Source organism: Streptomyces sp. NBC_00683 (assembly GCF_036226745.1).
Classification (GTDB): Bacteria; Actinomycetota; Actinomycetes; order Streptomycetales; family Streptomycetaceae; genus Streptomyces.
Genome location: NZ_CP109013.1, coordinates 6,300,791 through 6,416,133, shown reverse-complemented (window position 1 = coordinate 6,416,133; position 115,343 = coordinate 6,300,791). Strand labels below are relative to the sequence as shown.

Genomic DNA, 115,343 nt, shown 5'->3' with positions numbered 1-115,343 from the left:
GTCCCCCTTCTGGCACCGCCCGATCCGCAGCAGCTCCTCGTCCACCTGCGCCACCATCGCGTCCGTCGAGTCCACGTGCGGCCCGAGGAACGTCTCCACGCCCCACGTGAGGTTCAGCTGGGCGCGGGTGGCCTCGTCCGGGGTGAAGGCCAGGAGCGGGATCGGGGAGCGGTAGCGGGAGAGCCGCTTGACCGTGTCGCCGCTCTGGGTGAAGGCGACCAGGAATTTGGCGCCGAGGAAGTCGCCCATCTCGGCTGCCGCGCGGGCGACCGCGCCGCCCTGGGTGCGGGGCTTGTTGCGGTCGGTGAGGGGCGGGAGGCCCTTGGCGAGGATGTCCTCCTCGGCCGCTTCGACGATGCGGGCCATCGTGCGGACGGTTTCGATCGGGTACTTGCCGACGCTGGTCTCGCCGGAGAGCATCACCGCGTCCGTGCCGTCGATGACGGCGTTGGCGACGTCGGAGGCTTCGGCGCGGGTGGGGCGTGAGTTGTCGATCATCGAGTCGAGCATCTGGGTGGCGACGATGACCGGCTTGGCGTTGCGCTTGGCGAGTTTGATGGCGCGCTTCTGGACGATCGGGACCTGTTCCAGGGGCATTTCGACGCCGAGGTCTCCGCGGGCGACCATGATGCCGTCGAAGGCGGCGACGATGTCGTCGATGTTGTCGACGGCCTGGGGCTTTTCGACCTTGGCGATGACGGGGAGGCGGCGGTCCTCCTCGTCCATGATGCGGTGGACGTCGTGGATGTCGCGTCCGCTGCGTACGAAGGAGAGGGCGATGATGTCGGCGCCGGTGCGCAGGGCCCAGCGGAGGTCGTCGATGTCCTTTTCGGAGAGTGCGGGGACGGAGACGGCGACGCCGGGGAGGTTGAGTCCTTTGTGGTCGGAGACCATGCCGCCTTCGATGACGGTGGTGTGGACGCGTGGTCCGTCGACCTGGGTGACTTCGAGGGTGACGCGGCCGTCGTCGACGAGGATGCGTTCGCCTGTGGTGACGTCGGCGGCGAGGCCGTCGTAGGTGGTTCCGCAGGTGTGGCGGTCGCCTTCTACGGTTTCGACGGTGATGGTGAAGTCGTCGCCGCGTTCAAGGAGTACGGGGCCTTCGGTGAAGCGTCCGAGGCGGATCTTCGGGCCTTGAAGGTCGGCGAGGATTCCGACGCTGCGTCCGGTCTCTTCGGATGCTTTGCGTACGTGGTGGTATCGCTGCTCGTGTTCGGCGTAGGTGCCGTGGCTGAGGTTGAGGCGGGCAATGTCCATTCCCGCTTCGACGAGTGCCTTGATCTGCTCGTATGTGTCGGTTGCGGGTCCCAGGGTACAAACGATTTTCGCTCGGCGCATGGTTCGAGCCTAGACCTTACCTACGGGTAGGTAATTGTCCCTGCGTGACTCCCCAACAACCTTTGGGTGAAAGCTTATTGACAAGTGTTGAATTGTGCAGCGGGTCGCTCTGATGAGCGTGTTCGGGTGCGGTGCCGGGGGTGCGCGCGGGTGGGTGGCCGGGTGGGTGTGCGCCGTGGTCATCAGATCGAAACCTGCGTGGGGTGTTGCGGGGCACGGTGGCTGGGCCAGAATCTACGCGCGTTGTTCAATTGAACGAGGAGTCAGGAATGCCGTTGAACCGTAGGAACTTTCTGGGCCGGTCGGCTGCCGCGGGTGCGGGTGTGGCGCTGGCGGGCGGGGCCGTTGCCGGTCCTGCCGGGGCCGCGGAGTCGAAGGGGCACGGGCACGGCCGCCCGGCCAAGCGGTACTCGTTCACCGTGATGGGGACGACGGACCTGCACGGCAACGTCTTCAACTGGGACTACTTCACGGACAAGGAGTTCGACGACAAGGCGCACAACGATGTGGGCCTGGCGAAGATCTCGACGTTGGTGGAGCAGATCCGCGAGGAGCGCGGGCGCGGGAACACGCTGCTGATCGATGCGGGTGACACGATCCAGGGCACCCAGCTGTCGTACTACTACGCGAAGATCGATCCGATCACTGCGAAGCGTGGTCCGGTGCATCCGATGGCGCAGGCGATGAACAAGATCGGGTACGACGCGGCGGCGCTCGGCAACCATGAGTTCAATTACGGCATTCCGGTGCTGCGGAAGTTCGAGGAGCAGTGTGATTTCCCGCTGCTGGGTGCGAACGCGCTGGATGCGAAGACGTTGCGGCCGGCGTTCGCCCCGTATGTGATCAAGCGTTTGCGTACGCCGCACGGGCCGGATGTGCGGGTGGCGGTGCTGGGGTTGACGAATCCTGGTATCGCGATCTGGGACAAGGCGAATGTGGGCGGGAAGATGGTGTTCCCGGGGCTTGAGGAGCAGGCGGCGAAGTGGGTGCCGAAGCTTCGTTCGATGGGTGCGGATGTGGTGATCGTTTCGGCGCATTCGGGTTCGTCGGGTACGTCGTCGTACGGGGATCAGCTGCCGTACGTGGAGAACGCGGCGGGTCTGGTGGCGGAGCAGGTTCCGGGTATTGACGCGATCCTGGTGGGTCATGCGCACTCGGAGATTCCTGAGTACTTCGTGACGAACAAGGAGACGGGTAAGCAGGTCGTTCTTTCGGAGCCGTTGAAGTGGGGGCAGCGGTTGACGTTGTTCGACTTCGACCTGGTGTGGGAGAAGGGCCGCTGGTCGGTGGAGAAGGTCGGCGCCGAGGTGCTGAACTCGAACACGGTGGCGGAGGACCCGCGGATCACGTCGTTGCTCGGGGATGAGCACACGAAGGTGGTGGCCTATGTGAATCAGGTCATCGGTTCGTCGGTGGTGGCGATGACGACGGTGGAGGCTCCGTGGAAGGACGAGCCGATCATCGATCTGATCAACCAGGTGCAGGCGGACACGGTGAAGGCGGCGTTGGCTTCGGGCGAGTATGCGGCGTTGCCGGTGCTGTCGCAGGCGTCGTGCTTCTCGCGTACGGCGGGGATCCCGGCCGGTCAGGTGACGATCAAGGATGCGGCGGGGCTGTATCCGTTCGAGAACACGCTTGAGGCGCGTTTGGTGACGGGTGCGCAGCTGAAGGATTATCTGGAGTATTCGGCGCGGTATTACGTGCAGACGGCGGCGGGTGGTCCGGTGGACACGTCGAAGCTGACGAATGCGGGCGGTACGCCGGATTACAACTATGACGCGGTGTCGGGGGTGTCGTACGACATCGACATCGCGAAGCCTGCGGGTTCGCGGATTGTGGGGCTGTCGTTCGAGGGGCAGGCGGTTGATCCGGCTGCGCAGTTCGTGCTGGCGGTGAACAACTACCGGGCGAGCGGTGGGGGCAATTTCCCGCATGTGCCGGGTGCGAAGCAGCTGTGGGCGAATTCGGACGAGATCCGGAACACGATCATCGGGTGGGTGCAGGCGAAGGGTTCGGTGGATCCGGCGGAGTTCGCGTCGGTGGGCTGGCGTCTGACGCGGGACGGTGTGCCGGTGTTCTGACCGGGTTGTTCTGACCCGCTTGCTGTGGGGCGGCCGTTCTCCTTCGGGAGGGCGGCCGCCTTCGTGTGTCCGGGGGCGGCCGGGTTCGGGCGGTTGCGGGGGTCAGTGGCCCTGTACGAGGGGGGTGAGTGCGGGGCCCTGTTGGGGGATTTTCGGTGCGGGGTGGGGGGTGAGGCCGAAGGTGGTGAAGGCGGTGCGGTGCGGGAGGGGGTAGGGGGTGGTGCCTGTGAGGTCGTTGAGGATCGTGGCGCTGCGCCAGGCGGCGAGTCCGAGGTCGGGGGCGCCGACTCCGTGGGTGTGGCGTTCGGCGTTCTGTACGTAGATGTGGCCGGTGATGGCGGGGTCGAGGCCGAGGCGGTAGGTGTCGTCGATGTGGGGGCGTCGGGAGGCGTCGCGGTGGATGTGGGGGGTGAGGCCGGTGAGGAGGGTGTCGAGGGGGCGTTCGCGGTAGCCGGTGGCGAGGACGACGGCGTCGGTGGTGAGCCTGGTGCGGGTGTGTTGCTGGGTGTGTTCGAGGTGGAGTTCGATGCGGGTGCCGGAGAGTCGGCCGGCGGTGCGTACGTGGACGCCGGGGGTGAGGGTGGCGTCGGGCCAGCCGCCGTGGAGGGTGCGTCGGTAGAGCTCGTCGTGGATGGCGGTGATGGTGTCGGTGTCGATGCCTTTGTGGAGTTGCCATTGGCTGGGGACGAGTGTGTCGCGTACGGCTTCGGGGAGTGCGTGGAAGTAGCGGGTGTAGTCGGGGGTGAAGTGTTCGAGGCCGAGTTTTGAGTACTCCATGGGGGCGAAGGCCTGGGTGCGGGCGAGCCAGTGGAGCTTTTCGGCTCCTCGGGGGCGGGCGCGGAGGAGGTCGAGGAAGATTTCGGCGCCTGACTGGCCGGATCCGATGACGGTGACGTGGTCGGCGTCGAGGAGTTTCTGTCGGTGGTGGAGGTAGTCGGCGGAGTGGATGACGGGGATGTTGGGGGCTTCGGCGAGGGGGCGCAGGGGTTCGGGGATGAAGGGTTCGGTGCCGACGCCGAGGGCGATGTGGCGGGTGTGGGCGCGGCCGAGTGCTTCTGCTTCGCCGTCGTTGTCGAGTTGGGTGTAGTCGACTTCGAAGTGGGCTTGGTCGGGGTTCCAGCGGATGGCGTCGACCTGGTGGCTGAAGTGGAGTGCGGGGAGTTGTTCGCTGACCCATCGGCAGTAGGCGTCGTATTCGGTGCGTTGGATGTGGAAGCGCTCGGCGAAGTAGAAGGGGTAGAGGCGGTTCTGGGTGCGGAGGTAGTTGAGGAAGGTCCAGGGGTTGGTGGGGTCGGCGAGGGTGACGAGGTCGGCGAGGAAGGGGACTTGGAGGGTGGCGCCGTCGATGAGGAGGCCGGGGTGCCAGTGGAAGGCGGGGCGTTGTTCGTAGAAGGCGGTGGTGGGGCGGGGGTGGTCGGGGGTGGTGGGGATGGTGTGGGCGAGGGCGGCGAGGGAGAGGTTGAAGGGGCCGATGCCGATGCCGATGAGGTCGTGCGGCTGGTCGGGGGTGGGCCGGTCTGTCATCGGGGGGTGCTGCCTTCCGTGAGGCCGGTGACGGCGTGGGTGACGAGGTCGGTGAGTCGGTGGAGGTCGTCGGGGGTGGTGTGGGGGTTGAGGAGGGTGGCTTTGAGCCAGAGGCGGTTGTCGGCGTGGGCGCGGCCGAGTACGGCGTGGCCTTGGGTGAGGAGGGTGCGGCGGATGGTGGCGACGGTGGTGTCGTCGGCGTCGGTGGGGCGGAAGAGGACGGTGCTGATGGTGGGGCGGGCGTAGAGGTCGAGGTGGGGGGTTGCGGTGATGATGTCGGCGAGGTGGTGGGCGGCGGCGAGGGTGCGGTCGATGAGGTCGGCGAGTCCGTCGCGGCCGAGTGCCTGGAGGGTGACGGCGATCTTGAGGGCGTCGGGGCGTCGGGTGGTGCGCAGGGAGCGGCCGAGGAGGTCGGGGAGGCCTGCGTCGGTGTCGTCGTCGGCGTTGAGGTAGGGGGCTTGGTGGTGGAGGGCGTCGAGGTCGTGGTGGTGGGGGACGGCGAGGATGCCGGCGGAGGCGGGTTGCCAGCCGAGTTTGTGCAGGTCGAGGGTGACGCTGTGGGCGCGGTGGAGGCTTTGGACGAGGTGGCGGTGGGTGGGGCTGAGGAGGAGTGGGCCGCCGTAGGCGGCGTCGATGTGGAGTTCGGCGCCGTGGGTTGTCGTGAGGTCGGCGATGGCGTCGAGGGGGTCGATCTGGCCGGTGTCGGTGGTGCCGGCGGTGGCGGTGACGAGGAGGGGGCCTTGGTGTCGGGTGAGGGCGTCGTGGAGGGCTGGGAGGTCCATGACGCCGGTGGGGGCGGGGATGACGACGGGGGCGGGGAGGCCTAGGAGCCAGGCGGCGCGGGTGATGCTGTGGTGGGCGTTGGCGGCGCAGATGGTCTGTACGGGGCCGTGGCGTTCGCGGGCGAGGAGGAGTGCGAGTTGGTTGGCTTCGGTGCCGCCGGTGGTGATGAGGGCGTCGGGGTGGGGGGTGTGGGGGTAGATCTCGGCGGCGAGTGTGCTGGTGAGGGTGGTTTCGAGGGCTGAGGCGGCGGGGGCCTGGTCCCAGGAGTCCATGGAGGGGTTGAGTGCTGATGCGGCGAGGTCGGCTGCTGCTGCGACGGCGAGGGGCGGGGTGTGCAGGTGGGCGGCGCAGTGGGGGTGTGCGGGGTCTGCGGCGCCTTCGGTGAGTGCGGTGACGAGGGTGCGCAGGGCGTGGTGGGGGCCGGTGCCGTGGTCGGGGATGAGTGGGCCGGTGGTGTGGTGGGTGTGGGGGGTGACGGTGTCGGGGCCGCCGGCGGGGAGGGGGCCGTTGCGGTGGGCCGCGCCGTCGTGGAGTGCGGTGAGCACGGTGTCGAGGAGGGGGCGCAGGTGGGTGGGGCCTGCGGTGCCTCCGGCGAGGGGCGGGATGGGCATGGTCGGTGTGGTCCTTCGGGTGCGCGGGGGCGGACGTACCAGCTTGTCCGGGTTTCTGGAACCCCGGCCGAGGAGACCGACGATCTGACCCCGAAAGGGGTATTGCTCCGTGGTGTGGGTGGGGTGTGCGGGGTGGGGCTGCTATAGGAGTGCGTTGTTCGCATGGCTGTGCCCGGCCCCTGTTGGTTCGGGGGCCGGGCACGGGTGGTGGTGGGTCAGTGGGCGTTGCGTACGGCGAGGGCGCGGCGCAGGTCGTCGAGCTGGTCGGTGAGTTTGCGGCGGAGGGCGGGGATGAGGGCCTTGTCGTCGAGGGCGTCGGTGCCGAGGCGGAGGCTGTCGGCGTCGACGTGGTGGGCGGGGAAGGCGTGGCGGCCTGCTGCTTCGGCGATGGCGGGGCCGCGGCGTAGGGCGAGTGCGGTGGCGTCGGGGTAGTAGCGGGCGACGTAGTCCTGGAGGAGTTCGCCCTGTTCGGGTTGCCAGAAGCCTTGGGCGGTGGCGGTGAAGAGGTAGTTGGACAGGGTGTCGTCGGTGAACATGGCGTGCCAGGCGGCGGCTTTTGCCTCGGGGGTGGGGAGGGCGGCGCGGCAGCGGGCGGCGCCTTCCTGGCCGGTGGCGCTGGGGTCCTGGGCGAGTTCGGCGTCGATGGCGTTTTCGTCGGTGGCGCCGAGGACGGCGAGGCGGGTGAGGATGCGCCAGCGCAGTTCGGGGTCGAGTTCGGGTCCGCCGGGGACGGTGCCGTCGGCCAGCCAGTCCTGGATGGTGTCGGGCTGGGTGGCGGCGTCGATGAAGTGGCGTACGGCGGTGAGGCGGAGGCCGGGGTCGGCGCCGGCGGGCGGGTTGTTGTCGGGGTGGTGTTCCCAGTCCTTGGCGGTGAGGCCTTCGGTGCGGCGGAGCAGGTCGCGGCAGAGGGAGGTGAGGGTGGCGAGTGCGGCGGGGCGGTCGTGGGGGGTGAGGTAGCGGTCGGCGATCTGGGTGGCGGCGAAGCCGAGGACGCCGTTGACGAGGGCGAGGTCGGTTTCGTGGGGGAGGTGGGTGCGGGCGGTGGTGAGGTAGGTGGTGGGGTGGAGTTCGCCGTCGCGGACCATGTCGCGTGCGGTGTTCCAGATGAGGGCGCGGGTGAGGGCGTCGGGGATGCCGGAGAGGCTGCTGAGGGCGGTGTCCCAGGAGGCGGGGTCGAGGCGGATCTTGGCGTAGGTGAGGTCGTTGTCGTTGAGGACGACGAGGGCGGGGCGTCGGCCGGGCAGGGTGGTGGGTTCGCCGGTGTGCGGGATGTCGAGGTCGAAGCGGTCGCGCAGGACGAGTTCGGCGGCGCCGGACCGGGTGTCGAGGGTGTGGTCGTAGGTGCCGACGGCGATGCGGTGGGGGCGGTTGCCGTGGTGGTCGACGGTGAGGGTCCAGGCGCGGTCGGTGTCTTCGGCGTGGGCGGTGAGGGTGTCGATGCCGGTGGTGCGGAGCCAGGTGTCGGCCCAGGCGTGGACGTCGCGGTCGGTGGCGGATGCGAGGTTGTCGATGAAGTCGGCGAGGGTGGCGTTGGCGAATTTGTGCCGGGCGAAGTGGGTGTTGATTCCGGCGAGGAAGTCTTTTTCGCCGAGCCAGGTGACGAGTTGGCGCAGGGCGGATGCGCCCTTGGCGTAGGAGATGCCGTCGAAGTTGAGCAGGGCGGATGCGGTGTCGGGGACGGCGTCGGGGTCGGGTGCGACGGGGTGGGTGGAGGGGCGTTGGTCCGCGTCGTAGCCCCAGCCCTTGCGGGCGACGCCGAAGTCGACCCAGGTGTCGGTGAAGCGGGTGGCTTCGGTGAGGGTCTGGTAGCCCATGTATTCGGCGAAGGACTCGTTGAGCCAGATGTCGTCCCACCAGGTGAGGGTGACGAGGTCGCCGAACCACATGTGGGCCATTTCGTGGGCGATGACCATGGCGCGGGTCTGGCGTTCGGCGTCGGTGACCGCGGAGCGGTAGATGAATTCGTCGCGGAAGGTGACGAGTCCGGGGTTCTCCATGGCGCCGGCGTTGAATTCGGGGACGAAGGCCTGGTCGTAGGAGTCGAAGGGGTAGGGCTCGTCGAACTTCTCGTGGTAGCGGTCGTAGCAGTCGCGGGTGATGGAGAGGATCTCGTCGGCGTCTGCGTCGAGGTGGGGTGCGAGGGAGCGGCGGCAGTGGATGCCGAAGGGCAGGCCGGCGTGTTCGGTGGTCACGGTGTGCCAGGGGCCTGCGGCGACGGCGACGAGGTAGGTGGAGATCGGTGGGGTGGCGGCGATGCTCCAGCGGCCTCGGGTGGTCTGGTGGGCGGTGCCGTTTCCGAGGACGGTCCAGTTCTCGGGTGCGGTGACGGTGATGTCGAAGACGGATTTGAGGTCGGGTTGGTCGAAGGCGGCGAAGACGCGTTGGACGTCTTCCATGAAGAGCTGGGTGTAGACGTAGGTTTCGCCGTCGGCGGGGTCGGTGAAGCGGTGCATGCCTTCGCCGGTGCGGGAGTAGCGCATGGTGGCGTCGATGCGCAGTTCGTGGGTTCCCGCGGTGAGCCGGTCGAGGGGGTAGCGGTTCTCGGTGAGGCGTGCGGGGTCCAGGGGCTGTCCGTCGAGGCTGAGCGAGCGCAGGTTCTGGGGCTTGACCTCGACGAAGGTGTCTCCGGCCGCGTGGGCGGTGAACTGGATGACGGTACGGGAGTCGAAGGTGTCCTCGCCTGTGGTGAGGTCGAGGTCGACCGTGTACCGGTGTACGTCGAGGAGCTGGGCTCGGGTCTGCGCTTCGTTGCGCGTCAGTACGGACATGCCGCCCATGCTGCCGTACGGCCGGTGGGGCGTGCAGTGGGGTTCTCGCAGGGCTGACGGCGGGGTGTCAGAGGCCGGTGGCGGGGGTGTCCCCGGCTGATTCCTCCGCGATGCGTTCGTGGTGCCGGATGACTTCGGCCACGATGAAGTTCAGGAGTTTCTCGGCGAACGCGGGGTCGAGTTTGGCGCTCTCGGCGAGTTGCCGCAGCCGGGCGATCTGGCGGGCTTCGCGGGCGGGGTCGGCGGGCGGCAGGTGGTGTTCGGCCTTGAGGTGGCCGACCTGCTGGGTGGCTTTGAACCGTTCGGCGAGCATGTGGACGACTGCGGCGTCGATGTTGTCGATGCTTTCGCGCAGCCGGTTCAGTTCGGCGCGTACGGACTCGTCGATGTCGCTCGTGGTCATGGGCAACGAGCTTAGACGCACCTACTGGGCGGTGATCGTGGGTGGGTGGTCCGGGTCGGGGATCCGGTCGCTCCAGCCGCCGGGGACGCTGCGGCCCTGTTGTTCGCGGAAGCGGACGGGGGCTGTGCCGACGCGGCGGGCGAAGAGGCGGGAGAAGTAGGCGGGGTCGTCGTATCCGACGCGGCGGGCGACTGCGGCGACGGGGAGGTCGGTGGCGGCGAGGAGTTCCTTGGCGCGGCCGAGCCGGATGGTCAGCAGGTAGTCCTTGGGGCTGCATCCTGCTCCGCGTCGTACCGCGGTGCGCAGTTCGGCGGGTGTCATGCCGTGCCGGGCGGCGTGTTCGGCGACGGAGAGCGGCTGGAAGGCGTCGCGTGCCAGGGCCTGGAGTACCGGGGAGCCGTCGGGGCCTATGTCTGCGCGGGCTCGGCGCAGGGCTACGAGGAGTTCGTGGACGGCGGCGCCCGTCTCGACTTCGAGCAGGGGGTTGCCGCGGCGTGCGGCGCGGACGATGCGGCCGATGGCGGCGCGTGGTCCTGCGGTGTCGGAGAGCGGGACGAGGGGGCGGTCCGCTTCGATGTAGCCGAGTTCGGTGTAGGTGGTGGTGGCGGGACCGGTGAAGTCGACGAAGCTTTCGTCCCAGCCGGTGGGGTCGGCGCCGTAGTGGTGCGGGGTGCCGGGGGTGAGCCAGATGAGGCTGGGTGCTTTGACGGTCTGGCGTCGGCCGTCCGTTCCGCTGTACCAGCCGCTGCCCGAGGTGATGACGACGGCGACGTGGTGGTCGAGGGTGCGGGGGCCGACGGTGGGCAGGGCGCCGTGCTGCAGGCCGACGCCGAGGCAGGCCAGTCCCAGGCGGTGGTGCAGTGCGCTGGGTGTGAAGAAGCGCATCCAGGTGTGGTACATCGGCTCTCCACCTCCCTGTCGGGTGTTGTGTCCAAACAGCAGTGATCTTTCTCCATGGACCGGCCGGGCGCCAGAGGCCGAAGCTGGTGGCCGGCGAGGATCCGTATACAGGAGCGTACGAGCACCATGATTGATTTCACCGTGGGGGACGACCATTTCCGGCTGGACGGGGAGCCGGTGCGGCTGTTGTCGGGGGCGTTGCACTATTTCCGGGTGCATGAGGCGCAGTGGGATCACCGGCTGTCGATGCTGCGGGCGATGGGCCTCAACTGTGTCGAGACGTATGTGCCGTGGAATCTCCATGAGCCGCGTCCCGGCGAGTTCCGTGATGTGGGGGCGCTGGGCCGGTTCCTGGACGCGGTGGACCGGGCGGGGCTGATGGCGATCGTGCGTCCGGGGCCGTACATCTGTGCCGAGTGGGAGAACGGTGGGCTGCCGGTCTGGGTGACGGGGCGGTTCGGCCGGCGGGTGCGGACCCGGGATGCGCAGTACACGGCGGTGGTGGAGCGCTGGTTCGGGGAGCTGCTTCCACAGGTGGTGCGGCGCCAGGTCAACCGCGGCGGTCCGGTGATCATGGTGCAGGCGGAGAACGAGTACGGGAGTTACGGTTCGGACCGGGTGCATCTGGAGGAGCTGGCGGGGTTGCTGCGCCGGTGCGGGGTGACGGTGCCGCTGTTCACTTCCGACGGGCCCGAGGACCACATGCTGACGGGTGGTTCGGTGCCGGGTCTGCTGGCTACGGGGAATTTCGGTTCGGGGGCGCGTGGGGCGTTCGAGGTGATGCGCCGGCACCGGCGGCGGGGGCCGCTGATGTGCATGGAGTTCTGGTGCGGCTGGTTCGATCACTGGGGTGCCGGGCCTGTCGTGCGGGATCCGGCGGAGACCGCGGATGCGTTGCGCGAGATCCTTCAGTGCGGTGCTTCGGTCAATATCTACATGGCGCACGGCGGTACGAATTTCGCGGGCTGGGCGGGTGCCAATCGTGGTGGTCCGTTGCAGGACCAGGAGTTCTTGCCGACGGTGACGTCGTACGACTACGACGCTCCGGTCGATGAGTACGGGCGGCCCACGGAGAAGTTCCGGCTGTTGCGGGAGGTGCTGGCCGAGTATGCGGTCGGTCCTCTTGCGGAGTTGCCGCCGGAGCCGGTGGGGCTTTCCCCGGTGCGGGTCGAGCTGACGCAGGGGGTTGCGCTGGCCGGGGTGCTGGAGGGGCTGGGCGATCCGGAGACGGCCGAGTCGGGTGTTCCGCCGACGTTCGAGGATCTCGGTGTGGACCGGGGCCTGGTGCGTTACCGGGTCGGCGTGCCGGGGCCGCGGCAGCCGTATCCGCTGGGTGCGGTGGGTCTGCGGGACCGGGCGGTGGTGTACGTGGACGGGGTGCGGGCGGGTGTGCTCACCGAGGAGCACCCTGTCCTGGTCGAGCCGGTCGCGGGGCCCGCGGAGGTCGAGCTGTGGGTGGAGTCGTTGGGCCGGGTGAACTACGGTCCGCGGCTGGGTGAGCAGAAGGGCATCACGGTCGGGGTGGTCCACGAGCGGCAGTATCTGCACGGGGTGCGGGCCCGGGCGCTGCGGCTGGACGCGTTCGACGATGCGGGTGCGGTGGCCGGGCTGCGGTTCGGGAGTGTCGGGGAGGCCGGGCGGACGGGTCTGTTCCGGGGGTTCTTCGAGGTGACGGGCGCTGCGGAGACCGGTCATGCGGGGCTCGAACTGCCGGGCTGGACACGGGGGTTCGTGTGGGTGAACGGCTTCTGCCTGGGGCGCTACTGGTCGGCGGGGCCGCAGCGGACGCTGTACGTTCCGGGGCCGGTGCTCCGCGAGGGCGCCAACGAGGTGTGGGTGCTGGAGCTGGAGGACGCCGGGGAGCCGTTCGTGGAGCTGGGCCCGGGGGCACCCGTCAGGACGGGCACCCCCGGGGACGGTCAGCGGTGACTGCGGGTCAGAGGCCTGCCGCCGCGGACGCGATGGCGGTGGCGAAGGTCGAGACCTGGGTGTAGACACCGGGGTAGCCGGCGCGTGCGCAGCCTTCGCCCCAGCTGACGATGCCTATCTGGATCCAGGCTCCGGCGTTGTCCTTGCGGAACATGGGGCCGCCGGAGTCGCCCTGGCAGGTGTCGACACCGCCGGTGTCGACGAGTCCGGCGCAGATCTCCTCGCTGGGGACGAGGTCGCTGCCGTAGGCCTGCTGGCAGACGGAGTCGGAGACGTACGGCACGGTTGCCTTGAGCAGGTAGCGCTGCTGGCCGCCGCCTTCGGTGGCGGCTCCCCAGCCGGCGATGGTGAAGTTGCCCGTGTTGTACGCGGTGGTGGTGGCGATCTTCAGGGTGGGCAGGTTGATCGGCTTGGCGAGCTTGATGAGTGCCCAGTCCTTGCCCACGCCGTTGTAGCCGGGTGCCTGGAGGACCTTGGTGGACTTGACCTTGACGGCGCTCGAGGACTGGAGGTCGACGACGCCGGCGGTGGCGGTGATCGAGGTGTTGTTGCCGGAGCCGCTCACACAGTGGGCGGCGGTGAGCACGATGGTCTGGGTGTAGAGCGCGCCGCCACAGCCCATGGAGAGCCGGACCATGAAGGGGAACTCACCCTGTGCGGCGCGGGTTCCGCCGACGACGGGGTTGGGGGCCGCGGTGGCGCCGGAGGGCTGGAGGCTGATGGCGGCGAGGACCACCGCGGCGATGACGGAGCATCTTTTCAGGGTGCGCAGAAGCTGCTTCAACGGAGTGCCTGCTTTCGGTGGGGGGTTCGGTGGGGGTGTGCTGTGCAGGCGTGCGGGTGTGCAGGTCCAGGTCAGGGGCACAGCCGACACAGCTATCGGCATGCTCCCGACAAGAACGCTCCGATTATCGGGAAGCGATCACCGCTCCCACAAGGCGGACTTTCCAGCCAAGATCATCAGGCTGCCCGCGGGTCCCTCCCCCGCGGCTCGGCCTACAGTGAAGGTCCGTTGAGCGTCATTGATGGGGGTTCGGACGTGAGAGACGGCAGTAACGGCAGCAGTGGCAGTCCGGTCGTCCACGGGTTTCCGCATCTGGACACCGTCCGGTCCGCGATCACCGCGCTCTACCGGCGGATCTCCTACGACGGCGTACACAGCTACGCCACGAGCCTCGTCCCCGCCGACGCCGCGTTCGCCGACGCGGACGATCTGCACCTCGGCTCCCAGCGCGTGGCGCACGCCCTCGTGGAGCACCTGCATCTGCCCCAGGCACGGATGATCGTCGGCTTCCGGGAGATGGAGCATGCCGCGAGCGTCGAACTCGCCGCGGGCCCGGAGTACTTCATCGAGCTCAACGACCGGTTCAGGACGCACCGCAGGGACATCGGGGCAGCGCTCGCACACGAGATCACGCATGTCCTGCTGCACCGCCTGGGCCTCGAGTTCCCCGGCACCCGCGACAACGAGATCCTCACCGACACGGTGACGGCCTACCTCGGCGCGGGCTGGCTCCTGCTGGACGCCTTCCGGGAGGACGCCACATCGAGCCAGAAGCTCGGCTACCTCACACCGGAGGAGTTCGGGTACGTGCTCGCCAAGCGTGCGCTCGTCTTCGGCGAGGACCCCTCCGTGTGGTTCACCAGCCCGCAGGCGTACGCGGCTTACACCAAGGGCAGGGCCCAGGCCCTGCGGGACCTCGACCGGCCACCGCTGACGGCCGCGGGATGGGCGGGCCGCCGCCGCTACGCCAAGGACCGCCGTGGCGCCCGGGACAACCCCGGCACCGGGCCCGGCCCGGACGTTCCCTACACCTTCGAGCACGGTGACGCGGGCTTGCGGGTCGCCTTCGCCTGCCCGACCTGCAACCAGCGCATCCGGGTCCCGGTCCGCGGCCGGGTACGGGCCAGGTGCGGGCTGTGCCGCACGGTCCTGGAGTGCGACACCTGAGGTTCGTCCCGGATGCGCCGTAGGGTCGAAGTATGACGAAAGATCCGGCCGGGGACGCGGGCAACCTCTTCGAGGCGTTGTACGACGGTGAGAACGCCGTCGTACGAGCGCTCCGGGCAGGTGCGTCCGCCGAGTCGAGCGACACGGACGGGACCACGGCGCTGTACCTGGCGTCGGTGGAGGACCTGCCGGGCGCGGTGCGGCTGCTGCTCGCCGCAGGGGCGGATCCCAACCGGGCGAGCGGCCCGGAAGCGGGCGACCTGCCGCTGTGCGGCGCGGCGTGCGGCGGCCACGGAGAGGTCGTCGAGGCGCTCCTCGCGGCCGGCGCGGAACCGGATCTGCGCGAGGAGTTCGGCTTCACCGCACTGCGGTGGGCGGTCGGCCTGGGACACGCACGGATCGCGGAGACCCTGCTCTCCCACGGTGCGGATCCCGGCCTGCCCGGCCCGGAGGGTGAGTCCCCGCTGGTACTCGCGGCCCGGCGGGGATCGGTGCACACGGTCCGCACCCTGCTCCGGCACGGGGCTGCCGACCTGGCCCGGGCGCTGGAGGAGGCCAGGCGCTGCCTGCGGCTGGACATCGAGCGGGAACTGCGCGACGCCCTGTCCGCGCTGTACGGCGACGGCGCCGGCAGCGGCGGCATCGACGGCGGCTTCACGACGGTGGTGCGCCGCACCCCGGTGGACGGCGGAGTGACGGTCACGGTCGAACTCCGGCGGGACGGCGAGCCCTTCGCGTCCCAGGACCGGCAGACGGGACACGGCGCGATCGCGACGCTCCTGGAGAACGAGCTGGGTCTGCGGGCTCCGTTCGAGGAGCTGGCGGCCCGTGCGCTGCGGGGTGCGGACCCGGAGCTGGACGACTGGCACGAGTCGGTCGAAGCGCTGTGGCTGCGCGGCGACGAGGAGACGTTCCAGGCGGCGGCCGCGTGGACGGCGAGCGGAGATCCGCTGCGCCAGGCCTTCGGCGCGGATGTGCTGGCGCAGCTCGGATTCCGTACCGGGGCCAAGCCGTTCGCCGCACGGTCGGTGCCACTGCTGCGGGAACTGGCGCGGGAGGCCGTGGACGCGGAGCTGATCCAGTCCGCGGTGCTGGGCCTCGGCCACCATGAGGATCCGGCCGCCCTGCCGGAGATCCTGCGCCACGCGGAGCATCCGGACCGGTCGGTGCGGCGCGCGGTGACGCTGGCGCTGTTCGGCCCGGCGGCGACGGACCGGCCGGAAGCCGTCGCGGCACTGATCACCCTGAGCGGGGACACCGACGAGGGGGTCCGCGACTGGGCGACGACGGCGCTGGCCGCAGCGGACGACGACACTGCGGAGATCCGGGAAGCCCTGGCAGTGCGCCTGGACGACGCGGATCCCGACACGGTGGCGGAGGCGGCGCGAGGCCTGGCACGACGCGGTGACCCACGCGCGGCCGAGGCCCTGGCACGCCTCCTGGCCGAAGAACCGGCGGACAGCTATGCGGGCACGACGGCCGCGGCCGCCATGGAGGACGTCCCAGGCACGTAGCGCCTGTCGTTCGGATCATGCCGGGCGGCACACGTCGAGGCCGCCCTGAGAATGACGACAGGCCGTCGCGGTGACCAGGAACCCTGGTCACCGCGACGGCCTGCTAGGACTGCTAAGCGGCCCGACGTCCCCGCGAAGGCGCACCGCTGCGCCCGCCGGCGCTCCCGGTCCGCCCGGCCCCGGCACCACGGCCCGAGCCACCCGAACCCGCACCGCGGGCCGAGCCGCCCGAACCCGCACCGCGGGCCGAGCCGCCCGAACCGGCACCGCGCGCCGAGCCACCCGCGGCCGAGCCGGCACCCGCACCGGCGCCGGCACCCGCGCCCGCACCGCCGCGACGGCCCCGGCCCCGGCTGCCCGAGCGGAAGGACCCGCCGGCAGCCGCACCCGAACCCGTGCCGCGCGTACGCGGCTTGGGCGGCGTCGGCTCCGGCACGGCGATGACGATCGCGATGCCGGACGGCTCACGCGCACCGGTGATCCGGCTGAGCTCCTCGTCGCTGGACTTGATCCGGGTGGTACGCGGTGCGATACCCGCGTCCGCCATCAGCCGGGTCATGTCCCGCTTCTCCTCGGGCAGCACCAGCGTGACGACGCTGCCGGACTCCCCGGCGCGCGCCGTGCGCCCGCCGCGGTGGAGGTAGTCCTTGTGGTCGGTCGGCGGGTCCACGTTGACGACCAGGTCCAGGTCGTCGACGTGGATGCCGCGGGCGGCGACGTTCGTCGCGACGAGCGCGGTGACCTCGCCGGTCTTGAACTGGTCCAGCGTCCGGTTGCGCTGCGGCTGGGACCGGCCGCCGTGCAGTGCGGCAGCCCGTACGCCACTGGCGAGCAGCCGCTTGGCGAAGCGGTCCGCGGCGCGCTTGGTGTCCACGAACATGATCACCCGGCCCTCGCGGGCGGCGATCTTCGTGGCGACGGCCTTCTTGTCGGTCTCGTCCGCCACGTGCAGCACGTGGTGCTCCATGGTGGTGACGGCGCCCGCGGACGGGTCGACCGAGTGCACGACGGGGTCGGTGAGGAACATCTTGACCAGCCGGTCGATGTTCTTGTCCAGGGTCGCGGAGAACAGCATGCGCTGCCCGTCCGGCTCGACCTGCTTGAGCAGGGCGACGACCTGCGGCATGAAGCCCATGTCGGCCATCTGGTCGGCCTCGTCGAGGACGGTGATGGCGACCTGGTCGAGCCGGCAGTCGCCGCGTTCGATGAGGTCCTTGAGCCGTCCCGGCGTGGCGACGAGCACCTCGGCGCCACGGCGCAGCGTGCCGGACTGCTTGCTGATCGACATGCCGCCGACCACGGTCGCCATCCGCAGGTTCACGGACGTCGCGTACGGCGTGAGGGCGTCGGTCACCTGCTGCGCGAGTTCACGGGTGGGTACGAGGACGAGCGCCAGCGGGGCGTGCGGCTCGGAGCGGCGTCCGGCGGTGCGCGCGAGCATGGCCAGGCCGAAGGCCAGGGTCTTGCCGGAGCCGGTGCGGCCACGGCCGAGGATGTCCCGGCCGGCCAGCGAGTTCGGCAGGGTGGCGCCCTGGATGGGGAAGGGTTCGGTCACACCCTGCGCGGTGAGGGTCTTCTGCAGCGCGGCGGGCATGTCGAGCTCTGCGAACGCCTCGACGGCGGGCAGCGCGGGGGTCAGGGTTTCCGGCAGGGCGAATTCGCCACCCTGCGACGGCGCGGGACGGCGGCGGGCCGGCGCCTTGGCGGAGCCTCTGGCGTTCACCTGTGCCCGGTCCGTGCCGCGCCCCCTTATCGGGCGGCTGCGGGTCGGTCGGTCCTGGCGTTCGGAGCGGGTCATACGGAATTGCCCTCCTGGGGGATTCCTGGGGTTACTGCCGACTGCTGTGGACTGCTTGATGTGCGCCCCAGGATGCAAGCACAGAGCAGGTGTCCCCGGAGACAGAGCAAACCGGAAACAGCACAAACCGGGGCCCGCACCTTCACGGTGCGGGCCCCGGCTGCGAGGTACGCGTCCGGCAATTAGGCCGGGACGATGTTCTCCGCCTGCGGGCCCTTCTGGCCCTGCGTGACGTCGAAGGAGACCTTCTGGCCCTCCTGGAGCTCACGGAAGCCCTGGGTGGCGATGTTCGAGTAGTGGGCGAAGACGTCGGCGCCGCCGCCGTCCTGCTCGATGAAGCCGAAGCCCTTTTCCGAGTTGAACCACTTCACGGTTCCAGTAGCCATGTCATTCTCCTAAAAGAGGTGCAGTGCCGGAAATCCGCACTTTACGAATTCCAAGTCGCCGCATTGAGCCCCATCCGGAGAAAGCCGGAAAACAATAAAGCGCCTGAGGAGGGTTCCCGTCAGGCGCACATAAAGTTCATGGGTACCAAAACTGCAACTGGGCAACCGTAGCACGTTCTGTCGTCCTGCGGCAGCTCCCGCCACGCCGCCGGATGGAGAGGTTGGCTGACCAGGGGGGTCGCGGCAGCCGTTCGGCCCGGGTTCCGGAATCGTTCCCGGATGCTTCCCGAGCCGTTCTCCCAAGGGTTGCGGGCCCTTGGGCGGCGGCGAGCGGAACCCCGTGGTCCGCCGGAGCCGCCCGACGGGAGTCATTCACCCGAATGTCACAGGACTCGCGTCCGGCCCCGTGTCGGCCCGTGCGGGAATGCCGTCAGGAACCCGGTGCGGGTTGCGCCGAGCGGGTGACGCCACGGGACCGTGCGGCCGCCCGGCAGGGACTTCACATCTCGCGGGGCGGACTGTCGTCGTTCCCCCGGCGGATCGTGCGCAGCGCGTGGCCCGGACGCCAGACCTGTACGACCAGGTCGTCGCCGTCGAGCCCGGTGCGGACCACTTCCGCCGGCTCGGCGCGGAAGAGGAGGAACGGCTCCGGCGGGGTCACCGCCTCGGCGAAGCGCGCCAGGACGGCGGGGTCGGTCACCTCCACGGCCCGGCCGGAGATCCGGACGTCGCCGTCGGCCATCTCGGCGTCGGGTCCCGGGTTGGCCTGGATGGCGAAGCGCGGGTCGCGCCGCAGGTCGAGCGCCTTGCGGGAGCCCGGCATCATGCCGAGCCACAGCTCGTCCAGCCGGAACTCCGCCTCCAGGCCGGTGACGCGGGGGGAGCCGTCCTTGCGGAGGGTCGCAAGGACATGGTGCTTGTACTGCTGGAACCGCTTCTGCACGGTGTCGGCGAAGGCCGGCTCCGCGGCCCGGAAGTCTTGCCACGAACTCGATGTCATGGGGCCATCGAACCCTTCAATCCCGACACCTTCTGTCGGGATTCGCCGGACGTCACCGGATCGGATGCCGCCTTGTTGCAATCGTGGTGTGCTGGAAGGGGTGGAGCCGTCGCCCGGACGGCGGGGAGGACCCCGCCCGAGGTGATTTCAGATGGCAGTCTTCATGAAGGCCGTCCTGCCCGGCACCACGGTCGAGCAGTACGACGCCCTCAACGCCGAGCTGCAGGCACTTCCCGGTGACACCTTCGCGGGGTGCCTGTCGCATGTGTGCGTGCCGACCGATGCGGGCCTGGAGATCTATGACCTCTGGGAGTCCCAGGAGGCCATGGACACGTTCGGCGCGCTGATCATGCCCATCGCGGAGAAGCACGGCATGCCTTCCGCTTCCGGGCCTCCTGCGGTCTCCCCGGTGCACCGCTACTGGGTGCCCGGCGCGTAACCGTTCACCGCCCGCTGTCACCCGTGCCGGGCGGCGCGTGCTCCTTCACCGGCCCGGCAGGGTGACCACCACCGCGTAACCCCGGGTGCGCAGGACGCCCGGTGAGTCCCCGGTGGCCAGTACCGCGTCGTAGCAGGCGAGTTCGACGTCCTCGGTGGGTCCCTCGGCCACCGCACCGTCCTCGAGCGCGACAGCGACGACCGCACCGCCGTCCGGCGGGGTCAGCCGAACGGTGCCGCGTACGACGGCGGTCGATGCCGCCTCACGGCCGCGGCGGTACATCACGTTGAGGTTGACGACCGGTCCCCCGAGGAGGCGGCCGTCGGTCTCCAGGTCTCCGGGGAAGTCGTGGGGCCACAACGGTTCGTCGACGATGTGGTGTTCGCCGCCGACCATCAGGTCCATCCCCTCGCCCTCGACGACGGTCAGGGTGCGGTCGATGCCGGGGAAGAAGGAGAACGGGCCGTCCGCCGACACCTCGGCGAGGCTGATCCGCCAGTCGAAGGTGTCCGTCGTCGCGCCCTCGGGAGCCGCGGCGATCTCCCGGGTGACTCCCCCGCCGTTGTGCCAGGGCGTAGCCGCACGGCCTGCCGCCCTCAGTACGCGCAAGGCCATGTCGCTCTCCGATCGGGGTTCCGGCTGCGGGACTTCCGAGACTACGGGCTGTCCCGTACCCGGATGTGCCCGTCTCCCCCGGCGTTCGCTATCTTGAGCGCCGCCGCCCCGGCGGCCCTCCTCCCCGCCCACGAATCTCCGCCCATGAATCTCCGCCCATGAATCTCCGCCACGAATGAAGGAGCCGGCCATGGAGGCCGCCGCCACCTCGTGTTACCGCCACCCGTCGTACGAGACGTATGTGCGGTGCACGCGCTGCGACCGGTACATCTGCCCCGACTGCATGCGCGAGGCGTCGGTGGGCCATCACTGCGTGGAGTGCGTGAAGGAGGGGCAGCGCTCGGTCCGTCAGGCGCGCTCGCTCTTCGGCGGTGCGGTTTCGGCGACCGCGGCACCCGTGGTGACGTATGTGCTGATGGCGCTGAACATCGTGGCGTACGTCGTCGAGGTGGCGCGTTCCGAGACGGTGGACCGGTTCGGGATGCTCGGTGCGGTTCTCGTCGATCCGGCGGGCGGGCAGTACTACTACCGGGGTGAGCAGGTCCCGGGGTTCGATCTGGTCGGGGTGGTCGACGGTGAGTGGTACCGGTTGCTGACCGGTGCCTTCCTGCATCTGCCGCCCGACACGTCGTTCGGTGTGATGCACCTCGTCTTCAACATGTTCGCGCTCTGGAATCTGGGCCGGGTCGTCGAGGGGCACCTCGGCCGGGCCCGGTATCTGGCGCTGTACCTGCTGTCCGCGGTGGGCGGTTCGGTGCTGGTGTACCTGGTCTCGCCGGAGGACATGGTGGTCGGTGCCTCGGGGGCGGTCTTCGGTCTGGCGGCGTCGTTCTACGTCATCAACCGGCGTCTGCGCAGCGACATGCACGCGGTCAATCGCTTCATGGCCGGTTTTCTGCTGTGGATGGTCATCTCGGCCGCGTTCACGTCGTGGGAGGGGCACCTCGGCGGACTGCTGACCGGTGGCCTGGTGACGTACGGGCTCGCGTACGCCCCGGCGAAGTTGCGGACCTCGGCGATGCAGCTGGCCGGCGGTGTGGTGCTGGTCGCCCTGCTGGCCGTGGTGGTGGCCCTGAGGACGGCGTCGTTGACGGGCGTGGCCTGACGGCCCGTACGGCTGCGGCCCCGTCGACGCGCTCCGGGGAGCCCGGGACGCGCCACGGCGCCCGCCATGGTCCGGTCGGGGACGAGGCGGGCGCCGTGTTCAGTTCCGTACGCCGTTGTACGGGACGTGTGTGTGCCGTGATCAGACCATCATGGAGCGGTCCGTCGGGCGGATCGGGGCCGGCAGTGCGCTGGCCCCGGTGAGGAAGCGGTCCACGCCGCGTGCCGCGGAGCGGCCCTCGGCGATGGCCCAGACGATCAGGGACTGGCCGCGGCCCGCGTCACCGGCGACGTAGACGCCGTCGACGTTGGTGGCGTAGTCCTTGTCGCGCGCGATGTTGCCGCGCTCGTCGAGGTCGAGGCCGAACTGCTGGACGAGGCCGTTGGCCTGGTCGGTGCCGGTGAAGCCCATGGCCAGGGTGACGAGCTGGGCGGGGATGACACGCTCGGTGCCGGCCTTCTGCTCCAGCTTGCCGTCCTTGAACTCCACCTCGATGAGGTGCAGGGACTGGACGTTGCCGTCCTCGTCTCCCTCGAAGTGGGTGGTGGAGACGGAGTAGACCCGCTCACCGCCCTCCTCGTGCGCGGAGGTGACCTTGTAGAGCATCGGGAAGGTCGGCCAGGGCTGGTTGGCGTTACGGTCCTCGCCCGGCTTCGGCATGATCTCCAGCTGGGTGACGGAGGCCGCGCCCTGCCGGTGGGCGGTGCCGACGCAGTCGGCGCCGGTGTCGCCGCCGCCGATGACGACGACGTGCTTGCCCTCGGCGGTGATCGGGGTGACCGTCAGGTCGCCCTCCTGCACCTTGTTGGCGAGCGGGAGGTACTCCATCGCGAAGTGCACGCCGTTCAGCTCACGGCCCGGGACGGGCAGGTCGCGGGAGACGGTGGCACCGGCCGCGATGACGATCGAGTCGTAGCGACGGCGCAGCTTCGCGGCGTCGATGTCGCGGCCGATCTCGATCTCGGTGCGGAACTTGGTGCCTTCCGCGCGCATCTGCTCGATGCGGCGGTTGATGTGCGACTTCTCCATCTTGAACTCGGGGATGCCGTAGCGCAGCAGGCCGCCGATGCGGTCGGCGCGCTCGTACACGACGACCGTGTGGCCGGCCCGGGTGAGCTGCTGGGCGGCGGCCAGGCCGGCCGGGCCGGAGCCGATGACGGCGACGGTCTTGCCGGAGAGGCGCTCGGGCGGCTGCGGGGTGACGTCGCCGCTGTCCCAGGCCTTGTCGATGATGGAGACTTCGACGTTCTTGATGGTGACGGCCGGCTGGTTGATGCCGAGCACGCACGCCGCCTCGCAGGGTGCGGGGCACAGCCGCCCGGTGAACTCCGGGAAGTTGTTCGTGGCGTGCAGGCGCTCGGACGCGGCCGTCCAGTCCTCGCGGTAGGCGAAGTCGTTCCACTCGGGAATGAGGTTTCCGAGCGGACAGCCCTGGTGGCAGAACGGGATGCCGCAGTCCATGCAGCGGCTCGCCTGCTTGCTGATGATCGGGAGCAGCGAGCCCGGAACGTAGACCTCGTTCCAGTCCTTGACGCGCTCGCCGACGGGGCGGGTCTTGGCGACCTCGCGGCCGGTGGTCAGGAAGCCCTTGGGGTCAGCCATTGGTCGCCGCCTCCATCATCTTCTCGGTGGTCTCCTGCTCGGAGAGACCGGCGAGCTCAGCGGCGTCCTTGGCGGCGAGCACTGCCTTGTAGGTGGACGGGATGATCTTGCTGAACCGGGCCACCGCGGTGTCCCAGTCGGCAAGCAGCTTCTCGGCGACCGTGGAGCCGGTCTCCTCCTGGTGGCGGCGCACGACGTCGTGCAGCCACTGCTTGTCGGTGTCGTCGAGCGGGCCGACGGCGCCGAGGTTGCCGGTGTTGACGTTGTCGGGGTCCAGGTCGATGACGTACGCGACCCCGCCCGACATGCCTGCGGCGAAGTTGCGTCCGGTCTCGCCGAGGACGACGGCGTGGCCGCCGGTCATGTACTCGCAGCCGTGGTCGCCCACGCCTTCCGAGACGACGGTCGCACCGGAGTTGCGGACGCAGAATCGTTCGCCGGTCCGGCCGCGCAGGAACAGTTCGCCGCCAGTCGCACCGTAGGCGATGGTGTTGCCCGCGATGGTGGAGTACTCGGCGAGGTGGTCGGCGCCGCGGTCCGGGCGGACGATGACCCGGCCGCCGGAGAGGCCCTTGCCGACGTAGTCGTTGGCGTCGCCCTCCAGGCGCAGTGTCACACCGCGCGGCACGAACGCTCCGAAGGACTGGCCGGCGGAACCGGTGAAGGTCACGTCGATGGTGTCCTCGGGCAGGCCCGCGCCGCCGAACTTCTTGGTGACCTCGTGGCCGAGCATGGTGCCGACGGTCCGGTTGATGTTCCGGATCGCGATCTGGGCCCGGACGGGCTGGGCGGCCTCTGCGCTGTCGGCGCCCAGGGCGTCGGCGGCGAGCTTGATCAGCTCGTTGTCGAGTGCCTTGGCGAGTCCGTGGTCCTGCTCGTTGATGCGGTGGCGCACCGCGCCCTCGGGCAGCTCGGGCACGTAGAAGAGGGGCTCCAGGTCGAGGCCCTGCGCCTTCCAGTGCGTGATCGCACGGTCGGTGTCGAGGAGCTCGGCGTGGCCGACGGCCTCCTCGATCGTGCGGAAGCCCAGCTCGGCGAGGATCTCGCGGACCTCTTCGGCGATGAACTCGAAGAAGTTGACGATGTACTCGGCCTTGCCGGAGAAGCGGTCGCGCAGGACCGGGTTCTGGGTGGCGATGCCGACCGGGCAGGTGTCGAGGTGGCAGACGCGCATCATGACGCAGCCGGAGACGACGAGCGGCGCGGTCGCGAAACCGAACTCCTCGGCGCCGAGCAGCGCGGCGATGACGACGTCGCGGCCGGTCTTGAGCTGGCCGTCGGTCTGGACGACGATGCGGTCGCGCAGGCCGTTGAGCAGCAGGGTCTGCTGGGTCTCGGCGAGGCCGAGCTCCCAGGGGCCGCCCGCGTGCTTGAGCGAGGTGAGCGGGGAGGCGCCCGTGCCGCCGTCGTGGCCGGAGATGAGGACGACGTCCGCGTGGGCCTTGGACACACCGGCCGCGACCGTGCCGACGCCCACTTCGGAGACCAGCTTTACGTGGATGCGGGCCGCCGGGTTGGCGTTCTTGAGGTCGTGGATCAGCTGAGCCAGGTCCTCGATGGAGTAGATGTCGTGGTGCGGCGGGGGCGAGATCAGACCGACGCCCGGGGTGGAGTGCCGGGTCTTGGCGACCCACGGGTAGACCTTGTGGCCGGGCAGCTGGCCGCCCTCGCCGGGCTTGGCGCCCTGCGCCATCTTGATCTGGATGTCGTCCGCGTTGACCAGGTATTCGCTGGTCACACCGAAGCGGCCGGAGGCGACCTGCTTGATGGACGAGCGGCGCGCCGGGTCGTACAGCCGGTCCGCGTCCTCGCCGCCCTCACCGGTGTTGGACTTGCCGCCCAGCTGGTTCATGGCGATGGCGAGGGTTTCGTGCGCCTCCTGCGAGATGGAGCCGTACGACATGGCGCCGGTGGAGAAGCGCTTGACGATGTCGGAGACGGACTCGACCTCGTCGATGGAGATCGGCTCGCGGCCCGACTTGAAGCCGAAGAGGCCGCGGAGCGTCATGAGGCGCTCGGACTGCTCGTTCACCCGGCCGGTGTACTTCTTGAAGATGTCGTACCGGCGGTTGCGGGTGGCGTGCTGGAGGCGGAAGACCGTCTCCGGGTCGAACAGGTGCGGCTCGCCCTCGCGGCGCCACTGGTACTCGCCGCCGATCTCCAGGGCGCGGTGCGACGCGGAGATGCCGGAGGCGGGGTAGGCCTTGGCGTGCCGGGCGGCGACCTCCTTGGCGACGATGACGAGGCCGGCGCCGCCGATCTTGGTGGCGGTGCCGTTGAAGTACTGCTGGACGAAGGCCTCGTCCAGGCCGACCGCCTCGAAGACCTGGGCGCCGCGGTAGGAGGCGACGGTCGAGATGCCCATCTTTGACATGACCTTCAGGACGCCCTTGCCGAGGGCGTAGATCAGGTTGCGGATGGCCTGCTCGGGCTCGATGCCCTCGATGAACGTTCCGGCGCGGACGAGGTCCTCGACGGACTCCATCGCGAGGTACGGGTTGACCGCGGCGGCGCCGTAGCCGATGAGCAGCGCGACGTGGTGGACCTCGCGTACGTCACCGGCCTCGACCAGCAGGCCCACCTGGGTGCGCTGCTTGGTGCGGATGAGGTGGTGGTGGACGGCCGAGGTGAGCAGCAGCGAGGGGATCGGTGCGTGCTCGGCGTCGGAGTGCCGGTCGGACAGGACGACCAGGCGGGCGCCGTCCTCTATGGCGGCGTCGACCTCGGTGCAGATCTCCTCGATCCGGGCGGCGAGGGCGTCGCCGCCGCCGCTGACCCGGTAGAGGCCGGCGAGGGTGGCGGCCTTCATGCCCGGCATGTCGCCGTCGGCGTTGATGTGTATGAGCTTGGCCAGCTCGTCGTTGTCGATCACCGGGAAGGGCAGCGTGACGGCTCGACACGCGGCCGGGCTCGGCTCCAGGATGTTCCCCTGGGGGCCCAGCGTGGAGCGCAGCGAGGTGACGAGCTCCTCGCGGATGGCGTCCAGCGGCGGGTTGGTGACCTGGGCGAACAGCTGGGTGAAGTAGTCGAAGAGCAGCCGGGGGCGCTCGGAGAGCGCGGCGATCGGTGAGTCGGTGCCCATGGAGCCCAGCGGTTCGCCGGCGGTGCGGGCCATCGGGGCGAGGAGGATACGGAGCTCTTCCTCGGTGTAGCCGAAGGTCTGCTGGCGGCGGGTGACCGAGGCGTGGGTGTGGACGATGTGCTCGCGCTCGGGGAGGTCCTCGAGCTCGATCTCGCCGGTTTCCAGCCACTCGGCGTAGGGCTGCTCGGCGGCGAGGGACGCCTTGATCTCGTCGTCCTCGACGATGCGGTGCTCGGCGGTGTCGACGAGGAACATCTTGCCGGGCTGGAGGCGGCCCTTGCGGACGACCTTGGCGGGGTCGATATCCAGGACACCGACCTCGGAGGAGAGGACGACGAGGCCGTCGTCGGTGACCCAGTAGCGGCCGGGGCGCAGACCGTTGCGGTCGAGGACCGCGCCGACCTGGGTGCCGTCGGTGAAGGTGACGCAGGCCGGGCCGTCCCAGGGCTCCATCATCGTGGAGTGGTACTGGTAGAACGCGCGTCGGGCGGGGTCCATGGACGCGTGGTTCTCCCACGCCTCGGGGACCATCATCAGCACCGAGTGCGGCAGCGAGCGGCCGCCGAGGTGGAGGAGCTCCAGGACCTCGTCGAAGGAGGCCGAGTCGGAGGCGTCCGGGGTGCAGACGGGGAAGATCCGGTCGAGCTGCGCGGAACCGAAGAGGCTGGAGGCGAGCTGGGACTCGCGGGCCTTCATCCAGTTGCGGTTGCCCTTGACCGTGTTGATCTCGCCGTTGTGCGCGACGAAGCGGTACGGGTGGGCGAGCGGCCAGCTCGGGAAGGTGTTGGTGGAGAAGCGGGAGTGGACCAGCGCGACCGTGGTGGCGAAACGGCGGTCGGAGAGGTCCGGGAAGAACGGCTCCAGCTGGCCGGTGGTGAGCATGCCCTTGTAGACGATCGTGCGTGCGGAGAGCGAGGGGAAGTACACCCCGGCCTCACGCTCGGCGCGCTTGCGCAGGACGAAGGCCTTGCGGTCGAGGGCGATGCCGGTGCTCGTACCGTCCGCGACGACGATCTGGCGGAAGTCGGGCATCGTGGCCCGGGCACCGTTGCCCAGGAGGTCCGGGGTGACCGGTACCTCGCGCCAGCCGAGGACGTCGAGGCCCTCTTCGCCGGCGATCTTCTCGATCTGCTGGACGGACTCGGTGGAGTCGTCAGCGGACAGGAACGCGATTCCGACGGCGTAGGAACCCGCCTCGGGGAGGTCGAAGGCGACCTCTTCGCGGAGGAAGGCATCCGGTACCTGGAGCAGAATGCCGGCGCCGTCACCCGAGTCGGGCTCGGATCCGGTGGCGCCGCGGTGTTCGAGGTTGCGCAGTACCGTCAGCGCCTGCTCGACCAGCTCATGGCTGGCCACACCGGTCAGAGTGGCCACGAACCCGACGCCACAGGCGTCGTGCTCGTTACGGGGGTCGTACATCCCCTGCTGAACGGGGCGACCGTCCATGGGCGACCAGGCGTCGGAACGCATCGGCTCTCCCGTCGTCGTCGTGGCATGTGCTGTGCCGAGGGACGACGTTGGCCCTCTGCGAAATTTCGTGCAGGTTACATGATGGAACGCTTCTCAAAAAGCGAATAGTCCGTTCCAACATGCGGACACCACGGAGTCGTGGTGGAGGTGGGTCACGATCGGACGGATCCTTGTGGATCACCGTCCGGGGAGACCGCAGAGAGCAGGCGTCGTTGCCCGCGGTGTGTACGGCTCTTGCCCGGCGGTCATGGAATCGAAACCGCTGAGTAACGGCTACTTATGTGTAGCGCTGCATAGTGTCTCATTTTACGGCTCGGAGACCCCATCCGCCCAGTGACGTGCGTCAAGACGTATGTCACACCGGATCCGCGCCCTTCGGGCTTCGGCAGAGGGAGGCCGACGCAAGCGTTCACCGAAGGTCGTCGGACGGACACGGTCAGCAGCGGTCCGCAACCCGTGCGGGGGCGACCGCGCCCCTGCCGACAGGGCGCCGCAAGGAGCCGCTAATACGTTGGTGGGGGCGCCGTTAACGCTGTTAGGTTCGGGGCGTTTGTCGACGCACAAGTGGGGGGAACACATGCGCAGAACCAAGATCATCGCCATCGCTCTGATGCCCACGCTCACACTCACGCCGGTCCTTGTCGGAGCGGGCCTCACCACGGCGCTCGTGGTGGGGGCGCCGGCGGCCTCGGCGGCCGAGCGGGGGTGGGAGGCACCAGCCCCGCTCACCGCCGAGAACGGTGCCAACTCCGCCGCGGGCGTGAAGGTCACCTCGGACGGCACCGCCGTCACGGTATGGACGCGTGGCACCGGGGAAGGCCCGCAGGAGCTGTGGGGCGCGACCCGTCCTGCCGACGCCACCGCGTGGAACGCCCCGGTGCGCATAGCCGCCGACCAGAAGTACCTGTCCGACGTGTACCTGGTCACCGGCAGGGACGGTTCGGCCACGGTCTCCTGGAACCGCTTCACGACGGAGCGCTTCGACAGGCACAGCACCTCGACGCTTCTGCCCGGTGCCGAGGCGTGGACGGCTCCCCTGCCGATCACGTCCGCGCCGTTCGCGAACGACCTCGTGCTGGTGCCGGGGCCCGGCAGCGGCCTCACCGCCGTCTGGAACGGCAACCCGACGCCCGGGGAGGACGAGACGGACGTGGGGGTCTACGCCTCCGATCTGGCGGCACCGGGAGCCGCCTGGTCCGACGCGGTCCACGTCGGAGGCGGGAGCGTCTACGAGCTGGACGCGGCCGCGGCGGACGACGGCGCGGTGACCGTCGCCTGGCAGGCCGACGTCTCCGGGACGGCGGCGATCCGGGTGTCGACGCGGCCGGCGGGCTCGGCCGGCTGGAGCGCCCCCGGGACCGTCACGACCGGCGGGTCGTCGCCGATCGAACTGGACGTACAGGCGTCTGCCGACGGCGCGGCCCTGGTCAGCTGGTGGGAGGGCAACTCCACCCGCTCCCTCGTCTACCGCCCGGCCGGCAGCGCGACGTGGGGCAGGACCGAGTACCTCCCCGCCGACCCGAACAGGGGCACCACCTCACCGCCGCAGCTGGAACCCGACGGCCGGGTGACGGCGTTGTGGGCCGGGGACAGCACCCTGCTCCGGACGGCGACCCGCGCGGTGGGCGGCACCTGGTCGCAGCCCGGCACCGTGGTCGCCGGGACCCACGTGCTCAACCTCTGGGACCCGAGCGTCGGTCACGACGGCTCGCTCGCCGCCGTGTGGACGACTCTCGAGGGCGAGCTGTGGGCCGTGGTGCGCTCCGAGGGCACCTGGGGCGATCCCGTGCACGTGGGCCAGGTCGACCTCCACGCGCAGGGCTCCGTGGCCACCGGTGCGGACGGCCGTGCCGTCGCGGTGTGGAACAAGGAGCTCGGGCTGACGGACGACTACTACCGCATCGACCAGGTCTGGACGACGGCCACGGGTGCCGCGAAGCCGGGAGTCCCGGCCGCGCGCCGGGACTACGTCGGCAACGACGGTTTCCCTGACCTGTACGCGCGCCGGACCGACGGTTCGCTGCTCGTGTACCAGGGCAACTCGGCCGGGACGGTGTCGGCGACGGCCGACGGCGGGACCTGGCCCACGACGTCCACCCTGGTTCCCTTCGGGGACCTCAACGGTGACGGTGCGAACGACACCCTGGTCACCGACGGGGCGGGCAACCTGTCCCGCTACAGCCCGCAGCGGGGCACCGCCGTGACGCCCCAATCCCCCTCCGTGAAGTTCGGCGGCGGCTGGACGGCCTTCGACGGCCTGACCTACTCGGGCGACCTCACCGACGACGGCATCCCGGACCTGGTGGCCCGGCAGACCGCGACCGGTGACCTGTACCTGTTCGCCGGCACCGAGGCGGGCGGCCTGACCCGCACCGGCCGGATCGGCACCAGCTGGAAGAGCCTGACCATCGTCGGCGCGGGCGACCTCAACGGCGACAAGCACGCCGACATCGTCGCCCGCACCACCAACGGCGACCTGTACCGGTACTACGGCACCGGCAAGGGCACCATCTCCTCCGGCACGAAGATCGGCTCCGGCTGGGGCGGCATGGCCGACTTCGTCGGCATCGGCGACCTCACCGGCGACGGCAAGGACGACATCCTCGGCCGCACGACCACCGGCGACCTCTACCGCTACGCCGGCAACGGCACCGGCGGTATCGGCTCCGGCGTCAAGATCGGCACCGGCTGGAAGAGCTTCGCCGGCATCCAGTAGCGGTCCGCACGAGTACGGCGATGGCACGGCCCCAAGACGGGGCCGTGCCATCGCCGTATCCGAAGAGCCCCCGCTGGAGGGCGGCCCGTCAGCCGACGGCCACGCCGAACAGGGTGCCGAGACCGTACGTGATCGCTGCGGCGGCCCCGCCGAGCACGAGCTGGCGCAGTCCGCTGAACCACCAGGTGCGCGCCGTCACCCGGGCCACCACCGCGCCGCAGCCGAACAGGCCGATCAGGGCGAGGAGCACGGCGGGCCACAGCGCGGTGGCGCCGAGCAGGAAGGGCAGCACGGGCAGCAGGGCACCCAGCGCGAAGGCGCCGAAGGACGAGACGGCTGCGACGAGCGGCGAGGGCAGGTCGCCGGGGTCGATGCCGAGCTCCTCGCGGGCGTGGATCTCCAGCGCCTGCTCGGGGTCCCTGGACAGCTGCCGGGCGACCTCGCGGGCCAGCTCGGGCTCGACGCCCCGGGACTCGTACAGCCCGGCGAGCTCCCGCATCTCGTCCTTGGGGTGCTTACGCAGTTCCCGCCGCTCGACGTCGAGCTCCGCCTCGACGAGCTCGCGCTGCGAGGCGACGGAGGTGTACTCGCCGGCCGCCATCGAGAACGCGCCCGCGGCCAGACCGGCCAGGCCCGTGATGACGAGGGTCTGCTGGGATACCGCCCCTCCGGCGACGCCGGTCATGAGGGCGAGGTTGGAGACGAGGCCGTCCATGGCTCCGAAGACCGCGGGCCGCAGCCAGCCACCGTTCACATCGCGGTGGGTGTGGTTGTCCCGGTGCGCCTCGTGCAGTACGGCGTCGGTCTCGATGATGGACACAGCTCTCCCCTTGTCCGGGAGCGGACTCCATGCGTCCCGCCCCCCGTTTCAACAAGCTCGAAAGTACGCACGAAAAAGGGCTCCCGCCAGCAAGGAAGGCCGTACTTACCTACCTCTGGGGCCTTCTTCGCGGCGTCATCCGTGTGGCCCTTTTGTGGTCGTGATCCGCCTCGTGGGGGTCTCGGCGTGGGACAGATCGCACAGGTGGTTCGCACAGGCGGTGAACTGCCCTGTGCGAGCGAAGGGTCGACGCGATGGAGCTGATGGCAGGCAGTCCGGCGGAGCCGCCGGCGGGCAGGGGTGCCGGGGATCCCGGTTCGCCCGGCGGTACGGGTGACCGGGCCCGGGGGGCGCTGCTGGGGCTCGCGGTGGGCGACGCTCTCGGTGCCCCGGCGGAGAACATGCGGCCGTCCGAGATCCGTCGCCGGTGGGGCCGGATCGAGGGTTTCGTCAGCGACGACCCGGCGGGGACGGACGACACCGAGTACGCGATCTTCTCGGGGCTGCTGCTGGCCAGGCACGGTTCGGCGCTGACGGTTTCGCACGTCGAGCGCGCCTGGCACCACTGGATCGCCGACCTCGACGAGGGTCCGTTCCGCGGTGCGGGGTTCAGTGAGCGCGGCACGCTGGAGAACCTGCGGCGCGGACTCGCCGCCCCGATCTCCGCCCAGCACCGGCATGCGTGGAGCGACGGCCTCGCGATGCGGGCGGCGCCGTTCGGCGTGTTCGCGGCGGGCCGGCCGGCGGAGGCGGCCCGGCTGGTGGCGGTGGACGGCCGGGTCAGTCATGAGGGGGAGGGCATCTACGGCGGCCAGGCGGTCGCGGCGGGGGTGGCCGCCGCGATGGTGGGGGCCGGGCTCGCCTCGGTGATCGCGGCCGCGCTCTCGGTCGTACCGATGGACTCCTGGACCGCCCGTTCGCTGCGGCGCGCGGTCACGGCCGCGCAGCGCCCCTACCCGGACCGGCTGGCGAGGGAACGCGCGGTGCGCTCCGCGGTGGTGATCGGCGGCTACCCGTGGACGGATCTGGCACCGGAGGCGGTCGGGCTGGCCTTCGGCGCGTTCACGGCGGCGCGGGGCGACTTCCGTACGGCGGTGCTGACGGCCGTGAACATGGGCCGGGACGCCGATACGACGGCGGCGGTGGCGGGTGCGCTGGCCGGCGCCCTGCACGGGGCGTCGGCGATCCCGCAGGAGTGGGCGTCGAAGATCGGCCCGGTGCGGGGCAGCTGCCTGCCGTCGATGCGCGGGTACCACGTCCTGGACATTGCGGAGCTGCTGACGCCGGACGACGCGGAGGACGGGCCGGGTGCGCCGCCCGGGGCGGTGGGCGGCACACCGGTCCGGGACCGGCCCGCCCCCGCCTCCTCCTGGTACGAGCCGGCCGGATCGCCTCCACGGGACGGGACCGGTGCCCCGCTGACCGAACCGGCAGTCACGCCCGCCGCCCCCTCCGTCGCCACCGTTCACGGAGCCACCCGATGACCGCCGCGCACGGGGCCGCCGGGGGCTCCTCGCCCATCCCGGGGGGCGCCTCGCCCACCTCCGGGCCCACGGCCCCGGGCCACTCGGCCCCGGGCCACTCGGCCCCGCCGGACGCGGCCCCCCACCGTGTCGCCATCCACATCGCGGCCGAGCCGGCCGCCCGTCCCCCTGCCGGCAGGCAGTCGGCCAAGGGCCCACGGGCGCGCACCGCACCCGGCCGGCAGGCCCGGATCGAGGGGCTGCTGCTCGGTCTGGCGGCCGGGGACGCCGCCGGGTGGCCCGCCGCGCGGCACCGGGCGGCGCGGATGCCCGAGTGGACCCGGCGGCTCACCCGGGAGCTGGACACCTTCGCCGAGCAGAACGCGACGACGACGCTGCCCGTACCCATCGCCCTCAATCAGCCGCCCGAGCCCCTCAGGCTCGGTCCGTCCGACGATGCCGAGTGGGCGGCGTTCGCCGCCCGGACGGTGCTGGCCGCCGCGGCCGACCACGCGCCAGGCCTCTCCCCCGGCCACCGGATGCGGGACGCGATCGACCGGTCCTGGAACGCCCTGGCCGCGAAGGTCGCCGCCGCGAGTGCCCGGGCGCCGGAGGTCGAGTCCGCCGTTCTTCCGCTCCGGGCCCGGATCTCCGTACGGGCCGGCCTCGGCAACCTCGCCGCCGGACTGCGCCCGCCCGCCACCGGGCACGACAACCCGCACTACTTCGACGACGCGGCCTGCGTCAGGGCCGCCGTCCTCGCGGTCGTGCACCCGGGCGATCCCATCGCGGCGGCCGGACTCGCCGAATTCGACGCCCGGTACACGCAGGACGGCGACGGGGTGCACGGCGCCCGTGCCGTTGCCGCGGCGATCGCCGAGGCGCTCGCGGGGGCGGACGTCGACGCCGCGGTGAACGCCGCGCTCGAACAGCTGCCCGAGGGAACCGAGATCGCCCGCAACGCGGTCCACGCCGTGCGCCTGGCCCGGGAGTTCGCCGACGAGACGGCGGGTGCTTTCGCCCTGGTCCCCGTTCTGGAGCACCAGATCGTCGACCACGTCTACAGCTACGGGATCGCCGCGGCCGAGACCGTGCCCGTCGCCCTCGCCCTGGCGACCGCCGCCCGGGGCGATATCGCCCAGGCCGTGCCCGCGGCCGCCTGCCTGTCCCGGGTCGCCGACTCCGCGCCCGCCCTCGCCGGGGCGCTGACCGGGGCGCTGGGCGGGGCCGGCACGATCCCCGCGGGCTGGCGCGAGGCCTGCCGCACGCTGGCGGGGTGTGCGCTGCCCCGCCTCGCCGGCACCGATCTCATCGAACTCGCCGGGCTGCTGGCAGCCACGGAACCGGCCACCACGGGTGGACAATCCCGGCATGACACCCAAAACGCCCGCACCGTCCTCGGCAGGTACGACCACCACGACGCTCACCCTGGATGAGCGGATCACCGGCGCACTCGTCGGCGCCGCCGTCGGTGACGCACTCGGCGGCCCCGTCGAGGGCTGGACCCCGGAGCAGATCGCCGAGCGCCACGGCGGCCGGGTGAACGGCATCGTCGGCCCCTGGCACGGCGAAGCGTGGCGCACCGCGCGCCCCATCGCCCCGTACCACAAGGGCGACGGGCACGTCACCGACGACACCCTGATGACGCATGCGCTGGTGCGGGTCTACGGCACGGTACGCGATCACCTGGACGCGTACTCCGTGGCGGACCACCTCGTACCGGATCTGATGTCCCGTCCCCGCTGGATCCCGGAGCTGGAGGCGGAGGCGCTGCCGCTGCAGCGGATCTTCCTCGCGGAGAAGTGGATCGTCACGCGGCTGCACTACGGCCACGCCGACCCGCGCGAGGCGGGCTCGGGGAACATCGTGAACTGCGGGGCGGCGATGTACATGGCACCGGTCGGCCTGGTGAACGCCGCCCACCCCGAGGCCGCGTACGCGGAGGCGCTGGATGTCGCGGGGGCCCACCAGTCCTCGTACGGACGGGAGGCGGCCGGGGTCCTCGCCGCCGCGGTCGCCGCCGCCTGCGCCCCGGACGCCACGCCCTCCTCCGTCGTCGGAACCTGTCTGGCCCTGGCGAAGGACGGGACACGGGCGGCGATCGAGGCGGTGTGCGACGTGGCCGCCGGGTACAGCGACTTCGAGTCGGCGCTGGTGCCCCTGCGCGAGGCCGTGGCCCCCTTCGACACGGTGGGCCCCGACTACCGCGACCCCTCGCTCGGTGCCCGGCGGCCCTCCCGGCTGCACTCCATCGAGGAACTGCCGGTCGCGCTCGGCATGCTGCTCGTGGGCGGGGGCGACTACCGCCGCACGGTGCTCGGTTCGGTCAACTACGGCCGGGACTGCGACTCGATCGCGACGATGAGCGGCGCGATCGCGGGCGCGCTCCACGGCGAGCAGGCCATCCCCGCCGCCTGGGTGAAAACGGTCGCCGACGCCAGCCGCCTCGATCTGCACGCCCCGGCACGGGTCCTGACGGAGGTCGCCCGCGAGGTCTTCGTACGGGACACGGCGCGCCGCCGGGCCCACGAGTCGGCGTTCGCGACGCTGGCCGGCCCGCGATGACCGTACGGCTCACGTGGGTTCAGCCCGAGGACCTGGTCGGGCACGAGCTGCGGCAGGCGGCGCAGGACGGCCGGGACGCCCGGGACATCGAGGAGCGCTGGTACGGGTCCGGCGGCGCCCCCGCTCCGGAGCGCGCCGGTGCCTCGGCGCTTCCCGCGGCGCCCCGGATGCGCGCACTGGCCGCACAGCTGCTCGACGAACTCGCCCTGCTGGAGAGCCCGCTGTCCGACGTCGAGCCGACGGACCTGGCGGCGATCCGGGACGCCTGCCCCCGCTGGCCGGCCCCCCGCACCCGGCCCGTCGCTCTCGGACCCGAGCGGCTGCACGCGGCCTGGCTGGGCCGGGCCGCAGGCTGCCTGCTCGGCAAGCCCGTGGAGAAGCTGCCCCTCGCCGGTATCCGCTCCCTCGCGCAGGCCACCGGCAACTGGCCGCTCACCACCTGGTTCACGGCCCGTGGCCTGCCCGGCGAACTGACCGCCGCCTACCCCTGGAACCGCCGCTCGGCCGCCACCTCCCTCGCCGAGAACATCGACGGCATGCCGGAGGACGACGACCTCAACCACCCCCTGCTCACGGTGCTGCTGCTCCAGCGCCACGGACGCGCTTTCGGCACGACCGACCTCGCCCGGCTCTGGCTCGACGAACTCCCCGCCGGCCGGCTCTTCACCGCGGAGCGCATCGCGTACCGCAATCTCCTCGACGGCATCGAGCCGCCGGAGACCGCCCGCTACCGCAACCCCTTCCGCGAATGGATCGGCGCCCAGATCCGGGCCGATGTGCACGGCTGGACACACCCGGCCGACCCGGCCGCCGCCGCCGAGCAGGCGCACCGGGACGCGGTGCTCACCCACACGGCCAACGGGGTGTACGGGGCGATGTTCACCGCGGCCGCCCTCGCCGAGGCGGCCGGCGGCGAGACGGATGTGCACGGGTGTCTCGCGGCCGGACTGCGCGTGGTGCCGCCCCGTTCCCGGTACGCGCACGCGGTGCGCCTCGGGATCGCGAGCGCCCGTGCCGAACCGGACTTCGACACCGTCGTGGACCGGCTCCACGCCGCCTACGGGGCGACCCACCACTGGGTGCACGTCCTGCCCAACGCCGCGGTGCTCGCCGCCGCGCTCACCCACGCCGACGGCGACTTCGGCCGCTCCATCGGCTGCGCCGTGTCCGGCGGCTGGGACACCGACTCGAACGGTGCGACGGCCGGTTCGCTCGCGGGGCTTCTGGCCGGGCGGCCCACCGCGCTGCCCGACCACTGGACCGCCCCGCTGAAGAACCGGCTCGCCACATCCGTCCCCGGTTTCGACTCCATCGGCTTCGACACCCTCGCCGAACTGACCCACCAGGAGGTATGCCGCCCATGACAGCGATCGCGGTGCTCGGCAGCACCAACATGGACCTAGTCACCTACGTCGCCCGGGCGCCCGCGCTCGGGGAGACCGTCACCGGACGGGAGCTGCGGACCGTGCCCGGCGGCAAAGGGGCCAATCAGGCCGTCGCCGCTGCCCGCGCGGGCGGTGAGGTGGTGATGATCGGCGCGGTCGGGACCGACGAGTTCGGCTCACGGCTGCGGACGAATCTGGAGCACGCGGGCGTGGACACGGACCTGCTGCACACGGCCGCAGGTCCCAGCGGCACCGCCCACATCGTCGTCGACGACGAGGGCGCGAACGCGATCGTGGTGATTCCCGGTGCCAACGGCACCGTCACCACGCTCGGCCCGGGAGAGCACGCCGCCATCGCCGCCGCGGGTCTGCTGCTCCTCCAGCTGGAACTCCCGCTCTCCGCGGTGACCGAGGCCGCGCGGGCCGCGAAGGCCCGGGGTGTACGGACGGTCCTCACCCCCTCCCCCGTACAGCCGCTGCCGTCCGAACTCCTGGACGCCGTCGACCTGCTGATCCCCAATGAGCACGAGGCGGCGGCGCTCTCCGGATGCGACGAACCGCACGCGGCCGCGCAGATCCTGCTCCGGCAGGTCCCGGAGGTCGTGATCACGCTCGGCCGGAAGGGGTGCCTGTACGCGACCCGGGGAGGCGAAGCCGTCCTGTTCCCGGCGCCCGAGGTGACCGCCGTCGACACGACCGGTGCGGGTGACACGTTCGTCGGGACGCTGGCCGTGGCGCTCGGCGAGGGCCGGGCCGTCCCCGAGGCGCTGGCCTGGGCGTCCTCGGCCGCGGCGCTCTGCGTACAGAGACCCGGTGCCTCCACGTCCATGCCGTACCGCAGTGAGATCGATGCCGCATGAGTACGACGACCGCACCTCTCGCCGGCCTGCGGGTCCTGGACATCGCCACCCTGTTCGCCGGACCGCTCGCGGCCACGATGCTCGGCGACTTCGGCGCCGAGGTCATCAAGGTCGAGCATCCGCGCAAGCCCGACCCGTCGCGCGGGCACGGTCCCGCGAAGGACGGGGTGGGCCTGTGGTGGAAGCTGCTCGGCCGCAACAAGCGCACCCTGACGCTCGACCTGTCCAGCCCCGGCGGGCGGGACGTGCTCCTGCGGCTGGCGGCGGACACCGACGTGATCATCGAGAACTTCCGGCCGGGGACACTGGAGCGCTGGGGCCTGGGCTGGGAGGAACTGCGCGCCGTCAATCCGCGGCTGGTACTGGCCCGGGTCACCGGCTTCGGCCAGTTCGGCCCGTACGCGCACCGGCCGGGCTTCGGCACACTCGCGGAGGCGATGAGCGGCTTCGCCGCCGTGACCGGTGAGCCGGACGGGCCGCCGACCCTGCCGCCGTTCGGGCTCGCCGACTCGATCGCGGCACTCGCGACGGCGTACGCGGTGATGACTGCCCTGGCGGGGCGCGACCGCACCGGCGCGGGACAGGTGGTCGACATGGCGATCATCGAGCCGATCCTGACGGTCCTGGGGCCGCAGCCGCTCTGGTACGACCAGCTGGGCTACGTCCAGCCGCGTACGGGGAACCGCTCCCGCAACAACGCCCCGCGCAACACCTACCGGACCTCCGACGGCCACTGGGTCGCCGTCTCGACCTCGGCCCAGTCGGTCGCCGAGCGCGTGATGCGGCTGGTGGGCCGCCCGGACCTGATCGACGAACCGTGGTTCGCCGCCGGGACCACGCGCGCCGAGCACGCCGACGAACTCGACGAGGCCGTCGGCCACTGGATCGCCCGGCGCACCCGGGAGGAGGCTGTGTCGGCGTTCGAGAAGGCAGAGGCCGCGATCGCTCCGATCCAGGACGTACGGGACGTGATGGAGGATCCGCAGTACCGGGCGCTGGGCACGATCACCGAGGTCGACGACCCCGAGCTGGGGCCGCTACGGATGCAGAACGTGCTGTTCCGGCTCTCGGAGACGCCCGGGGAGATCCGCTGGGCCGGGCGGCCGCACGGCGCGGACACGGACGAGATCCTGGCGGGGCTCGGCCTGTCGGCCCCGAGCATCGCGGCCCTGCGGGACGAGGGGGCGCTGTGAGCACCAGGGCGGTCGCGCTGACCTGGCTGTACGTGCCCGGGGACCGCCCGGAGGTGGTCCGCAAGGCGCTCCGCTCGGGCGCGCACGTGGTGATCGTCGACCTGGAGGACGCGGTCGCGCCGGACCGCAAGGAGTACGCGCGTGCGGCGACCGCGGAACTGCTCACCGATCCCGGTACGGCCGACGCCGTACCGGTCCATGTCCGGGTCCACGGCGAGGACGACGTCAAGGCTCTCGCAGGGCTTCCCGGCCTGTCCGGGATGCGGCTTCCCAAGATCACCCATGCGGCTTCGGTGCACCACGTCGCGGCGCTGGCGCCGGGGGTCGCGCTGTATCCGCTGCTGGAGTCGGCCATGGCGATCGAGCACGCGTACTCGATCGCCAGCGCCCATCACGACGTGCGGGGTGTGGCACTGGGCGAGGCGGATCTCAGGGCCGACCTGGGGGTGCGGGACGATGCCGGGCTCGACTGGCCGCGCAGCCGTCTCGTGGTCGCGGCACGGGCGGCGGGGCTCGATCCGCCCGCCATGTCGGTGTTCACGGACGTCAAGGACCTGTCCGGGCTGCGGTCGTCCTGTGCGCACGGGCGGGACCTGGGACTGCTCGGACGTGCGGCGATCCATCCCCGGCAGCTGCCCGTCATCGAGCGGGCGTTCCGGCCGACATCGCGGGAGGTCGAGGCCGCGGAGCAGATCGTGGAGGCGTCGCGGGCACAGGCGGGGGCGATGGCGCTGCCTGACGGGAGGTTCGTCGACGCGGCGGTGGTGGCCACCGCGCAGAGGACCCTGGCGCTGGCGGGACGCGTGGCGTGAGGCCCGATCGGCCCGGGTGCCGGGCCGGGGCACGCGAAGGGGCCGCCGGACCTGTGTGGTCCGGCGGCCCCTTCGCGTGGCTCCAGGTGCGTCAGCTCTTGTCGGCCGTCTGCGGGGCGTCGTCGCCCTCGGACTCCTTCGCCTGCGCTTCGGGGGCGTCGGCGGGGTCGGACGTGTCGGCGGCCTCGGGGCTGTCGGCGCCCTCGGCGGAGTCAGCGGTCCCGCTGTCCTTGCCGCTGTCCTTGGACAGGTCCACCGCGGCCGGTTCGACGATCTCCTCGCGTCCGGGGCGCAGCTTCGCCGAGATCACGAAGTACGTCACCGCGAGGACGAAGACGATGATCGCGGTCCACACGTTGAGCCGCAGTCCCAGGACGTGGTGCGCCTCGTCGACGCGCATGTACTCGATCCAGGCACGGCCCGTGCAGTAGGCCGCCACGTACAGCGCGAACGCCCGTCCGTGTCCGAGCTTGAACCGGCGGTCCGCCCAGACGACCAGGAGCGCGACACCGATGCACCACAGCGACTCGTACAGGAAGGTCGGGTGGTAGGTGCCCGCCACCCGGTTGGGGCCTTCGCTGATCTCCACCGCCCACGGCAGGTCCGTCCGCTTGCCGTACAGCTCCTGGTTGAACCAGTTGCCCCAGCGGCCGATCGCCTGGGCGAGGGCGATACCGGGTGCGAGCGCGTCGGCCCAGGCGGGCAGCGGGATTCCGCGGCGGCGGCAGCCGATCCAGGCACCGACGGCGCCGAGCGCGATCGCGCCCCAGATACCGAGGCCGCCTTCCCAGATCTTGAAGGCGTCGACCCAGTTCTCACCGTCGCTGAAGTACAGCTGGTAGTCGGTGACGACGTGGTAGAGCCTGCCGCCGACGAGGCCGAAGGGCACGGCCCAGACGGCGATGTCGGCAACGGTGCCGGCTCGGCCGCCGCGGGCGATCCAGCGCTTGTTGCCGAACCAGACGGCGACGAAGACACCGATGATGATGCAGAACGCGTAGCCGCGGAGCGGGATCGGGCCGAGCTCGATCACGCCGGTCGACGGGCTGGGAATGAAGGCAAGGTTCATGACGGGGTCGACGCTACCTTGCCGGACGGGACGTGAGGCAAGCCGTCCGGCAACTTCTGGGTAACGGGCCGGGCCCTCAGGACGGCTCGGAGCCCGAGGGCGTCGCCCCGACCGTGCCCGGTTCCTTGCCCTTGTTGGCCTCCGCCACCCACTTCTTGAGATTCGCCACGGAGATCTGCTCGTCCCCCTTCTTCGGGAAGATCGACTCACCGTTGAGCAGCGCGGTCGGAGTCCCCTGGAACCCGCCCTCACCGAAGGCTTTGTTCGACTTCTCGACCCAGCTGTCGTGCGTGCCGTCCTCCACACAGCTGCGGAAGGCGGGCGTGTCCAGTCCGTCCACGGTGCCGGCGAGCTCGATCAGCTTGCTGTTCTCGCCGAAGGCGTCGTCGGTCTCCGGCGGCTGATTGCGGTAGAGCACGTCGTGGTACGGGGCGAATTTGCCGACGTCCTGGGCGCAGGCCGCGGCATTGGCGGCCCGCAGCGATCCGCTGCCGCCGAGGTTGCCGTCGATGATCGTGGCCAGGTGGTACTCCACCTTGATCTGGCCGCTGTCGGCGAGCTCCGCGATGGTGCCCCGGAAGGCCTCCTCGAACTGGGCGCAGACGGGGCAGCGGAAGTCCTCCCAGATCGTGAGCGTGGACGGCGCGTCATCCGCTCCGACCTGGAGGGCCAGACCGTCCTTGCCCGTCGCCCCGGACGGGGTGACCGCGGGTCCGGCCTCGCTGTCCGTGTCGTTCTTGCCCGCGTTGGCGGCGATCAGGCCGATCACGGCAGCCAGCGCCAGCACGCCCACCACGGCGGTCGCGACGATCAGCGTGCGCCTGCGGCGCTCCCGCGCCCGGTCCAGCTCACGCTGCTGTACGAGCCGGTCGCGCGCGGCTCTCTTTGGCTCATGGTTCTTGTCGCTCACACCGCGCAAACGAACCGGGGAGGCACGTGAGCGCCTCCCCGGTCCTATGTCCACCCGTACGGGTGACGATCACTACCGGCGCTTTCGAACACCTTCGGCCAGCTCGCCGGCCAATGCGCGGACGGCGGCGAGTCCGGCTGCCGCGTCGGGGGCGTCCAGCATCCTCTTGACGAAGGCCGAGCCGACGATGACGCCGTCGGCGAAGCCGGCGACCTGTTCGGCGTGCTCGCGGGTGGAGACCCCGATCCCGACGCAGACCGGCAGGTCCGTGGTGGCGCGGGTGCGGCGCACCAGCTCCTGGGCCTGCTCGCCGACCGATTCACGGGTGCCGGTGACCCCCATGAGGGAGGAGGCGTACACGAAGCCCGAGCCCGCTGCCGTGATCGTGGCGAGGCGGGCGTCCTTGCTGCTCGGCGCGACGACGAAGACGGTGGCGAGACCGTGCTTCTCGGCGTGCTCACGCCACAGTCCGGACTCCTGGACCGGCAGGTCGGGCAGGATGCACCCGGCTCCGCCGGCCGCGGCGAGTTCGGCGGTGAAGCGGTCCACGCCGTACCGGTCGATGGGGTTCCAGTACGTCATGACGAGAATCGGGACGCCGGTGGCCTCGTAGGCCTCACGGACGGTGCGCATGATGTCGGCGATCTTGACGCCGCCCTTCAGCGCGATGTCGTCGGCGGTCTGGATGACCGGCCCGTCGAGCACCGGGTCGCTGTGCGGCAGGCCCACCTCGACGATGTCCGCGCCGCCCGCGACGACGGCCTTGACCGCCTCGATGCCGCCGTCGACCGTCGGGAAGCCGCCGGGCAGGTACGCGATGAGTGCGGCCCTGTCCTCGGCTGCCGCCCTGGCCAGCGCCGAATCCAGAAGCTCCCGGTTGCCGCTCACTTCTCCCCCTCCTGGTCGTACAGGCCGAAGTACCGTGCGGCCGTGTCCATGTCCTTGTCGCCCCGGCCTGACAGGTTGATCAGGATCAGCCCGTCCTTGCCGAGCTCCTGCCCGACCTCCAGCGCACCGGCCAGCGCGTGCGCGCTCTCGATGGCCGGGATGATGCCCTCGGTGCGGGAGAGGAGGCGCAGCGCCTGCATGGCGGCGTCGTCCGTCACCGCGCGGTACTCGCCGCGGCCGACGTCCTTGAGGTAGGCGTGCTCCGGGCCGATGCCCGGGTAGTCGAGGCCCGCCGAGATCGAGTACGGCTCGGTGATCTGGCCCTCGTCGTCCTGGAGGACGTAACTGCGTGAGCCGTGCAGGATTCCGGGCTCGCCCGCGGTCAGGGTCGCCGCGTGCTCGCCGGTCTCCACGCCGTGTCCGGCGGGCTCGCAGCCGATCAGCCGGACGCTCTCGTCCGGGATGAAGGCGTGGAAGAGGCCGATGGCGTTGGAGCCGCCGCCGACGCAGGCGACGGCGGCGTCCGGCAGCCGGCCGGCCCGCTCCAGGATCTGGCGGCGGGCCTCGACGCCGATCACCCGGTGGAAGTCGCGGACCATCGCCGGGAAGGGGTGGGGGCCGGCGACGGTGCCGAAGAGGTAGTGCGTGCGGTCCACGTTGGCGACCCAGTCGCGGAACGCCTCGTTGATGGCGTCCTTGAGGGTCTTGGAGCCGGACTTCACTGCGATGACCTCGGCGCCGAGCATCCGCATGCGCGCCACGTTCAGCGCCTGCCGCTCCGTGTCGACCTCACCCATGTAGATGGTGCATTCGAGTCCGAAGAGGGCGCAGGCGGTCGCGGTGGCGACGCCGTGCTGACCGGCGCCGGTCTCGGCGATGACCCGGGTCTTGCCCATGCGCTTGGTGAGGAGCGCCTGGCCCAGCACGTTGTTGATCTTGTGCGAGCCGGTGTGGTTCAGGTCCTCGCGCTTGAGGAAGACCCGGGCGCCTCCGGCGTGCTCGGCGAAGCGCGGGACCTCGGTCAGCGCGCTGGGCCTGCCCGTGTAGTTGACCATGAGCTCGTTGAGCTCGGCGGCGAAGGCCGGGTCGGCCTTGGCCTTGTCGTACTCGACGGCCACCTCGTCCACGGCGGCGACGAGCGCCTCCGGGATGAACTTGCCACCGAATGCGCCGAAGTACCCCTCGGCACTGGGAATCAGACCCTCGGGGTCCGGAATGAAGAAGTCGGACGACATACGACGTGCTCCTCGACTTGCAACGGGTGGGTTCACCGTATGCGCCGTGGGCGGAGCACCGCGCCGGCCGGTGAGCGGTCGGTGCGGTAAGGCGTGCGGACCTCCCGGTGGGGGGAGGAGTGCGACGGCCGGGGCTCGCTACGGCGCGGACCCCGTACGCCATCGCATGCCGTTGACCTGTCCCGGTTCGTCGCCGATCACGTACCGGACGCGACGGCCGTGCACCCGCCGGGCGGGGGCGCGGCAGCCCCGCGGCCGGCAGCCGCGGGCCAGGGGCGCGTGGGGGTCCCGGGCCGTCACCCCGGCGGGGCGCAGGCCCGGCCGGATGCGGGGCGCGGGACAGTCGGACACGGTGCGGGTCAGCCCCGTCCGTGCCGGAGGGCCGGGTGGGCGCCGGCGGCGACCAGGTCGGCCACGGCGGACCGGGGGTCCCGGCCGGTGACCAGGGACTCGCCGACGAGCACCGAGTCGGCGCCCGCGTTGGCGTAGGCGATCAGGTCGTGCGGGCCGCGGACGCCGGACTCGGCGACCTTGACGATGTGGTCGGGGATCTCGGGGGCGACGCGCTCGAAGGTGGAGCGGTCGACCTTGAGGTCCTTCAGATTGCGCGCGTTGACACCGATGATCTTCGCTCCGGCGTCCACGGCACGCTCCGCCTCCTCCTCGTCGTGCGCCTCGACGAGCGGCGTCAGGCCGATCGACTCGGCACGCTCGATCAGGGAGACGAGGGCCTCCTGGTCGAGGGCGGCCACGATCAGCAGGGCGAGGTCGGCGCCGTAGGCGCGTGCCTCCCACAGCTGGTACGAGGTGACGATGAAGTCCTTGCGGAGGATCGGGATGTCCACCTTGGCGCGGACGGCCTCAAGATCGGCGAGGGAGCCGCCGAAGCGGCGCTCCTCGGTGAGGACCGAGATGACGGACGCGCCGCCCGCCTCGTAGTCGGCGGCGAGCGCGGCCGGGTCGGCGATTGCGGCAAGGGCCCCCTTGGAGGGGCTGGAACGCTTGACCTCGCAGATGACGGTCACGCCCTCGCCGCGCAGGGCGGCGACTCCGTCCTTGGCCCGAGGAGCGCGGGCTGCGCGTTCCTTGAGCTCGTCGAGGCTGACGCGCGCCTGCCGCTCTGCGAGGTCGGCGCGAACGCCATCGATGATCTCGTCGAGCACACTCACGCGAGCGGCCCCCTTCCGGAACGGTGTATGAGGGAACAGGATCAGCCATCTCGATGGTATCCGCAGGAGGGCGATGGGCTCGCATCCGGCGGCGGTACGTCCCACTACCTGGGCATTCAGGGCGCCAAGCCTGACCCGAACGGCAGATTCCGGACGACGGAGAAGATCAGCAGCACCGCGCCGACACCCCACCAGTAGGCGGGGGCGAGGGCGATCCGCAGCGGCTCGCCCCGGCTTGCGCGGACCATCCAGAGCAGCCACACCACGGCGAAGACGGCGTAGCCGACGACGGCCAGGGCGTTGGAGCCGAGGGCGGCGGCGATGTCGCCGTGGGCGACGGCGTGGGCGCTGCGCAGCCCGCCGCAGCCGGGGCAGAACACGCCGGTGAACCGGAGCATGGGGCACACCGGGTAGTGGCCGGGTTCGTTGGGATCGACCGTGGCCACGTACCCGAAGGCACCGACGACGACGGCCATCGCACCGACCGGGGTGGCGAGCCGCCTGAGCCGGCTCACCGGCGCGGCAGGGGCGGACACGGGTCCGGCCGCGGCAGGGAGGGTGTGCGGCGGTCCGGGGGTGCCGGGTACGGGGGCCGGGTCCGGGGCGGCGGGAGAAGCTGAGGCGTCCACGCGCTGATTGTCCCCGCTCGTACGGAGAGGCGCAGCCCGGTCGGGCTGCGCCTCGTGTCGTGTCTGTGGACCGGCGTGCGGTCAGGCGGTGGTCTGTGCCTCTCCGGCACGGGCCCTGGCGGCCGCCAGCTCGGCCGACTCCTTCGGCATGCCGAGGCCGGCGGCCTTCATGGCGAGACCGACGAGTCCGCCGACGGCGATGACGGCCAGTCCGGCCCAGAAGCCGAGCGGGTTCGCCGCGACCATGAAGACGCCTGCGATGCAGAAGCCGATGAAGGCGATGATGACACCGGTCCAGGCGGCCGGGGTGTGTCCGTGGCTGCTGCCCGCCATGAGTTGCTCCTCGTTGGTGTTGCGCTGAAGGTATCGCTGTACAGAAAGCTCGCTGCCATTGTCCCGTACGTGCGGGTGGACCCGAGCCGGGGGGTCATGCCTCGCGCGTCGGGTCCTCGCCGCGGTCCAGGGCCTTCCACAGGTCCTCGGGCCGGTCGGGATCCGGGGCCGCGGGAGCGGCCTTGCGGGGGCGCGGGGTGCCGCCGCGCTCGTACCGTCCCGACATGGCGGGCCACCGGCTGCCGTACCGAAGGGCGAGCAGTCCGGCGAGCAGGATCAGCAGTCCGCCGACGGCCGTGACGTACGGCCAGGCGGTGTGGCTGAGCGCGTCGATGGTGGCCGAGGTGTTGCCGGTGGTCCGGGCGGCCTTCTCGTCGAGGGCGGCGCTGTCGGAGGCACCGGCGTAGGAGCTCAGTCCGGCGCCCAGTCCGCTGAGTGCCAGCAGTCCCGCGACGATCGTCCGGCCGCCGCCCCGGACGGCGAAGACGGCTACGAGGGCGGCCAGGCCGACGACGGCCAGGGCCGCCGGTAGGCCTGTGACGTCCTGGCCGTCCGCGGTCAGGGGCAGGGTGCCGCCGCCGACGGCTGCCGTGCCCTCGGCCCATTTCTGCCCTGAGGCGAGGAGGACGACGGTGGCGCCGGCGGCCCCGAGGAGCAGGCCGGCGCCCAGGCTGCGGCGGCTTCCTGCGCTGTCGGGCGCGGAGGCGGCACGGGCACGGGGCTGGGGTACGGGGACAGCACTCACGTACCCCACTATCCCTTACCGCCTCAGTGGGACCGGAGCCGGTTCGCCGTATGCACGGCGCGGAGCACCGCGGCGGCCTTGTTGCGGCACTCGGTGTCCTCGCCGACCGGGTCGGAGTCAGCGACGACGCCCGCTCCGGCCTGGACGTACGCGGTGCCGTCCCGGAGCAGAGCGGTCCGGATGGCGATGGCGGTGTCGGAGTCGCCCGCGAAGTCGAGGTAGCCGACGCAGCCGCCGTACAGCCCCCGGCGGGTCGGTTCGAGCTCCTCGATGATCTGCATGGCGCGCGGCTTGGGTGCGCCGGAGAGGGTGCCCGCGGGGAAGCACGCGGTGAGGACGTCGAAGGCCTTGTGGCCCTCGGCGACCCGTCCGGTGACGGTGGAGACGATGTGCATCACGTGCGAGTACCGCTCGACGGACATGAAGTCGACGACCTCGACGCTGCCGGGTTCGCAGACCCGTCCCAGGTCGTTGCGGCCGAGGTCGACGAGCATCAGGTGCTCGGCGCGTTCCTTCGGGTCGGCGAGGAGCTCGTCGGCGAGCGCCTGGTCCTCCTGCGGGGTGGCGCCGCGGTGCCTGGTCCCGGCGATGGGGTGGACCATGGCCCGGCCGTCCTCGACCTTGACGAGCGCCTCCGGGCTGGAGCCGACGACGTCGAAGCCGTCGAAGCGCAGGAGGTACATGTACGGCGACGGATTGGTGGCGCGCAGGACCCGGTAGACGTCCAGGGCGCTCGCCGTGCAGGGCGTCTCGAAGCGCTGGGAGGGCACGACCTGGAAGGCCTCGCCGGCCCTGATGCGCTCCTTGATGTCGTCGACGGCGTCCTGGTAGGCGGGGCCGCCCCACAGCGCGGTGTACGGCGGGAGCTCGGAGGGCGGCAGGGCGGCGGGGGCGTTCTCCACCGGCCTGGACAGGTCCCGCTCCATGGCGTCGAGCCGGGCGACCGCGTCCGCGTACGCCTCGTCGACCCCTGTGTCCAGGTCGTTGTGGTTGATGGCGTTGGCGATCAGGAGGACCGTGCCGTCCCCGTGGTCGAGCACGGCGAGGTCCGAAGTGAGGAGCATCGTCAGCTCGGGGAGCTTCAGGTCGTCGCCGCCGTGCTCGGTGATCTTCTCCAGCCGGCGCACGATGTCGTACCCGAGATAGCCGACCATGCCACCGGTGAACGGCGGCAGGCCGTCGTCGCCGACCAGGTCGCGCGGGGTGTGCAGGGTCTCGACGGTGGCGCGCAGGGCCTGCAGCGGGTCCCCGTCGACGGGGACGCCGACGGGCGGGGTGCCGAGCCAGTGGGCCCGGCCGTCCAGGGTGGTGAGGGTGGCGGCGCTGCGCACTCCGATGAAGGAGTAGCGGGACCAGGTGCGGCCGTTCTCCGCGGATTCGAGGAGGAACGTGCCGGTGCGCTCGTCCGCGAGTTTGCGGTAGAGCCCGACCGGGGTGTCACCGTCCGCGAGGAGCCGGCGGCTGACGGGGATGACGCGCCGCTCGACGGCGAGCTTGCGGAAGGTCTCGAGATCCATGGCGGCTGACCTTACTGGGACGGGGCGAGCGGAAGGACGTCCGCGTCGAAGCAGGTGCGGTCACCGGTGTGGCAGGCGGCACCGGTCTGGTCGACCTTCACCAGGACGGTGTCGGCGTCGCAGTCCAGGGCGACGGACCGGACCTGCTGGATGTGGCCGGAGGTGTCGCCCTTGACCCAGTACTCCTGGCGGCTGCGGGACCAGTAGGTGCAGCGGCCCGTGGTGAGGGTGCGGTGCAGTGCCTCGTCGTCCATCCAGCCGAGCATGAGCACCTCGCCGGTGTCGTACTGCTGGGCGATGGCCGGGACCAGTCCGTCGGGTCCGCGCTTGAGGCGGGCCGCGATGGCCGGGTCGAGGTTGCTGGCGGGGGTGGTGCCGGGCGTGCTGGTCATGCGCCCCATTGTGCCGCGCCGGGGACGGCCGCCCGGGTGTGCGTCCACTGGGCGGACCATGGGCGCCGGTCGTACGCTGGCGGGCATGTCGACCCATGCGAAGCGTGAACGTCTTCTGCTCGCCGACCTGTTGGAAGCGGCGGGCCCCGAAGCTCTGACCCTGTGCAACGGCTGGAAGACCCGGGACCTGGCCGCCCATGTGGTGGTGCGTGAGCGCCGCGCGGACGCGGCGGGCGGGATCCTGCTGGGCGCGCTGAAGAACCGGCTGGAGCGGGTGCAGGCCGAATTCGCCGAGAAGCCGTACGAGGAACTGATCCAGCTCATCCGTACGGGTCCGCCGCGGATGTCACCCTTCGGGCTGAAGCAGCTGGACGAGGCGGCCAACACGGTCGAGTTCTACATCCACGCGGAGGACGTGCGCCGGGCCCAGCCCGACTGGTCGCAGCGGACCCTGGACCCGGTCTTCGCCGATGTGCTGTGGTCGCGCACCGAGAAGTCGGCCCGGATGCTGGGCCGCAGGGCCCCGGTGGGTCTGGTGCTGCGCCGTCCGGACGGCCAGACGGTGGTGGCCCACAAGGGCACCCCGGTGGTGACGGTCACCGGGGAGCCGGGTGAGCTGCTGCTGTTCGCCGCGGGCCGGCAGGACGCCGCGCGGGTGGAGCTGGAGGGCGACAAGGACGCGCTGGCCCGGTTGCACACGGCGGAGCTGGGGCTGTAGTCGGCGGGTCAGGCGTCACGGCCCGCCGGTACGGGGACCCAGCGGGCCCGGTGCCGGGGGCCTTCCCGCGGGGTGTCCGGCCGGGGCCTGGATCCCAGCAGGCCGAGGAGGAACCCGGCGGGGATCGTGATCAGGCCCGGTGTCTGGAGCGGGAACACGTGGAAGTCCCATTCGGGGAACAGTGCGATGGGTGTGCCCGAGAACGCGGGTGACAGGACCATCAGGCCGGCGATCAGCGGGAGTGTTCCGTACACGGTCCACCGCACCCCGCGTGCGTTGAATCCGGGGCGGAAGAGCGCGTACAGCAGGACGGGCGGCAGGATCGAGGCAGCTGCGGCGAACGAGAGGGAGAGCAGCACCTGGGGGTTGCGTTCGTGGGTGTACGCCGAGAGGAGGACGGCGAGCGCACCGATCGCGAGCACCGCCAGGCGGGCCCGGCGGATCTCCCTGCCGGACGCCTTTCCGGCGCCCTGGGCGCCCTTCGCCGCGAAATCGCGGGCGAGGGTCGAGGCGGCGGCCAGGGTGATGCCGGCCACGGCGGCCAGGGTGGTGGCGAAGGCGGCGCAGGCGACGAGGGCGAACAGCGGGCTGTCGCGCGGCCCGTTCGCGCCAGGGTCCAGCACCCCGGTCACCATCAGCAGGGCCGTGCCCCCGGCCGGGTCGGCGGCGCGCAGGGTGTCCCGGCCGAGCAGGGCGGAGGCCCCGAGGCCGACGATGACGATCCCGGTGCACAGGACGGCGACCGGGGCGACGGACCAGACGGCCGCGCGGCGCGCGGTCCAGGCGTCGCGCAGCGGGTGCAGCCTCATCATGATGTGCGGCATGCAGGCCGCGCCGAGTACGAGGGTGAGCTGAAAGCCGATCAGGTCGAGGCTGCCGGCGAGCCCGTGGCCGAACTGGAGCCCGGGGCGCGCGTAGGCGCCGCCCGCCTTGCTGCCTTCCTGGGCCGCGTCGAAGAGTGCGAAGGGTGACCAGCCGAAGCGGGCGAGCACCAGGCCCGCGAGCAGGGTGACGGCGGCCAGCACGACGGCGACCTTGAGGATCTGGATGTAGCCGGTGCCGCGCATGCCGCCGAAGGCGGAGTAGCAGACCATCAGCGCGCCGCTGGCGACCGTGCAGCCGGTGAGCGCTCCTTCGGGGAGCCCGAACATCGCCGTCATGACGTGTCCGGCGGTGGTCAGCTGCACCAGGAGGAGCGGGGCGAGCACGACGAGGGTGGCGACGCCCAGCGCCCGGCGTACGGAGCCGTCCCCGAGCTGGTCGGCGAGGAAGTCACCGATGGTGAACACGCCCTTGCGGCGCAGGCGTTCGGCGAAGACCCGCATGACGAGGACCAACGAGGCGACGGTAGCCAGGGCGAAGAGCACACCGTCGAAGCCGGCGAGCGCGACTGATCCGGTGGTGGAGAGCAGCGTGGCGGCGCTGACGTAGTCCCCGGCGATGGCGAGCCCTCCGCCGACGGGGCCGAGCGAGGCCCCGCCGCCCGCGTAGAAGTGCTCGGGGTCGTCCTGGTCCGCTGCGGCGAGACCGCAGAGCAGCAGGGACACGGCGACGAATGCGAGGAAGATGACGACGGCCAGGGACCGGGCGTCGACCGCGCCGCTCACCGCGGTGGCTCCGCCGGTAGGGCCTTGAAAGGGGCAGCTGATGGCATGGGGCCAGGGCATCAGGTGCGGCGGGCGGGGAACAGGTGGCGGGTCCGGGGCGCGGCGCCCGTACAGCCCTCGCGGGGCGGATCTGTGCTTCTGCACAAGTCGAGTGCCGGGGACCGGCGTTGAGGGGGCGGGGCCCACGCGACGCCCCCGCCCCCTCCCCCGCTACGTCTCAGCCGCCCAGCAGCCGCCGCGCCGCCAGCGCCAGGGATACCTCGACCGCGTCGGAGGGCCGTGTGAGACAGCGGCCCGTCAGCTGTTCGAAGCGCCGCAGCCGGTTCAGCACCGTGTTGCGGTGGCAGTACAGCCGCGCCCCCGCCCGCTGCGCCGAACCGTCCGAGTCCAGCCATGCGGTCAGCGTCTCGATGAGCACGTCCCGGTCCGCGGGGTCGAGCCGGTCGAGCGGGCCGAGTACCCGGCCGGCGAGCGCGGTGCCCAGTCCGGGCGAGGAGACGACCAGGGCGGTCGGCAGGTGCTCGTCGAGCAGGACGGTGCCACCGGACGCCGGGCAGGCACGCAGCGCGGTCTCGGCGAGGCGCCGCGCGTCACCGACCGACGCAAGCCCGTCGACCACGGAGCTGATCCCGATCCGGGTCCCGGGCGGAGCCGTCAGTTCGGCTGCCACGGAGGCGAGTTCATCCGGTCCCAAGGCCTCGGACGTCCCGCCGTCGGTGCCTGCGGTCTCCGCGTCACCCTCGCGCGGGACAGCCGGGTCGGCCGCCACCGGCCCGGCGCCCAGCGGCAGGATCGCGAGTTCGGCGTCGGCCCCGGCATGCCAGAGCACCGGTGTCCCTGCGGGGAGGGTCAGCGGCGGCTGGGACGTTCCGTGCGGGGCACGGCGTGCGGTGGCGACCGCGAGCACCGCGTACCGTCCGTGCACCGACAGCCCCAGCATGGCCGCGGCGTCCGGCAGGTCGGCTATTCGGGCGGTGCCGTCCAGCAGGGCCGACGTCATCAGCCGCTGCTGGTTCTCGCGGCGCCAGGTGAGGCGCCGTTCGGCCTGCCGGTACGCCTCGGCCACCACTCCGCAGTGCTCGTCCACGAAGTTCCAGACGTCCGCCGCGACATGGACGAGCAGCCGGATGTCCTCGGGGTGGCGCCGCGCCGTCTCGTCGACCAGGTCCTGCCAGACCATCGCCCCGCCCATCCGGAAGGCGTGCAGGACCGCGTCGAGCGGTACGCCCTGTTCGGCGCGGGTCTCGCCGATCCACCGGGACGTGCGGTGGGCGGCCTCGCGGAACTCCCGGGGCTGGATCAGGGAGGCGACGTTGTGGCGCAGTGAGTGGTGGACCTCCTGCCAGATCTCGGCAGGGTCGCTCTCGATGGCCGTGCGGTAGGCGGGCTCCTGTTCCCGCAGCTGCTCGACGAGCCGGTCCGTGAGCTCCGGCAGTGCTTCCAGCAGCACTTGGGCGGCCCTGTGGAGTACGGCGATGGCCTCACGGTCGGCCAGGGAACGGAAGCGGTGCGGCAGCGGTGCTACGGGGGGCGGCCCGTGCAGCGCCCTGATCCGTGAACGTACGACCTGTGGCATGGCGGCCTCCACCGGGAATCGGCCGACTGCGGAAATGCCGGCCCGGTGCGCGCCCGGCCCGCCATTGGGCGGGCGCACACCGAATGATCCTGACGCCCGCAGAATGGCATACCGCCCGGTCGGTACCTAGGGGTGTGCGGCGTTCTTCTCATCACGGTCCTGCAACCTCGATGTAACACGGGCGGCACCGGCACGCCCCGCCCGGCCCGCGACACCCCTCGGACCTGCGGCGGGACTGCCGGAAGCGGCCGGCACGATCCGCCCGAGGCCGACCAAGGCCGACCGAGGCCGACCGAGGCCGACCGAGAGACGCTAGCGGTCCAGCAGCCTGGCGAGCTCGGTCCTGGACCTGACCCCCAGCGCCGCGAACACGTTGCGCAGGTGGTGGTCGACCGTCCGCGGGCTCACCGAGAGCCGCACCGCCACCTCGCGGTTCGTGGCGCCCTCCGCCACACAGCGGGCGATCCGCTGCTGCTGCGGGGTCAGCCCGGCGAGCGGCCCCGCCCCGCCCTGGTCGGGCACGTCCACCGCTTCCCCGGCCGCCCGCAGCTCCCCGCCCGCCCGGTCGGCCCAGGCGCGGGCCGAGCAGCGTTCGAAGGCGACCAGGGCGTCGCGCAGCGGGCCGCGGGCCTCACGGGTGCGGCGCCTGCGCCGCAGCAGCTGGCCGTGGAGCAGCTGGGTGCGGGCGCGCTCGAAGTCGCCGCCCGCACGGTCGTGGTGGGCGAGCGCCTCCTCGTACCGCGCGGCGGCCTCCTCCTGCGGTGCCAGGAGGGCCCGGCAGCGCGCCAGTTGGGCGGGGGCCTGCGGGTCGGTGGTCCGGGAGGTCCACAGCGCGAACTCCTCGACGGCCTCGGCCAGGCCGTCCGTGCCGTCGTCGGCCCGGCCGGAGAGGGCCACCGCCTCGATGTAGCACGGGATGGCGAGCAACCGGACGGCGAAGTGCCCCATCCGCGGTCCGGGCCGCACCAGTGGCCCGAGCCGGGCAGCCGCCTCGCCGGGCCGTCCGGCCGCGAGGTCCGCGCGGGCCACCGCCCAGGTGGCGAGGGTCGCCGCCTGGGTCAGACCGTGCGGACCGGCGCCGGCCAGTGCGGCGTCGGCATGGGCCGCACACGCTTCCGCGGGCCCTTCCACCGAGGCGGCGAGCGCCAGTACGGCGTGCAGATGGGTGGCGGCGTTGGGCTGTCCCGTGCGCCGGGCGGCATGCAGGCCCTCCAGCGCGTGGGCACGGGCCCTGGCGTGCCGTCCGGCCCGTAGTTCGGCGTAGGCGAGGTTCTCCAGGGCGTGCGGCAGCAGGGCCTCGGGCCCACGCGTGCGTACGGCGGCGAGCGCACGGGCTCCCGTCCGGCAGGCCGCGTCGACCTCGCCGAGCACCAGGGCCGAGACGGCGGCCCTCAGCAGCTCGTCGGGTTCCTCCGCACGGTCGGCCCAGTCCAGGCAGCACCGCAGCAGGGCGTGGCCCGCGACGGTGCGCCCGCCGAGTACGGCGCACATCCCGGCGCGGTACTGGACCGTGGCCCGGTCGGCCGGGGCGACGGGGATACGGTTCATGGCGTCCAGATAGGCGATGGCGTCCCCCATGGCCCAGGCGGCCTCCGCAGCGCCGAACAGGGCGTCCAGGGTGCGGCGCGGATCGTGCGGCGCGAGCAGTGTCGCCGCGTTCAGGAGGGCCTCGCGCGCGTCGGCCGCCGGTCCGTCGCGCAGGGCGAGCATGCCGCGTACGTAGGGTGCGACGCCTCCGGCGGGGTGGGCGCCTACGCGGGCCAGCATGGCGCGGGCCCGGCCGGTGTCGCCTGCGAGCCGGGCCTGTTCGGCGGCGGCCGCGAAGCGCGCGCCGCGCTGTGCGTCGTCGGTGGAGAGCGCGGCGGCGCGCGCGAGCGCGGCCGACCGTTCGGCGTGCGGGCGGGGGGCGACGGCCGCCGCCACGAGTTGCCCGGCGAGTGCGGTGTCGGGCCCGGGTGCGGCGCAGGCCCGCTGGACGAGTGCGGGCAGCGGGGGCGATCCGGGCCCGCCGAGCAGGGTGGCGAGCAGTTCGTGCACCGCCCTGCGCCGGGCCGTCGGCGCCCTGTGCAGGACCGCGCGGCGCAGCAGCGGATGACTGAAGTGCACGCGGCTTCCGGCCCGTTGGAGTGCCCCCGCGCTGCCCGCGGGTGCGAACAGGACGCGGTCCAGGTGGGCGGGTACCAGTCCGGCGCGGGCTCCTGCCCGCAGCAGCAGGGCGGCGTCCGCGCCCGCCCCGTCGGGTTCGTGTTCCTCCGCGGCCGCGGCCAGCAGCAGGAGGGTGTGGGTGTCCGGGTCGAGTCCGTCGAGATGGGCGGCGTGGGCGTCGAGGACGCTCTCGCCGCCGGGCAGCGGGTAGGGCAGCGCGGTGCGCCCGGCCAACTGGTCGGCGGTCAGGCGGCCGACGAGGCCGGCGAGCAGCCGGGGGTTCCCGGCCGCTTCCCGCAGGAGTTCGCTGCGGACGACCGGGTCGACATCGCCCGTGGCGTCGGTGAGCCGGTCCAGGAGTGCGGCTGCCGCGTCGTCGTCGAGCGGGCCGAGGCGCAGGGCGGGCAGTCCGGCGAAGGTGGTCTCGTCGGCGGAGCCGATCACCACGGCGACGCGGCTGCCCGCGCCGAGTCTGCGTGCCGCGAAGCCGAGCGCGGCCCGCGAGTCGGGGTCCCAGGCGTGGGCGTCGTCCACGCAGACCAGCAGCGGCCGTTCGGCGCCGAGGCCGCGCAGCAGGCCGAGCAGGCCGCCGGGGGTGATCCCGGTGCGCAGGACGCGGTCGGGGGAGACGGCCAGGGGGCCCTGCGCGGAGCAGAGCAGGGCGTGCAGCCCGCTGTAGGGCAGCCGTTCCTCGGCGGGGGCGGCGGAGGCGTACAGCACGGGCCCTTCGCGGCGTGCGAAGTAGTCGGCTGCTGCCTGCCGCAGGAGGGCGGTGCGGCCGAGGCCGGGGGGCGAGGTGAGCACGAGCGCTCCGCCGTCCCCTGCCCGCAGCCGCCCCAAGAGGGTTTCCAGGATGGCGAGTTCACCGCTGCGGCCGTACAGCCGGAGCGGACTGTGCACGGTCGTCGTTAGGGTCACGCTCTCACGTTACTTCCGCGTAAACAGCGTCGGAAGGTTCGCGTCCGCTCCCCCGTCCGGGGCGGCCCGGAGCGGTGCGGGCTCCCAACAGAACGCGGTGCGGGCTGTGCGGGGGCACAGTCCCGGGCCGGTGTGCCGCACCCGCCCGTAACGTCGGTGCATGACTGATGAATTCCGTACACACGACGGTCTGACCCTTCGGTACTGGTCCTGGTCCGGGAGCCCGGCCGGCGCACTGCCCCCGGTGGTGCTCCTGCACGGCTTCGCCGCCCATGCCCGGCTGAACTGGGAGGGCCCCGGGGTCGTCGAGGCACTGGTCGCGCAGGGCCGCCGGGTGTACGCCCTGGACGCGCGCGGTCACGGCGACTCGGACAAGCCGCACGGCGACACGTACTACGGCGAGTCGCTGATGGCCCGTGATGTGCGCCTGCTGATCGACCGCATCGGCGCGGAGCGGGTGCATGTCGCGGGCTATTCCATGGGCGCCGTGGTGGCGCTGCTCGCGGCGGCCGACGACACGCGGATCAGCCGCCTGGTGGTCGGCGGGATCGGTGCGGGCGCGGTGGAGGTGGGCGGTCTGGACACCCGGGCGATGCCTCCGGAGCTGGTGTCGGCCGCGCTCACGGCCGAGGACGCGGCCGATGTCCCGGAGCGGACCCGCGGCTTCCGGGTGCTGGCCGATGTGTCGGGTTCGGACCGGTTCGCGCTGGCGGCGCAGATCCGTTCGGTGCACCGGGACGCGCTGCCGCTGGACCGGATCAAGGTCCCCACGCTCGTCCTCGCCGGGGAGGGCGATCCTCTCGCGATACGGCCCGGGGTGCTGGCCGACGCGATCGCCGGGGCGGAGCTGACCGTGCTGCCCGGCGACCATCTGACCGTCGTACGGGATCCGGGTTTCGCCGGGGCCATCACCCGGTTCCTGGCCGAGGACTGAGGCCCGGGCAGCGCGACGGGGGCCGGACCGCGGTACGCGCGGCCCGGCCCCCGTCGTCCCCCCGTCGGCTACGAGGTGTGCGGGCAGTTGCCCTTGTACTCGGCGATCGTCAGGCTGGTCGACGGCAGCGGGCAGAGGAACTGCTCGTAGCGGGTGTCATTGTCGATGAAGCGCTTCAGCCACGAGATGCTGTACTTCGCGATCGTCGTGTTCGACGAGTTCGGGGTGAAGTGGGTGGCTCCCCGCAGCTCCAGGTACGCCTTGTCCAGCGAACTCGGCAGCGAGTTGTAGAACGGCTTGGAGTGCGTGGCGACGGGGGCGATCGTGTCGCCGTCCGCGCCGATCACGAGGGTCGGGGTCTTCACCTCGGGCCAGGTCTTGTCGGTGTTCCAGCCGGTCAGCGGGATCGCCGCCTGCAGCGACGGACGGTCCTTCGCGGCCTCCAGCGTGCCGCCACCACCCATGGAGTGGCCCATCACACCGAGCCTGGAGGCGTCGACCCGGCTGCGGACCGAGCTGTCCTCGGTGAGGTAGTCCAGCGCGGCGAGCAGCTGGTCACCACGGCTGGCCGGCTGGTCCACCGTGGTGTTGGTGTCGATGGTGAAGACGACGAAGCCCTGCGAGGCGAGGCGCGTTCCCAGCCAGGCGATGCTCGACTCGTAGGCGGTGAAGCCGGGCGAGATGACGACCGCGCCGAAGGTGCCGTCGGAGGTGGACGTCGGGTAATAGATCGTGCCGCCGCCGAAGCCTCTGACGCTCAGTGAGGACACGGACGTCTGGGACGTCGCGTACGAGCCGCGGAGCGCCTCGATACTCGAGTTGCTCGGTGCCGGACCACGCTCGTAGGGGTTGTCGGCGGCCTGGGCTCCACCGGGGATGAGCGCGGTGACCAGACCGGCCGTGGCGGCCGCGGCTGCGAGGCCGAGCCTGATGGTGCGGGAGCGGCTCTTGGACATCCGGTGGCGGCGCGGGGAGATGTCGCCGGAGGGGAGGTGCTGCTGCACTGGGGATCCTCTCGGTTGTGGCGGAACCACCGCGACAGCCGACGGCCCCTCGTCCGGGGGCCATCGGGGGGTGCACCGCGTGGCTAGCGCCGTCATTCGCTGACATTCGCCACTTTCGCGGTGCACCCCCTGCGCGCACATCGGCGATATCACCGGTCTTCGCCACGGGCTGCCGGCGGGCGGGCCCGGGCAGCACGAAGGGCCGGGCCGCGTCACGCGGCCCGGCCCCTGGTCCTGTGGGTCAGGAGGTGTGCGGGCAGTTGCCCTTGTACTCGGCGATCGTCAGGCTGGTCGACGGCAGCGGGCAGAGGAACTGCTCGTAGCGGGTGTCATTGTCGATGAAGCGCTTCAGCCACGAGATGCTGTACTTCGCGATCGTCGTGTTCGACGAGTTCGGGGTGAAGTGGGTGGCTCCCCGCAGCTCCAGGTACGCCTTGTCCAGCGAACTCGGCAGCGAGTTGTAGAACGGCTCCGAGTGGGTGGCGACGGGGGCGATCGTGTCGCCGTCCGCGCCGATCACGAGGGTCGGGGTCTTCACCTCGGGCCAGGTCTTGTCGGTGTTCCAGCCGGTCAGCGGGATCGCCGCCTGCAGCGACGGACGGTCCTTCGCGGCCTCCAGCGTGCCACCGCCGCCCATGGAGTGGCCCATCACGCCGAGCCTGGAGGCGTCGATCCGGGTGCGGACCGAGCTGTCCTCGGTGAGGTAGTCCAGCGCGGCGAGCAGCTGGTCACCACGGCTGGCCGGCTGGTCCGACGTCGTGTTGGTGTCGATCGTGAAGACGACGAAGCCCTGCGAGGCGAGGCGCGTTCCCAGCCAGGCGATGCTCGACTGGTACGCCGTGAACCCGGGCGAGATGACGACCGCGCCGAAGGTACCGTCCGCGGTGGACGTCGGGTAGTAGATCGTCCCGCCGCCGAAGCCCCTGACGCTCAGTGAGGACACGGTCGCCTGGGACGTCGCGTACGAACCGCGGCTTGCCTCGATACTCGCATTGGTCGGTGCCGGACCACGCTCGTAGGGGTTGTCGGCGGCCTGGGCGCCCGGCATCAGAGCGGTGACCAGACCGGCCGTCGCGGCCGCGGCTGCGACGGCGAGCTTGATGGTGCGGGAGCGGCTCTTCGACATCCGGTGGCTGCGTGGGGAGATGTCGCCGGAGGGGAGGTGCTGCACGAGGGGGGTCCTCTCGGTTGTGGCGGAGCCACAACGCGGCAGCCTTCGACCCGTCGTCCCGGGCCTTCGGGGTGCACCGCGTGGGTACCGCCGTCATTCGTTGACGGTCGCCACACTCGCGCCGCACCCCGTGCGCACACATCGGCGAGATGGCCGGTCTTCGCGACCGGCCCTTCTCTCCCCCGGGTCAGCGGACCGGGTGTCCGGCCTCCCGGAGAGCACCCTTGACCTCGGAGATCCGCAGGTCACCGAAGTGGAAGACGGACGCGGCCAGGACCGCGTCGGCTCCCGCCTCGATGGCCGGCGGGAAGTCCGACAGCCGGCCCGCACCACCGGATGCGATGACGGGGACGGTGACGTGCGCCCGTACGGCCTTGATCATCTCGGTGTCGTAGCCGTCCTTCGTGCCGTCGGCGTCCATCGAGTTGAGCAGGATCTCGCCCGCGCCGAGCTCGGCTGCCCGGTGGGCCCACTCGACGGCGTCGATGCCGGTGCCCCTGCGGCCGCCGTGCGTCGTCACCTCGAAGGTGCCCTCGGGGGTGCGGCGGGCGTCGACGGAGAGCACGAGCACCTGGCGCCCGAAGCGTTCGGCGATCTCCCGGATCAGCTCGGGGCGGGCGATGGCCGCGGTGTTGACCCCGACCTTGTCGGCCCCGGCCCGCAGCAGCTTGTCCACGTCGTCGGGGGTGCGGACGCCACCGCCGACCGTGAGCGGGATGAAGACCTGCTCGGCGGTGCGCCGCACCACGTCGTACGTCGTCTCCCGGTCGCCGCTGGAGGCGGTGATGTCGAGGAAGGTCAGCTCGTCGGCGCCCTCGGCGTCGTACAGCTTGGCCATCTCGACGGGGTCGCCCGCGTCGCGCAGGTTCTGGAAGTTGACGCCCTTGACGACGCGGCCGTTGTCCACGTCCAGGCACGGGATGACCCGTACGGCGAGCGTCATCGCTCACCTGCCCGGTAGGCCTCGACCTCGACCTCGACGACCAGGCTGGGGTCGACGAAGCCGGACACGATGATCATGGAGGCGGCGGGGCGCACGTCGTCGAACAGCTCCTTGTGCGCGCGGCCCACCTCGTCGACGTCCCTGGCGTGCGTGATGTACATCCGGGTGCGGACGACGTCCTCGCGTCCGAGGCCGGCCTGCTTCAGCGCGTCGAAGGCGACCTGGAAGGAGGTGATGGCCTGCTCGTACGGGCTGCCGGCCGAGATCTGGCCGCCCACGACCGAGGTGCAGCCGGAGACCAGCACGAGGCCGCCCGGGAGTTCCACCGCGCGGGAGTAGCCGAACTTCTCCTCCCAGGGGGCGCCGGAGGAGATGCGGCGTACGGAGTCCGTCATACGGAGACCGCCTCCAGTGCCTCCTCCAGGGTGAACGCCTTCGCGTACAGCGCCTTGCCGACGATCGCGCCCTCGACGCCTTCCGGGACGAGCAGGGAGATCGCCCGCAGGTCGTCCAGCGAGGAGACGCCGCCGGAGGCGACGACGGGCTTGTCGGTGGCGGCGCAGACGTTCCTCAGGAGCTCCAGGTTGGGGCCCTGCAGGGTGCCGTCCTTGGCGATGTCGGTGACGACGTAGCGGGCGCAGCCCTCGGAGTCGAGGCGGGCGAGCGTCTCGTAGAGGTCGCCGCCGTCGCGGGTCCAGCCGCGGCCGCGCAGTGTCGTGCCGCGGACGTCGAGGCCGACCGCGATCTGGTCGCCGTGCTCGGCGATGACCTTGGCGACCCACTCGGGGGTCTCCAGGGCGGCGGTGCCGAGGTTGACCCGGCGGCAGCCGGTGGCGAGGGCCGCGGCGAGCGAGGCGTCGTCGCGGATGCCGCCGGAGAGCTCGACCTTGATGTCCATGGCGCCGGCCACTTCGGCGATCAGCGCACGGTTGTCGCCGGTGCCGAAGGCGGCGTCCAGGTCGACGAGGTGCAGCCACTCGGCCCCGGAGCTCTGCCAGGCGAGGGCGGCTTCCAGCGGCGAGCCGTAGGAGGTCTCGGAGCCGGACTCGCCGTGTACGAGGCGGACGGCCTGGCCGTCGCGGACGTCGACGGCGGGGAGCAGTTCAAGCTTCGGCATTACAGCGTCTCGATCCAGTTGGTCAGCAGCTGGGCGCCGGCATCGCCGGACTTCTCGGGGTGGAACTGGGTGGCCCACAGCGCGCCGTTCTCCACGGCTGCCACGAACCGCTCTCCGTGTGTCGCCCAAGTGACCTTGGGGGCACGGATCTTGGCGTTGGTGACTTCGAGGGACCAGTCGTGCGCGGCGTAGGAGTGCACGAAGTAGTAGCGGGACTCGGGGTCGAGTCCCGCGAAGAGCTGCGAGCCCTCGGGGGATTCGACGGTGTTCCAGCCCATGTGCGGGACGACGTCGGCCTTGAGCGGTCCGACGGTGCCGGGCCACTCGTCGAGGCCCTCGGTCTCCACCCCGTGCTCGATGCCGCGCTCGAACAGGATCTGCATGCCGACACAGATGCCCATGACGGGACGGCCGCCGGACAGCCTGCGGCCGATGATCCATTCGCCGCGGGCCCGCTTCAGCCCTTCCATGCAGGCCGAGAAGGCGCCCACGCCGGGGACGAGCAGCCCGTCGGCGTTCATCGCGCGGTCGAAGTCGCGGGTGATCTCCACGTCCGCGCCGACGTGGGCGAGGGCCCGCTCGGCGGAACGCACGTTGCCGAAGCCGTAGTCGAAGACGACGACCTTCTTGCTTTCGCTCACAGTCCTGCCCTCAGTCCCAGATTCCCTGGATCCGCATGATGCCTGCGACCAGGCACATCACGGATCCGATCCCGAGAAGCACGACGACGCCCTTGGGCATCCCCTGCTTCCAGAAGGAGTAGACGCCGCCGGCCAGGAAGAGGCCGACGACGATCAGCACGGTGTTGAGGCCGGTCACAGGGCGCCCTTCGTGGACGGAAGAATCCCGGCTGCGCGCGGGTCGTGCTCGCTGGCGTACCGCAGGGCGCGCGCGAGCGCCTTGAACTGGCACTCCACGATGTGGTGGGCGTTGCGGCCGTACGGGACGTGGACGTGCAGGGCGATCTGCGCCTGTGCGACGAAGGACTCCAGGATGTGCCGGGTCATCGTCGTGTCGTACTCGCCGATCATCGGCGCCATCTTCTCGGGCTCGGTGTGCACCAGGTACGGGCGGCCGGAGAGGTCGACGGTGACCTGGGCGAGCGACTCGTCCAGCGGGACGGTGCAGTTGCCGAAGCGGTAGATGCCGACCTTGTCGCCGAGTGCCTGCTTGAAGGCGGCGCCGAGCGCGAGGGCGGTGTCCTCGATCGTGTGGTGCGAGTCGATGTGCAGGTCGCCCTCGGTCTTGACCGTGAGGTCGAAGAGGCCGTGGCGGCCGAGCTGGTCGAGCATGTGGTCGTAGAAGCCGACCCCGGTCGCGACATCGACCTTGCCGGTGCCGTCGAGGTTGATCTCGACGAGCACGGAGGTCTCCTTGGTGGTCCGCTCCACCCTGCCTACGCGGCTCATGCGTCGTGCTCCTTCTTCAGTTCGCGCACCGCATCGAGGAACGCGTCGTTCTCTTCCGGGGTTCCCGCGGAGACCCGCAGCCACCCCGGTACGCCGTTGTCCCGGACCAGGACGCCCCGGTCGAGGATCTGCTGCCAGGCGGTGTGGCTGTCGGCGAAGCGGCCGAACTGGACGAAGTTGGCGTCCGAGTCGGTGACGGCGAAGCCGAGCTCCCGCAGGCCGTCGACCAGCCGGTCGCGCTCACGCTTGAGCTGCGCGACGTACCCGAGCAGCGTATCGGTGTGCTCCAGGGCGGCGAGCGCGGTGGCCTGGGTGACGGAGGACAGGTGGTACGGCAGGCGCACCAGCTGGACGGCGTCGACGACGGCCGGATCGGCGGCGAGGTAGCCGAGGCGCAGGCCCGCGGCGCCGAACGCCTTGGACATGGTGCGCGAGAGCACCAGGTTCGGGCGGCCCTCGATCAGCGGGAGCAGGGAGGGGTGGTGGCTGAACTCGCCGTACGCCTCGTCGATGACGACCATCGAGGGACGTGCCGCCTGGGCGGCGTCGTACAGCGCGAGGACGGTGGCCGCGTCGACGGCGGTGCCGGTGGGGTTGTTGGGCGAGGTGATGAAGACCACCTCGGGGCGGTGCTCGGCGATGGCCTTCTTCGCCGCCTCCACGTCGATCGTGAAGTCCTCGTTGCGCGGTCCGGAGATCCAGCCGGTGCCGGTGCCGCGTGCGATGAGGGCGTGCATCGAGTACGAGGGCTCGAAGCCGATCGCGGTGCGCCCGGGGCCGCCGAAGGTCTGCAGCAGCTGCTGGAGCACCTCGTTGGAGCCGTTGGCCGCCCAGACGTTCGTGTACCCGACTCCGTACCCGGCGGTGCGGGTGAGGTAGCGGGCCAGCTCGGTGCGGAGCTCCACGGCGTCGCGGTCGGGGTAGCGGTTGAGGTTCCGGGCGGCCTCGCGGACGCGCTCGGCGATGCGGTCGACGAGCGCGTCGGGGAGCGGGTAGGGGTTCTCGTTGGTGTTCAGCCGGACCGGTACGTCGAGTTGCGGCGCGCCGTACGGGGACTGGCCGCGCAGCTCGTCGCGGATCGGGAGGTCGTCCCAGGCGTTGCGCGTGGTGCTGTCGTTGCTCACTGCTGCGGAACCTTCCAGCCGAACCTGGCCTTGAGCGCGGCGCCGTGGGCGGGGAGGTCCTCGGCCTCGGCGAGGGTCACGACGTGGTGGGTGACCTCGGCGAGCGCGTCACGGGTGTAGTCGACGATGTGGATGCCGCGCAGGAAGGACTGCACGGACAGGCCCGAGGAGTGGCAGGCGCAGCCACCGGTGGGCAGGACGTGGTTGGAGCCGGCGCAGTAGTCGCCGAGGGAGACGGGCGAGAACGGGCCGACGAAGATCGCACCGGCGTTGCGGACCCGGTCGGCGACGGCGGCCGCGTTCTCCGTCTGGATCTCCAGGTGCTCGGCGGCGTACGCGTCGACGACCTTGAGGCCGTCCTCCAGGTCGTTGACCAGGACGATCGCGGACTGGCGGCCGGCCAGCGCGGGTTCGATCCGGTCCGAGACGTGCTTGGTCGCGGCGACCTGGGGCCGCAGTTCGGCCTCGGTGGCTGCGGCCAGCTCCTCGGAGTCGGTGACGAGCACCGCGGCGGCCATCGGGTCGTGCTCGGCCTGGCTGATCAGGTCGGCGGCGACGTGCGCCGGGTCGGCGCTCGCGTCGGCGAGGATCGCGATCTCGGTGGGTCCGGCCTCGGCGTCGATGCCGATGCGGCCCTTGAGGAGGCGCTTGGCGGCGGCGACGTAGATGTTGCCGGGGCCGGTGACGAGGTTGACCGGCAGGCAGTCCTCGGTGCCGTACGCGAACATCGCGATGGCCTGGGAGCCGCCGGCGGCGTACACCTCGTCGACGCCGAGGAGGGCGCATGCGGCGAGGATCGTGGGGTGCGGCAGCCCGCCGAACTCCTTCTGCGGCGGGGAGGCGACGGCGATGCCCTCGACGCCGGCCTCCTGGGCCGGGACCACGTTCATGACGACGGACGAGGGGTAGACCGAGCGCCCGCCCGGCACGTACAGCCCGACGCGCTCGACGGGCACCCACTTCTCGGTGACCGTGCCGCCGGGGACGACCTGGGTGGTGTGCGTGGTGCGGCGCTGCTCGCGGTGGACGAGGCGGGCGCGGCGGATCGACTCCTCGAGCGCGGCCCGAACGGCGGGGTCGAGCTGCTCCAGCGCCCCGGTGATCGTGGCGGCCGGGACCCGGATCGAGTCGAGCCGCACGCCGTCGAGTTTCTCCCCCCACTCGATCACTGCCGCGGAGCCACGATGGCGTACGTCCTCGCAGATGGGCCGCACCGTCTCCAGGGCGGCTTCCACGTCGAACTCGGCACGGGGCAGCAGGTCGCGCAGGGCGCCGCCCTCGGGGAGGGCGGTACCGCGCAGATCGATTCGAGAGATCACCCCGCAATTCTCTCAGACCGGTTCCGGCGTCCGGTCGTCCGTATCACTGGCTGATACATGTCCCGGCTGTCACAGCTGACTACTAGCGTTCACGTCGTCACACAGAGGGAAGAACGGTTGTACGAAGCGCGGGACGAGCTGCGCAGGCGGAGGTATTGCAGTGACCGAGCCGCACGACGGCGACATCCCGGACGGACTCAGCGCGGCGGAGCTGGGCATGTGGCAGTCCTTCCGGAACGGCACCACCTACGATCTGCGCTCCCACGACGCGATGCGCGACGATCCGTTCGCGCCGCACATCTGGGGGCCCGAGCGGAGTGTCGGCGCCCGGACGGTGGCGCGGCTGCTGCTGAGCGGGCCGCCCGCGCGGCCGGGACGGGTGGCCGCGCTGAAGCTCCGTGGTGTGCGCATCACGGGGAAGCTGGACCTGGCGGGCGGCCGGGTCGCTCCGTACGTGGAGCTGACGGGCTGCCGCTTCGAGCAGGAGGTCGTGCTGCCCGAGTGCTATTTCACGACGCTGCGCATGGTGGGCTGCGCGGTGCCGAGACTGGACGCGGCCCGGCTGCACACGGAGGGCGACCTGCACCTGCCGCGCTGCCGGGTCGACCGCGGCATCCGGCTGACCGACGCCCAGATCGGCACGGATCTGCTGATCAGCCAGATCAGCGTCGGCCCCGACCGGCGCGGCCGCGCCTTCGTGGGCGACGGGATGTCGGTGGCCCAGGACCTCCAGGCGGAGATGATCGAGACGCGTGGTGAGCTCAGCCTGCGCGGGGCCAAGGTCGGCGGTTCGCTGAGCCTGCGGGGCAGCCGGCTGCGCGCGACCGACGGGCGACGGGCGCTGAACGCCCCGCAGCTGAGTGTGGAGCGCACGCTGTACATGACCGAGGCCTGGGTGAGCATCGACACGGGGAACCAGGGCACCACTCCCCCGTTCGGCATCATCCGGGGCATCACCCCGGCGCGTGGGACCCGCGCGCAGGTCTTCGAGTGCCGGGGCGCCGTACGGCTCGACGACGGGCGTTTCGGGGACGCGGTGGACCTGCACAAGGCCCGTTTCGTACTGGCCCCGCACGAGGAGCTGTCGCTGCGCCGGATCGTCACGCCCGAGCTGCGGTTCAACGCGGAGCGCCCGCAGGAGGGCCGGGTCGTACTGAACGGCGCGAGGGTCGTCACCCTGATCGACCTGTCGACCAGCTGGCCCGGCCCCGGCGGGCTGGCGATGGGCGGTTTCGTCTACGAGAACCTCGTCCCCTACGGCCACTTCCCGCTCTCCCGGCGCCTGGAGTGGGTGCAGGCCGCGACGCCCGAGTACGTACCGGAGCCGTACGAGCGCCTCGCCACGGTGCTCCGCAACTGCGGTGAGGACGCGGATGCCCGCGAGGTGCTGCTCGCCAAGCAGCGGCGCCGGCGCGAGACGCTGCCGCCCGCCGCCCGGCTCTGGGGCTATCTGCAGGACTGGACGGTGGCGTACGGCTACCGGCCGGGCCGGGCCGCCGTGTGGATGGCGGTGCTGTGGGCGGCGGGAGCGGTGGCCTTCTCGCAGTACCACCCGGCGGCCATCAAGGCGGAGGAGCATCCGCAGTGGAACGCCCCTCTGTACGCACTGGATCTGCTGGTGCCGGTGATCAATCTCGGACAGGACGGTTACTGGCGCATGGAGGACGGCTGGCAGTGGGCTGCGGCGGCCCTCGTCATGCTGGGGTGGATATTGGCCACGACGGTGGCGGCGGGCGCCTCCCGGATGCTGCGCCGGGGCTGACCTGAGGACTCCTGAGATGCGGCCGGATCTCAGGCGGACACAGTGATCGAAAGGTCTGTCGAGCCACGGCCGCACGGTCGGTTATTCACAACAGGACAGTCGGATTCAGGCCACCCACAGCTGTTTCCTTTGCCCTTTCTTGACCCCCTCCAGGGCAACCCTTCCACTCCCTACAGAAGCTTCACAGTGGCCCTCTGGCGCGGCCCCGACCAGGGCTTTTCAATGGTCTGCACCATGGCTTCCCTCCGCGCGATGCTGACTTCCGCGTGCACGCTCCGACGCAGCCCCGGGCTGTCGGCCGGGCTGCCCGCGGACGACGCCGTGCTGCTCGACGCCCCCGACGAGCGGCTGTCACCCGCTCTGGTGGCTGCCGCCCTGGGAGAGTTCGAACCCGCGGCCAAGCTCCTCGCCACCACCCGGGACGCCGCCGAGTGGGAGACCCGCGACCGCAGCCTCGCCCGGCTGGTGACCTTCGCCCGCAACCGCGACGGCTGGCTCACCGACTGGCTGGCCGCCGCACCGCGCGACCCGGACGCCCTGCTCGTCAAGGCCGAACTGGCCGTACGCCGCGCCTGGGAGTCCCCCGCCCACGCCGAACTGCTGCGCGAGGTGGCCCCGCTCATCACGGCGGCGGCCGAGGCCGACCCCCGCGACCCGGTGCCGTGGCGGCTCGCCCTCGACCACGCCCGTGGCACGCACGCCAGCCACACCGTCTTCGAATCGCTGTGGGAGCAGGCGGTACGGCGCTCGGCGCACCACTACGGCTGCCATGTCGCCGCGCTCCAGTACCTCTCCGCCGCCTGGTACGGCTCGCACCGCGAGTGCTTCGACTTCGCCGAGCGGGCGGCGGAGGACGCCGCGCCGGACTCCCTGGTGCAGGCGCTCCCCGTACGGGCCGCCTTCGCGCTCCTGCACGACGAGAGGGCCGAGCGGCGGACGAACTCCGTGCAGGAGGACCGGATCGACGCGGCGGCCGATCTCGCGATCTCGTTGTCCGCCGCTTATCCGCCCGGCGATCCGTGGCCCGCCGAGGTCCGCAACCTCCTCGTCCATGTACTGGTCGCACGGGGGCGATGGGAGGAGGCGCTGGAGCAGTTCGAGCTGATCGGACGGTATGCGACGTCGTTCCCGTGGGCGTCGGTGTCCGACGATGCGCTCAGTGGATTCCTCGACGCGAGAGCGGATGTGCGGCTCCGGGTGGCCTCTTCCACGCCCTCGCGCGGCCGGGCCGGACACGGCGGGCTCCGCGGCCATTAGGCTTGACCGTTGTGACCACCGCTCGTCTCCCCCTGTTCCCGCTGAACGCGGTGCTGTTCCCCGGCCTCGTGCTGCCTCTCAACGTCTTCGAGGAGCGTTATCGCGCCATGATGCGCGAGCTGCTCGAGATCGACGAGGACGAGCCGCGCCGCTTCGTCGTGGTCGCGATCCGCGACGGCCGCGAGATCGCCCCCACGGCCACCGGGATGCCCGACACGGTCGCCGCGGCCGGCCCTGTCGAGCGCGCCCCGGCGGACGGCTTCGGCCCCGACCCGATCCAGAGCTTCCACCGGGTCGGCTGCATCGCCGACGCGGCGAAGATCCGTGAGCGCGTCGACGGCAGTTTCGAGGTCCTCGCGACCGGCACCACCCGGGTCAAACTCCTCTCCGTCGACGCGAGCGGCCCGTATCTGACGGCCGAGGTCGAGGAACTGACCGAGGATCCGGACGACGAGGGGGCCGACAGCGGCGACACCAAGGCCGCGGACGAGGCCGGCGCGCTGGCCGAGGGCGTCCTCAGGGCCTTCCGCAGCTACCAGAAGCGGCTCGCCGGGGCCAACGAACGCTCCCTGACCACGGGTGCGGACCTGCCGGACGATCCGTCGGTCGTCTCGTACCTGGTGGCCGCCGCGACCGTTCTCGACATCCCGTCGAAGCAGCGGCTGCTCCAGGCCCCCGACACCGCGACCCGGCTGCGCGAGGAGCTGACGCTCCTGCGCAAGGAGACCGCGGTCATCCGTCATCTTCCGTCGCTGCCCGCGATCGACCTGACCCGCGGACCCACGCACCCCAACTGACCCGAGGACCCTGCCGGTGGCGAAGAAGGCCAAGAAGCAGCAGCAGCCCGGCGGCACCCCGGCCACGGTCGCACTGACCGCGGCGGGCACCGCGTTCACGGTCCGCTCCTACGATCACGACCCGGCGTCCCCGTCGTACGGCGAGGAGGCGGCCGAGGCACTCGGCGTCGCGCCCGACCGGGTGTTCAAGACCCTGGTCGCCGATGTCGACGGCGAACTGGTCGTCGCGGTCGTCCCCGTCGCCGGGTCGCTGGACCTCAAGGCACTGGCATCGGCGGTGGGCGGCAAACGGGCGGCGATGGCGGACCCGGCGGCGGCCGAACGCACGACGGGCTATGTCCGCGGCGGCATCTCTCCACTGGGCCAGCGCAAGCGGCTGCGTACGGTCATCGACGCCTCGGCCCGGACGCACGCCACGATCTGCGTGTCGGCGGGCCGACGGGGCCTGGAGGTCGAACTGTCGGCGGACGACCTGGCGGTACTGACCGACGCCGTACTGGCCCCGATCGGCCGCGGGTAGCTCCTGGGCCCCGCCGCCGGCCGGAGCCGCACCGCTACGGCTGCTTCGGCCCCTGGGCCGTCCCGCCCTCGGGCCACTGCCCTCCGGCAGAACCGGGTGCGGGGCCGGAAGCGGGACCGGCGGCCGGCCGGTCCGCCCCGTAGCCGGCCTCCCACTCCGGCTCGGGGTCCCTCGGCCCGAACAGTGCCGTCAGACCCAGGTGCACGGCCATCGCCGCAACCGGCCAGGCGAGCATCCCCGCCCCCACCGCGTGCAGCTCCAGCGGCGCGTCGAACGTCACGCCCTTGCCGACCTCCTTGGCATGGGCGACCACATCCGACGTCGGCCCGAACCACGTGCCGATCCCCCACGCCAGCAGAGAGCCGAGGAGTCCGCCCAGGGCGAGCGAGACCACCAGCGCGATCCCTCCGCTCCGGCGGAAGAGGAAGACGGCGGCCGCCGACACGAGGCCGAACGCGAGCGCCAGCAGGACGAACGTGCCGTCCGCCCCGATGGCCTCCTCGCTCTCGCTGTTCTTGAGGAACACCGCCGTGTCGTCGGAGACCAGCGGCACGCGGGGCGCCAGCCACAGCCACAGCAGCCCGAGTGCCACACCGGCCACCGTCAGCAGCCCGGTGACCACGGCGGCCCGCCGCACTTCGGCCACGAGTTCGGTCCCGCGCAGCGGCTCCTGGCCGCCGGGCGCGGCATGGGATCCCGACGGCGTGGCCTGCCAGGGATCATCGGACGGGGGCTGGTGAGGCGGCGTCAACGGTGCGGTCACGCTGCCATCGTGCCAGGCCCCCCGGCGCGCCGCCTCACCGGACCGCCGGCAGAGCTACCGGACCGCCGCCCGCCGGTACGCCCAGGTCGCCACGGCCAGAGACAGGACACCGACCACCGCGCACACCCCGAGGTCGAGGGCGACGACCGCCCAGTCCGGGTGGGCGTCGAAGGACCGGGCCAGCGCCTCGACGCCGTACGTCGAGGGCAGCAGGTCGCGGGCCCATCCCACCGGCCCCGGCAGCCGGTCGGCCGGCAGCACGCCGAGCAGCAGCGCGGCGGACATGCCCAGCTGTCCCAGCAGGGTCGCGAGTTCCTGACGCGGCGCCAGCAGCCCGAGCGCGGCGCCGAGCCCCGAGAGCGCGGCACCGGACAGCGGGATGACGGCGACGAGCACCCACAGATGGGTCATGGGCAGCCCGAACAGGACGCTCCCCGTGACCGCCGTGACGATCGTGCCGGGCACGGTGAACGAGGCGTAGGCACCCGCAGCGCCGAGTACCACCGCCGCGGGCGGCACCGGCAGCGTGGCGTAGTGGTCGAGGCCGCCGTCCGCCCGCAGCCGGCCGAAGTACTGGGCCAGCAGGTTCAGCGCCACGAAGGCCACGACCAGCACGCTGGACCCCGCGACCACGGCTCGCGCCTCGGCGCCGCCGTCGACGACGCCCCGCATGAGCACCATGATCCCGATGGACTGGAAGGTCGCCACGAACAGCAGCGGGATCCGGGCGACCCTCGCCCTCGACAGCTGCGCCCGGTACACGGCGGCCAGCGCGGGCAGCAGCCGGGCCCGCGGAGCGAGGGGGGCCGCGGCGGTACGGGCGGCCCGGGCCGCGGCCGTCCGTCCGGCCGCCGACCGGGACACCGATTCCGCGGACTCCACAGGAAGGATGCTCGTCACCTGGCGCTGCTCCCCTTCGACACGTTCATGTTCACGCCTTCACCAGTCCCTCGGCCGCCTTCGCCGCATCCCCGCCCAGCGCCAGGTAGACGTCCTCCAGGCTCGGCGTGGCCAGCGTGAAGTCGTCCAGCGAGGAGAACGCCGCCCCGCCGGTCACCGCGGCGACCGCGGCCCGTGCCTCGTCCGGCCCCAGCCGCAGCACCCAGCGACGCCCGGACTCCTGGGCGGAACCGCGCAGCGCGGCCACCTCGGGAACGTCCAGGGGCGCCCTCTCGCGCCACACCAGCTCGACCCGGACCTCGCCGGCCACCTGCTCCTTGAGCCCGGCCGGGGTGTCGCAGGCGATGACCTTGCCGCGTTCCATGACGGCGACCCGGTCGAGCACGGTCTCGGCCTCGATCACATTGTGGGTCACGAGCAGCACCGTCGCGCCGTTCTCGGCCCGGCGCCGGTCGACGGCGGACCACACCGCACGCCGGGCGACGGGGTCCATGCCCGTCGTCGGCTCGTCGAGGACGAGGACGGGGCGCTCCCCGACCAGCGTGGCCGCGAAGCAGGCGAGCCGCCGCTGGCCGCCGGACAGGTTCCTCAGGGGCCGCCCGGCAAGTTCGGTGAGGCCCAGTTCCTCGAGTACGGCATCGCGCTCTGCCCGGGCCGCACGCACCGGCAGGCCCCTGAGCCGCCCGGTGGTCTCGGCCGCGAGGGACACCGTCAGCTCGTCCAGGGCGGTGGACTCCTGCCCGAGGTACCCGATGAGCCGGGAGGCGCGCTCGGGATGGCGTACGAGATCGTGCCCCAGCACCTCGACGCTGCCGGAGTCGGGGCGCATCAGCCCCGTGAGCTGGCGTACGAGCGTGGACTTGCCCGCACCGTTGGGTCCGAGCAGCCCGAAGATCTCGCCGCGCCGGACATCGAGGCTGATCCCGTCGGTGGCCCGCACCTCGGGGGTGCCGGCCCGGCCGCGTCGGCCGCGGACGGCGGGATAGGTCCTGACCAGATCACGCACCGCGCACACGGTCCCGGTCCCGGTCTGCGCCTGTGCTGTGCCCGTACTCACGAGGTACGAGAGTACGGGGTCGGATGCCCCGTATTGCGCCCGGGGGCGGGCAGGGCCCGGCCACTGCCGCCGCGCCTACTCCGCGACGGGGGCAGGCTCCGCGGCGGCACGCACGTCGATCTCGCGCCAGAAACCCGCCCGGATGGCGTAGCGGTCGTGCTCGTCGATCTGGTCGTCCTTGTGGGCGAGCAGCCCGAACCGTGCCGCGTACCGCAGCAGTTCCCCGTCGATCCGGTGCGGGATGCGCGGGTACATGGTGGCGAGCTTCTGCAGGTGGACGGTCTCGGGCAGCCGCTCCATCCAGCGCCGGGCGAAGACCTGGCCGACCTCGAAGGGGTCACCGCCGACGGTGGTGATGTCCTCCTCCCGGTCCGCCCAGCGCTGCTCGGCGCTGGTGAGCTGGGCGAGGGTCGGCAGGGACGCGGTCTCCGCGGGTTCGCCGAGGGGTCCGCCGCGCTCCACCCAGCCCCTGTCGGAGGACCAGCGCAGGGTCGCGTTGGGGACGGGCGGCTGTACGGGGTGCTGGGCGGCCTGCGAGCCCGGGGCACGCAGGCTGGCCAGGTCCTTGGGGGTGGGAACGCCCTTGTGGCCGGTGGCGGGCTGCGGATGCGCGGCGGCCTCGCCCGCCGGTGTGCCGTTGCCGTTGCGGGCCGCGGCGGCCTGGGCCTCCGACGCCCGCTCGGCCGAGGCGGCCAGTGCGGCCTCGGGCAGCGGCGCGGAGAGGATCGCGGCGATCTCGGGGCGCGGGACGGGCGGCGGCGCGCACACACCGCCGGTCTCCTTGGCCCGCACGGCCTTGGTGATCCAGGCCCGGTCGAGCACCCGGCGTTCGTCCGCCTCGGCGACGAGGTCCTCGGACTGGTTGTAGTCGCCGTCGGCGGCCTGGACGGCCCAGAGGTGGACAGCCACGCCGTGTTCCTTGGCGGACATCAGTCCGGGCAGCAGGTCGCCGTCCCCGGTCACGAGGACCACATCGGAGCAGGCGCGATTTCTGGCCAGTTCGGTGAGCTCGGCGTGCATCGCCGCGTCGACGCCCTTCTGTGCCCACCGGCCGTCACTGCGGGTGAGGGCCCCCAGCCGAACGGTCACGCGCGACATCACCCGGAGCCGGCGGTGTTCGGGCTGCGGTACGCGGTCGGGGGCGCCGTCGAACCAGTAGATCCGGAGCAGGGGCTGTTCCGTGTCGGCCTCCGCGCGTTCGCGCAGTCCCTGGATCAGGGCGGCGTGGTCGACGGTGATGCGGGAACGGGCGGGCTCTCCGGCCAGCAGACTCGCGGCTGCGCCCAGCAAGTAGCCGGCGTCCACCAGGACGACGCAACGGTCCACGCGTTCCACCCTCTTCCAGGATTTCGGGAACGGATCAGCGGACCCGGTCGTGGGGGGTGGGTCCGCTTGCTCGGGGTTCGCTTACTCAGGGTTTCCTTCGAGTCTGCCCGACCCTACGAGGGTTAAGGTCCGGAACTCGATCATCGGCGTGGCGGATCCGGGAAACGGCGCATGATACCGCCCGGACTACGCTGGGTAATGATCCAACATGCGTCTTATGGGGTGGTATGTGAGTCTGACATCGGTCCTGGCCCCGAGATTCCCCACAGGAGGCATCACCATGGCCAAGAACAAGAACCGTAAGCAGGGCAGCCAGCACGACCGCGCGTCCGCCGCGGAGCGTGGTGCGGAGGAGGCGAAGTCGACGGCCTACGAGTCGCAGACCCAGCCGCAGTCGCAGGCCCAGGGCAGCCCTTCGGATGTTGCCCGTAAGCACCAGCGGCGCTTCGGCCACAACTGACGGTTCCTTAGGGCCGACAGGCCGAGAGGGGCGCCCCGCCACTGGCGGGGCGCCCCTCTCGCAGGTCCGGGCGGGCTGTCAGCCGGCCAGGCAGGACGGGCCGAGCAGCACCTTCAGGTCACCGAAGAGCGCCGGGTCCGGCTTGACCCGGTGCCGGTCGAGCCGCAGCACCGTGGTCTTGCGGGGACCCTGGAGCCTGATGCGCACCTCGGTGTCGCCCCGGTGGCTGCTGAGGACCTCGCCGAGCCGGCTGACCATGGGCGGGGTGATCTTGACGGTGGGGATGGTCAGGACGACCGGCGCGTTGGTCCCGGCCGAAGAGATGTCGGGAACCTGCATCTCCATGGCGACCAGGCGGGGCACGTCCTCGCGCTTGTCGAGGCGTCCCTTGACGAAGACGACGGTGTCCTCGACGAGCTGGGTGGAGACCAGCTGGTAGGTCGCGGGGAAGAACATGCAGTCGATGGAGCCCGCGAGGTCCTCGACCGTGGCGATGGCCCAGGCGTTGCCCTGCTTGGTCATCTTGCGCTGGAGGCCGGAGATGATGCCGCCGATGGTGACGATCGCACCGTCGGAGTGCTCGCCCCCGGTGAGCTGCGAGATCGCGGCGTCGGACTTGTCGGACAGCACGTGCTCGATGCCGAAGAGCGGGTGGTCGGAGACGTAGAGGCCGAGCATCTCCCGTTCCTGGGCGAGCAGGTAGGACTTCTCCCACTCGATGTCGGAGAACTCCACGTCGAGGCCGAAGCCCGGCTCGTCGCTGTCCGCCTCGCCCATGCCGCCGAAGAGGTCGAACTGCCCCTCGGCCTCCTTGCGCTTGACCTGCACCACGTTGTCGATCATCGGCTCGTGGTGGGCGACCAGACCCTTGCGGGTGTGCCCCATCTCGTCGAACGCGCCGGCCTTGATGAGCGACTCGACGGTGCGCTTGTTGCAGACGACCGCTTCGACCTTGTCCAGGAAGTCCGGGAAGGTGGAGTACTTCCCCTTCGCCTTGCGGCACCGGATGATCGAGTCGACGACGTTCTGGCCGACGTTCCGTACGGCGGTGAGGCCGAAGAGGATCACGTCGTCGCCCTGGGCCGCGAAGTTCGACTCGGACTCGTTGACGTTGGGCGGGAGCACCTTGATGCCCATGCGGCGGCACTCGTTGAGGTAGACCGCGGACTTGTCCTTGTCGTCCTTGACCGAGGTGAGCAGCGCGGCCATGTACTCGGCGGGGTAGTTCGCCTTGAGGTACGCGGTCCAGTAGGTGACCAGGCCGTACGCGGAGGAGTGCGCCTTGTTGAACGCGTATCCGGCGAACGGGACCAGGACGTCCCACAGGGCCTTGATCGCCGCGTCGGAGAAGCCGTTCTTCTTTGCGCCCGCCTCGAAGAGGACGAAGTTCTTCGCGAGTTCGTCGGCCTTCTTCTTGCCCATCACGCGGCGCAGGATGTCGGCCTCGCCGAGCGAGTACCCGGCGACGATCTGGGCGGCCTTCTGCACCTGCTCCTGGTACACGATCAGGCCGTAGGTGAGCCCGAGGACCTCCTTGAGGGGCTCCTCCAGCTCCGGGTGGATCGGGGTGATCTCCTGCCGGGCGTTCTTGCGCTCGGCGTAGTTCGTGTGGGAGTTCATTCCCATCGGGCCCGGCCGGTACAGGGCCGAGACGGCGGAGATGTCCTCGAAGTTGTCGGGCTGCATCTGGCGCAGCAGCGAGCGCATCGGCCCGCCGTCGAACTGGAACACCCCGAGCGTGTCACCGCGGCACAGCAGCTCGTACGTCTTGGGGTCGTCCAGCGGGAGCGCGAGCATCTCCAGGTCGACGCCCTTGTTGGCCTTCACCATCTTGATGGCGTCGTCCATGATCGTCAGGTTGCGCAGGCCCAGGAAGTCCATCTTGAGCAGGCCGAGCGACTCGCACTGCGGGTAGTCCCACTGCGTGATCGTGACGCCGTCGGTGTGCCGCACCCAGATGGGGGCGTGGTCGACGATGGGCTCGCTGGACATGATCACGCCGGCCGCGTGCACACCCATCTGCCGGACGAGGCCCTCGACGCCCTTCGCGGTGTCGATGACCTTCTGGACGTCCGGCTCGTTCTCGTACATCCCCCGGATCTCGCCCGCCTCGCTGTAGCGCGGGTGCTTCGGGTCGGTGATGCCGTTGAGGTCGATGCCCTTGCCGAGGACGTCGGCGGGCATGGCCTTGGTCAGGCGGTCGCCCATCGCGTACGGGTAGCCGAGGACACGGGCGGAGTCCTTGATCGCGTTCTTGGCCTTGATCTTGCCGTAGGTGCCGATCATGGCGACCTTGTCGGCGCCGTACTTCTCGGTCACGTACCTGATCACTTCGACGCGCCTGCGCTCGTCGAAGTCGATGTCGACATCGGGCATGGAGACGCGCTCGGGGTTGAGGAACCGCTCGAAGATCAGTCCGTGCGTGATCGGGTCGAGGTCGGTGATGCCCATGGCGTACGCGACGATCGAACCGGCGGCGGAGCCTCGGCCGGGGCCGACCGCGATGCCGTTGTTCTTGGCCCACATGATGAAGTCGGCGACGACGAGGAAGTACCCCGGGAACCCCATCTGGATGATGATGTCCATCTCGTACTCGGCCTGCTTCTGCCGGTCCTCGGGGACACCTCCGGGGTAACGGCGGCCCATGCCGACCCGGACCTCCTCCTGGAACCAGGTGATCTCGGTGAAGCCCTCCGGGATGTCGAACTTCGGCATCAGGTCGCGCTTCTCGAACATGCCCGCGGTGTCGATCTGCTGCGCGACCAGGAGGGTGTTGGCGCAGCCCTCCTGCCAGGCGTCCGAGGAGTCGACGCCGTACATCTCGTCCGTCGTCTTCAGGTAGTAGCCGGTGCCGTCGAAGCGGAAGCGGTCCGGGTCGGAGAGGTTCTTGCCGGTCTGGATGCACAGCAGGGCGTCGTGGGCCGTCGCCTCGCTCGCGTAGGTGTAGTGCGAGTCGTTCGTCACGAGCGGCGGGATGTTCAGCTTCTTGCCGATTTCGAGGAGCCCGTCGCGGACCCGGCGCTCGATCTCGATGCCGTGGTCCATCAGCTCCAGGAAGTACCTGCCCTCGCCGAAGATGTCCTTGTAGTCGGAGGCCGCCTGGACCGCCTCGTCGAACTGTCCGAGCCGCAGCCGGGTCTGCACCTCGCCGGAGGGGCATCCGGTGGACGCGATCAGGCCTTCGGACCACTGGGAGATGGTCTCCCTGTCCATACGCGGCCACTTCTGCAGCCAGCCCTCGGCGTACGCGTCGGAGGACAGCTTGAAGAGGTTGTGCAGCCCGGTGCTGTTCGCCGCCCAGATCGTCTTGTGGGTGTAACCGCCGGAGCCGGACACGTCGTCGCGCTTCTGGTGCGGCTGGCCCCACTGGATCTTGCGCTTGTGCTTGCGCGACTCGGGGGCGACGTAGGCCTCGATCCCGATGATGGGCGTCACCCCGGCCTTCTTCGCCGAGTGGAAGAAGTCGTAGGCACCGTGGAGGTTGCCGTGGTCGGTCATCGCGATGTGCGACATGCCCATCTCGTTGCACGCCTCGAACATGTCCTTGAGCCGCGCGGCACCGTCCAGCAGCGAGTACTGGGTGTGGACGTGCAGGTGCGTGAATGGCGGCTTGGTCACGGCGCTGTGCCTCCGGGGCGTTCTACAGGGGTGGCGCGAAGCGCCTCGATGAGGGGTGCTGGTCGGGCGACGGGCGGGAGATGACGGCTTGGGGGGACAGCGGGGAAGTCTACGTCTTGGAGGTGACAGGCGACGGGCACTCCGGGGTACGGTCGCGCGTTGGAAGGGCGGGGACACCCGCCCCATTTGTCATGAACGCCATGTAGCAGGAGGCACCCAGCGATGTCGGACACGCAGCCCAGCGGCGAGCAGCGCGGGGAGCAGATCCTTGCCGTTTTCGACACCGCTTTCGGTGAGCTCCTGGCCGCCGATCCCGCCGCTTTCCGGGTGAAGTTCCGCAAGATGGCGGGCTCGGCCTTCGCCTTCTACCGCGGCTCGGCCGGGCTGTTCTACGCCGATCTGGACCGTGAGCGGCGCAGCGGGCCGTACCTCGACGAGCGCACGAGCCGGGTCTGGATCCACGGCGATCTGCACGCGGAGAATTTCGGCACGTACATGGACGCCAACGGCCGGCTGATCTTCAACGTCAACGACTTCGACGAGGCCTATGTCGGCCCGTTCACCTGGGACCTCAAGCGCTTCGCCGCCTCCGTCGCCCTGATCGGCTACGCGAAGGCGCTGGGCGACGACCAGATCACCGAGCTCGTCCGGGTCTACGCCGCGGCCTACCGGGAGCGGATCCATGCCCTGGCGACGGGCGCGAAGAACGACGAGGTCCCGCCCTTCACCCTGGACACCGCCGAGGGTCCGCTGCTCGACGCGCTGCGTGATGCCCGGTCCCTGACCCGTTTCGGGCTGCTGGACTCGATGACGGAGATCCGGGACTTCGAGCGCCGCTTCGCCGCCGGCGGCGGTGCGATCGACCTGGACGCCGCGACCCGCTACAAGGTGCTCGCCGCGTTCGACGGCTATCTGGAGACGCTCCCCGAGTCGAGCCTGACCCGGCCGGACTCCTACCGGGTCAAGGACGTCGTCGGCCGTCGCGGCATCGGTATCGGGTCGGCGGGCCTGCCCTCGTACAACATCCTCCTGGAGGGCAACAGCGACGCCCTGGAGAACGACGTGGTGATCTACCTCAAGCAGGCGCAGACCCCGGCGGTCTCGCGGCACATCACGGACACGGCCGTGCGGGACTACTTCCAGCACGAGGGGCACCGCACGGTGATCTCGCAGCGCGCGCTGCAGGCGCACGCCGACCCGTGGCTGGGCTGGACGGAGCTGGACGGGGCGGGTCAGCTGGTCGCCGAGGTCTCGCCGTACGCGGTCGATCTGGACTGGTCCGACATCGACGAGCCGGAGGAGATCGCGGCGGTCGTCGCCGACCTCGGCCGGGCGACGGCGACGATGCACTCGGCGGCGGACGACGAGAGCGGGCACTCGCTGGTGCCGTTCTCCACGGAGCGTGCGATCGACGCGGCGATCGCGTCGGACGAGAAGGGCTTCGCGGAGCTGCTGGTCGACTTCGCGCACAGCTACGGCGCCCGCGCCCGTGCCGATCATCAGATCTTCGTGGACCTCTTCCGCAACGGCCGCATCCCCGGCCTGTAGGTCCTTAGGACTCGCTTACAGGTTCACATGGCACACTCTCCGGCGATGGACGTATCAGGGACGCAGTTCAGAGCGGTACGCGCGGCGCTGTTCACCGCGCTCGTCGTCACGCTCTCCTCCGCGTCCCATGTGCTGCTCTCCCGGGTCCCGCTGCCGCTGACGGCGGTCGTCCTGCTGGCCGGGGCCGTCTTCGCCGTGGCGTTCGCGCTGGCGGGCCGGGAGCGCGGCTTCGGGGCGATCGCCGGGCTGCTGGTTCCGCTGGAGCTGGCCGCCGACACCGTGTTCACCACCGGACAGCACCTCTGTTACGGGGCGGCGGGCGGCCCGATCGCGGGCCCGCTGCGCTCCGTGGGCGTCGATGTGCTGTGCGGCGGTGAGGCGGGCACGGGCTCCTCGCACCTCGCGGGTGTGGCCGCGGTCGGCACACCGCTGGCGGGGGTGACCGGCACGGGCGACCGCGCGGCAGCCCTCCTGGCCTCGCCCGGTCCCGCCGTGCCGTGGCTGCTGCTGGCCGCGCACGTGACCGTGGGCCTGCTGGCCGCGGCCTGGCTGCGGCGCGGTGAGTCCGCGCTGGCGGGGCTCCTGCGAGCGGCGGCCGCGGTCGCGTTCCGGCCGCTGCTGACCGCGGTCGCCGTGCTGGGGACCGCCCGGCGCCACGCACGGCGCGACCCGCGCTCCGGCGGACGGGCCGACCCGCTCTTCCCGGCCCGCCTCCTCGTGCACTCCGTGGGACGGAGGGGACCGCCGCGCCCGGCCTGTGCCCTTTCCTGAGCACGAGCACGCGGCAGACCCCGGAACCACCCCACACGTACCCACGGAGAAGCAGTCATGAGCAACCGCAACAGCCAGGCCAACAAGTCAGCCGCCCGTGAGCGGCTGCGCGTCGAGCGCGAGCGCCAGGCCAAGAAGGACAAGGTCCGCAAGCAGGTCGTCGTCGCCGTCTCCGTGGTCGCCGTGCTGGCGATCGCGGGAGGCGTCAGCTACGGCGTGATGCAGCTGAACAAGCCCTCCGGCTGGGAGGCGGCCGCGGACGCGAAGAACGTGACCGCGCCGAAGAACACCTCGGGCGACAACGGCACGACCGTCGTCATCGGCGAGTCGACCGCCAAGAAGACCCTGGAGCTGTACGAGGACTCGCGCTGCCCGATCTGCGCCACGTTCGAGCAGACGGTCGGCGAAACGGTCGCCAAGGACGTCGACGCCGGCAAGTACAAGATCAAGTACGTCGGTGCGACCTTCATCGACAACTCCGACAACGGCGAGGGCTCCAAGAACGCCCTGAGTGCGCTGGGTGCGGCGCTCGATGTGAGCCCCGAGGCCTTCCTGGACTACAAGGCCGCCCTGTACTCCGCGAAGTACCACCCCGAGGAGAGCCAGGACAAGTTCGCCAAGGACAGCTACCTGATCGAGGTGGCGGACTCGGTGGACGCGCTGAAGGGCAACAGCGCGTTCCAGAAGGACGTCGAGGACGGTACGTACGACGCCTGGGCGATCAAGATGTCCAAGACGTTCGACAAGAGCGGCGTCCAGGGCACGCCGACGCTGAAGATGGACGGCAAGACCGTCACCGCCGAGGGCAGCAAGAACGCGCCCATGACGGTGGCCGAGTACAACGCGGCGATCACCAAGGCGCTGAAGGGCTGACGGGTCCACGAACCCGGGGGCCGGCGGGAGAACCTGCGGCCCCGGGTACACCCCGGACGTAACTCCGGGCGGCGAATACCCAACAGGCGGGCGAACTTCCTTTGTTCGCCCGCCTGTTCGCTCTACCCACCAGTAGGGTGATCGTCCGTGACCAGTCGACATCTTTCCGCACCCAGCCGCCGCACGGTCGTCAGAGCCGCCGCCGCCACAGCGGTCGCCGCCCCCGTGCTCGCATCCGCCACAAGTGCCCGTGCCGCAGAGGGCCCTGCCTTCCTGCACGGCGTGGCCTCGGGCGATCCACTGCCCGACGGCATCCTGCTCTGGACCCGTGTCACTCCCACCGCCGACGCCGTGCCCGGCTCCGGCCGCGGCGCCGATACGGCGGTGCGCTGGGAGATCGCCGAGGACAAGGCCTTCTCCCGGATAGCCGCGCAGGGCACGGCCGTCTCGAAGGCCGCCTCCGACCACACGGTCAAGGCCGACGTCCGTGGACTGCGCCCCGCGACGACGTACTACTTCCGTTTCTCGGCGGGCGCCGGGGAACCGGTCCGCTCTCCCGTCGGCCGCACCCGCACGGCTCCCGCCGCGGGTGCGGCCACCCCGGGGATCCGCTTCGGCGTGGTGTCCTGCGCCAACTGGGAGGCCGGCTGGTTCTCCCCGTACCGGCATCTCGCGGCTCGCGCGGACCTGGACGCCGTTCTCCACCTGGGCGACTACATCTACGAGTACGCGTCGGGCAGTTATCCGACCCAGGACACCGTGGTGCGCCCCCACGCCCCGCTCCACGAGATCCTCACCCTCGCCGACTACCGGACCAGGCACGGCACGTACAAGACGGACACCGACCTCCAGTCGCTGCACGCCGCCCACCCGGTGATCGCGATCTGGGACGACCACGAATTCGCGAACGACGCGTGGTCGGGCGGGGCCGAGAACCACACCCCGGGCACCGAGGGCGCCTGGGCCGCACGGGTCGCCGCCGCGAAGCAGGCGTACTTCGAGTGGATGCCGGTCCGCGCCTCCACCGAGGGCACCGTCTACCGGCGTCTGAGCTTCGGCAGCCTGGCCGAGCTGCACCTGCTCGACCTGCGCAGCTTCCGCTCCGAGCAGGCGTCCATCGGCAACGGCGCGGTCGACGACCCGGAGCGCTCGATCACCGGGCGGGCGCAACTGGACTGGCTGAAGGCCGGGCTCGCCGGATCGGACGCCAGGTGGAAGCTGGTCGGCACCTCGGTCATGATCTCGCCGGTCGCCTTCGGCGCGCTGCCCGCCCATCTGCTGGCGCCGCTCGCGGAGTTGCTGGGGCTTCCCGGGGAGGGGCTCGCGGTCAACGTCGACCAGTGGGACGGCTACACGGACGACCGCAAGGAGCTGATCTCGCATCTGCGGGACCGCTCGGTGACCAACACGGTCTTCCTCACGGGTGACATCCACATGGCGTGGGCCAACGACGTCCCCGTGAAGGCCGCGACGTACCCGCTGTCCGCCTCGGCGGCCACCGAGTTCGTGGTGACCTCGGTGACTTCGGACAACCTGGACGACATCCTCCGGGTGGCACCCCAGACCGTCTCGGTGGTCGCCGCGGCAGCGGTCAAGGCCGCCAACCGCCATGTGAAGTGGATCGACCTGGACTCGCACGGCTACGGCGTCCTCGATGTGACGGCCGAACGGTCGCAGATGGACTACTACATGATCTCGGACAAGACGAAGAAGGACGCGACCGCGTCCTGGGTCCGCTCCTACCGCACGCGCAGCGGAACCCAGAAGATCGAACGGGCCGACGCCCCTGTGCGCTGACCGCGCCGAGGAGCCGCGTCCGGGCCGCGAAGGCCGAGGAGCGCGGCAAGGGGGCCCCGCACCGAGGTGCGGGGCCCTCCCTCATGCCTGGAGCGTGGCGAGGAACCCGAGCCCGACCTTCCAGGCCAGCTCGGCCGACTCCTCGTCGTAGTCGGGCAGGTCCGGGTCGGTGAACAGGTGCCCGGCCCCGGGGTAGCGGTAGACCTCGACATCCGCGCCGGTCCGCTGCATCTGGAGGTACCAGCTGTTCAGCCAGTCGTGCGACTCGAACGGATCGGGGTCGGCGACGTGCAGCTGCACCGGCAGTTCGTCCACCGAGGCGGTCTCGGCGATGTCCGACGTGCCGTGGAGCAGCAGCAGCCCGCGCGCCTTGGCGTCGCCGAGCGCGAGGGTCTGCGCCACCGACGCCCCGAAGGAGAAGCCCGCGTACACAAGGCCCTGGTCGGAATAGGGTGCGGCTGCCAGCACGGCGCGCTTGAGCAACTCGTCCTTGCCCACCTGCTGCTGGAAAGCCATTCCTTCCTCGACCGTGTCGAAGGTGTGCCCCTCGAAGAGATCGGGCACGCGCACCTCATGCCCGGCTGCACGCAGCCGGTCGGCAGCCGCGTGCACAGCGGGCCGCAGACCGATGGTCGAGTGGAAAAGCATGATGTTCATGACGTCCATGGTGCCAGCTGTGCCCCAACGCTTGGAGGACCGGGGAATGGAGAACGTAGTGCGACCGCTGCTCGTGCTGGGCGGATCGCTGGTGATCACACTGCTGGTGGGCTGGCTGGTCGATCTGCTGCTGCGCCGGGCCGACAGCCGCCACAGCGAGACACCCGTCTGGGGCCTGCTGCGGCGCTGCCGGCCTCCGCTGCAGGTCGTGCTCTGCACGGCGCTGCTGCGGGCCACCTACATCCACGTACGCCTCGACCCGGTGCGGGACCACCGGGCAGGGATCGGCCAGGCCATGACCCTGGTGCTGATCGCGGCGTCGGCCTGGCTGGTGCTGCGCGTCGCGGCCACCGCCGTGGAGTCCTCGTACGCCCGCTACGCGACGTCCACCCGCGATCCGGCCCGGGTCCGCCGGGTACGGACCCAGGTCACGCTGATCCAGCGTGTGGTCACCGCCGTGGTGGCGACGGTCGCGGTCGCGGCGATGCTGCTGACCTTCCCGGCGATGCGTACCGTCGGCACCTCGATGCTGGCCTCCGCCGGTGTGCTCGGCATCGTCGCCGGTGTCGCGGCCCAGTCGACGCTCGGCAACCTCTTCGCCGGCTTCCAGATCGCTTTCGGTGACATGGTCCGGATCGGCGACACCGTGGTGGTGGACGGCGAGTGGGGCACCGTGGAGGAGATCACCCTGACCTTCCTCGCCGTGCGGACCTGGGACGAGCGGCGGATCACCATGCCGGTGTCGTACTTCACCAGCAAGCCGTTCGAGAACTGGTCGCGCGGCGGAATCCAGATGACCGGCACGGTCTTCTTCCAGCTCGACCACTCGGCGCCGGTCGCCGCGATGCGTGAACAGCTGCGCGAGATCCTCGGCGATTGCGCGGCCTGGGACGGCCGCGACTGGTCCCTGGCCGTCACGGACACCACTGCGTCGACGATCGAGGTGCGGGCCGTGGTCACCGCGAAGGACGCGGACGACATCTGGACGGTGCGCTGTGCGGTGCGGGAGCAGCTCGTCGGCTGGCTGCGCGACCACCATCCGTACGCGCTGCCCCGGATCGTGACGTCACCCGCGGTACTGCCGCCGGGCGACCACTGGCCGGAACTGACGGGTGCGCAGGACGGCGGCCGGGAGCGTCCCGAGGGCCGGGTGCCTGCCCCGGGCAGGGCCCCGCGCACGGGCCGCGGCTGACCGCCCTCACGGGCGTCGCCGGGCGCCTCGGGCGGGCGCCGCGGTCAGAGCGTGCGGCGCATCGCCCGGTGCGGCATTCCGGCGTCCGGGAATTCGGGGCCGTACGCCACGTACCCGAGCCGCTCGTAGAAGCCGAGCGCATGGGTCTGGGCGTGCAGGTCGACAGCGGTCAGGCCGAGGGTGCGCGCCTCGTCCTCGATGGCGCGCACCAGCGCGGCACCGACCCCGAGGCCGCGCGCCTCGTGGGTCACGGCCAGCCGGCCGAGGGAGCCGACGGCTTCGGCGCCGCCGGTCTTGCCCGCCGCCGCGGAGCCGTGCAGCAGCCTGCCCGTACCGAGTGCGGAGCCGTCCGCCGCAACGGCGAGGACGTGGACCGCGCCGGCGTCGTAGGCGTCGTACTCGATGTCCTCGGGCACCTGCTGCTCACCGACGAAGACGGTCTTGCGGACCTGGAAGCACGCCGAGAGATCGTTCTCCTCGACGGCCCTGCGGGTGCTGTACGCGGCGGGCACGGTGTTCACTCGCTCTCCGCCGCGATCGTCTCGAGGGCGTGGCGCAGGTCGTCCGGGTAGGTGCTGGAGAACTCGACCCAGCTGCCGTCCGAGGGGTGCTCGAAGCCGAGCCGGACCGCGTGCAGCCACTGGCGGGTCAGACCGAGGCGCTTGGCCATGGTCGGGTCGGCGCCGTAGGTCAGGTCGCCGACGCAGGGGTGGCGGTGGGCGGACATGTGCACCCGGATCTGGTGGGTGCGCCCGGTCTCCAGCTTGATGTCCAGCAGGCTGGCGGCGCGGTAGGCCTCGATGAGGTCGTAGTGCGTCACGGAGGGCTTGCCCTCGGCGGTGACGGCCCACTTGTAGTCGTGCTGCGGGTGACGCCCGATGGGGGCGTCGATGGTGCCGCTCATCGGGTCCGGGTGGCCCTGGACCAGCGCGTGGTACTTCTTCTCGACGACCCGGTCGCGGAACTGGGCCTTGAGCAGGGTGTAGGCCCGCTCGGACTTGGCCACGACCATCAGTCCGGAGGTGCCGACGTCCAGCCGGTGCACGATGCCCTGGCGCTCGGCGGCACCCGAGGTGGAGATCCGGTAGCCGGCCGCCGCGAGGCCGCCGATGACCGTGGTGCCGGTCCAGCCGGGGCTCGGGTGGGCCGCGACGCCGACGGGCTTCATGATCACGACGATGTCGTCGTCGTCGTGCACGATCTCCATGCCCTCGACGGGCTCGGCAACGATCTGGACCGGAGCGGCTGCCTGCGGCATCTCCACTTCCAGCCAGGCGCCGCCGTGCACCCGCTCGGACTTCCCGGCCACCGCACCGTCCACCTGGACCTTCCCGGCTGCGGCCAGCTCGGCGGCCTTGGTACGGGAGAAACCGAACATCCTGGAGATGGCGGCGTCTACACGCTCGCCTTCCAGACCGTCGGGTACGGGCAGGGTGCGGACCTCGGGATACGTACTCACCTGTCGAGTATGCCTTGCGCCCACTAGTCCTTGTGCACGGTGCCGTCGGGGTCCAGGCCCTTGAAGGAAAGGATCACGATCAGGATCCCGCCGCAGACGATCGCGGAGTCGGCGAGGTTGAAGACGGCGAAGTGCGCGGGGGCGATGAAGTCCACCACCGCGCCCTCGAAGACGCCGGGTGCGCGGAAGATGCGGTCGGTGAGGTTGCCGAGCGCTCCGCCGAGCAGCAGCCCGAGGGCGATGGCCCAGGGCAGGCTGTAGAGCTTGCGCGCGAGCCTGGCGATCACCACGATCACGACCGCGGCGATGGCCGTGAAGATCACCGTGAACGCCTCGCCCATCCCGAACGCGGCACCCGCGTTCCGGATGGCGTCGAGCTTCAGCCAGTCGCCGAAGATCTCGATGGGCTCCTGGTGCTCCAGCTTCGCGACCACGATCATCTTGCTGACCAGGTCCAGCAGGTAGGCGACCACGGCCACGACGAAGAGCACGAGGATCTTCCGCCTGCCCCTGCCGCCGCCCGTGTCGTCGCTCCCGGCCTGAGTCGCGCCCTCGGAGGGCTGCTGGGGCTCTGCCCCGTCAGCCCCCTCGGCATCAGGGATATCCGGCGTACCGATGATGCGCTCCGCCTCTGCCACGTGAGTCCCTCAACCTAGGTGCCTGACTGAGGACGAGGGTACGACACACCGCCTCGGTCAACCGCGTCGCTCCTGCTTCTGTTTGTCCTCGACGCAGAGCGTGGCCCGGGGGAACGCCTGCATGCGCGCCTTGCCGATCGGGTTGCCGCAGATCTCGCACAGCCCGTACGTCCCCGCGTCGAGCCTGGCGAGGGCGCGTTCGGTCTGTTCCAGCATCTCCTGGGCGTTGGCCGCCAGGGACAGCTCGTGCTCGCGCGTGATGTTCTTGGTGCCGGTGTCCGCCTCGTCGTCACCCGCCCCGTCGCCGGAGTCCCGCATCAGCCCGGCCAGCGCCGCTCCCGATGCCTCCAGCTCGTTTCGCAGCCGGATGACCTCGCTGGACAGCTCCGTCCTCGCCTCCGCGACCTCTTCGGGCGTCCAGGGGTCCTCCCCCGGCCTGACCGCCAGCTCGCCGGGCGCCGTCGCAGCGGCCGCACGGGCCGGCGGCACCGCTGTGGCACCGCCCTTTCCTACCGCCGTGGTCCGGCCGGCGCTCTTCTTGGCTACCACCGTGTGGGCTCCTGTCTGCTCGGCGGCCTGGGCCGCCCCCGTGGCCTTCTTCGAAGCCTTCTTGGCTGCGCTCTTCTTCGCCGGCCCGTGGTGCGCCGGAGCCCGATCGGCCCGTTCCTGCTCGTCCGGCGGCCCGGCGGCGGCCTTCTTGGCCGCCCTCTTGGCCGGTTTCTTCGCCGCCTTCTTCGTTGCCTTCTTCGTCGCCTCTCCGGCCGTCTCCTCGGCCACCGGACCCGTGGATCTCGCCGACGCCGTTCCTGTTACGGCGGTCTTCTTCGCCACCATGGCCGCGGCCCCTTCACATATTGTGATCTTGCACGCGAATCGTGCTGGGACGATAAATCGACCCCAGCCCCACGGCAACGGGGCACGCCGCCGGTTCGCCCCTCCCCGTGCCCGGGTCGTGACGCGCCTGCAACCGTTGTGCCCAGCTCCCCGCGCGGTAATCCGCTCCCGATACGCCCGCCAGGACTCCCTCCGCCCCGTCTGGCCATTCGGGTCACGCCGCACCCCGCCGGTAAACCGGTCGGCCGTCGCCCGTACGGGCCCGTACACTGGCCGCAGCGAGAGGCATGGATGGGACGAGTAGCGTCGTACGCAGCCCGCAGCGACCCGGGGACGGTGGGAGCCCGGGGGCGAGCGCGTCGTGAAGATCACCCCGGAGCCGCCGGAAGAAAGCTTTGGACCGTGGGATCCTCCCGCGGCGCAGGGCGAGTAGACCCGGCATCGCGACCCCAATGAGGGGGCCAAGGGCGTATGCCCGGGGCCAAGGAGGGTGGTACCGCGGGAGCCTGCCGGTTCTCGTCCCTCCGACGGAAGTGGAAGACGTCCGCCGGAGGAAGCCCGCACATGACATCGCCGCAGTACCGCCAGGTACCCGCCCAGGTCGACCTGCCCGCCCTCGAGCACGCCGTGCTCGACTTCTGGCGTGACAGCAAGGTCTTCACCAAGAGCCTCGAACAGTCCGAGGGCCGCCCCGAGTGGGTCTTCTACGAGGGCCCGCCGACCGCCAACGGCATGCCCGGGGCCCACCACATCGAGGCCCGCGTCTTCAAGGACGTCTTTCCCCGCTTCCGCACCATGCAGGGCTACCACGTCGGCCGCAAGGCCGGCTGGGACTGTCACGGCCTGCCGGTGGAGCTCGCGGTCGAGAAGGAGCTGGGCTTCAACGGCAAGAAGGACATCGAGGCGTACGGCATCGCCGAGTTCAACGCCAAGTGCCGTGAGTCGGTGACCCGGCACACCGACGCCTTCACCGAGCTCACGACCCGCATGGGCTACTGGGTCGACCTCGACGACGCCTACCGCACGATGGACCCGGAGTACGTCGACTCCGTGTGGTGGTCCCTGAAGGAGATCTTCAACAAGGACCTGCTGGTCCAGGACCACCGCGTCGCCCCCTGGTGCCCGCGCTGCGGCACCGGCCTCTCCGACCACGAGCTGGCCCAGGGCTACGAGACGGTCGTCGACCCCTCGGTCTTCGTGCGCTTCCCGCTCACGAGCGGCCCGCTGGCAGGCGAGGCGGCCCTCCTGGTCTGGACGACCACCCCCTGGACCCTGGTCTCCAACACCGCCGTCGCCGCGCACCCCGACGTCACCTACGTCGTCGCGACGAACGGCGAGGAGAAGCTGGTCGTCGCCCGGCCGCTGGTCGAGAAGGCTCTCGGCGAGGGCTGGGAGCTCACCGGCCAGTCCTTCACCGGCCGTGAGATGGAGCGCTGGACGTACGAGCGCCCGTTCCAGCTCGTCGACTTCCCGGCCGAGGCCCACTACGTCGTCAACGCCGAGTACGTCACGACCGAGGACGGTACGGGTCTGGTCCACCAGTCCCCCGCCTTCGGCGCCGACGACCTCGTCGTCTGCCGCTCCTACGGCCTCCCCGTCGTGAACCCCGTCCGCCCCGACGGGACCTTCGAGGAGGACCTGCCGCTGGTCGGCGGCGTCTTCTTCAAGAAGGCCGACGAGGCGCTCACCGCGGACCTGGACGCCCGCGGGAAGCTCTTCCGCCACGTCCCCTACGAGCACAGCTACCCGCACTGCTGGCGCTGCCACACGGCGCTGCTGTACTACGCGCAGCCGTCCTGGTACATCCGCACGACGGCCGTCAAGGACCGGCTCCTCGAGGAGAACGAGAAGACCAACTGGTTCCCGGACTCGGTCAAGACCGGCCGCTTCGGTGACTGGCTGAACAACAACGTCGACTGGGCCCTGTCCCGCAACCGCTACTGGGGCACCCCGCTGCCCATCTGGCGCTGCGAGGACAACCACCTGACCTGCGTGGGCTCCCGCGCCGAGCTCTCCGGGCTCACGGGGACCGACCAGTCGGACCTGGACCCGCACCGTCCGTTCATCGACGAGATCACGTTCACCTGCACGCAGGAGAACTGCCAGCTGGAGGCGTACCGCGTCCCCGAGGTCATCGACGCCTGGTACGACTCGGGCTCGATGCCTTTCGCCCAGTGGGGCTACCCGTACAAGAACAAGGAGATCTTCGAGAGCCGCTACCCGGCGCAGTTCATCTCGGAGGCCATCGACCAGACCCGCGGCTGGTTCTACACGCTGATGGCGGTCGGCACGCTCGTCTTCGACAAGTCCAGTTACGAGAACGTGGTCTGCCTCGGCCACATCCTCGCCGAGGACGGCCGCAAGATGTCCAAGCACCTCGGGAACATCCTCCAGCCGATCCCGCTCATGGACCAGCACGGCGCCGACGCCGTGCGCTGGTTCATGGCCGCCGGCGGCTCCCCCTGGGCGGCACGCCGTGTGGGCCACGGCACGATCCAGGAGGTCGTCCGCAAGACGCTCCTCACCTACTGGAACACGGTCGCGTTCCAGGCCCTGTACGCCCGTACGTCGGGCTGGGCGCCGTCCGCGGCCGATCCGGCACCGGCCGATCGCACGGTCCTGGACCGCTGGCTGCTGAGCGAGCTGAACGCCCTGGTGGACCAGGTCACCCAGGCGCTGGAGACCTACGACACCCAGCGCGCCGGCAAGCTGCTGTCCGCGTTCGTCGACGATCTGTCCAACTGGTACGTACGCCGCTCGCGCCGCCGCTTCTGGCAGGGCGACAAGGCGGCGCTGCGCACGCTGCACGAGGTCGTCGAGACGGTCACCCGGCTGATGGCCCCGCTGACCCCGTTCATCACGGAGCGTGTCTGGCAGGACCTGGTCGCCCCCGTCACCCCGGACGCCCCGGAGTCGGTGCACCTGTCCACCTGGCCCAAGGCGGACCTGTCGGCGATCGACCCCGCGCTCTCCACGCAGATGGCGCTGGTCCGTCGCCTGGTCGAGCTGGGACGTGCCACGCGGGCCGAGTCGGGTGTCAAGACCCGTCAGCCGCTGTCCCGCGCCCTGGTCGCGGCCTCGGGCTTCGAGAACCTCTCCGCCGAGCTGCACGCCCAGATCACGGAGGAGCTGAACGTCTCCTCGCTGGCCTCCCTGTCCGAGGTCGGCGGCTCGCTGGTCGACACGACGGCGAAGGCGAACTTCCGGGCCCTGGGCAAGCGGTTCGGCAAGGGCGTCCAGGCGGTGGCCAAGGCCGTCGCGGACACCGACGCCGCCGCGCTCTCGCTGGCCCTGCGCGAGGGCACCGCGTCGGTCGAGGTCGACGGTGAGCGGATCACCCTCTCCCCCGACGAGGTCATCATCACCGAGACCCCGCGCGAGGGCTGGTCGGTGGCCTCCGACTCGGGCGCCACGGTCGCCCTGGACCTCGAGATCACCCCGGAGCTGCGGCGCGCGGGGCTGGCCCGTGACGCGATCAGGCTGATCCAGGAGGCCCGCAAGAACAGCGGCCTGGACGTGGCGGACCGTATCGCGGTGCGCTGGACGTCCACGTCCCCCGCGACGGCCGAGGCACTGACCGAGCACGCGTCGCTGATCGCGGACGAGGTCCTGGCCCTGGACTACGCCGAGGGCGAGGCCGACGCGGCCTACGGCGAGCCCTTCGAGGACGAGGGCCTGTCCCTGACGTTCCGCCTCCGCAAGTCGAGCTGACCCCCGACGCGCAAGGGGCCCGGCCGGATTCCTTCCGGCCGGGCCCTTTCTTGTCCCCTTGCCCGCTCAATCCCGTATCCGGGATAACCAGCCTCGACGGCGTTCGAGGCGCGGGGTCTGGGGCGGAGCCCCAGGTTCGGGAAGGGGCGGGCAGGGGACGAGCCCCGCGCAGCGGCCCGCACGCCCTCCAGCCACGACAAAGGGCCGGGCCCCGGGAAGAATCCCGGGGCCCGGCCCTCAGCCTGCCGACGGCTACGCGCTCAGCGAGCGCGAACCGCTCAGTTGTCGTCCTCGTCGATCAGGAACCCGCGCATCGGCGACGGCGCCTGCTGCATCGGCTGCGGCGCCTGCGGGCGGACCGGAGCCATGGGCTGCGTCATCGCGGGCGACATCTGCTGCTGGCCACCGTAGGAAGGGCCACCCATGGACGGGTTGCCGCCCATCTGCTGGTTGCCGTGCCCACCGTGGTTGCCGCCCATGGTGTGACCCATGGCGCCCGCACCGGCCGGAGCCAGCGAGGCCGACGGCGGCAGCGAAGCGGCTGCCGGGGTCCGCGGCGGAGCCAGCGAGTCGTCGGCCTGGGTCTCCAGCTGGCGCAGCTGGCTCTCCAGGTACGACTTCAGGCGGGTCCGGTACTCGCGCTCGAAGCCACGCAGGTCCTCGACCTTGCGCTCAAGCGTCGCGCGGGCCGACTCGAGGGAGCCCATGGCCACGCGGTGCTTCTCCTGCGCGTCCCGCTCCAGCGCGTCCGCCTTGGCACGTGCGTCCCGCTCCAGGCCCTCGGCGCGGCTGCGCGCCTCGCCGACGATCTTGTTGGCCTCGGAACGGGCCTCCGCGATCGCCTGGTCGGCGGTCTGCTGAGCAAGGGACAGGACACGGGCGGCACTGTCGCCACCGGGACCCTGCTGCTGCATCTGCGGCGGCTGCATCTGCTGCATCTGCTGCATCTGCTGCTGCTGGGGGTGACCACCCATGGGACCGCCCATGGGGCCGCCCTGCATCGGGCCGGGGCCGTGCTGGCCCTGCGGACCGTGGCCGCCCTGGGGGCCGTGGCCGCTGGGACCGGCAGGCAGCTGCGGAGCTCCACCGGACAGCTGGGGGGGACCCATCTGCGGGGGCTGCTGCTGCACCGGCGGGCCAGATATGGCGGCGGGTACGGGAGCACCGGGGCGGTCCTGCTGCTCCGGCGGCTTGCGCATACCCTGCTGCTGCTGGTTCTGCGCAGCCGCACGCGTGGCCGCGGCCAGCTTGGCGCGCAGGTCCTCGTTCTCACGGAGCAGACGAGTCAGTTCCGATTCGACCTCGTCGAGGAAGGCATCGACCTCGTCCTCGTCATAGCCTTCTCGGAGGCGGACGGTCGTGAACTGCTTGTTCCGCACGTCCTCGGGGGTCAGCGGCATCTCTTCTTCACCTCTACGTAGTCGTCGGCAGTCGGCAAGACCGTATCGTTCACACGCTGCTCGCAAGCTTGCCCACGATGCTGAGCAGGATGTAGACGATGATCATCAGAACGAAGAAGGACAGGTCAAGTGCCACGCCCCCGAGACGCAACGGTGGTATGAACCGCTTCAGAAGCTTCAGCGGTGGATCGGTGACAGTGTAAGTGCCCTCGAGAACGACCACCATCGCCTTGCCTGGGTGCCATGAACGTGCGAACTGGAAGACATAGTCCATGACCAGCCGGAAGATCAGCACGATGAGGAAACACATCAGCGCGATATAGACCACATCCAGTGCGACGCCCATGTCCCGCGCTTCCCTCTCCCCTGGCTTTCGTAGCTCCGGCCTCCCGGCCGGTCACCGGCCTGACGGCCGGTTGATCCCTGTTCGTGTTCTCAGCTCTGGTTGAAGAACCCGCCCTCTGCGATGCGGGCCTTGTCCTCCGCCGTGACATCGACGTTAGCAGGCGACAACAGGAACACCTTCTGCGTCACCCTTTCAATGCTGCCATGGAGTCCGAAGACGAGGCCTGCCGCAAAGTCGACAAGTCGCTTCGCATCCGTGTCGTCCATCTCCGTGAGGTTCATGATCACCGGAGTGCCCTCACGGAAGTGTTCCCCGATGGTACGGGCCTCGTTGTACGTCCTGGGGTGCAGCGTGGTGATGCGGTAGGGCTCCCGCTCGGACACAACCTTGGGCATGATCACCGGTGCGTTCTTCTCCATGTTCGGGCGGTCAGGTGTGATGGATGCCACGGGGGCGATTCGGGCGGGTCGTCCGCTTTCCGCCGGGAGCTGAACCGGCTCACGTTGCGCGGGCGGCTGTACCGCTCGTACCGGTTCGTCCCGTTCCCGCTCCACCTGATGCGCGGGCTGGTGCCGCCTCCGGTCCCGCTCGGGCTCCGGTTCGGGTTCGAATTCGTCGTCGGGGTCGAACCCCGGACCGTCGTACCCATCGTCCTCCACGAGGCCGAGGTAGACCGCCATCTTGCGCATCGCGCCGGCCATGCTCCGAGTCCTCCGCTCTGTGGTGGATCGGCATTCGTGTCACCAAGTGCCCGAGATCCACTCCGGCCTGCCCGCTCAGAGCGGGAATGACCATATTTTCTGCTGTGGTCCGACTTGCTTCGCGACGTTACCCGAGCCGGGGTCGGACTCCGAGTACCGCCGTACCGACGCGTACATGTGTCGCTCCGGCCGCCACCGCGTCCTCGAGATCCGCACTCATCCCTGCGGAGACCATGTTCGCAGCCGGATGGTTCCCGCGCAGGCGGGATGAGAATTCCATCAGCCGGTCGAACGCGGCCCGCTGTCGGCCCGCGTACGGTCCGGCGAGCGGGGCGACGGTCATCAGGCCTCCCAGCCGGAGCCCCGGTGCCGCGTCCACCGCGGCGGCCAACTCCTCGATCGCGTCGGGTGCGACACCTCCCCGGTCACCGCGTTCGCCGCTCTCCGCGTCCAGGGCGACCTGGATGAGGCAGCCGAGTTCGCGGCCGCCCTTCACCGCCGCCGCCGAGAGCGCGGTGACCAGTTTGACCCGGTCCACCGACTGCACCACGTCGGCATAACCGGCCACGGAACGAACCTTGTTCGTCTGCAACTGCCCGACAAAGTGCCATGTGAGCGACAGATCCGCACAAGCAGTAGCTTTGGGTGCCGCGTCCTGATCACGGTTCTCGGCGACCTGCCGCACACCGAGTTCGTGCAGGATCCGCACATCGCTCGCGGGGTAGGTCTTGGTGACCACGATCAGGGTCACTTCCTCCCGCTTCCGGCCCGCCGCGGCGCAGGCGGAAACAATGCGTTCCTCCACCTGTGCCAGGTTTGCCGCGAGTTGAGACCTGCGATCCGTCATGTCCTATCAGTCCAACCAGACATATCCGGCGAGCCGCCCGGTGGTGCGGTCGCGGCGGTACGAGAAGTGGTCGCCGGATTCCAGGGTGCAGTGCGGCGAACTGTGGCGGTCGCTCACGCCGAGGGCGTCGAGCTGGGCGAGGACTCCCGCGGTGACGTCCACCGCCGGCGTCCCCCAGCCGGTCTCCGACCAGGAGGCGGGAACGGCCTGCGCGACCTCGGCGCGCATCTGCGCCGGGACCTCGTAGCACCGCCCGCAGACGGCCGGGCCGGTGTGGGCGACGATCCGGGACGGTTCGGCGCCGAGAGCGGTCATCGCCTCCACGGCGGCCGGCACGACACCCGCGACCAGACCGGGCCTGCCCGCGTGGACCGCGGCGATGACGCCGGCGGCCGGATCGGCGAGCAGTACGGGTGTGCAGTCGGCGGTGAGCACCGCGAGCGGGAGTCCGCGCCGCGCTGTCACCACCGCGTCCACCGCGGGAATCTCGGCCGTGTCGCCCCAGGGCCCGTCGACGACGGCCACCTCGCGACCGTGGACCTGGTTCATCCAGACGACCTGCGCCGGGTCCAGACCGAGGGAACGGGCGGCGCGTTCACGGTTCGCGCCGACGGCGGCGGGGTCGTCGCCGACCGCGCCGCCGAGGTTGAGCTCCTCGTACGGAGCGGCGCTCACTCCGCCCCACCTGTCGGTGAAGGCGAAATGGGCGCCGCCCGTCGAAGACACTGCGGTCTTCACCGCGTGGTGCGGACCTATCACTTCAGGAAGTCCGGTACATCCAGCTCTTCGGCCTGGGTGTCCTGGTACGGACGGGCCGTCGGGACGTGCGGCGGGGAGACCGGCGGCAGCGAGCTCTCGTTCGCCACCGGCACCGGCTCGGCCGGTGCCTGGGTCTCCTCGCGCGAGGGCACGGAGCCCAGTCCGCCCGACTGGCGCACCGGTTCGGTGGTCCTGGCCGGCGGCGCCGACTCCTCGCGCTTTCCGGCACCCGCTCCGAGAACCGTCTCGCGACGGGTCGGCGGCTGTCCGCCGTCGAAGCCCGCGGCGATGACGGTGACCCGCACCTCGTCGCCCAGGGCGTCGTCGATGACCGCGCCGAAGATGATGTTCGCCTCCGGGTGGGCCGCCTCGCTCACCAGCTGCGCGGCCTCGTTGATCTCGAAGAGACCGAGGTCGCTGCCGCCGGAGATGGAGAGCAGGACACCGCGCGCACCGTCGATGGACGCCTCGAGGAGCGGCGAGGAGATCGCCATCTCCGCGGCGGCCACCGCGCGGTCGTCGCCGCGGGCCGATCCGATACCCATGAGCGCCGATCCGGCCTCGGACATGACCGACTTGACGTCGGCGAAGTCGAGGTTGATCAGACCCGGGGTGGTGATGAGGTCGGTGATGCCCTGGACGCCCGAGAGCAGTACCTGGTCGGCCGACTTGAACGCGTCGAGCACGCTGACCTGGCGGTCCGAGATGGACAGCAGTCGGTCGTTGGGAATGACGATGAGGGTGTCGACCTCTTCGCGGAGCTCGGCGATGCCGTCCTCCGCCTGGTTCGCGCGTCGCCGGCCCTCGAACGTGAACGGGCGGGTGACCACACCGATCGTCAGGGCGCCGAGCGAACGGGCGATGTTGGCCACGACGGGTGCGCCGCCGGTGCCGGTGCCGCCGCCTTCTCCTGCGGTGACGAAGACCATGTCGGCCCCCTTGAGGACCTCCTCGATCTCCTCACGGTGGTCCTCTGCCGCCTTACGACCGACGGCCGGGTTCGCCCCGGCGCCGAGGCCACGGGTGAGTTCACGGCCGACGTCGAGCTTGACGTCGGCGTCGCTCATCAACAGTGCTTGCGCATCGGTGTTGATCGCGATGAACTCGACGCCCTTGAGACCGACCTCGATCATTCGGTTGATGGCATTGACACCACCGCCGCCGACACCGATGACCTTGATGACTGCGAGGTAGTTCTGCGGTGCTGCCACGTCGAAGGCCTCTCGCCTCGAGTTACGTGTCGTCGCTTCGCGGTAGTCCCGCCGCGACGACGGATGCCGATTGGGACGGTCCGAACGCCGACCCAAACCCTAACGTTGAAGTTTAGGGTTACCAGTGTGTCTGCTTCTTGGACTCTTCCGAACAGGACACTAAGTCGACAAGTGGCGCACGTTCAACGAACACGCCGAACCTCCCGTTTTTCTTTTCACCCTATGTGATCACCCGTAGCGCTGACCAACCAGGGTGCTGGCCAGGCCAAATGTGCGTCAACTCTTCGAAACGGCCGGGGCGGTGGGTGCACTCACGTCGAAGTGCCCCGCTTTGGGAGCCGCTTTCATGAGTGCGGTGAGGACTCGCGCCTTCACGGGCCCTTCTTCGGCACTGCCCCACATCACCGTGCGCCCCCGGGTCAGCTCCAGGACGACGGAGTCGTACGACGCGATCCGTACGGCCTTCGTCTCCCCGGCCAGGTGCCGCGGAAGGTCGCCCGCGACCCGGACCGCCTCCTGCAACAGACGGTCACTGCCGAAACGGCGCAGGCTCGGCGACCGGTCAGGTTCGAGCTCCAGCAGGGGCACGTGCGGCGGCGCTTTGTCCACAGTTGCGAAGCGCACGCCCTTCGCGTCCACTTCAATGAACTTTGCGCCCTTTTTCACCAACAGAACCGGCTTCCGTTCGGTCACTTTAAGTCCGATGCCGTGTGGCCATGACCGTACGACATCCACCGAGTCGATACGAGGCAACTTCTGGCGCAACCTGTCCGCCATGGCTTCGGTGTCCACGGAAATCAACGGAGCGCCGACCGGAGCCGCCGCGGCTGTCTCCACCTCGGACCGGGTCAGGACGTCCGTACCGGTGGTCGTCACCTGTTCCAACCGCAGCCAGGACGAGCCGTAGAGCACCCAGATTCCGCCTGCCGCGATCAGCGCCACGACAACTGCGGCCAGGACCAGTCGCGTACGGCCGGTCAGCCGCCTCCCCTCGGGGCGGATGTGCGGCGGGCGGGCCGGGGTGTCGGCACGCTTGGCTGCGCCGCGCTGGGCGGTCGTCGGTCCGGCCACGCTCGCTCCTTCACCGGACCCGGGGCACCCGCCCCGGGTCCGCACCGCCTCACGCCTGGCGGCGTGCGGCAATCGCCTCGTACACCATGCCGACGAGCAGGTCGTCGGCGTCCCTTCGCCCGAACTCCGCGGCGGCACGGGACATCTCGTACAACCGGTGCGGATCCGACAGCACCGGAAGGACGTTGCCCTGCACCCACTCGGGGGTGAGCAGCGCGTCGTCCACCAGGAGGCCGCCGCCCGCGTTGACCACCGGCTGGGCGTTGAGCCGCTGTTCGCCGTTGCCGATCGGCAGCGGGACGTAGGCGGCGGGCAGCCCGACGGCGGAGAGTTCGGCGACGGTCATCGCGCCCGCGCGGCAGAGCATCATGTCGGCCGCGGCGTACGCGAGGTCCATCCGGTCCACGTACGGTACCGGGATGTAGGGCGGCATCCCGGGCATGTTGTCGATGCGCGGCAATTCGTTCTTCGGGCCGACCACATGCAGGATCTGGATTCCGGACCGCTGGAGCAGCGGCGCGACCCGCTGGACCACCTCGTTGAGGTGGCGCGCGCCCTGCGAGCCGCCGGAGACCAGCAGCGTCGGCAGGTTGGGGTCGAGACCGAAGGCCGCACGCGCCTCCGGGCGGACCCGGGCCCGGTCGAGGGTGGCGATGGTGCGCCGCAGCGGGATGCCGATGTAGCGGGCACCGCGCAGCTTGCTGTCGGGGGTGGAGACGGCGACCCCGTGCGCGTAGCGCGAACCGATCTTGTTGGCCAGGCCCGGCCGGGCATTGGCCTCGTGGACGACGATCGGGACGCCTGCCCGCTTGGCGGCGAGGTAGCCGGGCAGGGCGACATAGCCGCCGAAGCCGACCACGCAGTCGGCCTTCGTGCGTTCCAGGATCTGCTCGGCTGCCTTGATGGTGCCGCGCAGCCGCCCCGGGACGGTGATCAGCTCAGGTGTGGGCTTGCGCGGCAGCGGCACGGCAGGGATCAGTGCCAGCTCGTACCCCCGCTCGGGTACGAGCCTGGTCTCAAGTCCGCGTTCCGTGCCGAGGGCAGTGATTCCCACGGCCGGGTCCTGCCTGCGCAGGGCGTCTGCGAGGGCAAGCGCGGGCTCGATGTGGCCGGCGGTCCCCCCACCGGCGAGTACGACATGCACCGAAATTCACCGCTCTCCGGACGGACGCTTCGTGACGCGCCGTCTCATCGTCTTCCATCTCACCCCGGGCCTCCGCATGGCCAGGGCCGCTTTCGCGGCGGGTTCCTCTCGCGCGAACGCGATCAGCAGCCCGACAGCGAACATGGTCGGCAGCAGGGCCGAACCTCCGTAGGAGAACAGCGGCAGCGGGACACCGGCGATCGGCAACAGGCCGAGCACCGCACCGATGTTGATCACGGCCTGCGCCGTGATCCAGGTGGTCACGCCTCCCGCTGCGTACCTCACGAAGGGGTCCTCCGTGCGTCCGGCCACGCGGATACCCGCATAGCCTAGAGCCGCGAACAGGGCGAGCACCGACAGCGTCCCCGCCAGACCCAGTTCCTCCCCGGTGATGGCGAAGATGAAGTCCGTGTGCGGTTCGGGGAGTTGACCCCATTTTTCCACACTCGCACCCAGCCCGGAACCGAACCATCCGCCGGAGGCCAGGGCATAGATTCCGTGCACCGCCTGCCAGCAGGAGTCGCCGGGGCCAGGCTCGGAGGCACCGATGCAGCCGAGCCGTGACATCCGGTTGGGGCTGGTCTTGATCAGGACGAAGCCGATGAGGCCGGCGAAGGCGAGCACCCCGGCGAAGAGCCGGGTCGGCGCACCTGCCAGCCAGAGCAGGCCGAACAGGATCGCGGTGAGAATGATCGCAGTTCCCATGTCGCCGCCGAGCATGATGAGCCCGAGCAGCATGAAGGCGACGGGGACGAGCGGCACCAGCATGTGCTTCCACTGCGTCAGGAGCCGTTTGTCCTGTTTGCGGGCGATCAGGTCGGCGCCCCACAGAACGAGGGCGAGTTTGCCGAACTCGCTCGGCTGGAGCTGGAAGGGACCGCCCAGGTAGAGCCAGTTCTGGTTGCCGTTGACCGACATCCCTATCCCCGGAACCTGCACCAGCACCATCAGGAAGACGGAGCCCATGAGGAGCGGGTAGGCCAGGGCCCGGTGCAGTTTGACGGGCATCCTGGAGGCCATCAGCAGCAGGCCGGCCCCGATGACGGCGGCAAGGAACTGCTTGCGGAAGAAGTACGTGCCGGGTTTGGCGAGCTCCAGCGCCTTGATCATGGAGGCGGAGTAGACCATGACGAGCCCGAGAACCGTGATCAGCAGGCTGGAGCCGAGGATCAGGTAGTACGCGGTCAGGGGGCGGTCCCAGGCCCGCCGCGCCTGCTCGTACATCCGACGCACGGCGGCGAAACGGGGCGGCCGGGACCCTGTGCCGGGGCCGGTGCCGCCGCTGCGGGGGACGGGGGGCCGCCGGGAGCCGACGGCCGGCCGGCTGCGCAGCGCGAGTCCGGGGGGCGGCGCGAGTCCCGAGGGCAGCCCGGGGCTCCCACCGGCCGGCTGGGCGAGCAGGGGCGGGCTGAACGCCCTGCTGATCGCGGCGGTCACCCGTGAGCGGTCCGCTCGGCGCGGGGCTGGGCTCTCGTCGGCCGGCATTGTCGCTGTCCCCTCCACTGCTCGTGCCCGGGGCTGTACCGGGGCGCCGGGGCCCGCGGCGGTGCCGCTCGTGCCCCGGGACTCCGGGACGGTACGACGCGGAGGCCGGGCCTGTCAGGCGCTCTCGGCGACGAGTTGGCGGACCGCGTCCGCGAACGCCTCGCCCCGCTTGTTGTAGTTGACGAACATGTCCATCGAGGCGCAGGCCGGTGCCAGCAGTACGGTGTCGCCCGGCCGGGCGAGCCGTGCCGCTTCCCGGACCGCTTCGGACATCGCCCCAGTGTCGGTCCGGTCGAGGTCGACGACCGGTACCTCGGGGGCGTGTCGCGCCAGGGCTTCGCGGATCAGCGCCCGGTCGGCGCCCATCAGTACGACGCCCCTCAGGCGCTTGGCCGCGCCGGTCACGAGCTCGTCGAAAGTGGCGCCCTTGGCGAGGCCGCCGGCGATCCAGACGATCGGGTCGTAGGCGGCGAGGGAGGCTTCCGCGGCATGGGTGTTGGTCGCCTTGGAGTCGTCGATGTAGGCGACCTCGTCGACATCCGCGATGTGCTCGATGCGGTGGGCGTCGGGACGGAAGGCCCGCAGCCCGTCGCGTACGGCGGCGGGCTCCACGCCGAAGGCACGGGCGAGCGCGGCGGCGGCCAGGGCGTTGGCGATGTTGTGCGGGGCCGGCGGGTTGACGTCGGAGACCTCGGCGAGCTCCTGCGCCTGCTTCTGGCGGTTGGCCACGAAGGCCCGGTCGACGAGGATGCCGTCCACGACGCCGAGCTGCGAGGGACCCGGCGTACCGAGGGTGAAGCCGATCGCCCGGCAGCCCTCCTCCACGTCGGCCTCGCGCACCAGGTCCTCGGTCGCACCGTCCTGTGCGTTGTAGACACAGGCGACGCGGTTGCCCTCGTAGATCCGGCCCTTGTCGGCGGCGTAGCCGGACATGGAGCCGTGCCAGTCGAGGTGGTCCGGGGCCAGGTTGAGCACGGCCGCGGAGTGGGCGCGCAGCGAGGGCGACCAGTGCAGCTGGTAGCTGGAGAGTTCGACGGCGAGCACGTCGTACGTCTCCTCGCCGAGGACCGCGTCCAGGAGCGAGACGCCGATGTTGCCGACCGCGGCGGTGCGCAGCCCGGCCGCCTGGAGGATCGAGGCGAGCATCCGCACGGTCGTGGTCTTGCCGTTGGTTCCGGTGACCGCGAGCCAGGGTGCGGCATCGGGCCCCCGCAGCCGCCAGGCGAGTTCGACGTCGCCCCATACGGGGACGTCCGCCTCGGCGGCTGCCAGGAAGAGCGGCTTGTCGGGCTTCCAGCCGGGGGCCGTGACGATGAGCTCGGTGGACTCGGGCAGGGTCGCCCCGTCGCCGAGGCGCACGGTGATGCCGAGCGCCTCCAGCTCCGCGGCCTGGGCGCGGGAGCGCTCGTCGTCGCCGTCGTTGACGACGGTGACCAGCGCCCCGCGCTCGTGCAGGGCGCGGGCGGCGGGGATTCCGCTGACGCCGAGTCCCGCGACGGTGACGTGCTTGCCCTGCCAGTCCGCGTTGCTCACTTCTTGGCTGCCCATCCTGCGTAGAAGAGGCCGAGTCCGACGATCACGCACATGCCCTGGATGATCCAGAAGCGGACGACGACAAGGACTTCGGACCACCCCTTGAGTTCGAAGTGGTGCTGGAGCGGTGCCATCCGGAAGACCCGCTTGCCGGTCATCTTGAACGAGCCGACCTGGATGACCACGGACATCGTGATCATCACGAAGAGGCCGCCGAGGATGGCGAGCAGGAACTCGGTGCGGGAGCAGATCGCGAGGCCCGCGAGCGCGCCGCCGAGGGCGAGCGAACCGGTGTCGCCCATGAAGATCTTCGCGGGCGAGGTGTTCCACCACAGGAAGCCGAAGCAGGCGCCCATGAGTGCCGAGGCGACGACCGCGAGGTCGAGTGGGTCGCGTACCTCGAAGCACGCTTCGGGGTTGGTCAGGGTGTTCGCGTTGGCGCAGGACTCCTGGAACTGCCACAGCCCGATGAAGGTGTACGCGCCGAAGACCATCACCGAGGCGCCGGTGGCCAGGCCGTCCAGACCGTCCGTCAGGTTCACGCCGTTGGACATGGCGAGAATCATGAACAGGGCCCAGACGCAGAACAGCACCGGTCCGATGGACCAGCCGAAGTCCTCGACGAACGAGAGCTTGGTGGATGCCGGGGTGTTGCCCCGGATGTCCGCGAACTGGAGGGAGAGCACCGCGAAGGAGATGCCGACGATCAGCTGGCCGGCCATCTTCGCCTTGGCCCGCAGACCCAGCGAACGCTGCTTGACGATCTTGATGTAGTCGTCGAGGAAGCCGACGAGGCCCATCCCCGCCATCAGGAACAGGACGAGGACGCCGGAGAAGCGCATCTCCTCGCCGGTGATCACCTTCGCCAGGACGTACGCGATGATCGTCGCCAGGATGAAGGCGATACCACCCATGGTGGGCGTGCCCTGCTTGCTGCCGTGGGACCTGGGGCCGTCGTCCCGGATGAACTGCCCGTAGCCCTTGCGGGCCAGGAGTTTGATCAGCAGCGGAGTGCCGACCAGGGTCAGGAAGAGCCCTATGGCCCCTGCGAAGAGGATCTGCCTCATCGGACGGCGACCTCGCCCTCGGTCGCGTTCTCCAGCAGTGCCAGGGCGACCTTCTCCAGGCCGACCGACCGGGACGCCTTCACCAGCACGACGTCTCCCGGGCGCAGTTCACTGCGCAACAGGTCGACGGCCGCCTGTGCGTCGGACACGTGCACCGACTCCTCACCCCACGAACCCTCGTTATATGCGCCCAGTTGCAGCCAGGAGGCTTCTCTTCCTCCGACAGCGACGAGCTTGCTGACGTTGAGCCGGACGGCGAGCCGTCCGACAGCGTCGTGCTCGGCGAGCGACGCGTCGCCGAGCTCGGCCATCTGACCGAGCACCGCCCACGTACGTCCCCCTCCTGCCCGTGAGGCTCTGCCCATGGCAGCCAGCGCACGCAGTGCGGCTCTCATGGATTCGGGGTTCGCGTTGTAGGCGTCATTGACGACCGTCACACCGTCCGGACGCTCGGTGACCTCCATGCGCCAGCGGGAGAGGGTGCCCGCCCCGGAGAGCGCCTCGGCGATCTCAGTCACGGACATGCCCAACTCATGGGCGACGGCGGCCGCGGCGAGCGCGTTCGACACGTGGTGCTCACCGTACAGGCGCAAGGTCACGTCGCTGCACCCGGTGGGTGTGTGGAGCGCGAAAGCGGGGCGGCCGTCGTCCGTGAGCCGGACGTTCTCTCCCCGTACGTCCGCATCCGGGGCCTCTCCGAAGAGGATCACCCGCGCTTTTGTACGGGCGGACATGGCCCGCACGAGCGGATCGTCGGCGTTGAGCACGGCGACGCCGTCCTCGGGGAGGACCTCCACGAGCTCGCCCTTGGCCTGGGCGATCGCCTCCCGGCTGCCGAACTCGCCGAGGTGGGCGGTTCCCACGTTGAGGACCAGGCCGATCCTCGGCGGGGTGAGGCCGGCGAGGTAGCGGATGTGGCCGATTCCGCGGGCGCCCATCTCCAGGACGAGGTGGCGGGTCTCGGCGGTGGAGCGCAGCGCGGTGAGCGGCAGTCCGATCTCGTTGTTGAACGAGCCAAGGGTCCAGACGGTGGGTGCCTTGTGCTCGAGGAGCTGGGCGATCAGGTCCTTGGTGGACGTCTTCCCGGCCGAGCCGGTGAGCGCCACGACGGTCGTCCCGAGGCGCTCGACGACCGCGCGGGCGAGCGTGCCGAGCGCCGACACGACGTCGTCGACGACGATCGCAGGGACACCGACGGGGCGGGCGGCGAGCACGGCTACCGCGCCCGCCTCCACGGCGCGCTGCGCGTAGTCGTGCCCGTCGACCCGCTCGCCGGCGAACGCGGCGAACAGGGAGCCGTCCTCCACCTCTCGGGAGTCGATGACGACGGGGCCGGTGACGGTGAGGGTCCGGTCCGGTATGTCGTGCGGCTGCCCGCCGACGATTTCGGCGATCTCGGCGAGTGAAAGGGCGATCACTTGGTCATCCCTGACTGTTGTTCTCGTGGGTGTGTGCGGCGCCCGCGCGTCCCCTGGAGCGCTCGATGGCCTCGCGCAGGACCTGGCGGTCGTCGAAGGGGCGTACCACTCCGTGGATGTCCTGTCCCTGCTCGTGTCCCTTTCCGGCCACCAGTACGGTGTCGCCGGGTTCGGCGCGTGCCACCGCCGCGGCGATGGCGGCGGCGCGGTCCGCGTCGACGAGGACGTCGCCCCGTTCGTGGACGGGTACCTCCGCGGCGCCCGAGAGCATCGCGGCGAGGATGGCGAGGGGGTCCTCGGAGCGCGGGTTGTCCGAGGTCAGCACGGCGGTGTCGGCGAGCCGGGCCGCCGCCGCGCCCATCGGACCGCGTTTCGTCGTGTCACGGTCGCCGCCGCAGCCGAGCACGATGTGCACCCTGCCCTCGGTGACCTTCTGCAGGGAGCGCAGGACGGATTCGACGGCGTCGGTCTTGTGCGCGTAGTCGACGACCGCGAGGTAGGGCTGTCCGGCGTCGACGCGTTCCAGCCGCCCGGGGACACCGGGGACCGCCGCGACACCGTCGGCGGCGATCTGCGGGTCGACGCCCGCGACGGCCAAGGTGACGATCGCGGCGAGGGTGTTGGCGACGTTGAACGGGCCGGGCAGCGGGGCCTTCGCGGTGATCTGCTCGCCCTTGGGGCCGATCACGGTGAAGGTGCTGCTCTGCGGGCCGACTTCGACGTCCTTGGCACGCCAGTCCGCGTCGGGGTGGCCCTCGGTGGAGAAGGTGACGACGGGGACGGTCGCCTCCGTGACCAGCCTGCGGCCGTACTCGTCGTCGAAGTTGACCACACCGAGCTTGCTGCGCTGCGGTGTGAACAGCCTCGCCTTGGCCTGGAAGTAGTCCTCCATCCCGGAGTGGAACTCCATGTGCTCCGGGCTGAGGTTGTTGAACACGGCCACGTCGAAGACACAGCCGTCGACCCGCCCGAGCACCAGGGCGTGGCTGGAGACCTCCATGGCCACCGCCTCGACACCGCGTTCGCGCATGACGGCGAACAGCGCCTGGAGGTCGGTGGCTTCCGGGGTGGTGCGCTCGGACTTGATGCGCTCGTCGCCGATGCGCATCTCGACCGTGCCGATGAGGCCCGTACTGCGTCCGGCGCCGCGCAGACCCCCCTCGACCAGGTAGGCCGTGGTGGTCTTGCCGGACGTTCCGGTGATGCCGATCTGGAGGAGACCGACGCCGGGCCGGCCGTAGATCTCGGCGGCGATGTCGCCCATCCGGCCGCGCGGGTCCTCGGTGACCAGGACCGGGATGCCGGTGGCGGCGGCGCGCTCGGCGCCTGCCGGGTCGGTGAGGATCGCGGCGGCGCCGAGGCCCGCGGCCTGGGCGGCGAAGTCGGCGCCGTGGAAGCGGGCGCCGGGCAGAGCCGCGTACACGTCCCCGGGGCGCACGGCCCGCGAGTCGTGGGTGATTCCGGTGACCTCACCGGATTCCTGCGGTCCGGCGCCGAGCCGGGCTGCCAGCTCTCCGAGGGAAGTCGGCCGGAGCCGGTCCGGTCGGGGCGCTCCCGGGTAGTTCACAGGCGCGTCCTTCTGAGTGGTTTGGAACTGATCGGCGTGGGGCACGGCGGTGAGCGTACCGGGCGGACCCGGCCTCTCGCGAAGCGAGGGCCCGGGTTTGCGGTACTTCTCGTTCCGGTTCCGGGGATCCGGGGTGATGGTCGTCACTGAGGCATTTCCGAGTCACTCGCCGGGCTTGAAGGACACCGGCAGCCTGGCGGGATCGCTGCCGGACGGTGCGGTCTGGAGGGTCTTCAGCGCGAACTCCATGACCTTCTTGTAGATCGGACCGCAGATCTGGCCGCCGAAGTAGCTGCCCTTGGTGGGGTTCTGGATGGCGCAGTAGACGGTGACCTGCGGGTCGTCGGCGGGGGCGAAGCCCGCGAAGGACGCCGTGTAGCCCTTGTAGATGCCGCGCACAGGATCCACACGGTTGGCCGTACCGGTCTTGCCCGCGACCCGGTAGCCCGGGATGTGAGCCCTGGTTCCGGTGCCCTCACGGTCGTCGACCACGGACTCGAGCATGTTCGCCAGGGTCTTCGCCGTCTTCTCGCTGACCACCCGGGTCCGTTCGGGCGCGGTCCCCGCGGTGTAGCGGCCGTCCGCGCCCTTGGTCCCGCGGACGAGGGTCGGCTCGATCCTGACCCCGCCGTTGGCGATGGTCTGGTACACCGACGCGGCCTGCATGGCGTTGAGCGAGAGGCCCTGGCCGAACGGGATCGTGTACTGCTGCGAGGTGGACCAGTCCTGCGGCTTGGCGAGGATGCCGGGCGACTCGCCCGGGTAGTCGAGCCCCGTGGTGCTGCCGATGCCGAATTTGCGCAGGTACGAGTGGAGGACCTTGTTGGCCTCGGCCTGCGTCCTGCCGAGCTGTCCGGTGGCCAGGATCGTGCCGATGTTGCTCGACTTGGCGAGTACGCCGTTGAGCGTGAGGTACCAGGTGGGGTGGTCGATGTCGTCCCTGAACAGCCGGTCCCCCCGGTGCAGCCGGTTGGGGACGGTGACATGGGTGCCGGGTGTCGCGGCGCCCTCCTCCAGTACCGCGGCCATGGACATGACCTTGCTGGTGGAACCGGGCTCGTACACGTCCTGGAGCGCCGCGTTGCCGAGGGCCGCCGAATTGACCTGCGAGAGGTCGTTCGGGTCGTAGCCGGGGGCGTTGGCCATGGCCAGTACCTCGCCGGTCCTCGTGTTCTGGACGATCACATACCCGCGGTCCGCCTTGGACTTCTTCACCTGGTCGGCGATCGCCCGCTGGGCGGCCCACTGGATGTCGCGGTCGATCGTCAGCTCGATGTCGGTGCCCGCGACGGCCGGAATCTCCTTGGTCCCCGCGGTCGGTACGGGGCGGCCACCGGCCTGGGCGTACCGGATCTTGCCGTTCTCGCCCTCGAGCTGTCCGTTCAGCTGGGCCTCCAGGCCGCCGCCGCCCTTGCCCTCGGCGTTGACGAATCCCAGTATCCCGGCGGCGAGATCGCCGTTCGGGTAGACCCGCTTGGTGGTGGGCTCCTGGAGGACTCCGGCGAGCACGTTCGCTCCCGTGCCGCCGTCGGCCCTGTCCTTCGCCGCCTTCTCGGCGAACGCGGACTTGAGGTCCTTGATCTGCTTCCAGACCTGCGGGGTCTGGCGGCGGGCCAGCACCGTGTAGCGGCTCTTGGGGGCCGAGAGCTTCTTCGTCAGCTCCGCGGCGTCCTTGCCGAGGATCGGGGCGAGCAGGGCCGCGGCCTGCTCCGGCGCGTCCGGGGCCTTGCTGTCCTCGGGGGTGAACAACTTGGGATCGGCCGTGATGTCGTGCGCGTCGACGCTGGTTGCCAGCGCGATGCCGCTGCGGTCGGTGATCTCACCGCGCTCGGCGGCGATCGTGTACTCGAGATAGCGGTTCTTCTCCGCCTTGGCCGAGTACGTGCCGGCGTCGACCGCCTGTACCTGGAGCAGCCGGACGACGAACGCCAGCATGACGAGCGTCAGGCACAGGCTGATCAGGCGCAGCCGCGGGCGCGGGCTGCCGAGGCGGATGGACTGCGGGGAGCCGCCGCGCGAAGCCCTTCCCCGCGGGCGCCGCGACGGCGGGCGCGGGCGCCCGGCCCCGGGACGGGCGGCGGGCCGGGGACGGCCGCTTCCGCCTGCCGCGTTACGGGGGCGCGCGGGGCCGGGGACACGGCGGCGCGGCGGTTCCTTGGACGGCACTGCGTCACCTGCCGGAGCTCGTCGGGGGCAAAGTCGTGGGAGTCGCGGACGGCGCGGGGGTGGTTGCGGAACCGGAGGGCGACGGGGGTACGGACCCCGACGGCGAGGCGGCCGCCGGGGGCGGGCCCGCACCGCCCGACGTGCTCGCGTCCGGTTTCGCGGCGGGGGACGGCTCAGCGGTGACGCGCTCCGGAACGCCGCGGATGGTGCCGTCCGGGTTCAGGAACGCGGGGCTGCCGCCGGGCACCATCCCCAGTTCCCGGGCGCGCCGTTCCAGCGCGTCCGGCTCCGAGTAGCTGTCGACGTCACGCTGCAGGGCCTGCTGCTCATCGGTGAGCTCGGTGGTCTCCCGCTTCAGCTTGCTCAGCCTGAACGATCCTTCGTTGAGCGCCGAGTTCAGCAGGAGCAGCGAGATCAGGCCACCGGTGAGGAGCAGCACGACCAGCAGGACGAAGGGAGTGCGGGCCGCCGTGCTCGGGCCCGACGGCATCAGCCGGGCGAGCCTCCCCGCCCGCCCCTTCATCTGCTCGGCCGCCTTGGTCACCTCGGTTCCCCCGCCTTCCCGGGTGTCTCCTCGGCCCGGCTGCGCACGCTCATCGCTCCTCCGCGCGGATCCGCTGGGCGCCGCGCAACCGGGCGGGGGCGGCCCGCCGGTTCTCGGCGACCTCCTCCTCGGTGGGCAGCTCCGCGCCGCGGGTCAGCAGCTTCAGCCGGGGCTGGTAGCGCTCGGGGACGACGGGCAGACCGGGCGGCGCCGTGTTGGCCGCGCCGGCCGCGAAGACCTGCTTGACCAGCCGGTCCTCCAGCGAGTGGTAGGAGAGGACGGCGATGCGTCCGTCCACCGCGAGGCTCCCCACAGCTGCCGGAATCGCCCTCTCCAGGACGGTGAGCTCACCGTTGACCTCGATGCGCAGTGCCTGGAAGGTGCGCTTGGCCGGATTGCCTCCGGTGCGCTTGGCGGCCTGGGGAAGCGAATCGCGGATGAGCTCCACGAGGCGGGCGCTGTTGGTGAAGGGTTCCTTCTCGCGCTCGCGCACGACGGCGGAGACGATCCGCTTGGCCTGCTTCTCCTCCCCGTAGGCGCGGAGGATCCGTACGAGCTCGCCCGGCGCGTAGGTGTTGAGCACCTCGGCCGCGCCGATGCCGGTCGTCTGGTCCATGCGCATGTCGAGCGGGGCGTCCTGGGCGTACGCGAATCCGCGGTCCGCCTCGTCCAGTTGCATGGAGGAGACGCCGAGGTCGAACAGCACGCCCTGGACCTTGGGGACACCCAGCCGGTCGAGCACCTCGGGCAGTTCGTCGTAGACGGCGTGGACGAGCGTGGCCCGGTCGCCGTACGGGGCGAGGCGCTCGCCGGAGAGCCGCAGCGCCTCCTTGTCGCGGTCCAGCGCGATCAGCCGGACCGTCGGGAAGGCGGCGAGCAGGGCCTCGCTGTGCCCGCCGAGTCCGAGGGTGCAGTCCACGACCACCGGTGGCTGCGGTCCTGTCACCTCCAGAGCCGGGGCCAACAGGTCCAGGCACCGCTGGAGCATCACCGGGACATGTCGGGTCTGGCTCAAAGCGCCCTCTCAGGCTCAGTCCCGTGTGGCTGCACGTGCGGTCTGGTCCCCGCCCGCTCGGAAGGGGAGGCCCGCCGGCGCCGGGGAAGGGGCGTCGGCCGACCGGCGAGCGGGAGAGGGCCGGGCCGCATGTACGCCGCACATCACGGGGAATTCGAAACGTGCTGAAATATGCAGAATGTGCAGGCGTGTCGGTAACTTCGCGTCACTTTAGTCCACCCTGCCATTCGATCGATTCACGATCAACGAACCGGACAGCGCGTCGCACCGCCCTCTGCGGACCCGGGACTCACCCGTGCGGGTGCAGGACTGTGAGGCCTGTGGATTACCTCACAACAAGTCTCGTTGACGTTCTTTGTCCCCTCCCACAGCACGCCGAGGGCGACCGTGACAGCTAACGTCGTATCCATGTCGACTTCCGCGCAGTCTTCCGCCGAGCCCACAGTCTCCGCCGCAGGTGCGGCCCGTTCGGGCGGTACGGTCACCGACCGGCTGGTCGAAGCGAATGCCCGCTACGCGGACGCATTCGGCGACCCCGGCATGGACGCACGGCCGGTGCTCCGCGTTGCCGTCGTCGCCTGCATGGACGCCCGTATCGACCTCCACGACGCGCTCGGCCTGGAGCTCGGCGACTGCCACACCATCCGCAACGCGGGCGGCGTGGTCACGGACGATGTCATCCGGTCGCTGACCATCAGCCAGCGGGCGCTCGGCACCCGCAGCGTCATACTCATCCACCACACGAACTGCGGCCTCGAATCGCTGACCGAGGACTTCCGGCAGGAGCTGGAGCACGAGGTCGGACAGCGGCCGGTCTGGGCGGTGGAGTCCTTCAAGGACGCCGACCAGGACGTACGGCAGTCGATGCAGCGCGTACGCACCTCGCCGTTCCTCCTGCACACGGACGACATCCGGGGGTTCGTCTTCGACGTGACCACCGGTCTCCTGCGCGAGATCCTTCCCGCCTCCTGACTCTCCGGCCCCGGCTCACCCATCGACATACGGGCCACACCCGACATATCGCGCCCACTTATCCACAGGCGAGTGACACGAAGCGGTAACGGCAACAAGAATGCGGGTGTGACACCTCTCCGGGTCTTCCGGGAGGTGTCCGTATTTCGGGGCGGGCCGGGCAGCTTGTGTGTCGGCCCGTGCACAAGGGGCCGAGGAGGGCCGGGTGACGACCTATGACGATCGAGCGAGCCTCACAGATCTGACCACCACAGCGGAGCAGGTGCGCAGGTCGGTGGAAGGTGTGATCGAGGGCAAGCCTGAGGTCGTACGGCTTTCGCTGACCGTATTGCTCGCGGAGGGACACCTCCTGATCGAAGATGTGCCCGGGGTCGGCAAGACAATGCTGGCCAAGGCGCTGGCGCGTTCCATCGACTGCTCGGTGCGGCGTATCCAGTTCACGCCGGACCTGCTGCCTTCGGACATCACCGGGGTGTCGATCTTCGATCAGCAGCGACGGGACTTCGAGTTCAAGCCGGGCGCGATCTTCGCCCAGATCGTGATCGGCGACGAGATCAACCGCGCGTCGCCCAAGACCCAGTCCGCGCTGCTGGAGTCGATGGAGGAACGCCAGGTCACGATCGACGGCCAGACCTACGAACTGCCCAACCCGTTCATGGTGGTGGCCACCCAGAACCCGGTGGAGATGGAAGGCACCTATCCGCTGCCCGAGGCGCAGCGCGACCGGTTCATGGCCCGGGTGTCGATCGGCTACCCCAGCCCGGAGGCCGAGCTCCAGATGCTGGACGTGCACGGCGGGGTCTCACCGCTGGACGACCTGCAGCCGGTGGCGCACGCCCACGACATCGTGAAGCTGATCGACGCGGTGCGCACGGTCCATGTGGCCGATTCCGTGCGCCGGTACGCGGTGGACCTTGTCGGGGCCACCCGTCAGCACCCGGATCTCAGACTCGGGGCCTCGCCCCGCGCGACCCTGCACCTCCTGCGTGCGGCAAAGGCCTCGGCGGCCCTCAGCGGGCGTGAGTACGCCCTGCCGGACGACGTCCAGGCCCTCGCCGTTGCCGTGCTCGCGCACCGGCTGCTGCCCACGGCCCAGGCTCAGCTCAACCGCCGCACGGCGGAGCAGGTCGTGCTGGAGATCCTGCAGCGCATCCCCGTGCCGACGTCCGGTGCCGTCACGTCGGCACCGGCGGCGCCGCAGCACCAGCCCGGCCGCCCGGTCTACGGCCAGCAGCCCGGCGCACGGCGGCTGTGATGGCGGCCGGGGTTCCCGGTCCCGTGGACGACGGCGACAACAAGGGCAGCCTGCGTGCGGCTCTGAACGGTCTGACGACGCGGGGGCGGTCCTTCCTGGCCGCCGGTGTCGCCGCAGCGGTCTGTGCCTACGTGCTGGGCCAGGGTGACCTGCTGCGGGTCGGACTGCTGCTGGCGGTGCTGCCCCTGGTCTGCGTGACGGTGCTCTGCCGCACCCACTACCGGGTCGCGGGCAGCCGTCGGCTGGCGCCGTCCCGGGTACCCACGGGTGCGGAGGCCAGGGTCCACCTGCGGATGGACAATCTGTCCCGGCTGCCCACGGGCCTGCTGATGCTCCAGGACCAGGTGCCGTACGTGCTGGGCCCCCGGCCCCGGTTCGTTCTCGACCGGGTGGAGGCGGGCGGCAAGCGCGAGGTGTCCTACCGGGTCCGGTCCGATCTGCGCGGGCGCTATCCGCTCGGTCCGCTGCAGCTGCGGCTCAGCGACCCGTTCGGGATGTGCGAGCTGACCCGTTCCTTCAGCGCGTACGACACCCTCGTCGTCATACCGCGCACAGAGGCCCTTCCGACGCTGCGGCTGGCGGGCGAGGCCTCCGGGTACGGCGAGGGCCGGCAGCGTTCACTGGCGCTGGCCGGTGAGGACGACATCATTCCCCGCGGCTACCGGCACGGGGACGATCTGCGGCGGGTCCACTGGCGCTCCACCGCGCGCTACGGCGAGCTGATGGTGCGCCGCGAGGAGCAGCCCCAGCGGGCCAGGTGCACGGTCCTGCTGGACACCCGGCGGATCGCGTACCGGGGAGCCGGTCCGGACTCCGCTTTCGAGTGGGCGGTGTCGGCGGCGGCCTCCTCGCTGGTGCACATGCTGGAGCGCGGCTTCGCCGTACGCCTGCTGACGGACGACGGAAGTTCCGTGCCGGGCGAGGGCTCCGACGGTTTCGCCGGGGCGACCCAGGGGTCCGCGGACTCGGCGGGTCTGATGATGGACACCCTCGCGGTCGTCGACCACTCCGACGGGGGCGGTCTGTCCCGCGCCTACGACGTGCTGCGCGGGGGCAACGAGGGCCTTCTGCTGGCGTTCTTCGGCGATCTGGACCAGGAGCAGACGGCGGTGGCCGCCCGTATGCGGCAACGCAGCGGCGCCGCTGTCGCCTTCGTGCTGGACAGTGAGGACTGGGTGCGCGGCGGGGACAGGGACGATGTGTCTCCCGCCCCGGACGACGACCGCTTGCGGCTGCTGCGCGAGGCGGGCTGGACAGCGGTGGCGGTGCCGGCCGGGGCCGAGTTCTCACGGCTGTGGCAGCAGGCGGGCCGGCAGGACTCCGGCCCGCATCCGGCAGCGGCCGGCGGAACGACGGGGTTCTCTGGGGGATGGTCATGAGCGGTCGGACACGGCTGACGGTGTGCGCCTTCGTGGCGACGCTGATGGCGGCGGGGGCTCTGGTGCCGCTGGTGGAGACGGCGAAGTGGCTCGTCCAGGCCGCTTTCCTGCTGGGGATCCAGAGCGGGGTGGGCGCACTCGCCCGCCGGGTCCCGCTCGCACGGATTCTGACGGTCTCCGCGCAGTTGCTGGTCACGCTGATGCTGCTGACGATGGCGTTCGCCTCGGAGCAGGCGCTGTTCGGTCTGCTCCCCGGGCCCGAGGCCGTGCAGCGACTGGCGGATCTGCTGACGGCGGGCGCCGATGATGTCGGCCGGTACGCCATCCCCGCTCCGGCGTCGGACGGCATCCGGCTGATGCTGATCGGCGGCGTGCTGCTGATCGGGCTCGCCGTGGACGCTCTCGCGGTGACCTTCCGTACCGCCGCGCCGGCCGGACTGCCCCTGCTGGCGCTCTACTCGGTCGCGGCGGGGCTCAGCGACGGAGGAGCGGGCTGGCTCTGGTTCCTGCTCGCCGCGTGCGGCTATCTGATCCTGCTGCTGGCGGAGGGCCGCGACCGGCTGTCCCAGTGGGGGCGGGTCTTCAGTGGCACGTCCAGCTCGTCGGGCGGTCTGGCGGCCGGGCTGGAAGGGTCATCGGGCCCTCTGGCGCCGGTCCGCACGGGGCGTCGCATCGGTGCGGTGGCACTGGGCATCGCCCTGGTGGTCCCCGCGGCGCTGCCCGCCCTGGACGGCGGCCTGCTGGGCGGCACGGGCGGCGGTACGGGCAAGGGCACCGGCGGGGGCACGATCTCCGCGGTCAACCCGCTGGTCTCGCTGCAGAACAACCTGAACCAGCCGGAGAACCGGCAGGTGATGTCGTACCGCACCAACTCGGGGAACCCCGAAGACTTTTATCTGCGCATCCAGGCCCTGGACCAGTTCAACGGGAGCGAGTGGCGGCCTTCGACCCGCCGTCTGAAGGACGTGCCGGACCGGTTGCCGCAACCGGCCGGGCTGGGCTCGGACATCGCCGTCACGGAGATCCGGACGAACATCTCCGCGTCGGGCTCGTACCAGCAGACGTATCTGCCGCTCCCCTATCCGGCGAGCGAGGTGGACATCAAGGGTCGCTGGCGGTTCGAACCTGAGGGGCGCACCCTCGTCGGGGACGACGGCCAGACGACGCGCGGCGTCCGGTACGAGGTGAGCAGTCTGGTCGTGCAGCCGACGGCCGAGCAGCTCGCCGGGGCGCTGGCTCCGCGTTCGGAGCTGGCGCGTGAGTACACCCGGGTTCCCGGCTCGCTGCCCGACGTGGTCCTGAAGACCGCCGAACGGGTGACGAAGGGCTCGGCCAACGACTACGAGCGGGCCGTCAAGCTCCAGGACTGGTTCGCCTCGGGGGGCGGCTTCCGCTACGACACGACGGTGACGTCGGGGACCGGCACGGCGGCGATCGAGCGGTTCCTCAAGGACCGGGAAGGCTTCTGCGTCCACTTCTCGTTCACGATGGCCGCGATGGCCAGGACGCTGGGCATTCCGGCCCGGGTCGCGGTGGGCTTCACGCCCGGCACGGTCCAGGCGGACGGTTCCGTATCGGTCGGGCTGCGTGATGCGCACGCCTGGCCGGAGCTGTATTTCGAGGGTGTGGGCTGGACCCGCTTCGAGCCGACGCCGTCCCGGGGCACCACCCCCTCGTACACCCGGCAGGACGTCTCCCCGGATGACACGAACGATTCGGCGCTGCCCTCGGCAGGTGCCTCCGCCGCGCCCACGGCCGCTCCGTCGGCCTCGGAATCGTGCCCGGCACAGATGCGCCGTCAGGGTGAGTGCGGTGCGTCCGCGGCTCCCGGTGCGCTGGACTCCGCCGATCCGGGGACGCCCGCGGGAACGGTGGTGCTGGTGGTGCTGGGCGCCCTCCTGGTGCTCGTGATCCCGTTCCTGCCGATGCTCTGGCGTCTACGGGCCCGTGCTCAGCGGCTGGGTTCCTCCGGGGGACGTACGCCTGCGGATGCCACGGCCAGAGTCATGGCCGCGTGGCGGGAGCTCACGGACACGGCCTGGGACCACGGCATCGAACCCGACGAGTCGCAGACCCCCCGCAAGGCCGCTGCCCGCCTCGTACGGCTGGGGAAGCTCAACGGCACGGCCGCGGCCGCGGCCCATCGGCTGGCGGGCGCGGTGGAACAGGTGCTGTACGCGCCCGAACCCGTGGCCGGTGCTGGTTCCACCGAGGACGTCCTGGCCGTGCAGGCGGGGCTGCGGGCCTCGGCCGGACGCCTGGGACGGCTGCGCGCGACGGTCGCGCCACGTTCGGCCGTTCGGGTGATCTGGGCGGTTTCGGAACACCGCGCGGCCCTTCGCCGGCGGTGGATGGACCGTCCGGGCCGAGAGGGCTGGGCCGCCCGCCTGCGCCGCCCCTCCCGCCAGCAGGGCTGACCCCCGGCGCCCGGGCGGGGAACCGCCGACGCCCGGGCGAGGACCCCCAGGCGCCCGGGCGGGGAACCGCCGACGCCCGGGCGAGGACCGGCGGGCGCCCGGGCGACGCGTGATGGGGCGCGCAGATGACGAGTGAGGGGCGGCCGCAGAGATGCGGCCGCCCCTCACTCATGAGTCCTGCAGCAAGTTTCGGTGTTCACGGTCCGGATCAGGGCCGGGCTGGCCGACGCCTGCCGAACCGGGTGTTCACTGGCCCTGTTCGTCGCGGCGGCGCTGCCACCGTTGCTCGATCCGGTTCATCATCGACCGGCGCTGCTTGGGATGTCGGCGTTCGCCTCCGCCCCCGCTCTCGCTCCCCGCCTGCGGCTGCTCGCCGGGCTTGGGCGCCTTGCGCCACCCGGTGACAACCAGCACGGCGCAGCCCAGCATGACGAGGAATCCCACCACGCTGATCCAGGTCTGCTTAAAGACCATTCCGGCCATGAGGAGCGCGATACCCACCAGAAAACCGGCCACCGCCTGGTAGACCCGTCGCCGGGTGTACCTGCGCAGCCCGCTTCCCTCAAGCGCTGTCGCGAACTTGGGATCTTCGGCGTACAGCGCTCGCTCCATCTGCTCGAGCATTCGCTGCTCGTGCTCCGAGAGCGGCACGGAGTCCTCCTCGTCGTCGGCCGCGGGGGGCGACCGGTATGCGGCCCTTCCAGAATAGGCAGGGATTCGCCCCCGTGAAACCCGCCCTCTAGCCATAGCCAGTCCGGACCGCCATGTCGGTCCGGCTGCTGAGGCGTAGATTCCCCGACCGCCGATCCGTCATGCCGGATGGTGTCACCCGATCATACGGGGCCTGCGCCCCGATCGGGTGTTCTGGGCCGTACTCCGTCTGCAGCTGCGTTGCTGATCAGCCGTGCTCCGGTCTCCCCACGGCCACGTTTCGGCCGTGTCCGCGTCATGGCTCAGGCGCGCTTCTCGCCCAATACGTGCAGCTGGGTCGCCACCGAATGGAACGCCGGCAGTTCCGCGACGGCGGCCTCGAGCCTCAGGAGCGCATCCATGGCGCCGGGCTCGGTGTCCACGAGAACCCCCGGGACGAGGTCCGCGAAGACCCGCACACCGTGGACCGC

At 71.1% G+C, this 115,343-nt stretch carries 97 protein-coding genes (2 of these 97 running past the window's edge); 31 read left to right on the top strand and 66 right to left on the bottom strand.

Features of this window, described 5'->3' with window-relative positions; genetic code table 11:
• Positions 1-1,338, bottom strand: partial view of a pyruvate kinase gene (gene pyk, locus OG257_RS28610; protein WP_329212153.1) — the 5' portion only. 96 nt of this gene lie to the left of the window's left edge; 1,338 of the gene's 1,434 nt are visible here — the first part of the coding sequence; it begins with the start codon at positions 1,336-1,338; its stop codon lies off the left edge, out of view.
• A 269-nt stretch (positions 1,339-1,607) separates the two neighbouring features.
• On the opposite strand from pyk, the gene OG257_RS28605 reads away from it, so the two are divergent.
• Entirely contained in the window at positions 1,608-3,419 is a 1,812-nt protein-coding gene (locus tag OG257_RS28605) for a bifunctional metallophosphatase/5'-nucleotidase (protein WP_329212151.1), read from the top strand.
• A 102-nt stretch (positions 3,420-3,521) separates the two neighbouring features.
• Here the strand turns inward: OG257_RS28605 and OG257_RS28600 are convergent, their stop codons facing one another.
• The 5 genes from OG257_RS28600 to OG257_RS28580 all read right to left on the bottom strand — a co-directional run bounded on the left by OG257_RS28600 (position 3,522) and on the right by OG257_RS28580 (position 10,408).
• On the bottom strand, positions 3,522-4,943 hold the full coding sequence (locus OG257_RS28600; RefSeq protein ID WP_329212149.1) for a lysine N(6)-hydroxylase/L-ornithine N(5)-oxygenase family protein: 1,422 nt from the start codon (positions 4,941-4,943) through the stop codon (positions 3,522-3,524).
• On the bottom strand, positions 4,940-6,337 hold the full coding sequence (locus tag OG257_RS28595; protein ID WP_329212148.1) for a pyridoxal phosphate-dependent decarboxylase family protein: 1,398 nt from the start codon (positions 6,335-6,337) through the stop codon (positions 4,940-4,942). Before OG257_RS28595 ends, OG257_RS28600 begins: the two co-directional genes overlap by 4 nt.
• 215 nt (positions 6,338-6,552) lie before the next feature.
• The gene (pepN, locus tag OG257_RS28590) at positions 6,553-9,105 is read right to left on the bottom strand and encodes an aminopeptidase N (protein ID WP_329212146.1); all 2,553 of its coding nucleotides are present in this window, start codon (positions 9,103-9,105) and stop codon (positions 6,553-6,555) included.
• Positions 9,106-9,172: 67 nt separating this feature from the next.
• Complete coding sequence (locus OG257_RS28585) at positions 9,173-9,508, bottom strand: chorismate mutase (protein WP_329212144.1); 336 nt, start codon at positions 9,506-9,508, stop codon at positions 9,173-9,175.
• A 21-nt stretch (positions 9,509-9,529) separates the two neighbouring features.
• Positions 9,530-10,408: an AraC family transcriptional regulator gene (locus OG257_RS28580; protein ID WP_329212142.1), complete on the bottom strand. Its 879-nt coding sequence runs from the start codon at positions 10,406-10,408 to the stop codon at positions 9,530-9,532.
• 126 nt (positions 10,409-10,534) lie between these two features.
• Here OG257_RS28580 and OG257_RS28575 point away from each other — a divergent pair, with 126 nt between their 5' ends.
• Complete coding sequence (locus OG257_RS28575) at positions 10,535-12,337, top strand: glycoside hydrolase family 35 protein (RefSeq protein ID WP_329212140.1); 1,803 nt, start codon at positions 10,535-10,537, stop codon at positions 12,335-12,337.
• 7 nt (positions 12,338-12,344) lie between these two features.
• On the opposite strand, the gene OG257_RS28570 is transcribed toward OG257_RS28575, so the two are convergent.
• Complete coding sequence (locus tag OG257_RS28570; RefSeq protein ID WP_329212139.1) at positions 12,345-13,121, bottom strand: S1 family peptidase; 777 nt, start codon at positions 13,119-13,121, stop codon at positions 12,345-12,347.
• Positions 13,122-13,376: 255 nt separating this feature from the next.
• Between OG257_RS28570 and OG257_RS28565 the strand changes: the two genes are divergently transcribed.
• Complete coding sequence (locus OG257_RS28565) at positions 13,377-14,288, top strand: hypothetical protein (protein WP_329212137.1); 912 nt, start codon at positions 13,377-13,379, stop codon at positions 14,286-14,288.
• Positions 14,289-14,320: 32 nt separating this feature from the next.
• Positions 14,321-15,802, top strand: coding sequence for an ankyrin repeat domain-containing protein (locus OG257_RS28560; RefSeq protein WP_329212135.1), 1,482 nt, complete (start codon positions 14,321-14,323; stop codon positions 15,800-15,802).
• Between the two features lie 112 nt (positions 15,803-15,914).
• Here OG257_RS28560 and OG257_RS28555 read toward each other — a convergent pair whose 3' ends face one another.
• The 3 genes from OG257_RS28555 to OG257_RS28545 form a co-directional block, all read right to left on the bottom strand.
• Positions 15,915-17,600 (bottom strand): DEAD/DEAH box helicase, encoded by a 1,686-nt coding sequence (locus tag OG257_RS28555; RefSeq protein ID WP_329212134.1) that lies wholly within the window; start codon positions 17,598-17,600, stop codon positions 15,915-15,917.
• 182 nt (positions 17,601-17,782) lie between these two features.
• Positions 17,783-17,986: a cold-shock protein gene (locus OG257_RS28550; protein WP_015607926.1), complete on the bottom strand. Its 204-nt coding sequence runs from the start codon at positions 17,984-17,986 to the stop codon at positions 17,783-17,785.
• A gap of 499 nt (positions 17,987-18,485) precedes the next feature.
• Positions 18,486-18,986 (bottom strand): pyridoxamine 5'-phosphate oxidase family protein, encoded by a 501-nt coding sequence (locus OG257_RS28545; RefSeq protein ID WP_329212132.1) that lies wholly within the window; start codon positions 18,984-18,986, stop codon positions 18,486-18,488.
• A 151-nt stretch (positions 18,987-19,137) separates the two neighbouring features.
• On the opposite strand from OG257_RS28545, the gene OG257_RS28540 reads away from it, so the two are divergent.
• Entirely contained in the window at positions 19,138-19,425 is a 288-nt protein-coding gene (locus OG257_RS28540; RefSeq protein ID WP_329212131.1) for a hypothetical protein, read from the top strand.
• Between the two features lie 45 nt (positions 19,426-19,470).
• Here OG257_RS28540 and OG257_RS28535 read toward each other — a convergent pair whose 3' ends face one another.
• Positions 19,471-20,040: a HutD/Ves family protein gene (locus OG257_RS28535; protein ID WP_329212129.1), complete on the bottom strand. Its 570-nt coding sequence runs from the start codon at positions 20,038-20,040 to the stop codon at positions 19,471-19,473.
• Positions 20,041-20,230: 190 nt separating this feature from the next.
• On the opposite strand from OG257_RS28535, the gene OG257_RS28530 reads away from it, so the two are divergent.
• Entirely contained in the window at positions 20,231-21,145 is a 915-nt protein-coding gene (locus OG257_RS28530; RefSeq protein ID WP_329212128.1) for a rhomboid family intramembrane serine protease, read from the top strand.
• Positions 21,146-21,286: 141 nt separating this feature from the next.
• Here OG257_RS28530 and OG257_RS28525 read toward each other — a convergent pair whose 3' ends face one another.
• On the bottom strand, positions 21,287-22,747 hold the full coding sequence (locus OG257_RS28525; protein ID WP_329212126.1) for a glutamate synthase subunit beta: 1,461 nt from the start codon (positions 22,745-22,747) through the stop codon (positions 21,287-21,289).
• Positions 22,740-27,299, bottom strand: coding sequence for a glutamate synthase large subunit (gene gltB, locus OG257_RS28520; RefSeq protein ID WP_329212124.1), 4,560 nt, complete (start codon positions 27,297-27,299; stop codon positions 22,740-22,742). The genes OG257_RS28525 and gltB overlap by 8 nt, the downstream gene beginning before the upstream one ends.
• Positions 27,300-27,876: 577 nt before the next feature.
• On the opposite strand from gltB, the gene OG257_RS28515 reads away from it, so the two are divergent.
• Positions 27,877-30,015 (top strand): FG-GAP repeat domain-containing protein, encoded by a 2,139-nt coding sequence (locus tag OG257_RS28515; RefSeq protein WP_329212122.1) that lies wholly within the window; start codon positions 27,877-27,879, stop codon positions 30,013-30,015.
• 88 nt (positions 30,016-30,103) lie between these two features.
• Here the strand turns inward: OG257_RS28515 and OG257_RS28510 are convergent, their stop codons facing one another.
• On the bottom strand, positions 30,104-30,835 hold the full coding sequence (locus OG257_RS28510) for a VIT1/CCC1 transporter family protein (RefSeq protein ID WP_329212121.1): 732 nt from the start codon (positions 30,833-30,835) through the stop codon (positions 30,104-30,106).
• 254 nt (positions 30,836-31,089) lie between these two features.
• Between OG257_RS28510 and OG257_RS28505 the strand changes: the two genes are divergently transcribed.
• From OG257_RS28505 to OG257_RS28475, 7 genes are read left to right on the top strand one after another with little or no spacing between them, the layout of a single operon-like run.
• A complete protein-coding gene (locus OG257_RS28505) occupies positions 31,090-32,319 on the top strand; it encodes an ADP-ribosylglycohydrolase family protein (protein WP_329212119.1) in 1,230 nt (409 codons plus the stop codon).
• The gene (locus tag OG257_RS28500) at positions 32,316-33,734 is read left to right on the top strand and encodes an ADP-ribosylglycohydrolase family protein (RefSeq protein ID WP_329212117.1); all 1,419 of its coding nucleotides are present in this window, start codon (positions 32,316-32,318) and stop codon (positions 33,732-33,734) included. The genes OG257_RS28505 and OG257_RS28500 overlap by 4 nt, the downstream gene beginning before the upstream one ends.
• The gene (locus OG257_RS28495; RefSeq protein WP_329212115.1) at positions 33,670-34,863 is read left to right on the top strand and encodes an ADP-ribosylglycohydrolase family protein; all 1,194 of its coding nucleotides are present in this window, start codon (positions 33,670-33,672) and stop codon (positions 34,861-34,863) included. Before OG257_RS28500 ends, OG257_RS28495 begins: the two co-directional genes overlap by 65 nt.
• Entirely contained in the window at positions 34,860-36,227 is a 1,368-nt protein-coding gene (locus tag OG257_RS28490) for an ADP-ribosylglycohydrolase family protein (RefSeq protein WP_329212113.1), read from the top strand. Before OG257_RS28495 ends, OG257_RS28490 begins: the two co-directional genes overlap by 4 nt.
• Positions 36,224-37,108 carry a ribokinase gene (gene rbsK / locus OG257_RS28485; RefSeq protein ID WP_329212111.1) on the top strand — a complete coding sequence of 295 codons (885 nt, stop codon included), beginning with the start codon at positions 36,224-36,226 and terminating at the stop codon, positions 37,106-37,108. The genes OG257_RS28490 and rbsK overlap by 4 nt, the downstream gene beginning before the upstream one ends.
• Positions 37,105-38,301: a CaiB/BaiF CoA transferase family protein gene (locus OG257_RS28480; protein WP_329212109.1), complete on the top strand. Its 1,197-nt coding sequence runs from the start codon at positions 37,105-37,107 to the stop codon at positions 38,299-38,301. Before rbsK ends, OG257_RS28480 begins: the two co-directional genes overlap by 4 nt.
• Positions 38,298-39,113, top strand: coding sequence for an HpcH/HpaI aldolase/citrate lyase family protein (locus OG257_RS28475; RefSeq protein ID WP_329212107.1), 816 nt, complete (start codon positions 38,298-38,300; stop codon positions 39,111-39,113). Before OG257_RS28480 ends, OG257_RS28475 begins: the two co-directional genes overlap by 4 nt.
• A gap of 91 nt (positions 39,114-39,204) precedes the next feature.
• Here the strand turns inward: OG257_RS28475 and lgt are convergent, their stop codons facing one another.
• The 11 genes from lgt to hisI all read right to left on the bottom strand — a co-directional run bounded on the left by lgt (position 39,205) and on the right by hisI (position 48,000).
• The gene (gene lgt, locus OG257_RS28470) at positions 39,205-40,182 is read right to left on the bottom strand and encodes a prolipoprotein diacylglyceryl transferase (protein ID WP_329212105.1); all 978 of its coding nucleotides are present in this window, start codon (positions 40,180-40,182) and stop codon (positions 39,205-39,207) included.
• A gap of 76 nt (positions 40,183-40,258) precedes the next feature.
• Positions 40,259-41,092: a DsbA family protein gene (locus tag OG257_RS28465; RefSeq protein ID WP_329212103.1), complete on the bottom strand. Its 834-nt coding sequence runs from the start codon at positions 41,090-41,092 to the stop codon at positions 40,259-40,261.
• A gap of 72 nt (positions 41,093-41,164) precedes the next feature.
• Entirely contained in the window at positions 41,165-41,980 is an 816-nt protein-coding gene (gene trpA / locus OG257_RS28460) for a tryptophan synthase subunit alpha (RefSeq protein ID WP_329212101.1), read from the bottom strand.
• Complete coding sequence (trpB, locus tag OG257_RS28455) at positions 41,977-43,215, bottom strand: tryptophan synthase subunit beta (protein WP_329212099.1); 1,239 nt, start codon at positions 43,213-43,215, stop codon at positions 41,977-41,979. The genes trpA and trpB overlap by 4 nt, the downstream gene beginning before the upstream one ends.
• Before the next feature lie 138 nt (positions 43,216-43,353).
• Positions 43,354-43,566 (bottom strand): tryptophan biosynthesis modulator TrpM, encoded by a 213-nt coding sequence (gene trpM, locus OG257_RS28450; protein ID WP_329212098.1) that lies wholly within the window; start codon positions 43,564-43,566, stop codon positions 43,354-43,356.
• An 8-nt stretch (positions 43,567-43,574) separates the two neighbouring features.
• Positions 43,575-44,384: an indole-3-glycerol phosphate synthase TrpC gene (gene trpC, locus OG257_RS28445; RefSeq protein ID WP_329212096.1), complete on the bottom strand. Its 810-nt coding sequence runs from the start codon at positions 44,382-44,384 to the stop codon at positions 43,575-43,577.
• Between the two features lie 116 nt (positions 44,385-44,500).
• Positions 44,501-45,013: a DUF2752 domain-containing protein gene (locus OG257_RS28440; protein ID WP_329212094.1), complete on the bottom strand. Its 513-nt coding sequence runs from the start codon at positions 45,011-45,013 to the stop codon at positions 44,501-44,503.
• Between the two features lie 81 nt (positions 45,014-45,094).
• Positions 45,095-45,346, bottom strand: coding sequence for an HGxxPAAW family protein (locus OG257_RS28435; protein WP_329212092.1), 252 nt, complete (start codon positions 45,344-45,346; stop codon positions 45,095-45,097).
• Between the two features lie 94 nt (positions 45,347-45,440).
• Positions 45,441-46,100, bottom strand: coding sequence for a TIGR02234 family membrane protein (locus OG257_RS28430; protein WP_329212090.1), 660 nt, complete (start codon positions 46,098-46,100; stop codon positions 45,441-45,443).
• A gap of 14 nt (positions 46,101-46,114) precedes the next feature.
• Positions 46,115-47,608 carry an anthranilate synthase component I gene (locus OG257_RS28425; protein ID WP_329212088.1) on the bottom strand — a complete coding sequence of 498 codons (1,494 nt, stop codon included), beginning with the start codon at positions 47,606-47,608 and terminating at the stop codon, positions 46,115-46,117.
• Between the two features lie 11 nt (positions 47,609-47,619).
• Positions 47,620-48,000 (bottom strand): phosphoribosyl-AMP cyclohydrolase, encoded by a 381-nt coding sequence (gene hisI, locus OG257_RS28420; protein WP_329212087.1) that lies wholly within the window; start codon positions 47,998-48,000, stop codon positions 47,620-47,622.
• Between the two features lie 85 nt (positions 48,001-48,085).
• On the opposite strand from hisI, the gene OG257_RS28415 reads away from it, so the two are divergent.
• On the top strand, positions 48,086-48,718 hold the full coding sequence (locus OG257_RS28415; RefSeq protein WP_329212085.1) for a TIGR03085 family metal-binding protein: 633 nt from the start codon (positions 48,086-48,088) through the stop codon (positions 48,716-48,718).
• Positions 48,719-48,726: 8 nt separating this feature from the next.
• On the opposite strand, the gene OG257_RS28410 is transcribed toward OG257_RS28415, so the two are convergent.
• The 3 genes from OG257_RS28410 to OG257_RS28400 form a co-directional block, all read right to left on the bottom strand.
• Positions 48,727-50,325 (bottom strand): sodium/solute symporter, encoded by a 1,599-nt coding sequence (locus OG257_RS28410; RefSeq protein ID WP_329212083.1) that lies wholly within the window; start codon positions 50,323-50,325, stop codon positions 48,727-48,729.
• Positions 50,326-50,542: 217 nt separating this feature from the next.
• The gene (locus OG257_RS28405; RefSeq protein ID WP_329212081.1) at positions 50,543-51,901 is read right to left on the bottom strand and encodes a PucR family transcriptional regulator; all 1,359 of its coding nucleotides are present in this window, start codon (positions 51,899-51,901) and stop codon (positions 50,543-50,545) included.
• 312 nt (positions 51,902-52,213) lie between these two features.
• Complete coding sequence (locus OG257_RS28400; RefSeq protein WP_329212079.1) at positions 52,214-54,964, bottom strand: helix-turn-helix transcriptional regulator; 2,751 nt, start codon at positions 54,962-54,964, stop codon at positions 52,214-52,216.
• Between the two features lie 160 nt (positions 54,965-55,124).
• On the opposite strand from OG257_RS28400, the gene OG257_RS28395 reads away from it, so the two are divergent.
• Entirely contained in the window at positions 55,125-55,898 is a 774-nt protein-coding gene (locus OG257_RS28395; RefSeq protein ID WP_329212077.1) for an alpha/beta fold hydrolase, read from the top strand.
• Between the two features lie 68 nt (positions 55,899-55,966).
• On the opposite strand, the gene bdeA (OG257_RS28390) is transcribed toward OG257_RS28395, so the two are convergent.
• The 10 genes from bdeA (OG257_RS28390) to hisD all read right to left on the bottom strand — a co-directional run bounded on the left by bdeA (OG257_RS28390) (position 55,967) and on the right by hisD (position 63,985).
• Positions 55,967-56,902, bottom strand: coding sequence for a bis(hydroxyethyl) terephthalate hydrolase (bdeA, locus tag OG257_RS28390; protein WP_329212075.1), 936 nt, complete (start codon positions 56,900-56,902; stop codon positions 55,967-55,969).
• 241 nt (positions 56,903-57,143) lie between these two features.
• Positions 57,144-58,028 (bottom strand): bis(hydroxyethyl) terephthalate hydrolase, encoded by an 885-nt coding sequence (gene bdeA, locus OG257_RS28385; protein WP_329215393.1) that lies wholly within the window; start codon positions 58,026-58,028, stop codon positions 57,144-57,146.
• Positions 58,029-58,260: 232 nt separating this feature from the next.
• Complete coding sequence (gene hisF, locus OG257_RS28380) at positions 58,261-59,016, bottom strand: imidazole glycerol phosphate synthase subunit HisF (protein ID WP_329212074.1); 756 nt, start codon at positions 59,014-59,016, stop codon at positions 58,261-58,263.
• Positions 59,013-59,411 carry a RidA family protein gene (locus tag OG257_RS28375; protein WP_329212072.1) on the bottom strand — a complete coding sequence of 133 codons (399 nt, stop codon included), beginning with the start codon at positions 59,409-59,411 and terminating at the stop codon, positions 59,013-59,015. Before OG257_RS28375 ends, hisF begins: the two co-directional genes overlap by 4 nt.
• Positions 59,408-60,133, bottom strand: a complete 726-nt coding sequence (priA, locus tag OG257_RS28370; protein WP_329212070.1) for a bifunctional 1-(5-phosphoribosyl)-5-((5-phosphoribosylamino)methylideneamino)imidazole-4-carboxamide isomerase/phosphoribosylanthranilate isomerase PriA — start codon at positions 60,131-60,133, stop codon at positions 59,408-59,410. Before priA ends, OG257_RS28375 begins: the two co-directional genes overlap by 4 nt.
• A complete protein-coding gene (gene hisH / locus OG257_RS28365; protein WP_329212068.1) occupies positions 60,133-60,774 on the bottom strand; it encodes an imidazole glycerol phosphate synthase subunit HisH in 642 nt (213 codons plus the stop codon). The genes priA and hisH overlap by 1 nt, the downstream gene beginning before the upstream one ends.
• Before the next feature lie 10 nt (positions 60,775-60,784).
• Positions 60,785-60,952, bottom strand: a complete 168-nt coding sequence (locus OG257_RS28360; RefSeq protein ID WP_014045382.1) for a hypothetical protein — start codon at positions 60,950-60,952, stop codon at positions 60,785-60,787.
• Positions 60,949-61,542, bottom strand: a complete 594-nt coding sequence (gene hisB, locus OG257_RS28355; protein WP_031098999.1) for an imidazoleglycerol-phosphate dehydratase HisB — start codon at positions 61,540-61,542, stop codon at positions 60,949-60,951. Before hisB ends, OG257_RS28360 begins: the two co-directional genes overlap by 4 nt.
• The gene (locus OG257_RS28350) at positions 61,539-62,666 is read right to left on the bottom strand and encodes a histidinol-phosphate transaminase (protein ID WP_329212064.1); all 1,128 of its coding nucleotides are present in this window, start codon (positions 62,664-62,666) and stop codon (positions 61,539-61,541) included. The genes hisB and OG257_RS28350 overlap by 4 nt, the downstream gene beginning before the upstream one ends.
• Positions 62,663-63,985 (bottom strand): histidinol dehydrogenase, encoded by a 1,323-nt coding sequence (hisD, locus tag OG257_RS28345; RefSeq protein WP_329212062.1) that lies wholly within the window; start codon positions 63,983-63,985, stop codon positions 62,663-62,665. The genes OG257_RS28350 and hisD overlap by 4 nt, the downstream gene beginning before the upstream one ends.
• Before the next feature lie 160 nt (positions 63,986-64,145).
• Here hisD and OG257_RS28340 point away from each other — a divergent pair, with 160 nt between their 5' ends.
• The 4 genes from OG257_RS28340 (at position 64,146) to ybaK (ending at position 68,321) form a co-directional block, all read left to right on the top strand.
• Complete coding sequence (locus OG257_RS28340; protein ID WP_329212060.1) at positions 64,146-65,747, top strand: oxidoreductase; 1,602 nt, start codon at positions 64,146-64,148, stop codon at positions 65,745-65,747.
• Positions 65,748-65,969: 222 nt separating this feature from the next.
• Complete coding sequence (locus OG257_RS28335) at positions 65,970-67,004, top strand: hypothetical protein (RefSeq protein ID WP_329212058.1); 1,035 nt, start codon at positions 65,970-65,972, stop codon at positions 67,002-67,004.
• An 11-nt stretch (positions 67,005-67,015) separates the two neighbouring features.
• A complete protein-coding gene (locus OG257_RS28330) occupies positions 67,016-67,801 on the top strand; it encodes an LON peptidase substrate-binding domain-containing protein (RefSeq protein ID WP_329212056.1) in 786 nt (261 codons plus the stop codon).
• A gap of 16 nt (positions 67,802-67,817) precedes the next feature.
• A complete protein-coding gene (gene ybaK, locus OG257_RS28325; RefSeq protein WP_329212054.1) occupies positions 67,818-68,321 on the top strand; it encodes a Cys-tRNA(Pro) deacylase in 504 nt (167 codons plus the stop codon).
• A gap of 34 nt (positions 68,322-68,355) precedes the next feature.
• Here the strand turns inward: ybaK and OG257_RS28320 are convergent, their stop codons facing one another.
• The 4 genes from OG257_RS28320 to OG257_RS28305 form a co-directional block, all read right to left on the bottom strand.
• Positions 68,356-69,084, bottom strand: coding sequence for an ABC transporter permease (locus OG257_RS28320; RefSeq protein ID WP_329212053.1), 729 nt, complete (start codon positions 69,082-69,084; stop codon positions 68,356-68,358).
• 54 nt (positions 69,085-69,138) lie between these two features.
• A complete protein-coding gene (locus tag OG257_RS28315) occupies positions 69,139-69,984 on the bottom strand; it encodes an ABC transporter permease (RefSeq protein WP_329212052.1) in 846 nt (281 codons plus the stop codon).
• 31 nt (positions 69,985-70,015) lie between these two features.
• The gene (locus OG257_RS28310) at positions 70,016-70,999 is read right to left on the bottom strand and encodes an ABC transporter ATP-binding protein (RefSeq protein WP_329215391.1); all 984 of its coding nucleotides are present in this window, start codon (positions 70,997-70,999) and stop codon (positions 70,016-70,018) included.
• A 117-nt stretch (positions 71,000-71,116) separates the two neighbouring features.
• Complete coding sequence (locus OG257_RS28305) at positions 71,117-72,376, bottom strand: NYN domain-containing protein (protein WP_329212050.1); 1,260 nt, start codon at positions 72,374-72,376, stop codon at positions 71,117-71,119.
• A 271-nt stretch (positions 72,377-72,647) separates the two neighbouring features.
• Here OG257_RS28305 and OG257_RS28300 point away from each other — a divergent pair, with 271 nt between their 5' ends.
• Positions 72,648-72,827, top strand: a complete 180-nt coding sequence (locus tag OG257_RS28300; protein ID WP_329212048.1) for a hypothetical protein — start codon at positions 72,648-72,650, stop codon at positions 72,825-72,827.
• Between the two features lie 78 nt (positions 72,828-72,905).
• On the opposite strand, the gene dnaE is transcribed toward OG257_RS28300, so the two are convergent.
• Positions 72,906-76,445 (bottom strand): DNA polymerase III subunit alpha, encoded by a 3,540-nt coding sequence (dnaE, locus tag OG257_RS28295; RefSeq protein WP_329212046.1) that lies wholly within the window; start codon positions 76,443-76,445, stop codon positions 72,906-72,908.
• A 222-nt stretch (positions 76,446-76,667) separates the two neighbouring features.
• Between dnaE and OG257_RS28290 the strand changes: the two genes are divergently transcribed.
• The 4 genes from OG257_RS28290 to OG257_RS28275 all read left to right on the top strand — a co-directional run bounded on the left by OG257_RS28290 (position 76,668) and on the right by OG257_RS28275 (position 81,434).
• On the top strand, positions 76,668-77,993 hold the full coding sequence (locus tag OG257_RS28290) for a DUF2252 domain-containing protein (RefSeq protein ID WP_329212045.1): 1,326 nt from the start codon (positions 76,668-76,670) through the stop codon (positions 77,991-77,993).
• Between the two features lie 45 nt (positions 77,994-78,038).
• Positions 78,039-78,764, top strand: coding sequence for a hypothetical protein (locus tag OG257_RS28285; RefSeq protein WP_329212044.1), 726 nt, complete (start codon positions 78,039-78,041; stop codon positions 78,762-78,764).
• A 57-nt stretch (positions 78,765-78,821) separates the two neighbouring features.
• Entirely contained in the window at positions 78,822-79,637 is an 816-nt protein-coding gene (locus OG257_RS28280) for a DsbA family protein (protein WP_329212042.1), read from the top strand.
• A gap of 147 nt (positions 79,638-79,784) precedes the next feature.
• The gene (locus OG257_RS28275) at positions 79,785-81,434 is read left to right on the top strand and encodes an alkaline phosphatase D family protein (RefSeq protein WP_329212040.1); all 1,650 of its coding nucleotides are present in this window, start codon (positions 79,785-79,787) and stop codon (positions 81,432-81,434) included.
• 81 nt (positions 81,435-81,515) lie between these two features.
• Here OG257_RS28275 and OG257_RS28270 read toward each other — a convergent pair whose 3' ends face one another.
• Positions 81,516-82,100, bottom strand: a complete 585-nt coding sequence (locus OG257_RS28270; protein ID WP_329212038.1) for a dienelactone hydrolase family protein — start codon at positions 82,098-82,100, stop codon at positions 81,516-81,518.
• Between the two features lie 37 nt (positions 82,101-82,137).
• On the opposite strand from OG257_RS28270, the gene OG257_RS28265 reads away from it, so the two are divergent.
• Entirely contained in the window at positions 82,138-83,283 is a 1,146-nt protein-coding gene (locus tag OG257_RS28265) for a mechanosensitive ion channel family protein (protein WP_329212036.1), read from the top strand.
• Positions 83,284-83,327: 44 nt separating this feature from the next.
• Here the strand turns inward: OG257_RS28265 and OG257_RS28260 are convergent, their stop codons facing one another.
• The 4 genes from OG257_RS28260 to OG257_RS28245 are packed head-to-tail and all read right to left on the bottom strand — an operon-like array spanning position 83,328 to position 86,214.
• Entirely contained in the window at positions 83,328-83,804 is a 477-nt protein-coding gene (locus OG257_RS28260; protein WP_329212034.1) for a GNAT family N-acetyltransferase, read from the bottom strand.
• Positions 83,801-84,742 carry an RluA family pseudouridine synthase gene (locus OG257_RS28255; protein ID WP_329212032.1) on the bottom strand — a complete coding sequence of 314 codons (942 nt, stop codon included), beginning with the start codon at positions 84,740-84,742 and terminating at the stop codon, positions 83,801-83,803. Before OG257_RS28255 ends, OG257_RS28260 begins: the two co-directional genes overlap by 4 nt.
• A gap of 23 nt (positions 84,743-84,765) precedes the next feature.
• A complete protein-coding gene (gene lspA, locus OG257_RS28250) occupies positions 84,766-85,380 on the bottom strand; it encodes a signal peptidase II (RefSeq protein WP_329212030.1) in 615 nt (204 codons plus the stop codon).
• A 57-nt stretch (positions 85,381-85,437) separates the two neighbouring features.
• Positions 85,438-86,214 carry a TraR/DksA family transcriptional regulator gene (locus OG257_RS28245; protein ID WP_329212028.1) on the bottom strand — a complete coding sequence of 259 codons (777 nt, stop codon included), beginning with the start codon at positions 86,212-86,214 and terminating at the stop codon, positions 85,438-85,440.
• A gap of 564 nt (positions 86,215-86,778) precedes the next feature.
• On the opposite strand from OG257_RS28245, the gene ileS reads away from it, so the two are divergent.
• A complete protein-coding gene (gene ileS / locus OG257_RS28240) occupies positions 86,779-89,925 on the top strand; it encodes an isoleucine--tRNA ligase (RefSeq protein WP_329212026.1) in 3,147 nt (1,048 codons plus the stop codon).
• A gap of 278 nt (positions 89,926-90,203) precedes the next feature.
• On the opposite strand, the gene OG257_RS28235 is transcribed toward ileS, so the two are convergent.
• The 16 genes from OG257_RS28235 to rsmH form a co-directional block, all read right to left on the bottom strand.
• Positions 90,204-91,325 carry a DivIVA domain-containing protein gene (locus OG257_RS28235; protein WP_329212024.1) on the bottom strand — a complete coding sequence of 374 codons (1,122 nt, stop codon included), beginning with the start codon at positions 91,323-91,325 and terminating at the stop codon, positions 90,204-90,206.
• A 49-nt stretch (positions 91,326-91,374) separates the two neighbouring features.
• Positions 91,375-91,671, bottom strand: coding sequence for a YggT family protein (locus OG257_RS28230; protein WP_329212022.1), 297 nt, complete (start codon positions 91,669-91,671; stop codon positions 91,375-91,377).
• Between the two features lie 89 nt (positions 91,672-91,760).
• Positions 91,761-92,372: a cell division protein SepF gene (locus OG257_RS28225; RefSeq protein WP_329212020.1), complete on the bottom strand. Its 612-nt coding sequence runs from the start codon at positions 92,370-92,372 to the stop codon at positions 91,761-91,763.
• Between the two features lie 127 nt (positions 92,373-92,499).
• A complete protein-coding gene (locus OG257_RS28220) occupies positions 92,500-93,219 on the bottom strand; it encodes a YggS family pyridoxal phosphate-dependent enzyme (RefSeq protein ID WP_329212018.1) in 720 nt (239 codons plus the stop codon).
• Positions 93,220-93,225: 6 nt separating this feature from the next.
• Complete coding sequence (gene pgeF, locus OG257_RS28215; RefSeq protein WP_329212016.1) at positions 93,226-93,957, bottom strand: peptidoglycan editing factor PgeF; 732 nt, start codon at positions 93,955-93,957, stop codon at positions 93,226-93,228.
• 17 nt (positions 93,958-93,974) lie between these two features.
• A complete protein-coding gene (gene ftsZ / locus OG257_RS28210) occupies positions 93,975-95,189 on the bottom strand; it encodes a cell division protein FtsZ (RefSeq protein WP_329212014.1) in 1,215 nt (404 codons plus the stop codon).
• Between the two features lie 276 nt (positions 95,190-95,465).
• Positions 95,466-96,260, bottom strand: a complete 795-nt coding sequence (locus OG257_RS28205; RefSeq protein ID WP_329212012.1) for a cell division protein FtsQ/DivIB — start codon at positions 96,258-96,260, stop codon at positions 95,466-95,468.
• A 49-nt stretch (positions 96,261-96,309) separates the two neighbouring features.
• On the bottom strand, positions 96,310-97,404 hold the full coding sequence (murG, locus tag OG257_RS28200; protein WP_329212011.1) for an undecaprenyldiphospho-muramoylpentapeptide beta-N-acetylglucosaminyltransferase: 1,095 nt from the start codon (positions 97,402-97,404) through the stop codon (positions 96,310-96,312).
• Positions 97,405-97,410: 6 nt separating this feature from the next.
• Positions 97,411-98,889: a putative lipid II flippase FtsW gene (gene ftsW, locus OG257_RS28195; RefSeq protein ID WP_329212009.1), complete on the bottom strand. Its 1,479-nt coding sequence runs from the start codon at positions 98,887-98,889 to the stop codon at positions 97,411-97,413.
• A gap of 114 nt (positions 98,890-99,003) precedes the next feature.
• Entirely contained in the window at positions 99,004-100,437 is a 1,434-nt protein-coding gene (gene murD, locus OG257_RS28190; RefSeq protein ID WP_329212007.1) for a UDP-N-acetylmuramoyl-L-alanine--D-glutamate ligase, read from the bottom strand.
• Complete coding sequence (mraY, locus tag OG257_RS28185; RefSeq protein ID WP_329212005.1) at positions 100,419-101,489, bottom strand: phospho-N-acetylmuramoyl-pentapeptide-transferase; 1,071 nt, start codon at positions 101,487-101,489, stop codon at positions 100,419-100,421. The genes murD and mraY overlap by 19 nt, the downstream gene beginning before the upstream one ends.
• Positions 101,486-102,907: a UDP-N-acetylmuramoyl-tripeptide--D-alanyl-D-alanine ligase gene (locus OG257_RS28180; RefSeq protein ID WP_329212004.1), complete on the bottom strand. Its 1,422-nt coding sequence runs from the start codon at positions 102,905-102,907 to the stop codon at positions 101,486-101,488. Before OG257_RS28180 ends, mraY begins: the two co-directional genes overlap by 4 nt.
• Before the next feature lie 4 nt (positions 102,908-102,911).
• A complete protein-coding gene (locus tag OG257_RS28175) occupies positions 102,912-104,621 on the bottom strand; it encodes a UDP-N-acetylmuramoyl-L-alanyl-D-glutamate--2,6-diaminopimelate ligase (RefSeq protein ID WP_443054497.1) in 1,710 nt (569 codons plus the stop codon).
• A 15-nt stretch (positions 104,622-104,636) separates the two neighbouring features.
• Positions 104,637-106,640 (bottom strand): peptidoglycan D,D-transpeptidase FtsI family protein, encoded by a 2,004-nt coding sequence (locus OG257_RS28170; protein ID WP_329212001.1) that lies wholly within the window; start codon positions 106,638-106,640, stop codon positions 104,637-104,639.
• Between the two features lie 4 nt (positions 106,641-106,644).
• A complete protein-coding gene (locus tag OG257_RS28165; protein WP_329211999.1) occupies positions 106,645-107,184 on the bottom strand; it encodes an FtsB family cell division protein in 540 nt (179 codons plus the stop codon).
• A gap of 49 nt (positions 107,185-107,233) precedes the next feature.
• Positions 107,234-108,199 (bottom strand): 16S rRNA (cytosine(1402)-N(4))-methyltransferase RsmH, encoded by a 966-nt coding sequence (gene rsmH / locus OG257_RS28160; protein WP_329211997.1) that lies wholly within the window; start codon positions 108,197-108,199, stop codon positions 107,234-107,236.
• A gap of 345 nt (positions 108,200-108,544) precedes the next feature.
• On the opposite strand from rsmH, the gene OG257_RS28155 reads away from it, so the two are divergent.
• The 4 genes from OG257_RS28155 (at position 108,545) to OG257_RS28140 (ending at position 114,222) form a co-directional block, all read left to right on the top strand.
• On the top strand, positions 108,545-109,171 hold the full coding sequence (locus tag OG257_RS28155) for a beta-class carbonic anhydrase (RefSeq protein WP_443054496.1): 627 nt from the start codon (positions 108,545-108,547) through the stop codon (positions 109,169-109,171).
• Between the two features lie 205 nt (positions 109,172-109,376).
• Positions 109,377-110,426, top strand: coding sequence for an AAA family ATPase (locus tag OG257_RS28150; protein WP_329211993.1), 1,050 nt, complete (start codon positions 109,377-109,379; stop codon positions 110,424-110,426).
• Complete coding sequence (locus tag OG257_RS28145; protein WP_329211991.1) at positions 110,426-111,805, top strand: DUF58 domain-containing protein; 1,380 nt, start codon at positions 110,426-110,428, stop codon at positions 111,803-111,805. The genes OG257_RS28150 and OG257_RS28145 overlap by 1 nt, the downstream gene beginning before the upstream one ends.
• On the top strand, positions 111,802-114,222 hold the full coding sequence (locus tag OG257_RS28140; RefSeq protein ID WP_329211989.1) for a transglutaminase family protein: 2,421 nt from the start codon (positions 111,802-111,804) through the stop codon (positions 114,220-114,222). Before OG257_RS28145 ends, OG257_RS28140 begins: the two co-directional genes overlap by 4 nt.
• Before the next feature lie 246 nt (positions 114,223-114,468).
• Here the strand turns inward: OG257_RS28140 and OG257_RS28135 are convergent, their stop codons facing one another.
• Together OG257_RS28135 and OG257_RS28130 are read right to left on the bottom strand one after the other, a co-directional pair.
• On the bottom strand, positions 114,469-114,873 hold the full coding sequence (locus tag OG257_RS28135) for a DUF3040 domain-containing protein (RefSeq protein WP_329211987.1): 405 nt from the start codon (positions 114,871-114,873) through the stop codon (positions 114,469-114,471).
• Positions 114,874-115,175: 302 nt separating this feature from the next.
• A protein-coding gene (locus tag OG257_RS28130) for a class I SAM-dependent methyltransferase (protein WP_329211985.1) crosses the window boundary here: on the bottom strand, positions 115,176-115,343 show its final stretch. Its footprint extends 591 nt past the window's final position; only the last 168 of its 759 coding nucleotides appear in the window; its start codon lies off the right edge, out of view — the gene reads right to left on this strand; the stop codon is at positions 115,176-115,178.

Bases quoted from the DNA above. Each gene is read 5' to 3' on its own strand.
- OG257_RS28560 (WP_329212135.1), top strand. From the start codon at position 14,321: ATGACGAAAGATCCGGCCGGGGACGCGGGCAACCTCTTCGAGGCGTTG.
- rbsK (WP_329212111.1), top strand. From the start codon at position 36,224: ATGACAGCGATCGCGGTGCTCGGCAGCACCAACATGGACCTAGTCACC.
- OG257_RS28600 (WP_329212149.1), bottom strand. From the start codon at position 4,943: ATGACAGACCGGCCCACCCCCGACCAGCCGCACGACCTCATCGGCATC.
- OG257_RS28595 (WP_329212148.1), bottom strand. From the start codon at position 6,337: ATGCCCATCCCGCCCCTCGCCGGAGGCACCGCAGGCCCCACCCACCTG.
- OG257_RS28375 (WP_329212072.1), bottom strand. From the start codon at position 59,411: ATGACGGACTCCGTACGCCGCATCTCCTCCGGCGCCCCCTGGGAGGAG.
- OG257_RS28505 (WP_329212119.1), top strand. From the start codon at position 31,090: ATGGAGCTGATGGCAGGCAGTCCGGCGGAGCCGCCGGCGGGCAGGGGT.
- OG257_RS28300 (WP_329212048.1), top strand. From the start codon at position 72,648: ATGGCCAAGAACAAGAACCGTAAGCAGGGCAGCCAGCACGACCGCGCG.
- hisF (WP_329212074.1), bottom strand. From the start codon at position 59,016: ATGACGCTCGCCGTACGGGTCATCCCGTGCCTGGACGTGGACAACGGC.
- OG257_RS28425 (WP_329212088.1), bottom strand. From the start codon at position 47,608: ATGGATCTCGAGACCTTCCGCAAGCTCGCCGTCGAGCGGCGCGTCATC.
- OG257_RS28500 (WP_329212117.1), top strand. From the start codon at position 32,316: ATGACCGCCGCGCACGGGGCCGCCGGGGGCTCCTCGCCCATCCCGGGG.
- OG257_RS28535 (WP_329212129.1), bottom strand. From the start codon at position 20,040: ATGGCCTTGCGCGTACTGAGGGCGGCAGGCCGTGCGGCTACGCCCTGG.
- mraY (WP_329212005.1), bottom strand. From the start codon at position 101,489: ATGAGGCAGATCCTCTTCGCAGGGGCCATAGGGCTCTTCCTGACCCTG.
- murD (WP_329212007.1), bottom strand. From the start codon at position 100,437: ATGGGCAGCCAAGAAGTGAGCAACGCGGACTGGCAGGGCAAGCACGTC.
- gltB (WP_329212124.1), bottom strand. From the start codon at position 27,299: ATGCGTTCCGACGCCTGGTCGCCCATGGACGGTCGCCCCGTTCAGCAG.
- OG257_RS28580 (WP_329212142.1), bottom strand. From the start codon at position 10,408: ATGTACCACACCTGGATGCGCTTCTTCACACCCAGCGCACTGCACCAC.
- OG257_RS28415 (WP_329212085.1), top strand. From the start codon at position 48,086: ATGTCGACCCATGCGAAGCGTGAACGTCTTCTGCTCGCCGACCTGTTG.
- OG257_RS28495 (WP_329212115.1), top strand. From the start codon at position 33,670: ATGACACCCAAAACGCCCGCACCGTCCTCGGCAGGTACGACCACCACG.
- OG257_RS28225 (WP_329212020.1), bottom strand. From the start codon at position 92,372: ATGGCCGGCGCGATGCGCAAGATGGCGGTCTACCTCGGCCTCGTGGAG.
- OG257_RS28490 (WP_329212113.1), top strand. From the start codon at position 34,860: ATGACCGTACGGCTCACGTGGGTTCAGCCCGAGGACCTGGTCGGGCAC.
- bdeA (WP_329215393.1), bottom strand. From the start codon at position 58,028: ATGTCGAAGAGCCGCTCCCGCACCATCAAGCTCGCCGTCGCAGCCGCG.
- OG257_RS28555 (WP_329212134.1), bottom strand. From the start codon at position 17,600: ATGACCCGCTCCGAACGCCAGGACCGACCGACCCGCAGCCGCCCGATA.
- OG257_RS28335 (WP_329212058.1), top strand. From the start codon at position 65,970: ATGGTCTGCACCATGGCTTCCCTCCGCGCGATGCTGACTTCCGCGTGC.
- OG257_RS28230 (WP_329212022.1), bottom strand. From the start codon at position 91,671: ATGGGCGTCGCACTGGATGTGGTCTATATCGCGCTGATGTGTTTCCTC.
- ileS (WP_329212026.1), top strand. From the start codon at position 86,779: ATGACATCGCCGCAGTACCGCCAGGTACCCGCCCAGGTCGACCTGCCC.
- OG257_RS28140 (WP_329211989.1), top strand. From the start codon at position 111,802: ATGAGCGGTCGGACACGGCTGACGGTGTGCGCCTTCGTGGCGACGCTG.
- pepN (WP_329212146.1), bottom strand. From the start codon at position 9,105: ATGTCCGTACTGACGCGCAACGAAGCGCAGACCCGAGCCCAGCTCCTC.
- priA (WP_329212070.1), bottom strand. From the start codon at position 60,133: ATGCCGAAGCTTGAACTGCTCCCCGCCGTCGACGTCCGCGACGGCCAG.
- lgt (WP_329212105.1), bottom strand. From the start codon at position 40,182: ATGAACCTTGCCTTCATTCCCAGCCCGTCGACCGGCGTGATCGAGCTC.
- hisB (WP_031098999.1), bottom strand. From the start codon at position 61,542: ATGAGCCGCGTAGGCAGGGTGGAGCGGACCACCAAGGAGACCTCCGTG.
- OG257_RS28435 (WP_329212092.1), bottom strand. From the start codon at position 45,346: ATGGCGGGCAGCAGCCACGGACACACCCCGGCCGCCTGGACCGGTGTC.
- OG257_RS28285 (WP_329212044.1), top strand. From the start codon at position 78,039: ATGGACGTATCAGGGACGCAGTTCAGAGCGGTACGCGCGGCGCTGTTC.
- OG257_RS28280 (WP_329212042.1), top strand. From the start codon at position 78,822: ATGAGCAACCGCAACAGCCAGGCCAACAAGTCAGCCGCCCGTGAGCGG.
- ftsW (WP_329212009.1), bottom strand. From the start codon at position 98,889: ATGCCGGCCGACGAGAGCCCAGCCCCGCGCCGAGCGGACCGCTCACGG.
- OG257_RS28145 (WP_329211991.1), top strand. From the start codon at position 110,426: ATGGCGGCCGGGGTTCCCGGTCCCGTGGACGACGGCGACAACAAGGGC.
- OG257_RS28405 (WP_329212081.1), bottom strand. From the start codon at position 51,901: ATGCCACAGGTCGTACGTTCACGGATCAGGGCGCTGCACGGGCCGCCC.
- OG257_RS28290 (WP_329212045.1), top strand. From the start codon at position 76,668: ATGTCGGACACGCAGCCCAGCGGCGAGCAGCGCGGGGAGCAGATCCTT.
- OG257_RS28235 (WP_329212024.1), bottom strand. From the start codon at position 91,325: ATGCCGCTGACCCCCGAGGACGTGCGGAACAAGCAGTTCACGACCGTC.
- OG257_RS28220 (WP_329212018.1), bottom strand. From the start codon at position 93,219: ATGACGGATCGCAGGTCTCAACTCGCGGCAAACCTGGCACAGGTGGAG.
- OG257_RS28545 (WP_329212132.1), bottom strand. From the start codon at position 18,986: ATGACATCGAGTTCGTGGCAAGACTTCCGGGCCGCGGAGCCGGCCTTC.
- OG257_RS28515 (WP_329212122.1), top strand. From the start codon at position 27,877: ATGCGCAGAACCAAGATCATCGCCATCGCTCTGATGCCCACGCTCACA.
- OG257_RS28550 (WP_015607926.1), bottom strand. From the start codon at position 17,986: ATGGCTACTGGAACCGTGAAGTGGTTCAACTCGGAAAAGGGCTTCGGC.
- OG257_RS28395 (WP_329212077.1), top strand. From the start codon at position 55,125: ATGACTGATGAATTCCGTACACACGACGGTCTGACCCTTCGGTACTGG.
- OG257_RS28245 (WP_329212028.1), bottom strand. From the start codon at position 86,214: ATGGTGGCGAAGAAGACCGCCGTAACAGGAACGGCGTCGGCGAGATCC.
- OG257_RS28575 (WP_329212140.1), top strand. From the start codon at position 10,535: ATGATTGATTTCACCGTGGGGGACGACCATTTCCGGCTGGACGGGGAG.
- OG257_RS28585 (WP_329212144.1), bottom strand. From the start codon at position 9,508: ATGACCACGAGCGACATCGACGAGTCCGTACGCGCCGAACTGAACCGG.
- OG257_RS28270 (WP_329212038.1), bottom strand. From the start codon at position 82,100: ATGGACGTCATGAACATCATGCTTTTCCACTCGACCATCGGTCTGCGG.
- OG257_RS28530 (WP_329212128.1), top strand. From the start codon at position 20,231: ATGGAGGCCGCCGCCACCTCGTGTTACCGCCACCCGTCGTACGAGACG.
- hisI (WP_329212087.1), bottom strand. From the start codon at position 48,000: ATGACCAGCACGCCCGGCACCACCCCCGCCAGCAACCTCGACCCGGCC.
- OG257_RS28480 (WP_329212109.1), top strand. From the start codon at position 37,105: ATGAGTACGACGACCGCACCTCTCGCCGGCCTGCGGGTCCTGGACATC.
- trpB (WP_329212099.1), bottom strand. From the start codon at position 43,215: ATGTCGTCCGACTTCTTCATTCCGGACCCCGAGGGTCTGATTCCCAGT.
- OG257_RS28525 (WP_329212126.1), bottom strand. From the start codon at position 22,747: ATGGCTGACCCCAAGGGCTTCCTGACCACCGGCCGCGAGGTCGCCAAG.
- OG257_RS28540 (WP_329212131.1), top strand. From the start codon at position 19,138: ATGGCAGTCTTCATGAAGGCCGTCCTGCCCGGCACCACGGTCGAGCAG.
- OG257_RS28605 (WP_329212151.1), top strand. From the start codon at position 1,608: ATGCCGTTGAACCGTAGGAACTTTCTGGGCCGGTCGGCTGCCGCGGGT.
- OG257_RS28265 (WP_329212036.1), top strand. From the start codon at position 82,138: ATGGAGAACGTAGTGCGACCGCTGCTCGTGCTGGGCGGATCGCTGGTG.